General features: G+C 71.7%; 96 protein-coding genes, 2 pseudogenes and 1 riboswitch (1 of these 99 running past the window's edge). Of the genes and pseudogenes, 43 read left to right on the top strand and 55 right to left on the bottom strand.

The window, feature by feature from the left end; all coding sequences use genetic code 11:
* Positions 1-219: the final stretch of an MFS transporter gene (locus ACZ6B8_RS00490; protein ID WP_471605834.1), read on the top strand. Its footprint begins 996 nt before the window's first position; 219 of the gene's 1,215 nt are visible here — the last part of the coding sequence; its start codon lies beyond the left edge, outside the window; its stop codon occupies positions 217-219.
* A gap of 68 nt (positions 220-287) precedes the next feature.
* Here ACZ6B8_RS00490 and ACZ6B8_RS00485 read toward each other — a convergent pair whose 3' ends face one another.
* The 3 genes from ACZ6B8_RS00485 to ACZ6B8_RS00475 all read right to left on the bottom strand — a co-directional run bounded on the left by ACZ6B8_RS00485 (position 288) and on the right by ACZ6B8_RS00475 (position 4,597).
* Positions 288-2,048 (bottom strand): NAD+ synthase, encoded by a 1,761-nt coding sequence (locus ACZ6B8_RS00485; protein ID WP_471605833.1) that lies wholly within the window; start codon positions 2,046-2,048, stop codon positions 288-290.
* A 205-nt stretch (positions 2,049-2,253) separates the two neighbouring features.
* The gene (locus ACZ6B8_RS00480) at positions 2,254-3,936 is read right to left on the bottom strand and encodes a multicopper oxidase family protein (RefSeq protein ID WP_471606433.1); all 1,683 of its coding nucleotides are present in this window, start codon (positions 3,934-3,936) and stop codon (positions 2,254-2,256) included.
* A 154-nt stretch (positions 3,937-4,090) separates the two neighbouring features.
* A complete protein-coding gene (locus ACZ6B8_RS00475; RefSeq protein WP_471605832.1) occupies positions 4,091-4,597 on the bottom strand; it encodes a hypothetical protein in 507 nt (168 codons plus the stop codon).
* A 70-nt stretch (positions 4,598-4,667) separates the two neighbouring features.
* On the opposite strand from ACZ6B8_RS00475, the gene ACZ6B8_RS00470 reads away from it, so the two are divergent.
* The 4 genes from ACZ6B8_RS00470 (at position 4,668) to ACZ6B8_RS00455 (ending at position 8,871) form a co-directional block, all read left to right on the top strand.
* Entirely contained in the window at positions 4,668-6,143 is a 1,476-nt protein-coding gene (locus ACZ6B8_RS00470) for an APC family permease (RefSeq protein ID WP_471605831.1), read from the top strand.
* A 70-nt stretch (positions 6,144-6,213) separates the two neighbouring features.
* Positions 6,214-6,990, top strand: coding sequence for a DUF998 domain-containing protein (locus ACZ6B8_RS00465; RefSeq protein ID WP_471605830.1), 777 nt, complete (start codon positions 6,214-6,216; stop codon positions 6,988-6,990).
* Positions 6,987-7,844, top strand: coding sequence for an alpha/beta fold hydrolase (locus ACZ6B8_RS00460; RefSeq protein ID WP_471605829.1), 858 nt, complete (start codon positions 6,987-6,989; stop codon positions 7,842-7,844). The genes ACZ6B8_RS00465 and ACZ6B8_RS00460 overlap by 4 nt, the downstream gene beginning before the upstream one ends.
* A gap of 91 nt (positions 7,845-7,935) precedes the next feature.
* Positions 7,936-8,871 carry an alpha/beta hydrolase family protein gene (locus ACZ6B8_RS00455; protein ID WP_471605828.1) on the top strand — a complete coding sequence of 312 codons (936 nt, stop codon included), beginning with the start codon at positions 7,936-7,938 and terminating at the stop codon, positions 8,869-8,871.
* Positions 8,872-8,918: 47 nt separating this feature from the next.
* Here the strand turns inward: ACZ6B8_RS00455 and ACZ6B8_RS00450 are convergent, their stop codons facing one another.
* From ACZ6B8_RS00450 to ACZ6B8_RS00435, 4 genes are all read right to left on the bottom strand, one after another.
* Positions 8,919-9,971 (bottom strand): LacI family DNA-binding transcriptional regulator, encoded by a 1,053-nt coding sequence (locus ACZ6B8_RS00450; protein ID WP_471605827.1) that lies wholly within the window; start codon positions 9,969-9,971, stop codon positions 8,919-8,921.
* Between the two features lie 109 nt (positions 9,972-10,080).
* The gene (locus ACZ6B8_RS00445; RefSeq protein WP_471605826.1) at positions 10,081-11,733 is read right to left on the bottom strand and encodes an extracellular solute-binding protein; all 1,653 of its coding nucleotides are present in this window, start codon (positions 11,731-11,733) and stop codon (positions 10,081-10,083) included.
* 52 nt (positions 11,734-11,785) lie between these two features.
* Complete coding sequence (locus ACZ6B8_RS00440) at positions 11,786-12,649, bottom strand: carbohydrate ABC transporter permease (protein ID WP_471606432.1); 864 nt, start codon at positions 12,647-12,649, stop codon at positions 11,786-11,788.
* A gap of 29 nt (positions 12,650-12,678) precedes the next feature.
* On the bottom strand, positions 12,679-13,533 hold the full coding sequence (locus ACZ6B8_RS00435) for an ABC transporter permease (protein WP_471076450.1): 855 nt from the start codon (positions 13,531-13,533) through the stop codon (positions 12,679-12,681).
* Between the two features lie 371 nt (positions 13,534-13,904).
* Here ACZ6B8_RS00435 and ACZ6B8_RS00430 point away from each other — a divergent pair, with 371 nt between their 5' ends.
* Positions 13,905-14,879 (top strand): hydroxyacid dehydrogenase, encoded by a 975-nt coding sequence (locus tag ACZ6B8_RS00430; RefSeq protein WP_471076453.1) that lies wholly within the window; start codon positions 13,905-13,907, stop codon positions 14,877-14,879.
* Between the two features lie 296 nt (positions 14,880-15,175).
* On the opposite strand, the gene ACZ6B8_RS00425 is transcribed toward ACZ6B8_RS00430, so the two are convergent.
* Both ACZ6B8_RS00425 and ACZ6B8_RS00420 read right to left on the bottom strand, forming a co-directional pair.
* Positions 15,176-15,796, bottom strand: a complete 621-nt coding sequence (locus tag ACZ6B8_RS00425) for a DUF305 domain-containing protein (protein ID WP_471605825.1) — start codon at positions 15,794-15,796, stop codon at positions 15,176-15,178.
* Between the two features lie 84 nt (positions 15,797-15,880).
* Entirely contained in the window at positions 15,881-16,543 is a 663-nt protein-coding gene (locus tag ACZ6B8_RS00420) for a DUF3105 domain-containing protein (protein WP_471074971.1), read from the bottom strand.
* A gap of 488 nt (positions 16,544-17,031) precedes the next feature.
* On the opposite strand from ACZ6B8_RS00420, the gene ACZ6B8_RS00415 reads away from it, so the two are divergent.
* The 3 genes from ACZ6B8_RS00415 to ACZ6B8_RS00405 all read left to right on the top strand — a co-directional run bounded on the left by ACZ6B8_RS00415 (position 17,032) and on the right by ACZ6B8_RS00405 (position 19,706).
* Positions 17,032-18,393, top strand: a complete 1,362-nt coding sequence (locus ACZ6B8_RS00415; RefSeq protein WP_355817577.1) for a glutamine synthetase family protein — start codon at positions 17,032-17,034, stop codon at positions 18,391-18,393.
* A gap of 308 nt (positions 18,394-18,701) precedes the next feature.
* Positions 18,702-18,932 carry a hypothetical protein gene (locus ACZ6B8_RS00410; protein WP_471074974.1) on the top strand — a complete coding sequence of 77 codons (231 nt, stop codon included), beginning with the start codon at positions 18,702-18,704 and terminating at the stop codon, positions 18,930-18,932.
* Positions 18,933-18,944: 12 nt separating this feature from the next.
* Positions 18,945-19,706 (top strand): helix-turn-helix domain-containing protein, encoded by a 762-nt coding sequence (locus tag ACZ6B8_RS00405; protein ID WP_471605824.1) that lies wholly within the window; start codon positions 18,945-18,947, stop codon positions 19,704-19,706.
* A 61-nt stretch (positions 19,707-19,767) separates the two neighbouring features.
* On the opposite strand, the gene ACZ6B8_RS00400 is transcribed toward ACZ6B8_RS00405, so the two are convergent.
* Together ACZ6B8_RS00400 and ACZ6B8_RS00395 are read right to left on the bottom strand one after the other, a co-directional pair.
* Positions 19,768-20,202: a VOC family protein gene (locus ACZ6B8_RS00400; protein WP_471605823.1), complete on the bottom strand. Its 435-nt coding sequence runs from the start codon at positions 20,200-20,202 to the stop codon at positions 19,768-19,770.
* A 52-nt stretch (positions 20,203-20,254) separates the two neighbouring features.
* Complete coding sequence (locus ACZ6B8_RS00395) at positions 20,255-20,791, bottom strand: pyridoxamine 5'-phosphate oxidase family protein (RefSeq protein WP_471605822.1); 537 nt, start codon at positions 20,789-20,791, stop codon at positions 20,255-20,257.
* A 120-nt stretch (positions 20,792-20,911) separates the two neighbouring features.
* Here ACZ6B8_RS00395 and ACZ6B8_RS00390 point away from each other — a divergent pair, with 120 nt between their 5' ends.
* Positions 20,912-23,914, top strand: a complete 3,003-nt coding sequence (locus ACZ6B8_RS00390; RefSeq protein ID WP_471605821.1) for a bifunctional [glutamine synthetase] adenylyltransferase/[glutamine synthetase]-adenylyl-L-tyrosine phosphorylase — start codon at positions 20,912-20,914, stop codon at positions 23,912-23,914.
* A 259-nt stretch (positions 23,915-24,173) separates the two neighbouring features.
* Complete coding sequence (locus tag ACZ6B8_RS00385) at positions 24,174-25,376, top strand: eCIS core domain-containing protein (RefSeq protein ID WP_471605820.1); 1,203 nt, start codon at positions 24,174-24,176, stop codon at positions 25,374-25,376.
* Here ACZ6B8_RS00385 and ACZ6B8_RS00380 read toward each other — a convergent pair.
* The 3 genes from ACZ6B8_RS00380 to ACZ6B8_RS00370 form a co-directional block, all read right to left on the bottom strand.
* A complete protein-coding gene (locus ACZ6B8_RS00380; RefSeq protein WP_471074992.1) occupies positions 25,373-26,284 on the bottom strand; it encodes a phosphatase PAP2 family protein in 912 nt (303 codons plus the stop codon). The genes ACZ6B8_RS00385 and ACZ6B8_RS00380 overlap by 4 nt on opposite strands.
* A 106-nt stretch (positions 26,285-26,390) precedes the next feature.
* Positions 26,391-27,416, bottom strand: coding sequence for a LacI family DNA-binding transcriptional regulator (locus tag ACZ6B8_RS00375; protein WP_471074995.1), 1,026 nt, complete (start codon positions 27,414-27,416; stop codon positions 26,391-26,393).
* Between the two features lie 25 nt (positions 27,417-27,441).
* A complete protein-coding gene (locus ACZ6B8_RS00370; protein WP_471074998.1) occupies positions 27,442-29,082 on the bottom strand; it encodes a glycoside hydrolase family 13 protein in 1,641 nt (546 codons plus the stop codon).
* A gap of 355 nt (positions 29,083-29,437) precedes the next feature.
* On the opposite strand from ACZ6B8_RS00370, the gene ACZ6B8_RS00365 reads away from it, so the two are divergent.
* Complete coding sequence (locus ACZ6B8_RS00365; protein ID WP_471605819.1) at positions 29,438-31,078, top strand: SpoIIE family protein phosphatase; 1,641 nt, start codon at positions 29,438-29,440, stop codon at positions 31,076-31,078.
* On the opposite strand, the pseudogene ACZ6B8_RS00360 reads toward ACZ6B8_RS00365, so the two are convergent.
* The 7 genes and pseudogenes from ACZ6B8_RS00360 to ACZ6B8_RS00330 form a co-directional block, all read right to left on the bottom strand.
* Positions 31,075-31,318 (bottom strand): annotated as a pseudogene (locus ACZ6B8_RS00360) (GNAT family N-acetyltransferase); the annotation flags it as partial. The gene ACZ6B8_RS00365 and the pseudogene ACZ6B8_RS00360 sit on opposite strands and share 4 nt — an antisense overlap.
* Positions 31,319-31,339: 21 nt before the next feature.
* Positions 31,340-32,056, bottom strand: a complete 717-nt coding sequence (locus tag ACZ6B8_RS00355) for a TetR/AcrR family transcriptional regulator (RefSeq protein ID WP_471075004.1) — start codon at positions 32,054-32,056, stop codon at positions 31,340-31,342.
* 65 nt (positions 32,057-32,121) lie between these two features.
* Positions 32,122-33,192 (bottom strand): PDR/VanB family oxidoreductase, encoded by a 1,071-nt coding sequence (locus ACZ6B8_RS00350; protein WP_471605818.1) that lies wholly within the window; start codon positions 33,190-33,192, stop codon positions 32,122-32,124.
* A gap of 1 nt (position 33,193) precedes the next feature.
* A complete protein-coding gene (locus tag ACZ6B8_RS00345; protein WP_471075009.1) occupies positions 33,194-34,108 on the bottom strand; it encodes a metal-dependent hydrolase in 915 nt (304 codons plus the stop codon).
* Positions 34,109-34,182: 74 nt separating this feature from the next.
* A complete protein-coding gene (locus tag ACZ6B8_RS00340; protein WP_471605817.1) occupies positions 34,183-36,135 on the bottom strand; it encodes a hypothetical protein in 1,953 nt (650 codons plus the stop codon).
* Positions 36,136-36,203: 68 nt separating this feature from the next.
* On the bottom strand, positions 36,204-36,707 hold the full coding sequence (locus ACZ6B8_RS00335) for a tetratricopeptide repeat protein (RefSeq protein ID WP_471075015.1): 504 nt from the start codon (positions 36,705-36,707) through the stop codon (positions 36,204-36,206).
* Between the two features lie 130 nt (positions 36,708-36,837).
* Entirely contained in the window at positions 36,838-39,975 is a 3,138-nt protein-coding gene (locus ACZ6B8_RS00330) for an alpha-N-acetylglucosaminidase (RefSeq protein WP_471605816.1), read from the bottom strand.
* 141 nt (positions 39,976-40,116) lie between these two features.
* Between ACZ6B8_RS00330 and ACZ6B8_RS00325 the strand changes: the two genes are divergently transcribed.
* Entirely contained in the window at positions 40,117-40,497 is a 381-nt protein-coding gene (locus tag ACZ6B8_RS00325; protein ID WP_471075021.1) for a hypothetical protein, read from the top strand.
* 24 nt (positions 40,498-40,521) lie between these two features.
* On the opposite strand, the gene ACZ6B8_RS00320 is transcribed toward ACZ6B8_RS00325, so the two are convergent.
* From ACZ6B8_RS00320 to ACZ6B8_RS00310, 3 genes are read right to left on the bottom strand one after another with little or no spacing between them, the layout of a single operon-like run.
* Positions 40,522-41,913 carry a DUF1996 domain-containing protein gene (locus tag ACZ6B8_RS00320; protein ID WP_471605815.1) on the bottom strand — a complete coding sequence of 464 codons (1,392 nt, stop codon included), beginning with the start codon at positions 41,911-41,913 and terminating at the stop codon, positions 40,522-40,524.
* Positions 41,914-41,964: 51 nt separating this feature from the next.
* Positions 41,965-42,615 carry a LuxR C-terminal-related transcriptional regulator gene (locus ACZ6B8_RS00315; RefSeq protein ID WP_471075027.1) on the bottom strand — a complete coding sequence of 217 codons (651 nt, stop codon included), beginning with the start codon at positions 42,613-42,615 and terminating at the stop codon, positions 41,965-41,967.
* The gene (locus ACZ6B8_RS00310) at positions 42,600-43,871 is read right to left on the bottom strand and encodes a sensor histidine kinase (protein ID WP_471605814.1); all 1,272 of its coding nucleotides are present in this window, start codon (positions 43,869-43,871) and stop codon (positions 42,600-42,602) included. The genes ACZ6B8_RS00315 and ACZ6B8_RS00310 overlap by 16 nt, the downstream gene beginning before the upstream one ends.
* 256 nt (positions 43,872-44,127) lie before the next feature.
* On the opposite strand from ACZ6B8_RS00310, the gene ACZ6B8_RS00305 reads away from it, so the two are divergent.
* A complete protein-coding gene (locus tag ACZ6B8_RS00305) occupies positions 44,128-46,317 on the top strand; it encodes an MMPL family transporter (RefSeq protein WP_471605813.1) in 2,190 nt (729 codons plus the stop codon).
* Positions 46,318-46,385: 68 nt separating this feature from the next.
* Here ACZ6B8_RS00305 and ACZ6B8_RS00300 read toward each other — a convergent pair whose 3' ends face one another.
* The 5 genes from ACZ6B8_RS00300 to ACZ6B8_RS00280 form a co-directional block, all read right to left on the bottom strand.
* Positions 46,386-47,375, bottom strand: a complete 990-nt coding sequence (locus tag ACZ6B8_RS00300; protein ID WP_471605812.1) for an NAD-dependent epimerase/dehydratase family protein — start codon at positions 47,373-47,375, stop codon at positions 46,386-46,388.
* A gap of 82 nt (positions 47,376-47,457) precedes the next feature.
* Positions 47,458-48,036, bottom strand: a complete 579-nt coding sequence (locus ACZ6B8_RS00295; protein ID WP_471075039.1) for a winged helix-turn-helix domain-containing protein — start codon at positions 48,034-48,036, stop codon at positions 47,458-47,460.
* Between the two features lie 279 nt (positions 48,037-48,315).
* A complete protein-coding gene (glnII, locus tag ACZ6B8_RS00290; RefSeq protein WP_471075041.1) occupies positions 48,316-49,344 on the bottom strand; it encodes a glutamine synthetase in 1,029 nt (342 codons plus the stop codon).
* Between the two features lie 170 nt (positions 49,345-49,514).
* Complete coding sequence (locus ACZ6B8_RS00285; RefSeq protein WP_471605811.1) at positions 49,515-49,985, bottom strand: hypothetical protein; 471 nt, start codon at positions 49,983-49,985, stop codon at positions 49,515-49,517.
* A gap of 170 nt (positions 49,986-50,155) precedes the next feature.
* Entirely contained in the window at positions 50,156-50,524 is a 369-nt protein-coding gene (locus tag ACZ6B8_RS00280; RefSeq protein WP_471075047.1) for an arsenate reductase family protein, read from the bottom strand.
* Between the two features lie 168 nt (positions 50,525-50,692).
* Between ACZ6B8_RS00280 and ACZ6B8_RS00275 the strand changes: the two genes are divergently transcribed.
* Both ACZ6B8_RS00275 and ACZ6B8_RS00270 read left to right on the top strand, forming a co-directional pair.
* Positions 50,693-51,001 (top strand): hypothetical protein, encoded by a 309-nt coding sequence (locus ACZ6B8_RS00275; RefSeq protein ID WP_471605810.1) that lies wholly within the window; start codon positions 50,693-50,695, stop codon positions 50,999-51,001.
* Between the two features lie 121 nt (positions 51,002-51,122).
* Positions 51,123-52,127: an alpha/beta hydrolase family protein gene (locus tag ACZ6B8_RS00270; RefSeq protein WP_471605809.1), complete on the top strand. Its 1,005-nt coding sequence runs from the start codon at positions 51,123-51,125 to the stop codon at positions 52,125-52,127.
* Positions 52,128-52,201: 74 nt separating this feature from the next.
* On the opposite strand, the gene ACZ6B8_RS00265 is transcribed toward ACZ6B8_RS00270, so the two are convergent.
* Positions 52,202-53,359 (bottom strand): HAD family hydrolase, encoded by a 1,158-nt coding sequence (locus ACZ6B8_RS00265; protein ID WP_471075056.1) that lies wholly within the window; start codon positions 53,357-53,359, stop codon positions 52,202-52,204.
* A gap of 247 nt (positions 53,360-53,606) precedes the next feature.
* Between ACZ6B8_RS00265 and ACZ6B8_RS00260 the strand changes: the two genes are divergently transcribed.
* The 6 genes from ACZ6B8_RS00260 to ACZ6B8_RS00235 all read left to right on the top strand — a co-directional run bounded on the left by ACZ6B8_RS00260 (position 53,607) and on the right by ACZ6B8_RS00235 (position 59,121).
* A complete protein-coding gene (locus tag ACZ6B8_RS00260) occupies positions 53,607-54,476 on the top strand; it encodes an AraC family transcriptional regulator (RefSeq protein WP_471075059.1) in 870 nt (289 codons plus the stop codon).
* Positions 54,473-54,985: a VOC family protein gene (locus ACZ6B8_RS00255; protein ID WP_471605808.1), complete on the top strand. Its 513-nt coding sequence runs from the start codon at positions 54,473-54,475 to the stop codon at positions 54,983-54,985. The genes ACZ6B8_RS00260 and ACZ6B8_RS00255 overlap by 4 nt, the downstream gene beginning before the upstream one ends.
* Positions 54,986-54,993: 8 nt before the next feature.
* Positions 54,994-55,178, top strand: a riboswitch (cobalamin riboswitch).
* A 102-nt stretch (positions 55,179-55,280) separates the two neighbouring features.
* The gene (locus ACZ6B8_RS00250) at positions 55,281-56,297 is read left to right on the top strand and encodes an ABC transporter substrate-binding protein (protein WP_471075065.1); all 1,017 of its coding nucleotides are present in this window, start codon (positions 55,281-55,283) and stop codon (positions 56,295-56,297) included.
* A 71-nt stretch (positions 56,298-56,368) separates the two neighbouring features.
* Positions 56,369-57,409 (top strand): FecCD family ABC transporter permease, encoded by a 1,041-nt coding sequence (locus tag ACZ6B8_RS00245; protein WP_471076456.1) that lies wholly within the window; start codon positions 56,369-56,371, stop codon positions 57,407-57,409.
* Complete coding sequence (locus ACZ6B8_RS00240; protein ID WP_471075068.1) at positions 57,406-58,218, top strand: ABC transporter ATP-binding protein; 813 nt, start codon at positions 57,406-57,408, stop codon at positions 58,216-58,218. The genes ACZ6B8_RS00245 and ACZ6B8_RS00240 overlap by 4 nt, the downstream gene beginning before the upstream one ends.
* Before the next feature lie 111 nt (positions 58,219-58,329).
* Positions 58,330-59,121 carry a metallophosphoesterase gene (locus ACZ6B8_RS00235; RefSeq protein ID WP_471075071.1) on the top strand — a complete coding sequence of 264 codons (792 nt, stop codon included), beginning with the start codon at positions 58,330-58,332 and terminating at the stop codon, positions 59,119-59,121.
* Positions 59,122-59,145: 24 nt separating this feature from the next.
* On the opposite strand, the gene ACZ6B8_RS00230 is transcribed toward ACZ6B8_RS00235, so the two are convergent.
* The 3 genes from ACZ6B8_RS00230 to glnA all read right to left on the bottom strand — a co-directional run bounded on the left by ACZ6B8_RS00230 (position 59,146) and on the right by glnA (position 62,209).
* Positions 59,146-59,598 carry a hypothetical protein gene (locus ACZ6B8_RS00230; RefSeq protein ID WP_471075074.1) on the bottom strand — a complete coding sequence of 151 codons (453 nt, stop codon included), beginning with the start codon at positions 59,596-59,598 and terminating at the stop codon, positions 59,146-59,148.
* A gap of 172 nt (positions 59,599-59,770) precedes the next feature.
* The gene (locus ACZ6B8_RS00225) at positions 59,771-60,427 is read right to left on the bottom strand and encodes a YceI family protein (RefSeq protein ID WP_471075077.1); all 657 of its coding nucleotides are present in this window, start codon (positions 60,425-60,427) and stop codon (positions 59,771-59,773) included.
* 372 nt (positions 60,428-60,799) lie between these two features.
* On the bottom strand, positions 60,800-62,209 hold the full coding sequence (gene glnA, locus ACZ6B8_RS00220; protein ID WP_471076462.1) for a type I glutamate--ammonia ligase: 1,410 nt from the start codon (positions 62,207-62,209) through the stop codon (positions 60,800-60,802).
* 268 nt (positions 62,210-62,477) lie between these two features.
* Here glnA and ACZ6B8_RS00215 point away from each other — a divergent pair, with 268 nt between their 5' ends.
* The 6 genes from ACZ6B8_RS00215 (at position 62,478) to ACZ6B8_RS00190 (ending at position 69,614) form a co-directional block, all read left to right on the top strand.
* The gene (locus ACZ6B8_RS00215; RefSeq protein ID WP_471075134.1) at positions 62,478-62,945 is read left to right on the top strand and encodes an RDD family protein; all 468 of its coding nucleotides are present in this window, start codon (positions 62,478-62,480) and stop codon (positions 62,943-62,945) included.
* A gap of 580 nt (positions 62,946-63,525) precedes the next feature.
* Positions 63,526-64,683: a cytochrome P450 gene (locus tag ACZ6B8_RS00210; RefSeq protein ID WP_471075137.1), complete on the top strand. Its 1,158-nt coding sequence runs from the start codon at positions 63,526-63,528 to the stop codon at positions 64,681-64,683.
* 238 nt (positions 64,684-64,921) lie between these two features.
* A complete protein-coding gene (locus ACZ6B8_RS00205; RefSeq protein ID WP_471605807.1) occupies positions 64,922-66,217 on the top strand; it encodes an MFS transporter in 1,296 nt (431 codons plus the stop codon).
* Entirely contained in the window at positions 66,214-67,437 is a 1,224-nt protein-coding gene (locus ACZ6B8_RS00200; RefSeq protein WP_471605806.1) for an ATP-grasp domain-containing protein, read from the top strand. Before ACZ6B8_RS00205 ends, ACZ6B8_RS00200 begins: the two co-directional genes overlap by 4 nt.
* Positions 67,438-67,533: 96 nt before the next feature.
* Entirely contained in the window at positions 67,534-68,277 is a 744-nt protein-coding gene (locus tag ACZ6B8_RS00195; RefSeq protein WP_471075147.1) for a TauD/TfdA family dioxygenase, read from the top strand.
* Between the two features lie 32 nt (positions 68,278-68,309).
* A complete protein-coding gene (locus ACZ6B8_RS00190) occupies positions 68,310-69,614 on the top strand; it encodes an ATP-grasp domain-containing protein (RefSeq protein WP_471605805.1) in 1,305 nt (434 codons plus the stop codon).
* Between the two features lie 287 nt (positions 69,615-69,901).
* On the opposite strand, the gene ACZ6B8_RS00185 is transcribed toward ACZ6B8_RS00190, so the two are convergent.
* The 4 genes from ACZ6B8_RS00185 to lipB all read right to left on the bottom strand — a co-directional run bounded on the left by ACZ6B8_RS00185 (position 69,902) and on the right by lipB (position 73,215).
* Positions 69,902-70,609, bottom strand: a complete 708-nt coding sequence (locus tag ACZ6B8_RS00185; protein ID WP_471075153.1) for a DUF4191 domain-containing protein — start codon at positions 70,607-70,609, stop codon at positions 69,902-69,904.
* A gap of 30 nt (positions 70,610-70,639) precedes the next feature.
* On the bottom strand, positions 70,640-70,882 hold the full coding sequence (locus ACZ6B8_RS00180) for an SCO2195 family GlnR-regulated protein (protein ID WP_471075156.1): 243 nt from the start codon (positions 70,880-70,882) through the stop codon (positions 70,640-70,642).
* 407 nt (positions 70,883-71,289) lie between these two features.
* A complete protein-coding gene (locus ACZ6B8_RS00175) occupies positions 71,290-72,255 on the bottom strand; it encodes a lipoyl synthase (RefSeq protein ID WP_471075159.1) in 966 nt (321 codons plus the stop codon).
* A 129-nt stretch (positions 72,256-72,384) separates the two neighbouring features.
* A complete protein-coding gene (gene lipB, locus ACZ6B8_RS00170) occupies positions 72,385-73,215 on the bottom strand; it encodes a lipoyl(octanoyl) transferase LipB (protein WP_471075162.1) in 831 nt (276 codons plus the stop codon).
* Positions 73,216-73,432: 217 nt separating this feature from the next.
* On the opposite strand from lipB, the gene ACZ6B8_RS00165 reads away from it, so the two are divergent.
* Positions 73,433-74,878 carry a regulator gene (locus ACZ6B8_RS00165; protein ID WP_471605804.1) on the top strand — a complete coding sequence of 482 codons (1,446 nt, stop codon included), beginning with the start codon at positions 73,433-73,435 and terminating at the stop codon, positions 74,876-74,878.
* Between the two features lie 114 nt (positions 74,879-74,992).
* Here the strand turns inward: ACZ6B8_RS00165 and ACZ6B8_RS00160 are convergent, their stop codons facing one another.
* Together ACZ6B8_RS00160 and ACZ6B8_RS00155 are read right to left on the bottom strand one after the other, a co-directional pair.
* On the bottom strand, positions 74,993-76,360 hold the full coding sequence (locus ACZ6B8_RS00160) for an NAD(P)/FAD-dependent oxidoreductase (RefSeq protein WP_471605803.1): 1,368 nt from the start codon (positions 76,358-76,360) through the stop codon (positions 74,993-74,995).
* Between the two features lie 310 nt (positions 76,361-76,670).
* Positions 76,671-77,576 (bottom strand): TIGR01777 family oxidoreductase, encoded by a 906-nt coding sequence (locus tag ACZ6B8_RS00155; protein ID WP_471605802.1) that lies wholly within the window; start codon positions 77,574-77,576, stop codon positions 76,671-76,673.
* Between the two features lie 116 nt (positions 77,577-77,692).
* Here ACZ6B8_RS00155 and ACZ6B8_RS00150 point away from each other — a divergent pair, with 116 nt between their 5' ends.
* Positions 77,693-78,181 carry a GNAT family N-acetyltransferase gene (locus ACZ6B8_RS00150; protein WP_471075174.1) on the top strand — a complete coding sequence of 163 codons (489 nt, stop codon included), beginning with the start codon at positions 77,693-77,695 and terminating at the stop codon, positions 78,179-78,181.
* 171 nt (positions 78,182-78,352) lie between these two features.
* Complete coding sequence (locus ACZ6B8_RS00145; RefSeq protein WP_471075177.1) at positions 78,353-79,528, top strand: PP2C family protein-serine/threonine phosphatase; 1,176 nt, start codon at positions 78,353-78,355, stop codon at positions 79,526-79,528.
* Positions 79,529-79,798: 270 nt separating this feature from the next.
* Here ACZ6B8_RS00145 and ACZ6B8_RS00140 read toward each other — a convergent pair whose 3' ends face one another.
* On the bottom strand, positions 79,799-80,413 hold the full coding sequence (locus ACZ6B8_RS00140; protein ID WP_471075180.1) for a TetR/AcrR family transcriptional regulator: 615 nt from the start codon (positions 80,411-80,413) through the stop codon (positions 79,799-79,801).
* 128 nt (positions 80,414-80,541) lie between these two features.
* Here ACZ6B8_RS00140 and ACZ6B8_RS00135 point away from each other — a divergent pair, with 128 nt between their 5' ends.
* On the top strand, positions 80,542-81,381 hold the full coding sequence (locus tag ACZ6B8_RS00135) for an SDR family NAD(P)-dependent oxidoreductase (RefSeq protein ID WP_471605801.1): 840 nt from the start codon (positions 80,542-80,544) through the stop codon (positions 81,379-81,381).
* A 33-nt stretch (positions 81,382-81,414) separates the two neighbouring features.
* Here ACZ6B8_RS00135 and ACZ6B8_RS00130 read toward each other — a convergent pair whose 3' ends face one another.
* Entirely contained in the window at positions 81,415-81,936 is a 522-nt protein-coding gene (locus ACZ6B8_RS00130; protein ID WP_471076465.1) for a DUF4240 domain-containing protein, read from the bottom strand.
* 134 nt (positions 81,937-82,070) lie between these two features.
* Here ACZ6B8_RS00130 and ACZ6B8_RS00125 point away from each other — a divergent pair, with 134 nt between their 5' ends.
* Both ACZ6B8_RS00125 and ACZ6B8_RS00120 read left to right on the top strand, forming a co-directional pair.
* Positions 82,071-83,033 carry an SDR family oxidoreductase gene (locus tag ACZ6B8_RS00125; RefSeq protein ID WP_471075186.1) on the top strand — a complete coding sequence of 321 codons (963 nt, stop codon included), beginning with the start codon at positions 82,071-82,073 and terminating at the stop codon, positions 83,031-83,033.
* A gap of 35 nt (positions 83,034-83,068) precedes the next feature.
* Positions 83,069-84,052 (top strand): helix-turn-helix transcriptional regulator, encoded by a 984-nt coding sequence (locus ACZ6B8_RS00120; protein ID WP_471605800.1) that lies wholly within the window; start codon positions 83,069-83,071, stop codon positions 84,050-84,052.
* A gap of 64 nt (positions 84,053-84,116) precedes the next feature.
* On the opposite strand, the gene aceE is transcribed toward ACZ6B8_RS00120, so the two are convergent.
* From aceE to ACZ6B8_RS00090, 6 genes are all read right to left on the bottom strand, one after another.
* Positions 84,117-86,831 carry a pyruvate dehydrogenase (acetyl-transferring), homodimeric type gene (gene aceE / locus ACZ6B8_RS00115; protein WP_471605799.1) on the bottom strand — a complete coding sequence of 905 codons (2,715 nt, stop codon included), beginning with the start codon at positions 86,829-86,831 and terminating at the stop codon, positions 84,117-84,119.
* A 301-nt stretch (positions 86,832-87,132) separates the two neighbouring features.
* Positions 87,133-87,756: a GntR family transcriptional regulator gene (locus ACZ6B8_RS00110; RefSeq protein WP_471075195.1), complete on the bottom strand. Its 624-nt coding sequence runs from the start codon at positions 87,754-87,756 to the stop codon at positions 87,133-87,135.
* A gap of 144 nt (positions 87,757-87,900) precedes the next feature.
* Positions 87,901-89,688 (bottom strand): 2-oxoglutarate dehydrogenase, E2 component, dihydrolipoamide succinyltransferase, encoded by a 1,788-nt coding sequence (gene sucB, locus ACZ6B8_RS00105; RefSeq protein ID WP_471605798.1) that lies wholly within the window; start codon positions 89,686-89,688, stop codon positions 87,901-87,903.
* A gap of 60 nt (positions 89,689-89,748) precedes the next feature.
* The gene (lpdA, locus tag ACZ6B8_RS00100; RefSeq protein ID WP_471605797.1) at positions 89,749-91,137 is read right to left on the bottom strand and encodes a dihydrolipoyl dehydrogenase; all 1,389 of its coding nucleotides are present in this window, start codon (positions 91,135-91,137) and stop codon (positions 89,749-89,751) included.
* A gap of 305 nt (positions 91,138-91,442) precedes the next feature.
* A complete protein-coding gene (locus tag ACZ6B8_RS00095) occupies positions 91,443-92,990 on the bottom strand; it encodes a leucyl aminopeptidase (RefSeq protein ID WP_471075204.1) in 1,548 nt (515 codons plus the stop codon).
* A 146-nt stretch (positions 92,991-93,136) separates the two neighbouring features.
* Positions 93,137-93,919, bottom strand: coding sequence for an adenosylcobinamide-GDP ribazoletransferase (locus tag ACZ6B8_RS00090; RefSeq protein ID WP_471605796.1), 783 nt, complete (start codon positions 93,917-93,919; stop codon positions 93,137-93,139).
* A 67-nt stretch (positions 93,920-93,986) separates the two neighbouring features.
* On the opposite strand from ACZ6B8_RS00090, the pseudogene ACZ6B8_RS00085 reads away from it, so the two are divergent.
* Positions 93,987-94,730, top strand: a pseudogene (locus ACZ6B8_RS00085) (hypothetical protein); the annotation flags it as partial.
* Here the strand turns inward: ACZ6B8_RS00085 and ACZ6B8_RS00080 are convergent.
* From ACZ6B8_RS00080 to cobT, 3 genes are all read right to left on the bottom strand, one after another.
* Positions 94,691-95,452 (bottom strand): hypothetical protein, encoded by a 762-nt coding sequence (locus ACZ6B8_RS00080; protein WP_471605795.1) that lies wholly within the window; start codon positions 95,450-95,452, stop codon positions 94,691-94,693. The pseudogene ACZ6B8_RS00085 and the gene ACZ6B8_RS00080 overlap by 40 nt on opposite strands.
* Positions 95,449-97,215, bottom strand: coding sequence for a phosphatidylglycerol lysyltransferase domain-containing protein (locus ACZ6B8_RS00075; protein WP_471605794.1), 1,767 nt, complete (start codon positions 97,213-97,215; stop codon positions 95,449-95,451). The genes ACZ6B8_RS00080 and ACZ6B8_RS00075 overlap by 4 nt, the downstream gene beginning before the upstream one ends.
* Positions 97,216-97,303: 88 nt before the next feature.
* Positions 97,304-98,461: a nicotinate-nucleotide--dimethylbenzimidazole phosphoribosyltransferase gene (gene cobT, locus ACZ6B8_RS00070; protein WP_471605793.1), complete on the bottom strand. Its 1,158-nt coding sequence runs from the start codon at positions 98,459-98,461 to the stop codon at positions 97,304-97,306.
* 307 nt (positions 98,462-98,768) lie between these two features.
* On the opposite strand from cobT, the gene ACZ6B8_RS00065 reads away from it, so the two are divergent.
* A complete protein-coding gene (locus tag ACZ6B8_RS00065; RefSeq protein WP_471605792.1) occupies positions 98,769-99,857 on the top strand; it encodes a class I SAM-dependent methyltransferase in 1,089 nt (362 codons plus the stop codon).
* Positions 99,858-99,870: 13 nt separating this feature from the next.
* Here ACZ6B8_RS00065 and ACZ6B8_RS00060 read toward each other — a convergent pair whose 3' ends face one another.
* Positions 99,871-101,097 carry a bifunctional adenosylcobinamide kinase/adenosylcobinamide-phosphate guanylyltransferase gene (locus tag ACZ6B8_RS00060; RefSeq protein ID WP_471605791.1) on the bottom strand — a complete coding sequence of 409 codons (1,227 nt, stop codon included), beginning with the start codon at positions 101,095-101,097 and terminating at the stop codon, positions 99,871-99,873.
* Positions 101,098-101,198: 101 nt separating this feature from the next.
* On the opposite strand from ACZ6B8_RS00060, the gene ACZ6B8_RS00055 reads away from it, so the two are divergent.
* Entirely contained in the window at positions 101,199-101,435 is a 237-nt protein-coding gene (locus ACZ6B8_RS00055) for a hypothetical protein (protein ID WP_471075225.1), read from the top strand.
* Positions 101,436-101,621: 186 nt separating this feature from the next.
* On the opposite strand, the gene ACZ6B8_RS00050 is transcribed toward ACZ6B8_RS00055, so the two are convergent.
* The 3 genes from ACZ6B8_RS00050 to ACZ6B8_RS00040 form a co-directional block, all read right to left on the bottom strand.
* Positions 101,622-102,695, bottom strand: coding sequence for a S1C family serine protease (locus ACZ6B8_RS00050; protein WP_471075229.1), 1,074 nt, complete (start codon positions 102,693-102,695; stop codon positions 101,622-101,624).
* Between the two features lie 178 nt (positions 102,696-102,873).
* On the bottom strand, positions 102,874-103,581 hold the full coding sequence (locus tag ACZ6B8_RS00045) for a class I SAM-dependent methyltransferase (RefSeq protein ID WP_471076468.1): 708 nt from the start codon (positions 103,579-103,581) through the stop codon (positions 102,874-102,876).
* Between the two features lie 74 nt (positions 103,582-103,655).
* Positions 103,656-104,282 carry a DUF3043 domain-containing protein gene (locus ACZ6B8_RS00040; protein ID WP_471075233.1) on the bottom strand — a complete coding sequence of 209 codons (627 nt, stop codon included), beginning with the start codon at positions 104,280-104,282 and terminating at the stop codon, positions 103,656-103,658.
* Positions 104,283-104,573: 291 nt separating this feature from the next.
* Between ACZ6B8_RS00040 and ACZ6B8_RS00035 the strand changes: the two genes are divergently transcribed.
* From ACZ6B8_RS00035 to ACZ6B8_RS00015, 5 genes are all read left to right on the top strand, one after another.
* A complete protein-coding gene (locus ACZ6B8_RS00035) occupies positions 104,574-105,365 on the top strand; it encodes a PspA/IM30 family protein (protein WP_355813762.1) in 792 nt (263 codons plus the stop codon).
* A gap of 21 nt (positions 105,366-105,386) precedes the next feature.
* A complete protein-coding gene (pspAA, locus tag ACZ6B8_RS00030) occupies positions 105,387-105,665 on the top strand; it encodes a PspA-associated protein PspAA (protein ID WP_471605790.1) in 279 nt (92 codons plus the stop codon).
* A gap of 356 nt (positions 105,666-106,021) precedes the next feature.
* Positions 106,022-107,266, top strand: coding sequence for a sensor histidine kinase (locus ACZ6B8_RS00025; RefSeq protein WP_471605789.1), 1,245 nt, complete (start codon positions 106,022-106,024; stop codon positions 107,264-107,266).
* Positions 107,263-107,943: a response regulator gene (locus tag ACZ6B8_RS00020; RefSeq protein WP_471075242.1), complete on the top strand. Its 681-nt coding sequence runs from the start codon at positions 107,263-107,265 to the stop codon at positions 107,941-107,943. The genes ACZ6B8_RS00025 and ACZ6B8_RS00020 overlap by 4 nt, the downstream gene beginning before the upstream one ends.
* A 197-nt stretch (positions 107,944-108,140) precedes the next feature.
* Positions 108,141-111,281, top strand: a complete 3,141-nt coding sequence (locus tag ACZ6B8_RS00015) for an efflux RND transporter permease subunit (RefSeq protein ID WP_471605788.1) — start codon at positions 108,141-108,143, stop codon at positions 111,279-111,281.
* Between the two features lie 100 nt (positions 111,282-111,381).
* Here ACZ6B8_RS00015 and nadA read toward each other — a convergent pair whose 3' ends face one another.
* Positions 111,382-112,587, bottom strand: coding sequence for a quinolinate synthase NadA (gene nadA / locus ACZ6B8_RS00010; RefSeq protein ID WP_471605787.1), 1,206 nt, complete (start codon positions 112,585-112,587; stop codon positions 111,382-111,384).
* A gap of 291 nt (positions 112,588-112,878) precedes the next feature.
* Here nadA and ACZ6B8_RS00005 point away from each other — a divergent pair, with 291 nt between their 5' ends.
* Positions 112,879-113,235 (top strand): HesB/IscA family protein, encoded by a 357-nt coding sequence (locus ACZ6B8_RS00005; RefSeq protein WP_030933606.1) that lies wholly within the window; start codon positions 112,879-112,881, stop codon positions 113,233-113,235.
* The last annotated feature ends 146 nt before the right edge of the window (positions 113,236-113,381 follow it).

Below are 113,381 nucleotides of genomic sequence, written 5' to 3'. Positions count from 1 at the left end.
TTCAACCTCGCCAACGCCGGTGGCGCCTGGATCGGCGGCCTCGCCCTCGCGGCGGGCTTCGGCGTGACGTCGCCGGCGGTGACCGGCGCCCTCCTCGCGGTCCTCGGCCTCGCGGTGGCGGGCCTGGCGTACGCGGTGGACCTGCGGAGGGGGCCCGTGCCGGGTGCGGAGCGCGTGGTGGCCTCATCGTCGGAGCGGCGCCAGCCGGCCCACCACTGACATCGACGCCCCTACAGCCCCGTGCGGTGCGGGGCAAACGGGTGGGCGGCTCGGAAAGCCGCCCACCCTCAGCCGGAGGCGGACTCGCGCCAGCGGTTGGTGATCGGCAGACGGCGGTCCTTGCCGAAGCCCTTCGGGGAGATCTTCGTCCCCGGCGGGTACTGGCGCCGCTTGTACTCGGCCGTGTCCACCATCCGCAACGTCCTGGTGACGAGCTCCCGGTCGTGGCCCGCGGCCACGATCGCGTCGGCGCCCTGGTCGCGGTCGACGTAGAGCTCCAGGATCGCGTCCAGGACCGGGTAGTCGGGGAGCGAGTCCGTGTCGACCTGGTCGGGGCGGAGCTCGGCGCTCGGCGGCTTGCTGATGGAGTTCTCCGGGATCGGCGGCGTCTGCCCCCGCTCCTGGGCCGCGCGGTTGCGCCACTTCGCGAGCCGGAAGACCGCCGACTTGTAGACGTCCTTGATCGGGCCGTACGCGCCGACGGAGTCGCCGTACAGCGTCGAGTACCCCACCGCGAGCTCGGACTTGTTGCCCGGCGCGAGCACGATGTGCCCCTCCTGGTTGGAGAGCGCCATCAGCAGGGTGCCGCGCAGCCGCGACTGCAGGTTCTCCTCGGCGAGGCCGGTGAGTCCGAGCGAGCCCATGTACGCGTCGAACATCGGCGCGATCGGCACGGTGCGGAAGTTCAGGCCCGTGCGCCGGGCCAGCTCCTCCGCGTCGCTGATGGAGTGCTCGGAGGAGTAGCGGGACGGCATGGCGACGCCGTACACGTGCCGCGCGCCGAGCGCGTCGCACGCGATGGCGGCGGTGAGCGCCGAGTCGATGCCGCCGGACAGGCCGATCAGGACGCTGCTGAATCCGTTCTTCACGGCGTACGCGCGCAGCCCCACGACCAGCGCCGAGTACACCTCCTCCGCGTCGTCGAGCCGCTCGGCGTACCCGCCGGTGAGCTCCGCGCCGTACGCGGGCAGCGGCGCGTCGGACACGGTGACGTGCTCGATGCGCAGCCCGTCGTCGACGACCCCGGCGGGCGGCTCGGGCGCGGCGGCCGGCAGCTCCAGGTCGAGCACGACGCACCCCTCGGAGAACTGCGGGGCCCGCGCGACGACTTCGCCGTCCTTGTCGACGACGATCGAGTCGCCGTCGAAGACCAGCTCGTCCTGCCCGCCGGTCATCGCGAGGTACGCGGTGGTGCAGCCGGCCTCCTGGGCCCGCTTGCGGACGAGCTCGAGCCGCTGGTCGTCCTTGTTCTGCTCGTACGGCGAGGCGTTGATGGAGAGCAGCAGCCCCGCCCCGGCGCTGCGGGCCGCCGGGACCCGGCCGCCGTCCTGCCAGAGGTCCTCGCAGATGGCGAGCGCGACGTCCACGCCGTGCACCCGCAGTACCGGCAGCGTCTCGCCCGGCACGAAGTAGCGGAACTCGTCGAAGACGCCGTAGTTGGGGAGGTGGTGCTTGGAGTAGGTCAGGACGGCCTCGCCGCGGTGCAGGACGGCTCCCGCGTTGCGCGGGGCGCCGGCCGGCTGGCCGAACTTCGGTTTGGCCTCCTCGGTGCGGTCGAGGTAGCCGACGACGACCGGCACCTCCCCGAACCCCTCGTCCCGCAGCCGCCCGGCGAGCGCGCGCAGCGCCTGCCGCGAGGCGTGGACGAAGGACGAACGCAGGGCGAGGTCCTCGACGGGGTAGCCGGTCAGCGCCATCTCGGGGAACGCGACGAGATGCGCCCCCTGCTCGGCGGAGTGCCGGGTCCAGCGGACGATCGCCTCGGCGTTCCCGGTGAGATCGCCGACGGTCGAGTCGATCTGATTCAGAGCGAGGCGTAGTTGAGGCACGCGGCCAGTGTAATCGTCAGAGCGACACTATGCCTGACGGGACGGTGGCGGGGCGGCTGAACGGGGGCCTTGTGAGGTCCGGGGAGGGGGTGGGCCGCGCGAGGTCCGCCGCGGGGGTCCGGATGCCCGCGCCGGGGCTGTCCCGCCTGGCCGGCCGGTGCGGGGGCGCCACGCGCCGTGTGCCCCCGCACCGGCCGGCCGGGGGCTACCCGCGGTAGCCGAGCACCGTCATCATGCCTGCCTCCGCGTGGTAGACGTTGTGGCAGTGGATCATCCACTGGCCCGGATTGTCCGCGTCGAAGTCCACCGACAGGGTGCCGTTCGGCAGGATGATCGCGGTGTCCTTGCGGGGCCCGTCCGCCGCCCCGGCCAGAGCGAAGGTGTGGCCGTGCAGATGGACGGGGTGCCACATCGTCGTCGCGTTGGTGAAGGTGAGGCGGACCTGCTCGCCCGCGCGGACGGGGTGGCGCCGGTCGGGGGAGTAGGGCTTCCCGTCGAACGCCCAGTCGTACGCGGCCACGCCGCCCGTCAGCCGGAGCCTGATCGTGCGGTCGGGCCGGCGGGCGGGGAGGGCGACCGAGGCGTGCGCCCGGAGTTTGTCCGCCGTCAGGAGCCGGCCCCGCAGCTCGGCGGGGCGGGTCGACGCCGTGGGCGCGCGGCCGCCGCCCGTGCGCAGCACCGCGAGCGCCACCGCCTTCTTGCCCTCGGCCGACGCGATCAGTGGGAAGACGCCGTCCTCGGCGGTGACCAGGACGTCGTACCGCTCGCCCATGCCGAGCAGCAGCGCGTCCGTCGTCGCGTGCCGCACGGGGGAGCCGTCCGTGTGCGTCACCGTCATCTCGTGGCCGCCCAGCGCCACGCGGTAGGCCGTGTCGCCGCCGGCGTTGATGACGCGCAGCCGGATGCGGTCGCCGGGGCGGGCGCGGAACTGTGAAGGCGCCGTCGCCGTACGGCCGTTGATCAGGTGGTGCGGATGGGCGACGTCGCCCGCGTCACCGCCCAGCAGCTCGCTCCGGGCGCCCATCATCATCCGGGAGGGCCCGGCCGGCCCCGACGGACGGGACGGCGCGGGCGAACCGGGGGAGGGCGCGGTCCGCCGGGACATGTTCGACATGCCGTGGCCGCCGCCGTGGCCGCCGTGACCTCCCCCGTGCCCGCCGCCCATGTCATGGCCCGGCATGCCGCCGCTGAGCTCCGCGAGGACGCCGTCCGGGGTCGAACCGGCCACCCCGTCGACCCAGTCGTCCAGGACGACCACCCACTCCTTGTCGTACCGCAGCGGTTCCCTCGGGTCCTCGACGATCAACGGGGCGTACAGGCCGCGGTCCTGCTGGGTGCCGGAGTGCGGATGGAACCAGTACGTCCCCGGGTGCGGCACCGCGAAGCGGTAGGTGAAGTCCGCGCCGGGGGCGATGCTCTTCTGGGTGAGGCCGGGGACGCCGTCCATGTCGTTGCGCAGGGCGATGCCGTGCCAGTGCAGGGAGGTGGCCTGGGGGAGGTGGTTGGCGAGGGTGAGGGCGAGGGTGTCGCCCGCGGTGACACGGACCTCCCTGCCGGGGAGCCGGTCCCCGTACGCCCAGCTCCTGACCTCGGGGCCGCCCAGGTCGAGCCCCGTCTCCACGGCCGTCAGCCGCACCTCGTGGACCCGGCCGCCCCGGTCGCGCCTCTTCTCGGCCGCCGCGACCTCCGGGCCCGCGGGGTCCACATAGCCCTCGGGGCCGGGCGCGCCGCCCCGGCCGTGGTGCCCGCCGGAGCCGCCGGCCGGGCCGGAGTCGGAACAGGCCGTCAGGAGCCCGGCCCCGGCGGCGGCCGCCGCGGCGCCGAGCAGGGCGCGGCGTGCGGGGGTGTGCGGAGCGCGGGTGGCTTCTTCGCCGCGCGGAACTGGCATGAAGGGCGGAACTGGCATGGCTGGTGACACCTCGTCGTGGTGGTGCGTGCGGACGGACGCATCTGCTGCTCCCGGTGCACCGCTCGACGCCCGCGGGCTCCCGTCGGGACCCCACGAACTTCCGCGGGCAGCACGGAGCAGCCGGTGCGCGGGCCTAAATGCGCAGCACCGACAGGTGGGCGAGGAGTATGCGCGGCGGCGGGTCGGGCCGCAGGGCGTGCCGGATCCGCCGGGGCGCGGGCAACTGGGCGAACGTTCCACCCGGGCGCAACAGCCCGGCCCGTACGAGCAGGAGGAGCGTGAAGGCGCCGAGCACCGCCAGACACACGGACAGCGGATCCATGGTCATTCCGCCGTGCGGCGCGGGGTCGGACGCGGCCGTCACCGTGACCGGGCCGCCGCGCTCACCGAGGTCACTGAGGCCCTGACGGTCACCGAGGTGGACGCCGCCCGCGTCGTGCCCGGCGGCGGAGGCGACGTCGTGCGCGGCGGGTGCCGCACCCCCGTGCCGCCCCATCGGCATCGGCGAACCGGCCGCAGGGGGAGCACCCTCGTGACCGCCCGAGGGATGCCCCAGCGTATGCATCGTCACGATCCCGAAGAGCAGCGCGGCGAGCAGCAGCAACTGCCCGTACCCCGTGCGGCTCCGCGTCCTCGCCATGCGGCGAACCCTACCCCCAGTGGGTATCCGGCGACATGCGGGCCCCCGGCACTCCGACGATCATGAGCGCATGACGAGTCAGGACGAACCGGTGCGAATCCGTGAAGGGACCCTCCCGGAGCCGGACCCTGCCGTCCCGCGGCAGTTCATCTCCTGGCTGACGCTCGCCCTCATGACCACCGCCTCCGTGGCGAGCCTGCGCCCGTCGCCCTCGATGGCCATCTACGGCCTCGCGGCGGTCTTCCTCTACCTGCTGCCCGCCGTGGCCTTCCTGCTGCCCACCGCGCTCGTCGGCGCCGAACTCGCCTCCGGGTGGTCCGGCGGCATCTACCGCTGGGTGAGCGAGGCGCTGGGCAGGCCGCTCGGGTTCGTCGCCGTGTGGTGCCAGTTCGCCATGACCATCGCGTACTACCCGAGCCTGCTCGCCTACGTCGCCTCCACGTTCGCCTACGTCATCCATCCGGACCTCGCCGAGAACGGCCCCTACGTGGCGCTCGTCATCGTCGTCATCTACTGGACGGGCGTCTGGATCACCTGCCGCGGGACCAGAACCGTCGCCGGTCTCTCCTCCCTCGGTCTCGTCATCGGCACCCTCGTCCCCGGCGTCGTCCTCGTCGTCCTCGGGCTCCTCTTCCTGGGGCAGGGCAATCCGTCCGCGGCCCCCATGGACACCGGCCACTGGCTGCCCCCGTGGACCGGCCTCGCCAGCCTGGTCCTCATCGTCAACAACTTCCTCTCCTACGCGGGCATGGAGATGAACGGCGTCCATGTGTCGTCGCTGCGCCACCCGCGCTCCGAGTACCCGCGCTCGATCTTCCTCGCCACCGGCCTCGTCCTGCTGATCTTCATCCTTCCGGCCCTGGCCATCAGCTGGGTCATGCCGTCCGAGGAGCTCAGCCTCACCGCCGGCCTGATGCAGGCCTTCCAGGCCTTCTTCGACCACTTCCACGTCGGCTGGCTGACGAAGGTCGTCGGCGTCATGCTCGTGATGGCCGCGCTCGGCGGCATGCTGACCTGGCTCGCCGGGCCCGCCAAGGGGCTGGTGACGCTGGCGCGGCAGGAGGGCTATCTGCCGCCCGTCCTGCAGAAGTTCAACAAGGCGGGCGTCCCCCGGAACATCATGGTCGCGCAGGGTGTCGTGACGACCCTGATCGGCGTCCTCTACGCCTTCAGCTCCGACGTCTCCAGTGCCTACTGGATGTTCTCGGTCATCACCGTGCAGATCTACCTCATCGCGTACCTGCTGATGTTCGTGGCCGTCGTACGGCTGCGGAAGGAGCAGCCGGAGGTGCCGCGCGGCTTCGTGGTGCCCGCCGTGACCGCTGTCGCCGGCGTCGGCTTCGTCGCCTCGCTCATCGCGCTGGCCATCGGCTTCGTGCCGCCCGACCAGTTCGGCGAGGGGCCCCTGTGGCGCTACCTGCTGATCGTCGGCGGCGGCCTCCTCGCGCTCGGCGTCCTGGCCCCCGCGGCCTTCCTCACGTACCGGAAACCCAGCTGGATCCACCCCGAACATCGGTCGGCACATGCGCCTGAAAAGTATCTCTGACCCGTTCTCCGCCCCGGCCTCCCCGACGGCCTCCTCCCCGGTCTCCCCTTCGACGACGGCAGCCGCGCCCATGGCCCCACAGCAACCGTGGCGAGCGGGGCGGGGGCGAGGGCTGCCGCGCGGCCCGCGTCCCGCCCCGGCCCCCGCGCTCGTCCTCGCCGCCCTGCTCCTGGCCGGCGCCCTCGCCTACAGCACCTGGCTCACCGAGACGTTCCTGCCGACGGGGCTCTCGCCGCGCACCTCGTACGTCAGTGAACTCGCCGCAGCCGACCAGCCGTACGGGGCCTTCTACCGCGGCGCGGACCTCCTGGCGGGGCTCCTGGTCCTCGCGGCGGCGCTCGGCGCGCTGAAGTGGCTCCCGCGCGCGGGGCGGTGGTCCGCGGCGGGCTGGGCCGCCCTCGCGCTGTTCGGCGCCGCCACCGCGGCCGACTCGCGGCTGCCGCTGAGCTGTCCGCCGACCGCCGACGCCGGCTGCGTCGCGCGGGAGGGGGCGGGCGCCGTCCCGTGGACCCACTCCGCGCACGTGGTCAGCAGCGGCCTCGCGGTCACGGTGGCGCTGGCCGCCATGGTGCTGCTCACGGTGGCCGCGCGGCGGGGCGGGGGCACCTCGTCCGCGCGGTGCGCGCTGGCCCGTCTCGGCCCGGGTGTCGTCGTGCTCGAACTGGCCGCCACGTGCTGGACGCTGACGTCCGTCGCGGCGTTCGAGGCGGGGTGGGGGACCTGGGGGCTCGGGATCGGGCAGCGGCTCCAGGTGCTGTGCATCGCGGTGTGGCTGGTGGTCCTTGCGTGGTCGGTGCTGACGGCGGCCGTCGCGGAGGAGCCCTCTTCGGGAGCGCGGCGGGAGTGACCTTCGTACGCGTCGGGGGAGTGCCGCACCACGTGGAGGTGGTGGGGAGCGGGCCGGTGTGCGTGCTGAGCGTGGGGCTGGGGCTCGGCTGGTTCGACTGGGACCCGGTGGTCGAGCTGCTGGCCCCGCACCGGACGGTGGTCCGCTTCGACCGGCCGGGCCTGGGACTCAGCGGGCACGCGCGCGTGGCGCCCACGTTGCGGGGCGAGACGGAACGGATCCTGGCGGTCCTTGACGGGGTGCTCGACGGGGCCGGGCGCGGCGGGGAGCGGGCGACGGTGGTCGGGCACTCGCTCGCCGGGTTCCACGCGGAGGCGTTCGCGCGGTGGTACCCGGGGCGTACGGCGGGGCTGGTGCTGGTGGACTCCAGTGTGGCGCCCGGTGGGTCGCCGGGACGGCTGAGGAGACGCGTCTCGCGGATGCGTCTCCCGCGCGGGGTGCGGGTGGCGGGCACGCGCGCGTGCGGGACGTTTCTGGGGGCGGTGGGGGTGCCGCGTGCGGTGGGGCCCACCCTGCGCCGGCTGGCGGCGCCGACGCCGTGGGCGTGGCTGTACGGGAGCAGCCGGGTGTGGCGGGCGGCGCTCATGGAGTACATGACATACGGGGACGTGGCGCGGGAGCTCGCGGCGCTGCGGAAGAGGGCACCCTTGCCCGGCGGGGCACCGGTGACGGTGCTTGCCGCGGACGCGGACGCGGGGGGCCGGCGGGCGGAACGCTGGGTGGACCTCCAGAAGGGGCTGGCCCGGGACCTTGGGGGAAGGTTCCTGCTGGTGAGGCCTTCGGGGCACCTCGTGATGCGGGACCGTCCCGCGGACGTCGCGGCGGCGGTGCTCGGCGCGAGTGGTTCCCGCTGAGCGTTGCGTCGCGTCCGGAAGGCTCTGTTCCGGACGAGCGGGCTTCCGGATCGGCCGGACGAGGTCCGCCCAGAACCATGAGACTGAGCTCATGAGAAGCGGGAGAGCGCGGGACGTCACGTTCGCCAACGGGGCGATAGAGCTGGCCGGTTCACTGCGCGTGCCGGCCGAGGCCGAGCCGAGCGGTGGCGTGGTGCTGGTCGGCGGGTCCGGGCCGACCGACCGGGACAACGGCACGTACTTCCCGCCGATCCAGCGGCACCTCGTAGACGCCGGATTCGCCGTGCTCTCGTACGACAAACGGGGTGTCGGCCGGTCATCCGGTGACTGGCGCTCGGCGACCATCGACGATCTGGCGGCCGACGCGGGCGCCGCGCTGGACTTCCTCCGCGCGCGGCCCGAGGTCCGGCCCCGAGGTGCGGGGCTCTTCGGGCACAGCGAGGGCGGCTGGGTCGCTCTGCGTGCCTCTGCGGAGCGGGACGACTTGCCGTGGGTGGTCACCAACAGCTGCCCGGGTGTGAGCCCCGCCGAGCAGGAACGCCACGCCCTCGCCAACCACCTGAAAGGCCTGCACGGCGACGGGCACCCCGCGGTCCGCAGCACCCTGGCCCTGTACGACCAGCTGACGGAAGCAGGCCGACGCGACGCCGACTTCGCCACGGCGCAACGCCTCGTCGACGACGCGGGAGCGCCGCCCGGACTGGCCGCCTACTGGGGCGACGTGGACGCACGCCTGTGGTCCTTCCTGAAGCGGAAGCAGGACCACGACCCGGCCCCGGACCTGCTCCGGCTGCGCTGCCCGCAGCTGGCCCTGTTCGGTGGTGCGGATCCGATGGTCCCGGTCGCCGCCAGCGTCCGTGTCTTCGCCGAGGCCGCCTGCCACCCGGCCCGCCTTCACCGTGCCCCCCTGACCGTGGAGGTGCTCCCGGGCGGCGACCACCGTCTGCAGGCAGGGGACTCGGCCGCGCTCGTGCCCGGATACCTCGACAAGGTGAGCCGATGGCTCGCACACCACGCCCAGCCGTAGGCCCGGACCTGAGGACCAGGCCCGCGCGCCCCCCACGTCATGTCATGTCACGTCGCGGGCGCGGCCCTGCGTACGCTCTCCCTGATCACGATGTGCGTCCCCAGCACGTGGCGTTCCTGGCCCGTCCTCGTCGTGCCCGCCAGGGCGCGGCGTACCGCCGTGCGGCCCATCTCCTCGGCGGGGATGTGCACGGTCGTCAGACCGGGCGTGATGTCCGCCGCGACCGGGTCGTCGTTGTAGCCGACCACCGACATGTCCTCGGGGACCCGCATCCCGTACTCCCGCAGCGCGATGATCGCCGCCGCCGCGGCGCGGTCGTCGCCCGCGAAGACCGCCGTGAACCCCGGCTTCCCGTCCGCCGCGGCGAGGAGTTCCCGCATCGCCCGGTAGCCGTGGTTCTGACCGAAGCCGGTGCCGTGCAGGACCGCCTCGGACCGGGGCACCCCGTGGTCGTCCAGGGCCCTGAGGAAGCCGGCGAGACGGTCCTCGCCGGTCGTGTTGCCCGGCTCGTAGCCGAGCAGCGCGATCCTGCGGTGGCCCGCGCCCAGCAGATGGCTGGTGACGGCGTGGGCGCCCGCCTCGTTGTCGTACTCGACGACCAGCGCCGGCATGTCGGGCGTCGGCGCCGGGCGTCCGCAGAGCACGAGCCGGGAGCCCGCCGCGGCGAGCGCCTCCGCGTAACGGGCCATCCGCCGCCGGTACTCGTCGTCCTGGACGGCGCCGCCCACCAGCATCACGGCCTCCGCGGCCTGTTCCCGCATCATCTGCACCAGCGCGAGCTCCCGCGCCGGATCACTGCCCGTGGACGCGACCAGCGTGAGCCGGCCCCGCTGCGCGGCCTCCACCTCCACGCCCTGCGCGACCTGCGCGTAGAACGCCCCCACCACGTCGTACATGAGCACCGCGATCGTCTTGCGGCCCGCGCCCGCCAGCGCGCGCGCGTGCGCGTTGGCGACGTAGTCGAGATCCTTGACCGCGCGCAGCACCTTGGCGCGCGACGCCGTGGACGTCGGGTAGTTGCCCGCGAGGACCCGCGAGACGGTCGCTACCGAGACGCCCGCGCGTGCGGCCACCTCGCGGATGGTGACCCGCTCACCCACTGTGTCTCCCTGGCCTGAACACCGACCGGCGGCCAACCCGCCGGTCCCGGGGCGGAGTTGCCCTCACGGCAGCCCGCCCCGGACCATCATCGCGCGCCCGGCCCCCGGGTCAGTGCGCGGCCTCGTACTCCGCGAGGAACTCCTCCGCGGCCCGCTTGCCGCCCTGCGACCGCCACTTCGCGTAGACGCCGTCCCAGTCGGAGAGCTTCTTGCGGCCGGAGACGATCGCCGTCACGCCGTCCTCGATGACCTGCTGCATCGTGGCGCCCTGCCGGTTGTACGTCTCCGACATCAGGCCCCAGTGGTCGTCCGGCACGAGGAGCGGGACGACCTTCTTCTCCCACGCGTGCAGCCGCTTCGTGAGGTCGGGGAAGCCGGGGAAGTACAGCGGCTGCGGCGCGTCCATCAGATAGGGGAAGGGCAGATTGGTCTTGGAGTCGATCAGGCCGGCCGCGGTGGCGACCGGGTCGCCGTCCTTGTTGTACGTGAAGTGGGTGCCCTCGACGCCGTAGTGCATCAGCTCGTACTCCTTCGAACCGAAGGGAGAGGCGAGCCAGTTGAGCAACCGCAGCATCAGCTGGACGCGGTCCTTGGAGGCCTTCTTGATGACGGTGTAGCCGAAGCAGCCGCGGTTTTGCTGGTAGACCGGCGTGCTGCCGTCGACGGTGTACGGCTCGGCGACATCCAGGGTGAACTCGTCCTTGATGCCTTGGGCGTTGGAGATGACGGCGCCCCAGCCGTCGGTCATCGAGCGGACGGTGCCGTTGTAGAACTGGGTCTTGAGGTCGACCTGGGAGATGGAAGTCGCGTCGGGGTTGTACGAGCCGTCCTTGCGCAGCGCGGCCATGTACTCAAGGGCCGCCTTGAACGCATCGGTGCCGTACATGTCGGTGGCCTTGCCGTTCTTGATCTGCCACTGGTTCGGCGCGCCGTGCCACATCGCGTGGTAGAGGTAGCCGTAGAACCCGACGGTGGACGCGCCGAGCGCGGACTTCTTGCTCCGCGAGGCCTCCTTGGCCATCGTCCGGAAGTCGGGCGCGGACATGCCCGGCCGGTACCCGGCGTCGTCGAACGCCTCGCGGTTGACGAACATCGCGCCCTGCACCTTGGCGCGCTCGATCGGCAGCCCGTAGATGCGGCCGGCGATGCGGCCCATGCCCTCCCACGCGTACGTGGGGATGTTGGCAAGGTTGGGGTAGTCCTTCACCGCGTCGCCCGACAAGTGGTCGCTCAGGTCGGCGCACCGCGCCTTCACGAACTGCGACTCGCGCGGGAGGACGTACCCGCCGCCGAAGTTGATCATGTCGGGCAGGTCGTCGCCGGACATCAGCGTCGACATCTTCGCGCGGAAGTCCGCGTCCGGCACGACGGTGAACTCGACCTCGACGCCCAGGGCCTCGTTGACGGCCTGCCAGTACTTGTTGCGGCCGACCGGCTTCGGCGGGGTGCCGTAGGTGATGGTCATGACCCGGATCTTCTGCTTGCCGGTGCCCGGCTTCTCGGCCGACGACCGCACCAGCTTCTCCGGGTACTTCGTGTACCCGGGCTGCACGCCCTCGGTGGTCGGGGCGAGGTCGGGGGCGGGCCCCTCGGCCGGTACGTACGCCGGCCAGGGCGTCACCTTCTTGCCCGCGTTGGAGACGTTGCCGCCGCCGCTGGAGTCGGTGGAGCAGGCGGTCAGGACGGACGGGGCGGCGAGCGCGGCGCCGCCGACGGCTATGGAGCGGAGCAGCGTGCGCCGCGACATCGAGGAACCGGACACGTGAAGGAGCCCTTCTGGACGACGATTCGAGAGATCAGCTCTTGTTGCGGGATCAGCTCTTGATGGCGCCGGTGAGCACACCCTTGGTGAAGTACTTCTGCAGGAAGGGGTAGACGAGCAGGATCGGCACGGTCGCGATCACCAGGACGGCCATCTGCGTCGTCTGCGGGGCGGAGACCATGCCGGCCTCGCTCAGGCCGGTGTCGGCGATCTGGGAGCCGCCGATGACGTACGTGCGCAGGACCTGCGAGAGGGGCCAGTGGCCGGACTCCATGTAGATCGAGGCATGGAACCAGGCGTTCCAGTAGCTCACCGCGTAGAAGAGGGAGACCACGGCGAGCGCCGCCTTCGAGAGCGGCAGCACGACGCGCCACAGGATGACCCAGTCACCGGCGCCGTCGAGCCGCGCCGCCTCGTAGAGCTCCTCGGGTATCCCCTGGAAGAAGCCGCGCAGCACGATCAGGTTGAAGACGTTGATCAGCACCGGGGCTATCAGGGCCGCATAGGTGTCCATCATCCCCATGCCCTTGACCAGCAGGAACGCCGGGATCATGCCGGGCGGGAAGAGGAACGTGAAGAGGATGAGCAGCAGCACCGGCTTGCCGCCGAAGACGCCGGGGCGGGCCAGGGCGTACGCGAGGAAGGTGGTGCACGCCAGCGAGAAGAGGGTGCCCACGACGGTGAGCCCGACGCTGACGCCGAGCGCCTTGGTGACGATGCCGCCGTCGAGGATGGTGCGGTACGCGCGCAGGGTCGGATCGCCCGGCCACAGCACCCAGCCGCCGTTGTCCACGACCTCCCGGTTGGAGGCGAGCGACGTCGAGACGATGACGAGGAACGGGATCAGTACGAGCGCGAGGACGACCGTCACCGCGACCGCCTTGGCGGCCCGGGTGGCGAACCGCGGCTTCTCCATCCAGGCGGGCCTCAGGACCTGACCGGTACTCACTTGTAGACCCCCTGTTCGCCGAGCCGGTGGGCGATCCGGTTGGCGGTGAAGACGAGCGCCGCGCCGACGACGCCCTTGAACAGACCGGCGGCCGCCGCGTATCCGGTGTCGCCGCCGACGATGCCCTGCCAGAAGACGAAGGTGTCGAGGACCTCGCCGACCTCCGGGCCCACCGACTGCCGCTGGAGCAGCATCTGTTCGAAGCCGACGGAGAGGATGTCGCCGAGCCGCATGATCAGCAGCAGGATGATGATGGGCCGGATGCTGGGCAGCGTGACGTGCCAGAAGCGCCGCCAGGGCCCGGCCCCGTCGATGGCCGAGGCCTCGTAGAGCTGCTCGTCGACCTGCATGAGCGCGGCGAGGAAGATGATCGTCCCCCAGCCGGCGTCCTTCCAGATCACCTCGATGACGACGAGCGGCTTGTACGCGTCCGGATTGCCGATGAGGTCGACGGTGTGCAGCCCCGAGTCGCTCAGGAACGTGTTCAACAACCCTGTGTCACTCAGTACTTGCTGGAAGAGCGCGACCACGACGACCCACGACAGGAAGTGCGGCAGATAGATCACGGACTGCGTGAAGCGGCGCAGCAGGTCCGAGCTCAGGCTGTGCAGGAGCAGCGCGAGGGCGAGCGGCGCGGGGAAGAAGAACACCAGCTGGAGCACGGCGATGAGCAGGGTGTTCCAGGTGGCGTGCCAGAAGTCCGGGTCGCCGAACATCCGCGAGAAGTTCTCGGTGCCCACCCAGGGGCTGGCCCACAGGCCGTCGAAGGGGACGTACTCCTTGAACGCCACCGCGTTGGCGACGAAGGCGCCGTAGTGGAAGACCAGGAAGTACACGAGCCCCGGCACCATGAGCAGCACCAGGACACGGGTGCGCTGAAACCGTTTCCACAGCTCACCGCGCCCTGATTTCACCCCACTTGACCCGCTCTCGCGCCTGCCGGGCGGCTTCACCGCCTCGGTTTCCGCCCGTTCCTTCGTCACCGTCGGCACGGCAACCCCTCCGTCGTCGGAATAAGGTGCCCGGAATCTAAAGCGGTTACTGCCGCCGGTCAACCCCCCTTGCCTGCCCCTCTCTTGACCACGATCCCGGATTGGTCCTAGCCTCCAGGCGCTGGTTGGTAACCGGTTACTACGAGGGACGGTCACGCGTGGCAGATCAGGCAGAGCGGACGGATCGACGAGAACGCCCCGGCGGCGCCCCACCGACCGCGACCCTGGCCATGGGTGCGGCGGTGGCGGACCGCGTCTTCCCTCAGGACCTGCGCGAACGCCTCACGCGAGCAGTCGAGTTGACGCGACGGGCCCCCCTCTCGGGCTCGCTCACGACACCGGAAGCCCGAGCGGCCCTCGCCGAGACGGAGATCCTGCTCACGGGTTGGGAGTGCCCGCCCCTGACCTCGGAGGTCCTGGCCCACGCCCCCCGGCTGAGGGCCGTCGTCCACGCCGCGGGCTCGGTCAAGCCGATGGTGACGGACGCGGTCTGGGACCGCGGCATCGTCGTCTCCTCGGCGGCGGACGCCAACGCGGACCCGGTGGTGGCGTTCACGCTCGCGGCGATCACCTTTGCGGCGAAGGGCGCGCTGTCGACGGCGGCCGGCTACCGCGCGGGCTGGCCCCCGTTCACCGAACGCACCGGCGCCGACGCCCGCACGATCGGCGTCATCGGCGCCTCACGCATCGGCCGCAAGGTGATCGCGGCCCTGAAGACGTGGGACGCGAACATCCACATCCTGCTCACGGACCCCTACGTGAGCGAGGCGCAGGCAACGGCACTGGGCGTGGAACGGGTGGACCTCCCGGACTTGTGCCGCCGCAGCACGGTGGTCACCGTCCACGCACCCCAACTCCCCGAAACGGAGAACCTGCTGAGCGAGGAGATGCTCAAACTCATCCCGGACAACGGCACGGTGATCAACACCGCCCGGGGCACCCTCCTGGACACGGAGGCGCTGACGCGCGAGTGCGCGGACGGCCGCCTGGACGCCTTCCTGGACGTCACGCACCCCGAGCCCCTGCCCCCCGACCACCCCTTGCTCCACCTCCCCAACGTCCTGGTCACCCCGCACATCGCGGGCGCACAGGGCAGCGAGGTGCGAAGACTGGGCGAGTACGCGGTCGAGGAGGTCGAACGCTACGTATCCGGAGCGGGCCTGAGGGGCCGCCTGGAACGATCGGAACTCCACCGCCTGGCCTGAGAGTTCGCAAGAAGCCGGACCCCAGGCCCGCACCCGCCCACGCTCGGGAGGGGGCGTGGGGGTATGTGCGCACGGAGCACCGAGCCCGCAATAGCAACATTGTCCGCGAGGCAGCGCCGCAGGGATGGCGAGTACGCACATACCCCCACGGCCCCGCACCCCAAGACGAACCCGCGGCGCAGACGCCCAAGGTGAATCCAAGGCGCAGACCCCCAAGGCGCCCCGCCGGCACAACGCACCGCTCAAGCCCAGCGAACCGCCCCGACGCAGGGACACCGCTAAAGCCCAGCGCAGCGTCACCGCTTGGCGCCCCGCTCCTTCAGCATCGTCGTCATCAACGAGATCTCCGACTCCTGCGACTCCACCATCCCCCGCGCAAGCCGCCGCTCCGCCGACACCTCACACCGCTCCGCACACCCCTGAGCCATGTGCACCCCGCCCCGGTGGTGCCGGATCATCAGCTGCAGGTACAGGACCTCCGCCTTCGCGCCGCTCAGCTTCCCCAGCCGCTTGAGCTCCGCCCCCGTGGCCATCCCCGGCATCAACGCCCCGTCCTGCCCCGCCGGCATGTCCCCCATGCCCATCCACTCCATGGGCGCACCCTCGGAGACCTTCGGCAGCTGCCACAGGTCGAGCCAGCCGAGCAGCATCCCGCGCTGGTTGGCCTGCGTCTGAGCGATGTCGTACGCGAGCCGCCGCACCTCGACGTCGTCGGTGCGGTCCCGCACGATGTACGACATCTCCACGGCCTGCTGGTGGTGGATCGACATGTCCTGCGCGAACCCCGCGTCCGCGGACGAACGGGCGGGCGTGCCGCCCGAGTCGGAGTCGGTGGCGGCCACGGCCGCCGTGATGCCGCCCCCGGCGACGGCCGCCGCCGCGACGCAGCCGACGATCCAGTTGGTACGCCGTCTCACTTCTCGCCCCGCCTCACTTCGCTCCCGAGCCCGTAACGGCACCCGCACCCACACCCGTACAAGCGCCCACCCCCACGACGAACATCACTGAGCGAGCCCCTGGGTGCAGGCAGCCCCCGGCTCCGGAGTCTGCTTGCCCTGCACGTACGTGGAGAAGAACTCCTTGACCTTCGGGTCGTCCGCCCCGGTGACCGTGCGCTGGTGCGCCCACGCGCTCAGCATGACGGGATCCTTCTGGTCCGGGACGGGACTCATCAACGAGTAGGGCGTCGCCCGGACCTTCGCCTCGAGCTTCTTCAGGTCGGCGGGCGCGGCCTTGTCGTTGTAGGTGACCCACACCGCTCCGTGCTCCAGCGAGTGCACGGCGTTCATCTCCGGGATCGGCTTCTTGTAGACGTCGCCGTTGCAGTTCATCCACACCTGATTGTGGTCCCCGCCGACGGGCGGTGTCATGGGGTAGTTCACGGTCTTCGTCACGTGCGTACGACCGAGTTTGCCCCACACCTTCTCGCCGTCCGACGTGACCTTGTACTTCGGCCAGCCCTTCGCGTCGTCCTTCGCGCCCGAGTCGTCGTCGAGGGCGCGGGAGAAGAGGAAGAAGCCACCCACGCCGAGCGCCGCGACGACGACCGCGCTGACGGTGATCATCAGGGCCCGGCCCCGACGGTCGCGTGCGCGCTCGGCCCGGCGCATCTCCTCTATCCGGTCCTTGCGGGAGGCGTTGCTCGTGTTCTTGGCGGAACCCATGGTGTGTCCTTCTGCGACAGGGACGGACGGGACGACGGACGACGAACGGTGCGCTGATCGTAATGCGGGGGAGGGGCGGTGCCACAGGGCCTCCTCGGACTCGGTGACGGCGGGGTGGTGGCGGTGTATGCAGGGATGCGTCCGCCTTGTCCGGCGCCGACCGAAGGAAACTTGCTTGCGAATGCAAGCTGAAGGAGTGGCGTGTGCGGGCCGGAATCGGAAGGGTGGGCGGCCCGCTGTTACCGAGCGGCCGATCAGCAGGCACTATGGGCACAGGGAGACAAGAGAGCGGAAGCGGAGCGCGGACACAGAGCGGAAGCCGAGCGGTATGAGAGCGGGCGGGAGTCCGTGGCGCACGCGCCGCGGCACGAGCGCCGCGGCACGCGCCGCAACGTGCTCGAAACCGGGAAATGGGATGCTCGGGTGCCCGAGCGTTCCGGGACGCGGGTGAAGGTGGCCTGACCAGCAAGGATGGGTGGAATCGGAAGATGGACAAGCAGCAGGAATTCGTGCTCCGTACGCTGGAGGAGCGCGACATCCGGTTCGTACGCCTGTGGTTCACGGACGTCCTCGGCTTCCTGAAGTCGGTCGCCGTGGCCCCGGCCGAGCTGGAACAGGCCTTCGACGAGGGCATCGGCTTCGACGGTTCGGCGATCGAGGGCTTCGCCCGGGTGTACGAATCGGACATGATCGCCAAGCCGGACCCGTCGACGTTCCAGGTGCTGCCCTGGCGTGCGGAGGCCCCGGGCACGGCGCGGATGTTCTGCGACATCCTGATGCCGGACGGCTCCCCGTCCTTCGCGGACCCGCGCTACGTCCTCAAGCGCGCCCTGGCCAAGACCTCCGACCTGGGCTTCACCTTCTACACCCACCCCGAGATCGAGTTCTTCCTCCTGAAGGACAAGCCGCTGGACGGCTCGCGGCCCACCCCCGCCGACAACTCCGGCTACTTCGACCACACCCCGCAGAACGTGGGCATGGACTTCCGCCGCCAGGCCATCACGATGCTCGAATCGATGGGCATCTCGGTGGAGTTCAGCCACCACGAGGGCGCGCCCGGCCAGCAGGAGATCGACCTCCGCTACGCGGACGCGCTGTCCACGGCGGACAACATCATGACGTTCCGCCTGGTCATGAAGCAGGTCGCGCTCGAACAGGGCGTGCAGGCCACCTTCATGCCGAAGCCGTTCTCCGAGCACCCGGGCTCGGGCATGCACACGCACCTCTCCCTCTTCGAGGGCGACCGCAACGCGTTCTACGAGTCGGGCGCCGAGTACCAGCTCTCCAAGGTCGGCCGCTCCTTCATCGCGGGCCTGCTCCGGCACGCCGCGGAGATCTCGGCGGTCACCAACCAGTGGGTGAACTCCTACAAGCGCATCTGGGGCGGCTCCGAGCGCACGGCGGGCGCGGGCGGCGAGGCCCCCTCGTACATCTGCTGGGGCCACAACAACCGCTCCGCGCTGATCCGCGTCCCGATGTACAAGCCGGGCAAGACGGGCTCGGCCCGCGTCGAGGTCCGCTCCATCGACTCCGGCGCCAACCCCTACCTCACCTACGCGGTCCTGCTCGCCGCCGGCCTCAAGGGCATCGAGGAGGGCTACGAGCTCCCGCCGGGCGCGGACGACGACGTATGGGCCCTGCGCGACGCGGAACGCCGCGCCCTCGGCATCGAGCCGCTCCCGCAGAACCTGGGCGAGGCGATCGCCCTGATGGAGAAGTCGGAACTGGTCGCGGAGACGCTGGGCGAGCACGTGTACGACTTCTTCTTGCGCAACAAGAAACAGGAGTGGGAGGAGTACCGCTCCGAGGTCACGGCCTTCGAGCTGCGGAAGAACCTGCCGGTGCTGTAGGCGCTTTACGTGCTGTAGGCGCTGTACGCGCACGAGGGAAGGGGCCGCCCACCGGCGGCCCCTTCCCTCGTGCCAGGGGTAGGTGCATCAACTCTCCTCGCCGGGTCGAACACGCGTGCTGGCGCAGGGGCTTCGCGCAGGTGAGGCCGTGCGGGCGAGCGACTCCGAAAGCCGCCGCGTCCCGTCGGAGTCGCGGGAGTGGGGCGGGGATGCATCAATCCCGGCAGCCGCCCCGGATCCAGTGCCACCATCGTCCCAACCGGGGCGTGGTGACGCCCAGTTGGCCCAACAGGATCCCGAGGTGCTCCATGCGCACACACCGCCCTCCGACCCGTTCCGCGGACGCCCGCCCGCACACTCACCGGACCGTCGTCGTCATCGTCGTCCTGGTTCTGGGCGTCGCGCTCACCCTCGTCGGCCTGCCCGTGGTCGTGGTGGCCGAGGTCCTGACCACCTGCGGACTGATCGGCGCCCGGCTGGCGCGAGATGCCTCCGCCGAGCCCGCGTCCGCGTCCGCGCCCGCCCCCGAAGGGCTGTGACCGAGGACCGCCATGGCACGGCAGGAACAGCCGATCTCCACCGCCAACCCCCGCCTCGAGGACCTCGCGGAGTGGCTGCGGGGGCGGCGGCGGGCGGCGGGGCTGACCCATCGGGAGATGGCGGAGAAGTCCGGGCACGCCTTCTCCGCGACCACCTTCTCCCGCGCCACGAGCGGGGACCGGATACCCCGGCTGCCGGTGGTCGAGGCGTACGCCCGGGCCTGCGACGCCCCGGCCGGCCAGGCCCGGCGGCTGTGGCGCGCCGCCCGCTACGCCGAGCACCGGCGCAGGAATCCAGGGGCGCGCGAGCCCAAGCCGGACCGCGTGTACGACCGCGACCAGCTCGTCGAAGCGCTGCGGCAGCTCTACTACAAGGCGGGCGCGATGTCCGCCGACGAGATGGAGCGCCGGGCCGGCGGTCACGGGGAGCTGCCGCACAGCACGGTGCTGCGGATGCTGGCGGGCAGGACCGTGTTCGATCTCGCCCAGTTCCTGGCCTTCCTGCGGGTGTGCGACGTGACGGACGGCGTCGAGTGGGAGCGCTGGCGGAGCGCCTGGGTCCGCGTGCGGCGCCATGAGGCGGTGGAACGCATGGCCGAGCGCCTGAACCGCAGACACGAGGCGTCGGCGCGCAGCCGCAGAGACGCCCGGGACAGGAACGACTCCCCGCCCGGGACCACGACCGCACCCGCGCGGCCCCCCGGCGCGGACGCTCGCTCGCTGCCCTACCCCTCGGTGGCCCTCGCGATGCCGCGCGACCGGCGCCGGGGGTGAGGGGCGGGGGAGACCGGGGAGCGGGGCGGGCGCCCCACGGCCTGCCCCGGGCGGCCGCGCCTCACGGCTTCGCCACGATCGCCTCCCGCAGCGGCGTCCCCGCCCGCACCCGGTACTCCTGGATGGACCAGCCGTTGCCGTCCGGGTCCGTGAAGTACATGAACGTGCCGCCGTCCTGCGGGCCCAGGGCGACCGGTTCCGTGACGTCCAGGCCGCGGGCGACCAGTTCGGCGTACGCCGCCTGGGCGTCGGGCACGCACAGTTGCAGGCCCTGGTAGGAGCCGGGGTCCGGGCGCGGGCCGCGTACCGTCTCCCAGATCGTGTCGCCCAGGGCGATCGAGCAGCCCGAACCCGGCGGGGTCAGCTGGACGATGCGCATGCCCTCCAGGACCTCCGTGTCGACGTCCACGTGGAAGCCCACCTTGTCGCGGTAGAACTCCATCGACCGGTCGATGTCGGCGACCGGCAGGGGGATCACTTCGAGTGTGTATTCCATGGGGCGCAGTACAGCAGGGGCGCGGGCCCCTGTCAGCGCTCCTCGCGGGGTGTCACGCGGAACCTCCGGCCGGCCCGCCGTCGAACCGCCACCGCGTCTGGCTGAACGGCTCGCCCTTGCCGAAACCGAACACCGTGCGCGGTGCCACCGCGAAGACGTGGGCGTAGCCGCCGCCGTGGTGGAAGCCGCCGTCCCGTACCTCGTAGTGCCAGAAGCTGCCGTACTTCTCCTCCCAGGCCGCCGCCACGCCCCGCAGCGCGGCCTCGTCGGTGACCCGCACCGCCGTGCCCTCGACGACCAGGTCGAAGCCCTTGTCCCAGAGGTTGACGCCCGTGGTGAGGACGGTCTCCGGGTTGACGGCCAGATTGCGGGCCTTGCGCTCCTCGGGGCCCGTCGCGAAGTGCAGGGCGCCGTTCTCCCACACCGCGGGCAGCGGTGTGACGTGGGGGCGCCCGTCGGGCCGTACCGTCGAGATCCAGAACAGCTCGGCGGCTTCGAGCCGGGCGAGGGCCGCCGGCCACGGCGTCGCTTCCGCTCCCGCGCTGCTGTACCTGTCGTCCAGTTCCGTACGGGGCTCTTCGCTCGGCATGATCCGTCCCTTCCGACGCTTCTTCGGATACTCCTGCCCCAAGACGGACTCCGCACGTGCGCCGAGTTCATCGGTCAGGCCGTAGGCTCGGGCCGAGGAGTGATCGAACGGAGGATCGGCATGACAGTGCCGCAAGGACGACGGAGCAGCACGTTCACCCGGCTGCTGCGGCACGGCTTCACCGACCCGTCCGCCGCGGAGCGGTTCCTCGACGACCCCGCGCTCAGCACCGTACGCGACGACCCGCTGCTCCTGGACGCCCTCGGCGCCACCGCCGACCCCGACCTGGCGCTGCTCGGCCTGGTCCGCCTCGTGGAGGGGCAGGAGGACGACCTCAGCCGGCGGGAGCTGCTCGACACCCTCGTCACCGCCAAGCCGCTGCGCGACCGCCTCCTCGGCGTGCTCGGCGCGTCCGAGGCGCTCGCCGACCACCTGGCCAGGCACCCCCGCGACTGGCGGGCCCTCGTCACCTACGAGTCGGCCGATCTGCACCCCGGCGTGGCCGAGTTCGAGCGGGGCCTGTCCGACGCCACCGACCCCGCCTCGCTGCGCGTCGCCTACCGCCGCTGCCTGCTCTCCATCGCCGCGCGCGACGTGTGCGGCACCACGGACGTCGCCGAGGCCGCCGCCGAGCTCGCCGACCTCGCGACGGCGACGCTGCGGGCGGCGCTCGCCATGGCCCGCGCGGACGCCCCCGACGACGCCGCGCAGTGCCGGCTCGCCGTCATCGCGATGGGCAAGTGCGGCGGCCACGAGCTCAACTACGTCTCCGACGTCGACGTCATCTTCGTCGCCGAGGCCGCCGACGGCACCGACGCCACCGACGAGGACAAGGCGCTGCGCGCCGCCACCCGGCTCGCCTCGCACATGATGCGGATCTGCTCGGAGACGAACATCGAGGGCACCATCTGGCCCGTCGACGCCAACCTCCGCCCCGAGGGCAGGAACGGCCCGCTGGTGCGCACCCTCTCCAGCCACCTCGCGTACTACCAGCGCTGGGCCAAGACCTGGGAGTTCCAGGCGCTGCTCAAGGCCCGCCCGGTCGCCGGCGACCTCGCGCTCGGCGAGGAGTACGTCGCCACGCTCGCCCCGCTCGTCTGGCACGCCGCCGAGCGCGAGAACTTCGTGCCCGACGTGCAGAAGATGCGCCGCAGGGTGGTCGAGAACATCCCGGCGGGCGAGGTCGACCGGGAGCTGAAGCTCGGGCCGGGCGGGCTGCGGGACGTCGAATTCGCCGTGCAGATGCTCCAGTTGGTGCACGGGCGCAGCGACCCCTCGATCCGCAGCGGATCGACGCTGGTGGCGCTGCACGCGCTCGGCACGGGCGGCTACGTGGGGCGCGTGGACGCCGCCCAGCTCGACGACGCGTACCGCTTCCTGCGCTCCCTCGAACACCGTATCCAGCTCTACAAGTTGCGCCGCACCCACCTCGTGCCGGAGGGCGACGCGGACCTGCGGCGCATCGGCCGCTCCCTGGGGATGCGCACCGAGCCGATCACCGAGCTCGGCCGGGCCTGGAGGCGGCACACCTCCGTGGTGCGCCGCCTGCACGAGAAGCTCTTCTACCGGCCGCTGCTCGACGCCGTCGCCCAACTCGCCCCGGGAGAGGCACGGTTGAGCACGGAGGCCGCCCGCGAGCGGCTCGTCGCGCTCGGCTACGCCGACCCCAGCGCGGCGCTGCGCCACCTGGAGGCGCTCGCCTCCGGCGTCTCCCGCAAGGCGGCCATCCAGCGCACCCTGCTGCCGGTGCTGCTCGGCTGGTTCGCGGACTCCGCCGACCCCGACGCCGGCCTCCTCGGCTTCCGCAAGGTCTCCGACGCGCTGGGCAAGACCCCCTGGTACCTGCGGCTGCTGCGCGACGAGGGCGCCGCCGCCGAGAACCTCGCCCGCGTCCTGTCCGCCGGACGCCTCGCCCCCGACCTGCTGCTGCGCGCCCCCGAGGCGGTCGCCCTGCTCGGCGACGCCCGCGGCCTCGAACCCCGCGGCCGCGCGGCCCTGGACCAGGAGGTCCTGGCCGCGGTGCGCCGCGCGGACGGCGCCGAGCACGCCGTGACGGCGGCGCGCGGCGTGCGCCGCCGCGAGCTGTTCCGCACCACCGCGGGCGACATCATCGGCTCGTACGGCACCGAGGAGAGCCCCGCCGAGGCCGACCCCGGCACGCTCGTCGACCGGGTGGGCGACGCGGTGACGAACCTGACGGCCGCGACCCTCGCCGGCACCCTGCGCGCGGTCGTCCGCGAGGGCTGGGGCGACACACTGCCCACCCGGTTCGCGGTCATCGGCATGGGCCGCTTCGGCGGCCACGAGCTGAGCTACGGCTCGGACGCGGACGTGCTGTTCGTGCACGAGCCGCGCGAGGGCGCCGACGAGCAGGAGGCGGCGAAGGCGGCGGCCAAGGTGGTCTCCGAGATGCGCCGGCTGCTTCAGATTCCCTCCGCCGACCCGCCGTTGCTCATCGACGCGGATCTGCGCCCGGAGGGCAGGAGCGGCCCGCTGGTGCGCACCCTGGGCAGTTACGCGGCGTACTACCGCCGCTGGTCCCTCGTCTGGGAGTCGCAGGCGCTGCTGCGGGCCGAACCGGTCGCGGGCGACGAGGAACTGGGCCGCGCGTTCATCGACCTCGTCGACCCTCTGCGCTACCCGGCGGAGGGCCTCGGCGAGGACGCGGTCCGGGAGATCCGCCGCCTCAAGGCGCGCATGGAGGCGGAGCGGATGCCGCGCGGCGCGGACCCGACGCTGCACGCCAAGCTGGGCCGCGGCGGCCTCTCGGACGTCGAATGGACCGTTCAGCTGCTGCAGTTGCAGCACGGCTGGGCGGAGCCCGGACTGCGCACCACCCGCACCCGCGAGGCGCTGGCGGCGGCCCGCGCGGCGGAGCTGATCCCGACGGAGGACGCCGCGATCCTCGACGAGGCGTGGGTCCTCGCCACGCGCGTGCGCAACGCGGTGATGCTGGTGCGCGGCCGCGCGGGCGACACGTTCCCCTCCGACGGCCGTGAACTCGCCGCCGTCGGGCGGTACTTGGGGTACGACGCGGGCCACGTCGGCGACATGCTGGACGACTACCGGCGGATCACGCGGCGGGCGCGCGCGGTGGTGGAGGAGCGGTTCTACGGGGCGTAGGGCCTCGACGGTTCTACGGGGTTGGGGCGCCCCGGGCCGGATGGTTCTGCCGGGCGTAGGGGCCCCGTGCCGATGAGCTCTGCGGGGCGTAAGGCGCCGTGCGGTGGGGCCGGACGCCGCTTTCGTCCCGCGCAGCCTCCGCCGCGCCCCGCCACCCCTCCTGCCCCATCGGGCACCGAACCCTGCCCTCGCGCACCTGGCCTTCCACCCGCCCCGTCACGTATCCAGGAAGAGTTCGACTCGTCTGCCTGGAGGCCACATGCGTGCCCGCGAAACCGCCCGACCCGTCGACGGGGAGCGGATCGACCGCGCACCGGCCCGGTCCGCCGCCGCACCGTCGGCCGCGGCGGGCATGTCGGCGCGGGAGGTGCTCGCCCTGCAGCGCACGGCGGGGAACGCCGCCGTCACCGAGGCCGTCCAGCGGGCCGCGGTCCAGCGGTCCGCCGTCCACGACGTGCTGCGCGCCGGCGGGCGCCCGCTCGACCCCTCGACCCGCACCGACATGGAGGCCCGGCTCGGCGCGGACTTCTCCGACGTCCGCATCCACGACGACAGCGCGGCGAAGGACTCCGCCGCCGAGGTGGGCGCCCGCGCCTACACCTCCGGCAGCCACGTCGTCATCGGCGACGGCGGCGCGGACCGGCACACGCTCGCCCACGAACTGACCCACGTCATCCAGCAGCGCCAGGGCCCCGTCGCCGGCACCGACCACGGCGACGGTCTCAAGGTGTCGGACCCCTCCGACCGCTTCGAGCGCGAGGCCGAGGCGAACGCCCACCGCGTCCTGTCGGGACCGGCGCCCGCGGCCCACGACCACGCCGCCCACGACCACGCGGCGCACGACCACGGCGCCCCCGTGCAGCGGGTGGCCGACACCCAGGCGGCGCCCCGCGTCGGCTGGAACCAGCTCCTGGACATCATCGTCGGCCAGGACCGGACGCTCGCCGGGTTCCAGTTCGGGCCCGAGTGCCGCAACAACGGCGGCAACAACCTCATCTCCCGGCCCGTGACGGTGACCGTGCGCGACGGCGACCGTACGGTGCAACTCGCCGTTCACCTCAACGTGATGCTCACCAGCGGCGGCGAGGTCAGGGACCGCAGGACGGGCGACTCCTCGGCGACGATCAAGGGCTCGCTCTTCCACCTGACCGCACGCCCCGTGGCCGGCCAGAACCTGATCCACCAGGCGGGCGCCTCCGCCCTCACCGCGGCCGAGTCCATCCACGTCGGCCGCAACAACGCCGGCGGCTGGAACAACCGCCCCGAGAACACCCAGCAGCTCGCCCGCGCGGTCGACGTCTCACCGGAGGCGCTGCTCGGCGCCCTGGACGGCAGGTACCCGCTGAGCGACGTGGCGGGCCTGATCGAGCGCTTCAAGAAGGACGTCGGCCGCGCGGTCCTGCACGGCCTGGCCCCCGAGGTCGTCCACGTGAACTGGGACGGCGACGAGTCGTTCGCCTAGCGCCGCTCGGCGGGCTCGCGCGGGGGCGTCCCGCTCCCGGTCTCCCCCTCGGCCGCCGCCCCCCGTACCGCCACCTCGCGCGCCAGCGCGTACGGCAGGGCGCCGTACCAGAGGCGGGCCACCAGGAAGCCGAAGGCCAGGCAGATCATGCCGCCGACCGCGTCCAGCCAGAAGTGGTTGGCGGTCGCCACGATCACGACCAGCGTCGCCGTGGGGTAGAGCAGGCCGAGGACCCGCACCCACGGCACCGACGCCAGGGCGAAGATCGTCAGGCCGCACCACAGGGACCAGCCGATGTGCATCGAGGGCATCGCCGCGTACTGGTTCGACATGTTCTTCAGGTCGCCGGAGGCCATCGAGCCCCACGTGTGGTGGACCACCACCGTGTCGATGAAGTCGGAGCCGTTCATCAGGCGCGGCGGCGCCAGCGGATACAGGTAGTAGCCGACCAGGGCCACCGCCGTCGTGGCGAAGAGGACCAGGCGGGCGGCCGCGTACCGCCCCGGGTGACTGCGGAAGAGCCACACCAGGACACCGAGGGTCACCACGAAGTGCAGCGTCGCGTAGTAGTAGTTCATGCCGACGATGAGCCATGTCACCGAGTCCACGGCGTGGTTGACGCTCTTCTCGACCGCTATGCCCAGATCCTGCTCGACCCGCCAGATCCAGTCCGCGTTGCGCAGCGCCTGCGACTTCTGTTCCGGCACGGCGTTGCGGATCAGTGAGTACGTCCAGTAACTCACCGCGATCAGGAGGATCTCGAACCACAGGCGGGGGCGGCGGGGGGTGCGCAGACCACGGAGACGACGTGCGAGGCCCCGCCCGTCGCGGCTGTCCCGCTCGGCCGCGCTGGGTGATGCAGCGGGCCGCTGCCGGCCCTCCAGTGTCGTCACGGTCGTCTCACCCATAGGGACAGAGTCTGCCAGATCCACACCCTTCGACCGATCATCCCCCGGTCGGGTTCGGCCCGCATTCCCTACGCCGATGGGAGGAGGTCACGATCCGGGTGTGCCCCTAGGGGCGCCCGGGACCCGAGGCCGTCGAACCGCGGACCACCAGCTCCGGCATGAAGACGAATTCGCCGGGCGGGGCGGGGGTGCCGCCGAGCTCTTCGAGGAGGGTGCGGACCGCGGCCTGGCCCATCGCGGGGACCGGCTTGCGCACCGTGGTCAGCGGCGGGTCGGTGAAGGCGATCAGCGGGGAGTCGTCGAACCCGACCACGGAGACGTCGTCCGGCACCTCCAGACCGCGCTGTCGCGCCGCCCGGATCGCGCCGAGGGCCATCATGTCGCTGGCGCACACGACGGCCGTGCAGCCGCCCTCCAGGAGCGCCTCGGCCGCCGCCTGGCCCCCCTCCAGCGTGTACAGAGAGTGCTGGACCAGCTGCGTCTCGATGTCGGCGGGGGAGAGGCCCACCAGCTCCCGCATCGCCCGGACGAAGCCCTCGATCTTCCGCTGTACGGGCACGAACCGCAGCGGGCCGACGGCGAGCCCGATGCGGGTATGACCCAGCGAGACGAGGTGGGTCACCGCGAGGCGCGTCGCCGCCCGGTCGTCGGGGGAGATGGCCGGCGCCCGCACCGCCGGCGAGAAGCCGTCCACCAGGACGAAGGGCACGTCCTGGGCGCGCAGCCGCTCGTAGCGCCCCATGTCCGCGGTGGTGTCCGCGTGCAGGCCGGAGACGAAGATGATCCCGGCGACGCCACGGTCCACCAGCATCTCGGTGAGCTCGTCCTCGGTGGAGCCGCCCGGGGTCTGGGTGGCGAGCACCGGCGTGTACCCCTGCCGGGTCAGGGCCTGTCCGATCACCTGCGCGAGCGCCGGGAAGATCGGGTTCTCCAGCTCCGGCGTGATCAGTCCGACCAGGCCCGCGCTGCGCTGCCGCAGCCGCACCGGCCGTTCGTAGCCGAGGACGTCGAGGGCGGCGAGGACGGACTGGCGGGTGCCCGCGGCGACGCCCGGCTTGCCGTTGAGCACGCGGCTTACTGTCGCTTCGCTGACCCCCGCCTGGGCTGCGATGTCGGCTAGCCGTGCGGTCACAGGATTGGACTGTACCGGTCGTATCTCAGGCTGCCCACCAGACCGTTGAATCCGCCGGGAGCACGGTCGATCCCGCGCCCGGCTCGGTCCGCGCGCTCGCGAGCAGCGGCGTGCCGGGGGTGGGCAACGCCAGTGGCGCCGCCGTGAGGTTGACCGTGCAGACGAACGCGCCGCCCGGCGCGGTGCGGCGGAAGGCGAGCACGCCTTCGGGCGACGGCAGCCACGTGATGTCGCGGCCCGCGCCGAGCGCCGGGTGGGCGCGGCGCACGGCGAGCGCCCGCCGGTAGAACTCAAGGGTGGAGGCGGGGTCGCCGGTCTGCGCCGCCACCGACAGGTGCTCCCAGGAGTCCGGCTGCGGCAGCCAGCTCGGACCGCCCGGCACCGGCCCGAAACCGAAGGGCCGGCTCCGCCCCGACCAGGGCATCGGCACCCGGCAGCCGTCCCGCGTGCCGTCCTGCCCGGTGCTGCGGAAGAACGCCGGGTCCTGGCGCACCTCGTCCGGCAGCTCCGTGACCTCGGGCAGGCCGAGCTCCTCGCCCTGGTAGAGGTAGGCCGAGCCGGGCAGCGCCAGCATCAGCAGGGTGGCCGCCCGCGCCCGGCGCAGGCCGCGGGCCGCGTCGCCGTCGGCCAGCCGCGTGCGGTGGCGTACGACGTCGTGGTTGGAGAGCACCCAGGTGGCGGGCGCGTCCACGGCGTTCATCGCGGTCAGCGAGCGGTCGATGACGGCGCGCAGCGCGGCGGCGTCCCAGCCGGTCGTCAGGTACGCGAAGTTGAAGGCCTGGTGCAGCTCGTCGGGGCGCAGATAGCGGGCGCTGCGCTCGACCGTCGGGGTCCACGCCTCGGCGACGGCGATGCGCTCGCCTCCGTACTCCTCCAGGACCTGCCGCCAGTCGCGGTAGATGGCGTGCACGCCGTCCTGGTCGAAGTACGGCACGGCCTGCTTGCCGAGCAGCCTGACCTGTTCGGCGTGGCCGATGTCGGGCAGCCCGGACGCCTTGACCAGGCCGTGGGCGACGTCGATGCGGAAGCCGTCCACGCCGAGGTCGAGCCAGAACCGCAGGACGGAGCGGAACTCCGCGTGGACGGCCGGGTGGTCCCAGTTGAAGTCGGGCTGCTCGGGCGCGAAGAGGTGCAGGTACCACGCGCCGTCGGGCACCCGGCTCCAGGCGGGGCCGCCGAACACCGACTCCCAGTCGTTGGGCGGGAGTTCGCCCGCCGCGCCCTTGCCGGGCCGGAAGTGGAAGCGGTCCCGCGCCGGCGATCCCGGGCCCTCGCGCAGTGCCCGCCGGAACCACTCGTGCCGGTCGGAGCAGTGGTTGGGCACGATGTCGAAGATGACGCGCAGGCCGAGGGCGTGGGCCTCGCGGATGAGCGTGTCGGCGTCGGAGAGGGTGCCGAACATCGGGTCGACGGCGCGGTAGTCCGCCACGTCGTACCCCGCGTCGGCCTGCGGCGAGGCGTAGAAGGGGGAGAGCCAGACGGCGTCGACGCCGAGGTCGCGCAGGTGCGTCAGGCGGGCCGTGATGCCGGGCAGGTCGCCCATGCCGTCGCCGTCGCCGTCGGCGAAACTGCGCGGATAGACCTGGTAGATGACCGCGTCGCGCCACCACCGGCGGGCGGACGCGGAGTCGCCGGCGGCGGGCGCGGCGGTGACGTTCTGGGTCATGGGGCCCCTCGGAGGTGCGGACGTCGCGTGCGGGCGGGCCGGTGGCGGGCCGGACACTTTGGTGAACGCCGTGCGGAACGCGAAGGTCACGAGGGCGCCCGCCCCACCGGCGGGCGGCGTCCCCGCGTCCCGCGACGGCGGGTCCGGACATGAGCCCCGGAGCGTGCCGCGCACACCCCGTCGCCGGACGGGCGAAGATCTTATCGTCAAGTCCACGCCCGTCGTACGGAGTTCCGGGATCTTCACCGGTCCCGGTCGGAGCGGCGCCGTCACCTCCCGGAGCGCCCGAAGGGACGCTAATTTAAGGAGGCAGGCCCGAGGGAGGTCTGCCCCATCAGCCCCAAAGGGGCCCCGCGTGAGCGTCAACGGCAAGGCAGGCACCACGATTCTGGTGGTAGACGACGTCGCCGCCAGCCGATACGCACTGGGCGCAGTCCTGCGCAGGGACGGCCACCGGGTGGTCCTCGCCGCCAGCGCGGGCGAGGCCCTCGTCGAGCTCGACGCGCGCCGCCGCGCCGGGCGCCTCCCCGACGTGGCGCTGGTCGACGTCGGCCTGCCCGACATGAGCGGCTTCGACCTGTGCCGCAGGCTGAAGGAGTCGCCGCCCTTCGCGGCCCTGCCCGTCGTGCACTTCTCCGCCGCCCGCACCGCCCCCGCCGACCGGTGCCGCGGCCTCGACGCGGGCGGTGAGGCCTATCTGACGGTGCCCGCCGAGCCGGAGGAGATCCAGGCCGTGGTGCGTGCCGCGGCCCGCGGGGCCCGCCACCGCTGCGACGCCGAGGCGCAGGCCGGCCATCTGACCCGGCTCGCCGAGACGATCCTCGCCGTCCAGTCGGCCCGCTGCCCGCGCGAACTCGCCGAGGCGGCCGCGACCGGCGCCGCCCGGCTCACCCACGGCCCCGCCGCCGCGTTCATCGTCGGCGACGACGGCGAACTCCACCGGGGCCTGTCCCGGCGCAGGGCCGCCGCGTCGCTGCCGGGCGACGGCGCGCACGCCACCGTCGCCCGGCTGATCCAGCGCGGTCTGACGGGCCACGTCGGGGTGCGCGACACCGTCGTGCCCGCAGCCGTGTGGCCGCCCGGCTTCTTCCACGCCGAACCGTCCGGCGGCAGCGGGCTCCCCGACGGCGCCCGGCTCGCCCTGGCCCGCTCCCGCGAGGGCTGCGCACCGGTGTGCCTCGCCACCCCCGCGTACGCCCGGGGGCTGCTCCCCGACACCGGCCGCCTGGTGGGACGGCTCGCGCACGCCACCGCGGTCGCCGCCGAGCGACTCCTCATGTACGAGATGGAGCGCCACATCGCGCTGACCCTGCAACGCAGCTTCCTGCCCGCGCACGTACCGCAGACCCCCGGCACCGAAGTCGTCGTCCGCTACGAACCCGCCTCCCGCGACACGGAGATCGGCGGCGACTTCTACGCCTCGCTCGGCACCCCCCAGGGTCTCCTCGCCGGCATCGGCGACGTCGTGGGCCACTCCCTGGAGGCCGCCACGGTCATGGTGGAGATCCGGCACGCGCTGCGCGCCTACTGCGTCGAGGACACCGACCCCGCGGCGCTCGCCCGCCGCCTCGACCGGATGCTGCAGCGCTACCACCCGGAGGTGACGGCCACCCTCTGCCTCGCCCTCGTCGACCCGGCGACCGGCCGCACCCGCGTCGCCAACGCCGGGCACATCCCGCCCCTCGTCGTCCACGACGACGGCACGGCCGGCTACCTCGGCGCGAAGGGCCCGCTGCTCGGTCTCGGCCTGGACAGACCGCCGCCGACCGAGACCGTGCTGCGCCCCACCGACCGGTTCCTCATGGTCACCGACGGGCTCATCGAGACCCGCGGCACCGACCTCGCCGTCTCCATGGAACACCTGCGCACCGTCGCGGCGGACGCGCCGCCCGGCGTCACGGCCCTGTGCGACACCCTGCTCGCCTGCCTGGGCCACGACCGCGAGGACGACATCGCGCTGCTCGCCCTGCGGGTGTGCCCGGACGAAAGCCCCTAGCGCAGCGGCTTCTCCAGCAGCAGCACGCCGTACGACGTGCCGTCCGCGGCGGCCTTGTCGGCCAGTTCCCCGACGACCGTGTAACCGGCCGCCTCGTAGTACGCGCGCAGCCGCGGGTTGGCCGCCACACAGTCCAGCCGGGCCACCGCGCGCCCCGCCCCCGCGGGGGGCGCCGCGGCGCGTCATCAGCGGGTGCACGTACCCGGCCACCGGCGGCTGCGCACCCCACGCCTGCTCGTCGGACGGGCAGGTGCGCGGTGGTCACGGGGCGAGTGCCACCAGCCGTTCGATCAGTTCGGCGAACGGGCCGTCCGGGGGCTCCGCGGCGAGGATCGTGCGCAGCAGCCCCGCCATCTCCGGGTCGTACGCCGCGCTCACCGCGGTCAGCGCCGCGAAGTCGTGCACCAGCTGCAACTCCAGCTCCGCGCGCGGGATGCGCCGCCCGTCCAGCCAGATCAGCGCCGTCGACTCGGCCAGCGAGATCCACGACCGCACGACCAGTTCGAGCCGGGCGGGCGGGTCGGTGACGCCCAGGTGCGCGAGGATCTGGTCGTACGCCGCCTGGCGCACCGAGTCGATCAGCGCGTTCGTCGTCGAGACGGCCTCCTGCGCGCAGGCGCCGCCCGCCGAGACCGCGGGGCCGCCCCGCATCAGCGCCGAGAACCCGGGCCCGTGCTCGTCGACGAAGGCGAGGAAGCGCCCCATCACCCGCAGCAGCCGCGCCCCGAGCGGACCCTCGTGCGGCTCCGCGAACCGGCCCGCCAGATCCTCCGCCGCCCGGCGCAGCGCCGCCTCGTACAGGCTGAGTTTGCCGGGGAAGTAGTGGTAGACCAGCGGGCGCGAGATGCCCGCGGCCGCTGCTATCTCGTCGATGGAGACGTCGTCGGGGGAGCGGTGGCTGAACAGTTCGAGCGCGACCCCGATCAACTGCTCCCGCCGCTCCTCGACACCCATCCTGCGGCGCACCCCGGTTGTCATACGAACACCTTACCGAGCGGAACCGGCCCGGCTGGGGGCCGGTGCGCACGCCCCGGCCGCTCGTCTCACATGTCGAGCACGAGCCGCTCGCCGCGCGCCCGCGAGACGCAGATGAGCATGAAGTCGGCCCGCTCGCCGTCGGTGAGCAGTTCGTCGCGGTGGTCGATCTCGCCCTCCACGACGCGCTGTTGGCACGTGCCGCAGAAGCCCTGCTCGCAGCTGTACGCGGTGTCGGGCAGCGCGGCGCGCACCGCGGCGAGCACCGTGGTGTCCGCGGCGACCGCCACGGTGCGCCCGCTGCGCCGCAGTTCGACCTCGAAGGCGGTGTTGCCCTCGGCGTCGGCGCGCGGCGAGAACCGCTCCAGGTGCAGCGAGCACCCCTCGGGCAGCGCGGCGTCGACGGCGTCCAGCAGGGGCTCGGGGCCGCACACGTGGACGGCCGCGCCGCGTGGGGCCCCGGCGAGGAAGGCGGCCACGTCCGGCAGCCCGTCCTCGTCCTCGGCGACGACGGTGACCCGCCCGCGCCCGGCGCCGCCGAGCTTCTCCACCTCTTCGAGGAACGGCATCGAACCGCGTGAGCGGCCCCCGTACAGCAGCCGCCACTCGGCCCCGGCCGCCTCCACGGCGCGCAGCATCGGCAGGACCGGGGTGATCCCGATGCCGCCTGCCACGAAGACGTACGACGCCGCGTCGGCGAGCGGGAAGTGGTTGCGCGGCCCGCGCACCTCGACCTCGACGCCCTCGCGCAGCCGTTCGTGCACCTCCAGCGAACCGCCCCGGCCGCCCTGCCCGGCGGCGATCAGCCGGGTCGCCACGGTGTACGAGGAGGAGTCCTCGGGGTCGCCGCAGAGCGAGTACTGCCGCACGAGCCCCGAGGGCAGCACCAGGTCGAGATGGGCGCCCGGCTCCCAGGGCGGCAACCGGTCGCCCTCCAGGCGCAGTTGGACGACACCCTCGGCGATCTGCTCATGCCGGGCGACGGTCAGCCGCAGCGCCCGGGAGCGCGGCCTGCCGGACACGGGCTCCGCCAGGGCGGGCAGCGGCCAGAGCGGGGAGGCCCCGATGCGGCGGCGCAGGGCGCGCCGGGTGAGCAGGGCGGCGCCGGTGGCGAGGGCGAGGGTGCGGATGCGGGGCATGTCAGAGCGCCCCCTTCTCGGCGGCGGCCGCGGCGACGGCGGCGGGCGAGGAGGCGAGATAGGCGACGGCCTGCGCCGTGCTGCCCTCCCGCGAGGGGTGGTAATCGCGGCTGAGATAGCGCGGGATGGAGCGGATCATCGCCCCGGTGGTGGGCAGCGTCCCCGCCTTGGTGCTCCGGTGGAAGTCCTTGAAGGTTGCCCTGCCGTCGGTCAGCGTCGGGTCGTTCGCCATGAAGAACCGCGCCCCGCGCTGCCAGAGGAAGACCAGCGCGCCGAATGCGGTCGCCCAGGTCCTGGCCCGGCGCCGGTAACCGCCGTCGACGTGCATGAACAGCTCGAAGGCGACGGAGCGGTGCTCGACCTCCTCCGCGCCGTGCCAGCGCAGCAGGTCCAGCATCGTCGGGTCGGCGCCCCTGCGGTCCAGCTCCTCGGCGTTGAGCACCCAGTCGCCGAGGAAGGCGGTGTAGTGCTCGATGGCAGCGATGATCGCCACGCGCTCCATCAGCCACCACTTCTGGGCCTTGCCGGGCGGCAGCGTCCGGTCGCCGAGCAGCTTCTCGAAGAGCCAGTCGACCTGCGCGGTGTACGGGGTGGGGTCGAGCCCCTGCTCCTTGAGGTGCGGCAGGACCTCGTCGTGGGCCTGCGAGTGCATGGCCTCCTGGCCGATGAACCCGATGACGTCCTCGCGCAGCCGCTCGTCACGGATGAGCGGCAGCACCTGCTTGTAGACGTGTACGAACCAGCGCTCACCCGCGGGCAGCAGCAGATGCAGCACGTTGATCATGTGCGTGGTGAACGGGTCGTTCGGCAGCCAGTGGAGCGGGGTGTTCTCCCAGGAGAAGGAGACGTTGCGTGCCTTGAGCGGTATGTGCTCGGACGCGACGGGCTCGGGCACCCGGCTCTGCGTATTAGACATGGCGTCAATGTACTGAGCGGTAGTTCCGCGGTACAGGGGTAGACGCCGGCAAGTTCGCGGGCCTGCCGCGACACCTACCGCAGCGTCTGCACCTTCTTGCCGTTCGCGAGCTCCCCGCTGAGCCGCGCCTTCGCGGTCCGCCGCGTCGGGGCGGCCAGGGTGTTCCCGGCCGAGCGGGTGCCGCCGGACGCCGTGATGGAGGTGACGTCCTTGCTGCCCGCGCCGAGCAGGTACCAGCTGCCCGCCCGCGACTTCCACAGCACGCCCGCGAGCACGTGCGGGTCGCGGCCGCCGCACGCCGGGGAGTCCTCGGCCTTGGCGGCGACGGCGCCCACCGGCCTGTCGGCCGTCTGGAACTGGGCGAGGGTCCGGGTGCCCTCGCCCAGCCAGGTGTCGGCGCGGGTGCAGACCCAGTCGGCGACGCCGTTGCCCTCGGGCAGCGCCTGACGCGCGTACGTCCAGGAGTTCACGGTCCGCACGCCGTGCGAGCGCACCGACGCCAGCGAGCAGGCCGACTTCGACCATTCGGCGGGCGTGGCCTCGCGCGGTGCCTCGGGGCGGCCCGCGGTCAGATGGGCGGGGACGAGCTCGCCGAGGTCGGTGGAGAGCCGGGCGGCGCCGGAGTGGTCGCGCAGTCGCAGCGCGTTCCACGACGCGCACCGTCCGTCCTGCATCGGCCCGGCGAACGGGTCGGTGACGCCGTCCGCGGAGCGGTGCAGCGGGACCGCGGCCGCGGCGGGCTTCAACAGGTCCTGCAGCGCGGCGGACTCGATCCACGGCGCGGTCAGATAGCGGATGTTGCCGTCGGCGCGGTCGACGACGACGGCGCCGGCCTCGGCGCCGTTCGCCCCGTCCACCCGGGCGAAGTCGAGGGCGGCGCCGCTCGTGCCCTCCCGCGGCTCGGCGTACCGCACGACGCGCAGGCCGTCGTAGAGCAGCACCACGCGGGCGGAGTCGATGTCGCCGGCGTAGAGCAGCCGCGCCGGCCCGGGCGGCGCCCCCGCCGGGGTGCCCGGTGTCGCCGAGACCTGCACGGACTCGCCGGGCCGCGCCCACACGGCGAGGGCGCGGCGCAGCAGTTCCCGGTCGCCGACGAGGTTGCCGCGCGCGGGCCACACGGAGAAGTCGGTGCGCGAGGAACGTTTCCACGCCCCCGCGGTGGCCACGCTCAGCTTCCCCGGATCGAGCGCGGCCTGCGCCGCGGGGTTCTTCGCGTACGGGGGAGCGGCGGCGCCGTCCGGCCCCCAGCCGTCGCCGGGCAGCCCCAGCAGCGCCCCGCAGACCAGCGCGGCGGCGGCCGCGACCCCGGCGGCCTTCATGTGCTGCCTGCGCCGCATCAGGTCGGTCGGCCTGGCCTGCAGGGAGCAGGGGTCGAACTCGGGGGAGGCGAGGAGAGCGTGGCGGTCCCCGCCCGTATCGCCTCCGTCGTCCTCGTCGATCTCGTCGGCCTCGTCCAGCGCGTCCTCGGGGTCGTCGCAGCCGGCGGCGGAGAGCACCGCGCACACCGCGTCCTCGTCGAGCCCTTCGAGGCCGCGCAGCGCGTAGGCGGCGCGGGCTTCGCAGGAGAGCCGGGAGAGCGCCTGGTCCAGGGCGAGTTCGTCGGAGCCGCCCGAGCGCGGGAAGAGCCGGAGGCCGCGCACCTGCGGCAGCAGCGGAGGCAGTTGGGCCCGCTTCGGCCAAGCGGTCCAGCGCAGCGGGACCCCGGCCTCCAGGGCGCCGCGGATCACCTGCAGGCGTACGTAGGTGTAGGCGGGGTCGCCGTGCGGTCCGGGGCCGCGCTGCGCCGGGACGAGCGCCGGGTCACCCGTCTTGCGGCTGCGCGGCAGGGCGCGCTGGACCACGGCGTGGGCGGTCAGGACCCGTCGGTTGCGGCCGAGGTGCGACGGCAGCACGAGATAGGCGAGCCGGACGAGCCGCGGGTAGTGCTCGACGAGGACGGCCTCCGCCTGCTCCACGTCGACGACGGGGGCGGGGCCGCCGGCCCCGGGGGACTTCGAGGACTTCGGGGACTTCGCGGGTGACTGCACATTCGACGACACGTTCAGCAAAACGAGCGAATCGTCGGATGGTCACCTCGTGCCGGCGTGTCCGCCGCTCAGGCCGGGGTGTCCGCCACGAGCAGGCGGGCGTAGTTGGCCATCGACCGCTGGTAGCGCGGCAGGTGGGGCGCGAGGGCGCCGAGCACCAGGGAGAGCCCTTCCCGCTCCCGCCCGAGGTCCGCGAGACACAGCGCCAGGCAGGCGCGCACGGCGTCGTCCAACTCGTCCGGCGGTCCTTCCAGTTCGGGCGTGAGCAGGGCGGCGCCCTCCTCGGCCCGGCCGGTGTTCCGCAGCGAGCTGGCCAGTTGGACGAGGGTCCGCCGCCTGCGGTATCCCTGGAGCCCGCGCTCCAGGGCCTCCTGGTAGAGGGGCACGGCGCGGTCGGAGCGGCCGGTGGAGTCGAAGGCGCAGGCGCGCTCGAAGGGGGCGACCGGGTCTCCCTCGGGCAGCTCCGCGGCAAGGCCGTCGATCAGCGCGCGGAACGCGCCGGCGTCTTCCTCGCCGTAGGCGTCCAGCGTGTCCCAGGCCGCCGCGAGCCGCTTCTCCCAGTCGTCATTCATGCCGTCACCCTGGCACCCCCCGTCTCGCGCGTCACCCGCTTTTTCGGCGCACGTCGGGGGCCGCGTGTCCGGCGAGGGCCGGGGGTGGAGGGGAACCCGCGGTTCCGGCCCACCCCCGCACGCCCGGGAGCTACGCCACGTCCCACCGGCTGAACTCCACCGTCCCGCGGCCCCCGTCACCCCCGTTCGTCGCGCTCATGAAGAGACCGACGTCCTGCGCCGCCACCGCCCCGGCCACCGGCACCGACGCGACCGTCCGCCACGTCTGCCCGTCGTCCGTGGAGCACGCCCCGGTGAAGGAGCCGCCCTCGCGCGAAAGCCGCAGCAGCACCGGCGCCTTGATCCCGGTGAGCCGCTGGTACGTGTCCAGGGTGCCGTCGCCGTTCGTGTCGTACGACAGCACCACCCCGTTGGCCGGCGTCACCGCGAGGTCCACCAGCCCGCGGGAGCCCGGCGTGCCCAGCGCCGCGCGGCTGATGATGCCCGCCCGCGCCCACGGACCCGTCACGGCCTGGGCGTCCACCCGCACCGTCACCGAGACGCCGTCCCGCAGCGCGCCCTCCCGGTACAGCGTCCCGAACTCCGTCGTCCCCTTCCACAGGTCCGCCCCGCCACCGTTGATCGCGTACCGCCCGTCCAGCTCCCCGAAGACCGCGGAGTTGTTGCCGTACTTCTTCCAGCCGCCGCTCACCGGGCCCGCCTCGAAGAGGGTCCCGTCGTGCACGGTTCGCACCCGCGGCTCCCCGGCGGGGCCGTACGTGACGGCGATCTCGTACGGCAGGGGCCGCAGCGGCCCCTCCAGCGGGGTCCCGGGTGTCGTGGCCCGCCACGCGACCTCGCCCGTCCCCGCGGGCGCCACCCTCGGCAGCGAGACGGGGCCGGTCGGCTCCGCGTCGAGGCCGGTCAACGCGAAGTCGACCCGGCCGGTGGCGCGCAGCCCGTTGACGTTGCGGAAGACGGCCTCCAGCCGGGCGGTGCCGCCCGGCGGGATGGTGGACGGCTCCGCGGTGACCGTCAGGTTCCCCTGATAGGGCGCGCGGGCCAGGACGTCCCGTACGCGTGCCGCCGTCCGGTGCGCCGAGCCGACCGGGCGCAGCGGATAGTCCTTGCGCTCCCGCGTCCACGGCTCCTCGAACGCGAACCAGTCGACGGCCTTCGGCGCCCGCCCCGCGGCCAGCGCGTCGGACAGCTCGTCGAGCCACTTCTGCCAGCGGGGCACGTAGAAGTCGCCCATCACGCCGTGCCATTCGCGGTTGGCGTAGTCGTGCAGCTTCCCGGCGTCGGACGTGGCGCGGTCGCCCCAGACGGTGATGAGCACCTTGGCGGTCCGCTCGAACTCGGCGCTCTCCGCGCCGCTCGTCCCCATCCGCCGGGCGGCCTCGACGTACGGCCCGAGCAGGAACGCCGGGTCGGTGCCCGTCACGTCGTCCGCGAGCCGCATCAGGCGCAGCCACAGCTTCGCCAGCGTGTCGAAGGCCGCCCGGTCCTTGCGCGCGTACGCCGTCCGCAGCTGCGGCAGGAGCTGCCGGCTGCGGTGGGCGAGGGCCTGCCGGGCGACGTCCACCAGGTCGTAGCGGTAGGCGGCGCTGCCCCGCAGCTTGCCCGCCACCCCGAGCAGCCCGGCGAGCGCGGCGTCGAAGCGGGCCGGGTCGTAGGTCAGGGCGCGCGGCGCGTACTCGGAGGCGCGCGCGGCCGCGAGGTCGGGCCGGGCGGCGAAGAGCGAGTCGTGCGGGTCGCTGCGCTCGACCGCGGTGTGCTGGTAGGCGGTGTCGTTCAGCGCCCGCCAGGCGGCCCGCGCGCCGCGGTCCCGGCTGCCGTAGCGGAAGTCGGCGTACGAGGAGAACCACTCCGCCCGGTCCACCGGGCCCTTCGTCCAGGCCAGTTCCGAGAAGAGCTCGAAGGCGGCGGGGTCCCGGTCGGTGGCCTCCGGCAGGAAGGCCGTGCCGGTCAGCGCGCTGCCCGCCTTGTCGCGCCAGGCGAAGAACTTCTCGTTCCAGATGTGGGTGCGCGCCCCGATGGTGGTGCGCCCGCCGAAGTTGGGGATGGTCCCGAACGCGTACGGGGTGCCGCCCCAGTCCTTCTCCCGGTCCGTGACGCTCGCGAACCGGTCCGAGACGCCGTCGACGATCAGCATCCGCTCGCGGTCGACGGCGTCGAGCAGCGCGGGAAGCGGGTTGGCCTCCCAGCCGAGAATCACCCAGGTGGCTCCGGGATGTGCCTTCTGCAGGGCGGCCTCCACGCCCCGCGCGGCGTCCGGCACCGGCACGTCGCCGGCCGTTCCGCCCTCGTGCAGCAGGTCCATCTTGAAGTGGGCGGCGGCCCCGAAGAGGTCCTTCTGGTGCCGGTAGAAGGAGGCGGCGACCTCCGCGAAGGCCGTGGTGCGCGGGTCGAGCCAGTCCGGCCGGGGGAACCCGTGCCAGACGCCCTGCGGCACCACCTTCGCGTCGCCGCCGTTGCGCTCGACGAACCCGTCGGGCACGCTCCCGTAGTAGCCGGGGAAGACCGGGGCGATGCCGAGCTCGCGCAGCCTGCGCACGATCCGCTGCCCCAACTCCACGCGCTCGGCGAGGAGTTCGTGGGAGAGCGGGCCGCCGTAGTCGGAGAGGTTCTGCAGCAGCCACCAGGGCTGGTGCGAGGGGGCGGGCAGCCAGGAGCGGGCCTCCGCGTCGGAGTAGCCGAACTCCCGCAGCACCCGGTGGTACACGGCCTCCGCGCCCGCGATCACCATGACCTCGTTGCAGCCGTGCACCGCGAGCACGTCGATCATCCGCTCCCAGTAGGCCCAGTCGGCGTACGGCGCGGTGTACCCGTCGTTGGTGTCGTTCAGCGCGAACCGGTGCCGGAGCGAGGTGCTCCGCTCCAGCGGCCCGGACGGCGCGGGCAGCCGGTCCGGCAGGTTCAACTGGCTGCCGTTCCAGGCGATGTGGGTCCCGCACACGTATTTGAGGTACCAGTGGACGCCGGTGAGCAGGACGGCGGGTGTCGTACCGGACACCTGGATCCGTCCGGTCGTGCCGGTGACGCGGAAGCGGTCTTCGGAGCCCCGTGCGGGGACGAGTCTGAGCCGGATCTGCTCCGCGTGATGCGGCAGGAGTCTGTTGAGCGCCGAGCGCGCGGAATCCGTATCGAAGGCGGGGCCCCTGGCGGGCTCCGCGGCAGCGGTGGGGCCGTCGGCGGCCTGGGCCGGCAGCGCGGCCCCGCCGACGGCGGCGCCGAGGGTGAGGGCGCCGGCGGTGCCGAGCACGGAACGTCGGGACAGTTCGGACATGTGTACCCCCTGAGGTGAAGGCTGCGGCGCACGGTATCCGTGCGACCCCCCGTGCTCAACGGATGTGAGGGAGATGGCGTGTTCGAGTCGCAGCGGGAGGCTGGTGTGGCGATGAGGGCAGCACGGAGCGTGCTTGCGGGCATGGCGGTGGGAGGACTTCTGCTGGTGACGGGGTGCGGCTCGGGGGGTGACGGCGCACCGGACACGGCGAGCGGCAGCCTGGAGCAGCTGGCGGCCCGGGCACACTGCAGGGCCGACATCCAGACGGACGCGGCCGAACTGCGCCAGGCCACCTGTGAGAACGGTGCCCGGCGCTACGTGCTCGTAACCTTTACAAACAGCCGTGGCCAGGCCGAATGGCTCGACGAGGCGAACGACTACGGGGGTACGTACCTCGTCGGCGGCCGCTGGGTGGCGGTCGGCGGGGCCGCCGACATCGCGGCGCTGCGCGGCCGGCTGGGCGGGACCGTGGTGGACGCCGCGGGGAGGCACGGCGGCCACCACGGTCACCGCATGGGATGAACGGGCGCAGGGCCAGGTGCCGCGTCAGGTGCAGCGCTGTCCGGAGTTCACGCACTTCGCGACCCGCCGCATCAGGCGCTCGTCGAAGACGTTGATGAAGTCGCCGTGGTCGGTGACGGGCTTGTGCAGCTGCTCGGGGAAGGAGTCGACGGCGAAGCCGGGGCCCGGCGGCACGTCGTACACGATGCGCTGCACGAGCTGGGGGATGGCGCGGAAGCCGCGCGGGCAGGCGCCGGAGCGCGGATCGGCGAAGGCGACGTGCGTACGGTGGTTGGCGCTGTCGATGTTCCGGCCGTCCCAGCAGCTCTGGAAGCGGAACGTCCGCACGACCTTGCTGCCCTCGGGGCAGATCGGGTACTTGTCCTTCAGCTGCCGGTTCTCGAACCCCGTGCAGCTCCACGACGCGTTGGCGTTGGCGTCGCCGTTGGTGAAGGCCTTGGCGTCGCCGGTGATGATGCGCAGGAAGCGCGGCATCGCGGTGACCTTGCCGACCGGGTTGCCGGCGAACTTCAGGGTGACCGAGGCCGGTGTCCGGATCTCGCCGACGTTCTGGTCCCTGCCGCCGCCGTCGGCCTGGGCGTCGCTCTCGTCCTTGCCGTTCTGAAGTCGCAGCACGGGCCAGTAGTACGTCGACTTGTCGCCTTGATTGCGGCAGGTGGTCCGGCCCTCGGCGAGGTCGTCGTCGCCGGAGAAGGCGTCCGTCGCCTGGTTGCCCACGTAGTCGTGCATGTGGTGGGCGCCGTTGCTCACGCCCGGTGCCACGATGACGTTGTCCGGGTTGAACTTGCCGTTCTCGTTGCGCCCGCAGTCGGTGGTGAAGGTGCCGCGCGAGGCGCCCCGGCCCTCACGGGGGCGGGTGACGTTGGGCCGGACGGACTTGATGTCGACGAAGTCACCGGCCTCGGGACCGTTGCCGTTCCGGCCCTGGTCCGGCCCCTGATCCTGCCCTTGTTCCTGGCCGGGCTGCTGGTCGTCGGCGCGCAGGGTGCACGGCGCCATGCTGTCGATGGTCTCGGGCCGCTCCCCGGACCGCTCCAGGGTGTCGCCGATCCGGCCGATGGTCCCCCGCCGCTGCTCCTCCAGCGGGGGCAGGACGGATTCCTTGTCCCGGACCCGGCCGAACCGGGTGTAGGCCCGGGTGATCTGGGTGTCCAGCTCGGCGAGCCCGCGGTCCACCTCTGCGCGTGCCGCTTCCGGCACCTCGGGCAGCTGGTTGCCGACGTCCGGGCAGCTGATGGTGGAGACCTGCTGCGCGGCGCTCCGTGGCGGCGGCCGGTCCGAGCCCTCCTCGGCGTTCGCGTAGACGTTCACGGCGACGAGACCGCCGCCGCCCAGCAGCATCGCCGCGGATGCGGCGACCGTCCGCCGCGCCAGTTTCGATCGTTTGCGTGAGGTGCGTCGTGGAGTGCGTCCCATGGGGCTACATACGCGTCAGTGGCCCGGCGCGTTCAGTGATCCCCCTGAGGTTCAGCGGCCCTGGTCCAGATAGGCGAGGACCGCGAGCACGCGCCGGTTGTCGTCGTCGGAGACCGCGAGGTCCAGCTTGCCGAAGATGTTGGACGTGTGCTTGGCGATGGCCCGCTCGGTGACGACCAGCTGCGCCGCGATGGCCGCGTTCGACCGGCCCTGCGCCATGAGTTCGAGCACCTCGCGCTCGCGCGGCGTGAGCGCGCCGAGCGGCTGCTCCGCGGAGTGCCGGGAGAGGAGCTGCTGGATCACTTGCGGGTCCATCGCGGTGCCGCCGGCCGCGACCCGCCGTACCGCGTCGATGAACTGCGCCGCGTCGAAGACCCGGTCCTTGAGCAGATAGCCGACGCCGCCGTTGCCGTCGGCCAGCAACTCCCGCGCGTACAACTGCTCCACGTGCTGGGAGAGGACCAGGACCGGCAGCCCGGGGCGGGCCCGGCGGGCGGCGAGCGCGCACTGCAGGCCCTCGTCCGTGTGGGACGGCGGAAGCCGGACGTCGACGACGGCGACGTCCGGCTGCAACTCCTGTAGAGCCTTGGTCAGTTCGGGCCCGCTCTCCACGGCCGCCAGGATCTCGAAGTCGAACGCCTCCAGCATCCGCACCAGGCCGTCGCGCAGCAGGAAGAGGTCTTCGGCTAGGACAACTCGCAAGGGATCTCCATGGTCACCATGGTCGGACCGCCCGCGGGGCTGCTGACGGCCAGTACGCCGTCGAATGTACCGAGTCGGCGTTCGACCCCGCTCAGCCCGGACCCCGCCCCGATGGCCGCACCGCCCTTGCCGTTGTCGGTGACCGCGATGCGCAGCATGCCGTCCGCGTGGTGCACGTCCACCCAGACGCGGTCGGCGCCCGCGTGCTTGATGGCGTTGGTCAGGGTCTCGCTGACGGCGAAGTACGCCGCCGACTCGACCGGCGCCGCCGCGCGCCGCGGCAGCTCCACGTCGACCTCCGTGGCGATCGGCAGCCGCAGCGCGAGGGCCTTCACCGCGTCGCCGAGGCCCCGTTCGGCGAGGACCGGCGGATGGATGCCGCGGACCAGGTCGCGCAGCTCGGTCAGCGCCTCCCCGGAGTTCTGCCGGGCCTGCGCGAGCAGCTCCTTGGCCTTGGCCGGGTCCGCGTCGACCAGCGCCTCGATGGTGCCGAGGTCCATGCCCATGGCGACCAGGCGGGCCTGCGCGCCGTCGTGCAGATCGCGCTCGATGCGGCGCAGCTCGGCCGCGGAGTTGTCCACGGCGTCGTGCCGGGTCTCGGTCAACCGGTCGACGCGCAGCGCCAGTTCGCGCTCCCGCATGCTCGTGGTGGGCGCGAGGAACGTACGGGCGAGCAGGAAGTGGCCGCGGATGAGGGCGGGGTTGACGAAGACGCCGAGCACCAGCAGGGCGGTGCCGAGCGCGGCGGCCTGGTTGGCCGTGGACTGCGAGGTGACGTGGATGAACCCGTACCACTCGCCGCCGCCCGCCCGGTAGATCGGCTCCCAGACGCCGGCGGCGAGCACCACCCCGTACACCCAGTAGGCGAGCAGCACGGGGGCGAAGACCGCGGTGACGAACCCGCCGGTCATGTCGGCGAACAGCCACTGCAGATCCCGCCAGGTCGCCGGGTCCTTGAGCAGCAGCGAGCAGCGCTCCACCTGTCCCGTGACGCCCGAGCGCAGGTCGGCGGGGAACGGCCGGTAGGGGACCGGGACCACCACGTCCGCCCACCGCCCCGCCTGGTCGCGCCGCAGGGTCGCCCAGTGCCGGACCGCCGTCAGGACGACCGGGGTGGTGAGGACACCGACCCCGAGCAGGATGAAGGCGATCGACAGCACGGACAGCACGAAGAGGGTGATCGAGCCCGCGAGCGAGGCGACGGACAGATACAGCCCCCGTGCCCCCGCGACCACAGCGTTCCGCAGTCTGGTCATGACCTTGCGCCCCTCTCGGTGTGTCCTGCGTCCCCCGCCCGCTCCCGGCGACCGGTACGCCGCCATTCTCACCGGTCACGAGGGTGCCGAGCACTGGGTTCCGCACCCGGCCGCGGGTGTACCTGACGACACCCCCGCACCTCGCCCTGGGCCTCGCCGGAAGGGGGCCTCGGCGGCTGGGGCGGGCGGCCCGCGATTCCTAGCGTGGGACACGTCTTATCCGACGCATACGCAGACTCGATGGGGGCGGATCGCCATGAGGCGGAACCTCGCGGCACGACTCGGTGTGTGGAGCGCACACCACCGGAAGGCGGCCGTTCTCGGCTGGCTGGTCTTCGTGGTCCTCGCCACGGTCATCGGCGGGGGCTCCGGCATGGTCACGGCATCCGACGACGAGATGGGGGTCGGCGACTCGGCGCGGGCCACCAAGATCCTCGAGGACGCCGGCATCGACGAGCCGGCCGGTGAACTCGTCATGGTCACCGCGCGCACCGCCGACGGCTGGCGGGACGCGGCGGCCGACCTGTCCACGGCGCTGGACGCGACCGGTGACGTACGCGGCCTCAAGGCGCCGCTGCCCTCGAAGGACGGCAAGGACGCGCTGCTGCGTTTCCAGATCAAGGGCGAGTCCGAGGACGCCGCCGACCGGATCCAGCCGGTTTTGGACGCGGTGGCCAAGGCGGCCGACGACGGGGCCGGACACGGCGTCGCCGTCCACCAGTTCGGCGACGCGAGCTCCGCGAAGCAGCTGTCCGACCTGCTCGCCGACGACTTCAAGACGGCCGAGTTCACCGCCGTGCCGCTGGCACTCGGCATCCTCCTGGTCATCTTCGGTGCCGTGGTCGCCGCACTGCTCCCGGTGGGCCTCGCCCTCACCGCGTGCGTGGCCGCCTTCGGGCTGCTCTCGCTGGCCAGCCATCAGCTGCACCTCTTCGAGACCACGTACTCCGTGATGTTCCTGATGGGCCTCGCGGTCGGCGTCGACTACTGCCTGTTCTACCTGCGCCGTGAGCGGGACGAGCGGGCCGCGGGCCGGGACGCCGAGACGGCCCTGCGGATCGCCGCGGCCACCAGCGGACGCGCCGTCCTGGTCTCCGGCCTCACGGTGATGGTCGCGATGGCCGGCATGTTCCTGTCCGGGCTGCTCCTCTTCAAGGGCTTCGCCGTCGCCACGATCCTGGTGGTGTGCGTGGCGATGCTCGGCTCCGTCACGGTCCTGCCGGCGCTCCTCGCCTGGCTCGGTGACCGGATCGAGGCCGGCCGCATCCCCTTCCTCGGCCGCCGCGCCAAGAAGCGCGCCCACGCCGGCGGCGGCGTCGCCGGCACCGTCCTCAGGCCGGTCCTGGCCCGCCCGAAGTTCTTCGCCGTCGGCGCCGCGGTGCTGTTGCTCGCCCTCGCCGCCCCCGCGCTCGGCATGAAGACCGAACAGCTGGGCCTGGAGAAGCAGTTCGGCTCCGACGCGCCGCTCTCCGTCTCGTACCGGAAGATCACCGACAAGTTCCCCGGCGGTCCCGCCCCGGCCCGGGTGGTCGTGAAGGCCGACGACATCGGCGCACCGCCCGTGCGGTCCGCCCTCGACACGCTCACCCGGAAGGCGGGCGACGGCGCCGAACTCACCGTCCACAAGGCGGCGGGCGTCGCCGAGATCGCCGTACCGCTGCCGGGCGACGGCACCGACGCCGAGGCCAAGAAGGCCCTGCACACCCTGCGGGACGACACGGTGCCCGCGGCCTTCGACGGGGTGGACGCCGAGGCGTACGTGGGCGGTGACCTGGCCTCGTCGGAGGACTTCAGCGACCAGCTCGGCCGCGGCATCGGGCCGGTCCTCGCCTTCATCACCGCGGTGACCTTCCTCCTGATGCTCCTCAGCTTCCGCTCGGTGGTGATCGCGGTGACGTCGATCGCGCTGAACCTGCTGTCGGTGGGCGCCGCCTACGGCGTCATGACCGCCGTCTTCCAGCACGGCTGGGGCGCGGAGCTCATCGGCTCGGAGAAGGTCGGCGCGATCGAGAACTGGATGCCGCTCTTCGTCCTCGTCGTCCTCTTCGGACTCTCCATGGACTACCACGTGTTCGTGGTCTCCCGGATCCGCGAGTTCCGCGACCGGGGCCTGGACAACCGCTCGGCGATCCGTGAGGGCATCACGCGCACGGCGGGCGCGATCACCGGCGCGGCCGTGATCATGGTGGCGGTCTTCGCGGTCTTCGGCACGCTGTCCATGCAGGACATGCAGCAGATGGGCGTGGGCCTGGGCGTGGCGGTCCTCCTGGACGCGACGGTGGTCCGGATGATCCTGCTGCCGTCCCTGATGACGCTCCTGGGGGAGCGCAACTGGCACACGCCGCGGTTCCTGCGGTGGCTCCCGCAGCTCTCCCACGACGAGGAGGCGCCCGCCGGCCGGCGTCCGGCCGGCCGTCCCAACCCGCCGGTGCCGAGCGCCCGTTGACCAGCCCCCGTTGACGAGTCCCACGCCGCGGCCCCGGTGCGGAACACCCGCACCGGGGCCACGCGGCGTCACAGCCCGAGCGCCCGCGCCTCCTTCTCGGGGGCGAGCCCGACCACCGGCCGGTCCGGCCGCCGCGGCGGTGTCCCGCCGATGGAGCGCAGCCACTCCCAGGTGTCGCGCACCGTCTCGGCGACCGGCCGGGAAGCGAGGCCGGCGGCGGCCGCCTTCGCCGCGGACGTCCGGTGCATCGTGTCGTGCATCTCGCCCGGCGCCAGCCACACCGGCAGCTCCATCCACTGCTCGATGCCCGCGTCGAGCACCACCCGCGGGTCGGTCCAGCGCAGCGACAGGTCAGGGCCGCCCGCGACCTCGGCGCACGCGTCGAGCAGCTCGCCCATCGTGCACCGCCCCATCGGACCGACCAGGTTGTACGGCCCGTGCAGTCCCCCGGCGGCCGCGTCGAGGATCCACTCGGCGAGGTCCCGCACGTCGACGTACTGGATGTCGAGGTCCCGCGGCCCGGGGGCGAGCACGGGGCCGCCGCGCGCGACCCGGCCCAGCCACCACGGCAGCCGCCCGATGTTCTCGTACGGGCCGAGGATCAGCCCGGCCCGCGCGAGCACCGTCCGCCCGGTGCCGAACGCGGCGAGCGCGGCCAGCTCGCCGCCCCGCTTGTCCCGCGCGTACTCCGTCGCCTCCGCGTCCGGGTCGCCGTCCACCACCGGATACGTCTCGTCGGACCCGGCGGCGCCCGGGTAGCGGTAGACGGAGGCGCTGGAGACATAGACGTACCGCCCGGCGCGGTCCGCGAGCAGCCGGGCGGCGTCCCGCACCACCCGGGGCGCCGCCGACCAGGTGTCGACCACCGCGTCCCACGCGCCGTCGGCGAGCGCCGCGAGGCCGTCCTCGGTGGTGCGGTCCCCGTGCACGGCCGTGGCCCCCTCGGGAGCCGGGTGGTGGCCGCGGTGGAAGACGGTCACCTCCCAGCCCCGGGCGAGGGCCGCCTCGGTGACCGCACGTCCCACGAACTCGGTTCCGCCCAGCATCAGAAGTCTCATGCGGGCGACTCTGCCCGCACGGGCCGCGCCGGGGAAGCAGGTTCTGCTGCCGGCAGAGCAAGGAACCGGGAGACTCCGCAGGTCAGCGCGGGACGGCCGGCGTGTACTTGTAGCCGACCCGGCGCACCGTCTGGATGGTCCTGCGGTGCTCCGCGCCGAGCTTGCGCCGCAGCCGCGCCACGTGCACGTCGACGGTCCGGCCGTCGCCCACGTGCCCGTACCCCCACACCGTGGTCACCAACTGGTCGCGGGTGTGCACCCGGTGGGGGTGCGCGACGAGGTGGGCGAGCAGCTCGAACTCCAGGTACGTGAGGTCGAGGAGGCGCCCGTCGACCTCGGCGGCGCGCTGTACGGCGTCGATCCTGATGGGGCCCGCGGCGGGGGCGGGCCGCACCTCGGGCGGGGCGGGGTCGGCGGTGACCGGTTCCTGGCCCGCGGGGACGAGGACGAGGTAGCCGACCATCGGCGGCTGGCCGGGCAGGGTGGGCAGGGTGTGCTGCGGGGCGGGCAGCCAGGTGGCGCCCGGCGGCAGGAAGTCGGGGATCCGTGCCACCTCGTCGGGTGCGACGGCCCGCAGCCGGCCGCGGGCGGTGTGGCCGGGCGCGGTGAGGGTCGCGGTGGCGGGCGTGGCGGGAGCGGTGAAGGAACGGGAGTTCGCCATGGTGGGGTCAGCTCTTTCGCGCGAAGAAGGAGTCGTCGAGAACGAGACGTACGTCGTGCGCGTCAGGCGAAGGCCGGGTGAACGGCTTTAGAGGGCCCGCGCGTTCATCGCGCGGCAACACACCCGGTCGAAGTCGTGGTGCTGCCGGGAGGGCCAGAAAGGCTCGAGGTCATGACGACCTGTCGAGGTGTTCTGGTGGCTGCCCATGGCTCCATTGAATCAGATGAGAACGGGGTCGCCCACCGTAACCGGTGGACGACCCTTGGGTGACGGGTGGGATCAGACCTGTCCGGCCTTCTCCAGGGCGGTGCAGCAGGTGTCGACGAGCAGCCGCGTCACCACGTACGGGTCGACGTTCGCGTTCGGGCGGCGGTCCTCGATGTAGCCCTTCTGCTCCACCTCGACCTGCCACGGGATGCGCACCGAGGCGCCGCGGTCGGAGACGCCGTACTTGTACTCGTCCCAAGGGGCGGTCTCGTGCAGGCCGGTGAGACGGTCGTCGATGCCCGCGCCGTAGTTCTTCACGTGGTCCAGCGGCTTCGAGCCCTCGCCGAGCGCCTCGCAGGCGGTGATGATCGGGGCGTAGCCCTCGCGCATCGCCCTGGTGGAGAAGTTGGTGTGCGCGCCCGCGCCGTTCCAGTCGCCCTTGACCGGCTTGGGGTCGAGGGTCGCGGAGACCTTGAAGTCCTCGGCGGTGCGGTAGAGCAGCCAGCGGGCGATCCACAGCTGGTCGGAGACCTCGAGCGGGGCCAGCGGGCCGACCTGGAACTCCCACTGGCCGGGCATGACCTCGGCGTTGATGCCGGAGATGCCGAGACCGGCCGTCAGGCAGTTCTCCAGGTGCGCCTCGACGACGTCACGGCCGAAGATCTCGTCCGAGCCGACGCCGCAGTAGTAGCCGCCCTGCGCGGCGGGGAAGCCGCCGACCGGGAAGCCGAGCGGACGGTCGCCCTCGAAGAAGGTGTACTCCTGCTCGATGCCGAAGATCGGCTCCTGGGCGGCGAACCGGCCCGCGACCTCGGCCAGTTCGGCGCGGGTGTTGGACTCGTGCGGGGTCATGTCCGTGTTGAGGACCTCGCACAGGACGAGGATGTCGTCGCCGCCGCGGATCGGGTCCGGGCAGGTGAAGACCGGCTTGAGGACGCGGTCCGAGGCGTGACCCGTGGCCTGGTTCGTGCTGGAGCCGTCGAAGCCCCAGAGCGGCAGCTCTGCGCCCTTCGCGTCGTCCGCGAGGATCTTCGTCTTCGAACGGAGCTTCGCGGTCGGGGCGGTGCCGTCGATCCAGATGTACTCAGCCTTGAAGGTCACGGGGCCTCATCCTTAAACGTTCGGTACGGCGCAGAACGTGCGGGTGCTGCGGTGCCGTGGTGATGGCCGGAAGCCTGGCAACCGGCGATTTCCCGACCGTTGCTCTTGTGTGAACCCCGTGTTACCTGAGGCGGCTGTGGCCGACGTCACCGTGCGTCCGCCGCAAGTCGTCACTTGATGACGGCGTTGGCGGCCGCGATGGCGAGCCCGATCGCCGCGTCGGCGGCGCCGATCAGGACGGCCGAGCGGCGCCGGTAGCCGACCCGCAGCGCGGCGAAGGTGCCCCAGCCGAGGAGCAGCCCGGCGTTGAGGAGCAGCCCGGTGTACGTGACCGGGGGCTCGGGCCAGCCGAAGGCGCCGGCGAGCACCAGCAGCAGCACGGTGGGCCAGCTGGCGACGATCACCGGCCACTCGTCGGCGAGCGCCCGCACCAGCTGGCGCCAGCGGTGGATGCCCGAGCCCGGCCGGTGCGTGGACATGTGGTGCGCGTAGCCGTGCGCGAGGGCGGCCGTGCCCGCGGTGACGCTGACCCAGGCCGCGTCGTAGTAGGGCGTGTAGCGCGTGCCCTCCGCCTGCAGCGCCGCGAGCAGCGCGCTCGCGAGGACCGTTCCGTATACGCCCCCGAACATCCAGCTCCGCACGGCGCGCTCCTTTCCGTGTGCCGGATCGGTGTCCGGTCGGCGGTCTTGGAGCACCCACGCTAGGCAGGCGTATGTAACGGTTTGCCGGAGTTCATCCATCAATGGGCGGTCATCTGCGGGCGCGGCACGGTGCGGCGCGAGGCCGTGCGGTGCGAGGCGGCCCGCGCGGCTCAGCGGGAGAGCGCGTCCCGTACGGCCTCCTCCGTGCGGCCCACCACCGCCGTGCCGTCGTCCGCCGTGATGATCGGGCGCTGGATCAGCTTCGGGTGGCCGGCGAGCGCCGTGATCCAGCGGTCGCGGGCCGAGGCGTCCCGGGGCCAGGCCGCGCGGTCCGCGAGGCCCAGGTCCTTCGCGGCCGGTTCCTGGGTCCTGGTGATGTCCCAGGGTTCGAGGCCGAGCCGGCCGAGCACGTCGCGGATCTCGTCCTCGGTCGGCACGTCGTCGAGATAGCGGCGCACGGTGTAGTCGGCGCCCTCCGCGTCGAGCAGGGTGAGGGCGCTGCGGCACTTCGAGCAGGCGGGGTTGATCCAGATCTCCATGCCCACACGCTACCTGGCGAACCACCCGCTCCAGAGGTCTCGGCAGCCCTCTGTTCGAATACCTCAAAGCCCTTCTGGCCAGCGGCGATTGTCAGTGGCGGGGAGTAGAATCACAGTAGTGTTCGAGGGCGCCCGACGGGGGGTCCTGACCGCGACAGGAGGATGCCCGTGCCCGCTGCCGCACTCACATCGAAGCGTGTGTCCAAGGCCGCACCACAACCCGTCCTGATCGACCTGCCGTACGCACCACGCGAGAAGAAGGCGCTGCCCGCAGGGCGACCGCGGGAGTGGTACGTCAACCACAACCGCCGCCTCAAGGCGATGCGCCTGGCCATCGCCCTGCTCGACTCCGGCGTCCATCAGCCGGACCAGGCGAAGAACGGCACGATCCGGTGGATGGCCGAGGAGGTCGGGATCCATCCGCCGTCCGACATCACCTGCCACATGGTGCGGGCGCTGATGCGGTACAGCCGTTGAGCGCCCGTTGACCGAGTGACGGGGTGGGCAAGTGCGGGGCCCGGGGCGGGAGTTGACCGCCGCGGGCCCCGTTTCGGCGTGGGCCTGTGCGTTCAACCGTGCGATGGGACATGCTGAGCCCATGACCCAGCCGGACCCCGTCGGCGAACTGCCGCTCCTGACGACCGCCGAACTCCCGGACGGCACCCGCCTGCCGGTGCGCGGCTTGCGCGCGCCCGCACCGGACCGCTTCCTTCCGTCCGGCTCGGGCCCGGCGCCGGGGCCGCCGCCGGCGCCCGTGGTGCTCATCCTGCCCGCGATGGGCACGCCCGCCCGCCACTACCGCCGTTTCGCCCGGCAGTTGCACGACGAGGGTCTCACCGTGCTCACCGTCGACCTGCGCGGCCAGGGCGAGGCCGCCCCGGACCCCGCGGGCCCGAGGCCGCTCGACCACGGCTACCGCGCGATCGTCGAGGAGGACCTCCCCGCGGTCGTCGCGGCGGTCCGGAGCGAGCTCGGCCCCGAACCGCCCCTGCACCTGCTCGGCCACAGCCTCGGCGGCCAACTCGCCCTGATCCACGCGGCGTTGGCCCGCCCCGCCGGAAGACCGGCCGGTGCCGGCGGCGGCAGCGGAGTCGGCGGTAGCGGCGTGGATGGAGTGGCGATCGTCGCCACCGGCTCCGTCTGGTACCGCGCCTTCGGCCCGCTGCGCGCCCCCGCCCTCTACCTCTTCCACCTCCTGGTCACCGCCACGGCGACCGCGCTCGGCCGCTGGCCCGGCGCCCGGATCGGCTTCGGCGGCGACCAGCCCAAGGGCGTCATGCGCGACTGGGCACGGCAGGTGCGGACCGGCCGCTACGGCGCCAAGGGCTCCGCGCTCGACTACGAAACCGCCCTCCGCGGCCTGGAGCTCCCCGTCCTCGCGATCTCCGTCGACCAGGACACGTACGCCCCCGAGTCCGCCCTGGACCACCTCCTGGCCAAGGTCCCGCGGGCCCGCCTCACCCGCCGCCACTACACGTCGCAGGAGGCGGGCCGGAAGCTCGACCACTTCGCCTGGACCCGGGCGGGCGGCGCCCTCGCCAAGCGGGTGGCGGCGTGGACGGCGGAGGAGGAGACGGCGGGGCGGGTCGTGCCGGGCCGCTGACCCGCTCGCCGCCCCCTCCGTCACGGTCGGGCCGTGCCCCCGGACGTCACGGCCGGGCCACGCGCTCCCGGGCGTCAGCCGATCTGGTCCGGGGTGACCGTAAGCCACCGCTTGTCGGCGGTCACCTTCTGGCCCAGCTTCCGCTGCCGGTCGGCGTTCTTCTTCTTCATCCCGTCCAGCTGCTTCATGTAGGCGTCCTTGCGGTTGACCCACACGCGTACACCGCCGTGCTCCACATCGGCCGAGTGGAACAGCATCGGGCCGTCGCTGGAGGGCGTGTCACCCGCGGCGAGGATCGGCTTCTTCCACTCGTCGATGTACGTGTTGATCGCCGCGGGCTTGCCCTCGTACCAGGTCAGCGGCGCCCACAGGTTGGGCGTGAGCTCGCGCTTCGCCAGCTTCTCGCGGTCCTTCTCGCCGAAGCGGCCCTCGGCGATCTCCTTGCGGGAGCTGGTCACCGCACCGGTCCTGCGGTCCTTGAGCTGCAGGGCCACCCCGATGACGTTCTGCGGCTTCACGCCGTAGCCGTACTTCGGGTCCGCGAGGACCATGCGCACCAGGTCCTCGCTGGCCGCGCTGACCACGTACACCTCGACGCCGTGCGCGCGCAGCGTCTTGTAGAGCTGCTGCATGCCGCGCGAGAACTCCGGCGGCTTCACCTCGGTCTTCGTGACCTTCCCGGCCTCGAAGTACTCGGCGGGGATCGGCTTCTTGTACGCGAGGAGTTCGTCGACGTACCCCTTGAGCTCCTTCAGCGTGAAGCCGGAGAAGATCTGCGCGGCCCACGGGTAGCAGACCTGGTCGTCCACCTCGCACAGCCGGTTGTAGTAGCTGTAGAGGCTCTCCTTGTGACCGGCCGTGTCCTTGAAGGGGATGACCTTCAGGGACGGGTCCATGGTCTTGCGGGTCAGCACGCCCTTCATCTCCAGGAAGGGCAGCAGCGCCTCTTCGAGGTCGTTGCGGTACGTGGTGTTGTCCGCGTCGAAGACCGCGTACGCGCCCTTGTGGTCGTTCTCGGCGATGACCTCGCCCAGGCGCTTCGCCACGGGCTTCGGCCAGTGCGACAGCTCGCGGGCGGTGGCCGCCGAGGTGTCGGCGGCGCTCGCCTCGTCCGTCGGCCACAGGGCGCTGCCCGCGAGGACGGCGGCGGCCAGCGCGCCGATGGTGCCGATGAGGGCCGGCTTGCTCTTCGCCCGTACTGCCCGTGCGGCCTTCGCCGTCCGTACTGCCATGTCTCTACGTCCCTGCCGTTCCCTGAGAGCGGTGCGCGGCCCCGTCCGGAGCGGCGCGCAATGCTATGGGGCGCCACGCGTATTTCCCATGATCGAAGTCACCGTGTCCGGGCGGCATGCGGGAGATGAACGGGGGTAGGCACGAAGGATGCCGGAGCCGGGGCGGCGGCCGGAGCGAGGGACGGGCGCCGCGACCTTCCGGCGCCCGCGGCGCCCCCTACCGGCGTCCGCCGCGCATACTGAAACCATGGGCACCCGCGAGTTCGTCCGGGCCGCGCCGCGGCTCGACGGCATGGTCGTCTCGGCGGTCGGCTACCGCACCGCCGGGCAGCGCCCCGCCCTGCACCGCGGACTCCCGTCGCCCTACCTGACGGTGATCTTCTCCCTCGACGGCCCCATCGCCACCGGCGAATCCCCGGACCGGGCCACCGGCCCGGCGGCGGCGCGCACCGACATCGTGGTGGGCGGCCTGCACCAGAGCCCCGCCTACGTCGTCCAGCCCGAGCACGAGGCCGGCATCCAGCTCGCCGTGCACCCCCTCGCGGCCCGCGCGCTGCTCGGCGCGCCCGCCGCCGAGCTGGCCGGACAGCTCGTCGTCGCCGGCACCGACGTGTTCGGCGCCCGCGCGGGCGAGGTCCGCGAGCGGCTCTGCGAGCTGGACCGCTGGGCGGACCGCTTCGATCTCCTCTCCGGCTATCTGCGGCGCCTCGCGTCCACCGACCGCGCCACGGGATCCGTACGGCCCGAGGTGGCCGCGGCATGGGCGTGGCTGGCCCGGCACCGCGGCGCGGGTACGCTCGGCGGCCTCTCCCGGCACGTCGCGCTCAGCGAGCGCCGGCTGACCGCGCTGTTCCGCGCCGAGACCGGACTGAGCCCCAAGCAGGCCGCCCGCCTGATGCGCTTCCAGCACGCCAAGGCCGCCGTGACCAGGGCCGTCGCGGCGGGCGACCGGCCCGACCTCGCCCGGGTCGCGGCCGACACCGGCTATTACGACCACTCCCACCTGGTCCGTGACTTCCGGCAGTACACAGGGGCCAGCCCCACCCGCTGGCTGGCCGAAGAGTGCCGGAATATCCAAGCCGGGGCACACGGCGGAGGCGAAGAATCGAAGCCATGAACACCACACCGAAGACCCAGACGGAACAGCGATTCGACACCCCTGACACCCCTGACACCCCTGACACCACTGACACCCCTGACACCCGCGTGACCCCCGCACCCGCCATCTGGCCGGGCGTGCAGGCCGCGGACGCCCTCGCCCTGATCGACTTCCTCGTCGGCACCGTCGGCTTCCTGCGCACGGCCGTCTACGAGGACGAGGGCCGCGTCGCCCACGCCCAGCTCGACTGGCCCGAGGGCGGCGGCATCATGCTCGGCTCGTACGACCCGGAGTCCTCGGCCACCTGCGGAAAGCCGGGCGCCGCGGGCGCCTACATCGTCACCGCCGAGGTGGACGAGCTGTACCGGCGCCTCACCGCGGCGGGCGTGGAGATCACCAGCGAGATCGAGGACAAGCCCTACAGCAGCCGCGAGTTCGGCATCGCCGATCCGGAGGGCAACCGCTGGTCCTTCGGCACCTACCCCGGCGAGCCGCGGCCCGCGCCGACGGCCCGCCCGAGCGCGTGACGGGTGCGTGATAACTTGCGCAAGCCAGTCAAACCCACACCTGGGCCAGGGAATCCGGTGCGAATCCGGAACTGACGCGCAGCGGTGAGGGGGACGGGCGGGGCCACGGCCACTGGGCGTCTCAGGACGCCCGGGAAGGCGCCCCGCCCGGTCGATCCCGAGTCCGAAGACCTGCTGGCACCTCCGTCCGCGCACCGGGCGGCGGAGGTCGTGACGCAGGCCAGGCTCCGCGTATGAGCCGCGAGACCCGAAGGATCACGTGTCCTCGACAGCCCGTATATCCACGCCAGTCCGCATGTCCGCCCTCCTCTGCGCCTGCCTGCTCGCGCTCACCGCGTGCGGCGGCGGCTCGGCGGGCAAGCCGGCGGGCAAGGGCGCCGACGGCTATCCGGTCACGGTCACCTCCTGCGGCAAGAAGGCCGAGGTCACGGCGGCGCCGCGGCGGGCCGTCTCCCTCGACCAGGGCTCCACGGAGATCCTGCTCTCGCTCGGCCTCGCCGACCGGATGGCAGGCACCGGCACCTGGACCGACCCGGTCCTGAAGAACCTGGCGAAGGACGAGGCGAAGGTCGATCGGCTCGCCGACCGCTACCCCTCGCTGGAGAAGGTCCTCGACAAGGAGCCGGACTTCGTCAGCGCCTCCTTCCTCTACACCGTCGGCAAGGGCGGGGTCGCCGACCGCTCGAAGTTCACCGAGCTCGGCGTCCCCGTCTACGTCTCGCCCAGCGACTGCGCGGGCAAGGACAACGACGGCGCCGGCGACGGCAAGCGCGTGCAGACCCTCACCATGGACACGGTCTACGGCGAGGTGCGCGACCTCGCGAAGGTCTTCCACGTCGAGCGGCGCGGCGAGAAACTGATCGCCGACCTGAAGCGCCGCGTCACGAAGGCGACGAAGAACATCCGGGCGTCCGCGTCCGACACCCGCCTCATGTACTGGTTCGCCAACTCCGACGCCCCGTACCTGGCGGGCTGCTGCGGCGCCCCCGGCATCATCACCCGCGAACTCGGCGCGAAGAACGTCTTCGACGACACGCACGACGAGTGGCCGCAGATCAACTGGGAGACGGTCGCCGACCGCGACCCCGACGTCCTCGTCCTCGGCGACCTCACACGCAAGTCGCAGTCCGCGGAGAGCGCCGCGGCGAAGATCAGGTTCCTGGAGACCAACCCGGCGACGAAGAACCTCACCGCGGTGAAGAAGAAGCGGTACGTCCTGCTCAGCGGCCAGGCGATGAACCCCACGATCCGTACGGTCGACGGCATCGAACAAGTGGCGGCGGGGCTGCGGAAGTTCGGGCTCGCCAAGTGACGGAGAGCGGGACGGCGCCGGAAGCGGGTACGGGTACAGGTGTAGGTACGGGTACGGATCCGGGAGCCGTCCTGGACGACCCTTCCGGCGCCGCCCCCGGCCGCGTGCGCCTGGGGCTGCTCTGGGCGGCCGGCGTCGCCGCGCTGGTCCTCTCCGTATCCGTGGCCGTCACCATCGGCCCGGCCGACATCTCCGTGCCCGACGTGTGGTCGACCGTCGGCGCCCACCTCGGTCTCGGCGACACCCCGCTCACCCCGATCAGGGACGGCATCGTCTGGAACCTGCGGATGCCCCGCACCCTGCTCGCCGCGGTCTGCGGCGCGGGCCTCGCGGTCTGCGGAGCCGTCATGCAGTCCCTGCTCCGCAATCCGCTCGCCGACCCCTTCGTCCTCGGGGTCTCCTCCGGGGCGTCCACGGGAGCGGTCGCGGTCGTCGTCCTCGGCGTCGGCGGGGGAGCGGTGTCGGTCTCGGCGGGCGCCTTCGTGGGCGCGCTCTGCTCGTTCGCGCTGGTGCTGCTCCTGAGCCACACCCTGGGCGACACCACGGACCGGGTCGTCCTCTCCGGCGTCGCCGCGATGCAGCTCTTCTCCGCGCTGACCTCGTTCGTGATCCTCACCGCGGGCGACGCCGAGACCACGCGGGGCGTGCTGTTCTGGCTCCTCGGCTCGCTCAGCGGCATCGGCTGGACCGACGTGTGGCTGTGCGCCGCGGTGCTCGCGGTGACGCTGCTGGTCTGCCTCGCGCACGCCCGGACGCTCGACGCGTTCGCCTTCGGGCAGGAGGCGGCGGCGACGCTGGGCGTCCGGGTGGCCCGCACCCGGATCATCCTGCTCTGCACGACGGCACTGCTGACGGCGGCCCTGGTCAGCTCGGCGGGGGCCATCGGCTTCGTCGGCCTGGTCCTGCCGCACGCGGCCCGCGCCTTCGTCGGCTCCGGGCACGCCCGGCTGCTCCCGGTCACCGCGCTGGCCGGCGCGGTCTTCCTGGTCTGGGTGGACACGCTGGCCCGCACGGCCCTGGACCCGCAGGAGGTCCCGGTCGGCGTGGTGACGTCACTCATCGGCGTACCGGCGTTCGTGGCGGTGCTGTACCGGACGCGGAGGGTGTCGTGACGTACGACGTGGCGCGCACGGAAACGGCGGGCCTGCACACGGGGGTCCGCGCCGACCGCGTCAGCAGGGAGGCGGGCGGCCGCCTGGTGGTCGACGGCGTCAGCCTCGCCCCGCCCGACGGCGCCACCGTGGGGCTCCTCGGCCCCAACGGATCCGGCAAGTCCACGCTCCTGCGTATCCTCGCGGGCGTCCTCGCCCCGGCCTCCGGGGTGGTGACCCTGGACGGCCGCACCCTGGCCGACACGGGCCGCCGCGCGGTGGCGCGCCGGATCGCCGTGGTCGAGCAACACGCCACCACCCAGGTCGAGTTGACCGTACGGGACGTCGTACGCCTGGGCCGTATCCCGCACCGCCGCGCGTGGTCGGCGCCGACGCCCCACGACGAGCGAGCGGTGCGCGAGGCGCTGGCGCGCACGGGCCTCACCGAGCGCGCCGCGCAGGCCTGGCACACCCTGTCCGGCGGCGAGCGCCAACGCGTCCAGCTGGCCCGCGCGCTCGCCCAGGAGCCCCGCGAACTCCTCCTCGACGAGCCCACCAACCACCTCGACATCCAGCACCAGTTGGACCTGCTGTCCCTGGTCGCCGAGCTCCCGGTCACCAGCGTGATCGCGCTGCACGACCTCAACCTGGCGGCGATGTTCTGCGACCACCTGCTGATCCTGAAGGACGGCACCGCGTACGCGGCGGGCACCCCGGCCGAGGTGATCACCGAGAAACTGATCGCCGAGGTGTACGGGGTGCGGGCGGTGGTGAGCCAGGAGGGGGACGCGGAGGCGGGCCGCCCGTCGGTGCGGTTCCTGCGGGGCTGAGCGGCTGCGCGAAGTGGAGGTCCTGCGGGGCTGAGCGGCTGCGCGAAGTGCAGGCCAGAGGCGTGCGGTTGGCCCTCCCCTCCGCCCCTGCCCGCCCCCTAGGTTCAGGGCATGCCGACAGTGATAGCCCACCTGAGCGACACCCACCTCGACACCGGGGCCGCCGACGCCGGCCGCAGCGTCGCCCGCACCCGCGCCGTCATGGACTACCTGAACGACCTCCCGTACGACCTGGACGCGGTGATCGTCACCGGCGACATCGCCGACCACGCCACCCCGTCCGAGTACGAGGCGGCCCGCAAGCTTTTGACGTCCCGTCACCCCCTGCTGACCTGCCCCGGAAATCACGACGAACGCCCCGCCTACCGCGAGCACTTGCTGGGCGAACCCGGTGGCGCGAGCGGGCACACGAGGCCGATCAACAACTCCCACACCACGGACCGCTTCGTCCTGGCCCTGTGCGACACGTCCGTCCCCGGCGAGGACCACGGCAGACTGGAGGACGAGACCCTGACCTGGCTGTCGGACCTCCTCGCCGACACCCCGCCCACGCGCCCGGTCCTGGTCGCCTTCCACCACCCGCCGGTCCCGCTGCACACGCCGTACGTGGACGGCATCCGCCAGTTCGGCGAGGACCGCCTGGCCGACCTGACGTCACGCCACCCGAACGTCACGGCGTTCCTGGCGGGCCACGCGCACACGCCGGCGGCGACGACGTTCGCGGGCCGCCCGCTCCTCGTGGCCCCCGGAGTGGTCTCCACGCTCCGCCTCCCGTGGGAGCACCGGACAGACCCGTCGCACCACGTGCACCGCGACCTGCCGCCGTCGGTGGCGTTCCACGTCCTGGACGAGGAGGGCCGCCTGACGACGCACTTCCGTCCGGTCCCGCTCACGGGCCCCTGAACCGGCCCTTGAGCCGGGCCCCGGTCACCGGAACTCGGCGACCCAGGGGTCGGCGTCGGAGCCCGGCGGGGTGAGGTCCATCTCCCCGCCGGCGTCGTCGTAGGCGCCGGTTCCCCCGGTGACGACTCCGGTGACCACGGGTTGCCTCGCATCGGGCCCGTCCGTGACCGACCGGGAGGCCTGAAAGGCGATCTTCCCTTTCCCGGAGATCTCGATGATCCCGGAGCAGTACGCGGTGAGTGCCCGCCCCCCGACGAGCCCCTTGACGCACGACTCGTAGGCGCCGCCCACCGTCGCTCCGGAACGGTCCCGCACGATGAAGCGGTTGGCTAGTTGCCCGTCATGCGCGCCGAAGGACTCACCGGAGGACTCAGAGGAGGCGGTGGAGGCCCGTTCCTGCGTCAGGAAGAGCGTAGGAATCGACTCCTCCGGGCCGCCGGAGGGCCCCATGGTCACGTAACCGCACGTGGCGGCCACCAGAGCGAGTCCTCCGGCTGCCGCCGATACGCGAACCACAGCGCCTCCAGGAAAGCCAGGGAATGCGGGGAATCCGGGGAATCCGGAGGAGTCAAATTACCAACAGCCGCATGCGCCACCGTAATAACGACAATAGGCAAAAGGTCCGAACAGCCGCTGTACCACTGCCCCGCTATACGGCCGTGGCTCGAATGGCGGAAATGTCGAACTGCAGTCGCACCTTCTCACTCACCATCGTGCCGCCCGCGGCGAGCCGCTGGTTGTAGACGAGACCCCAGTCGGTGCGGTCGATGGTGGTGGTCCCGTCGAAGCCGACCCGCTCGAAGCCGAAGGGGTCCACCACCGAGCCCAGATAGTCGAGTTGCAGCTCGACGGGCCGGGTGACGTCACGAATCGTCAGATCCCCCGCCATGCGGAAGGTCTCCCCACCGTCGTGCACGGTGGCGGTGGAGCGGAAGACCATCTCGGGATACCGGCGCGCGTCGAAGAAGTCGGTGCCGATGAGATGGGCGTCGCGCTGCTCCACGCCGGTGTCGACGCTGGCGATACGGATGGTGAGCTCGGCCCGCGAACGCGAGGGCTGCGCACCGTCGAAGTACAGGGCACTGTCGTAATCGGCGAACGCGCCCCGCACGGTGGTGACCATGGCATGCCGCACGGAGAACCCGATCCGGCTGTGCGGCCGGTCGATGGTCCACTGCCCCTCCAGCGAGCGGAGGGCGGGGTCGAGAGCGGCGTCGCCCCCCGCGGCCTGCGGATCGAGCGTGCCGAGCCCACCGCCCGGCGCCCGCTCGGTGGTGCCGGTCTGGCGACGGCTGAAGATGCCCATGAGGCCGTACCTTCCTTCGGAAGCGATCACTCCGTGCTATCACGGGGGGAGCCGAGGCCACCCAGCAAGATGGGCACCCTCGTCCGGCTTCCATGCGGCCGACGGCAAAGATGCACAGGATCGACATGATGTGAATGCACGAGGCGACGGCCGGGCGTCACGGGGCGTGACGTAGTGCTTGCCCCGGGACGGTGCCCACCATGACCGTCGCCGAAGGCGGGGGCCATGTCATGGCGCGTGGGAGGGGGCCGCGACATGACGCAAGTGAGGCCGCCACCCCGAGGGGAGTGGCGACCTCACTGTTGCTGACGCTACGTCAGAGAACCGGTCGGGCAGCGCGCTCGTTGAACCCCGCTCGCCCGGACCCGATCTTTAGATGTCGAAGTAAAGCTCGAACTCGTGCGGGTGCGGCCGCAGCTGGATCGGGGCGATCTCGTTCGTGCGCTTGTAGTCGATCCACGTCTCGATCAGGTCGGACGTGAAGACACCGCCCGCCTGCAGGTACTCGTTGTCCGCCTCGAGGGCGTCGAGGACCGCGGGGAGGGAGGTCGGGACCTGGGCGACGCCCGCGTGCTCCTCGGGGGCGAGCTCGTAGAGGTCCTTGTCGATCGGCTCCGGCGGCTCGATCTTGTTCTTGACGCCGTCCAGGCCGGCCATGAGGAGCGCCGAGAACGCCAGGTACGGGTTCGAGGACGGGTCCGGCGCGCGGAACTCCACACGCTTGGCCTTCGGGTTCGAGCCCGTGATCGGGATACGCATCGCCGCCGAGCGGTTGCGCTGCGAGTAGACCATGTTGACCGGCGCCTCGAAGCCCGGGACCAGGCGGTGGTACGAGTTCACCGTCGGGTTCGTGAAGGCGAGCAGCGACGGCGCGTGCTTGAGGATGCCGCCGATGTAGTAGCGGGCGGTGTCCGAGAGGCCCGCGTAGCCCTGCTCGTCGTAGAAGAGCGGGTTGCCGCCCGACCACAGCGACTGGTGGACGTGCATGCCCGAGCCGTTGTCGCCGAAGATCGGCTTCGGCATGAAGGTCGCGGTCTTCTCGTTGCGCCAGGCGACGTTCTTCACGATGTACTTGAAGAGCATCAGGTCGTCGGCCGCGGCGAGCAGCGTGTTGAACTTGTAGTTGATCTCCGCCTGGCCGGCCGTGCCGACCTCGTGGTGCTGGCGTTCGACCTGGAGGCCGTTCTTGTCCAGCTCCAGGGAGATCTCCGCGCGGAGGTCGGCGAAGTGGTCGACCGGCGGGGCGGGGAAGTAACCGCCCTTGTAGCGGACCTTGTAGCCGCGGTTGTTCTCGACCGCACCGGTGTTCCAGGCGCCGGCCTCGGAGTCGATGTGGTAGAAGCTCTCGTTCGCCGACGTCTGGAAGCGGACGTTGTCGAAGACGTAGAACTCCGCCTCCGGGCCGAAGTAGGCCGTGTCGGCGATGCCGGTGGAGGCCAGGTACGCCTCCGCCTTCTTCGCCACGTTCCGCGGGTCACGGCTGTACTGCTCGCCCGTGATCGGGTCGTGGATGAAGAAGTTGATGTTGACGGTCTTGTCGCGGCGGAAGGGGTCCACGCGCGCCGTCGACAGGTCGGCGCGCAGCGCCATGTCCGACTCGTGGATGGCCTGGAAGCCACGGATCGACGATCCGTCGAAGGCCAGCTCCTCGTCCGGGTCGAACGCCGCCGCCGGGATCGTGAAGTGCTGCATGACACCGGGCAGGTCGCAGAATCGGACGTCGACGAACTTGACGTCCTCGTCCGCGAGGAACTTCTTCGCGTCGTCGGCGTTCTGGAACAACATCCAACTCCTCCTACTCCCGCCCGGGGCGGGACGGGGTTGCAGCTCGTGGTGCGGCCGGTGCGGTGGCACACGCTGGGACCCGACCATAGGGACGGTCGATTTCTCAAGCATGACCCATTTGTTTCGCCGAAGTTAACCGGCCCGGGTGTGCGGTGCCCCGTTTCCGCCGTTCGACACCTCGTCAGGAGAAGTCCGGCCCGGCGGTGGAAGCGGCCCGGCCACCCCGCCCGTCCCCGTACGAAATGGGGCGCAGTACCTTTGACGGGTGGACAAGAGGCAAGCAATCGGATCGTGGCTGTCCGGCCCGCGCGCGGCCGCGGAGGACGCCGGTGTCGACTTCGGGTACCGGGGCCAACAGCTCGGGCTCCCGGAGGAGGGGCCGGGCGCGATCGCCCGGCCGGGCCGCCGCATCGGCGCCCTCGCCGTCGACTGGGGCCTGTGCATGGTGATCGCATACGGCCTGTTCGCCCGCGGTGACCAGCAGGCCATGGGCAACTGGGCCCTCGGGATCTTCTTCGTCGTGAGCCTGCTGACCGTCGGCACGGTCGGGGCCACCCCGGGCAAGGCCCTCTTCCGGCTGCGCGTCATCGCGGAGGGCGGCGGCCGCCTCGCCCCCGGCTGGGTCCTGGTCCGCAGCGTGCTGCTCTGCCTCGTCATCCCCGCCCTGATCTGGGACCGCGACGGCCGCGGCCTCCACGACCGCCTCTCCCGCGCCGTGCAGATCCGGATCTAGGCGCACCGCACCGCGACCGCGATACGACCATGAGGGCCCGGAACCGATCGGTTCCGGGCCCTCATGGTCGTGCGTCCTCCTAGGAGCGCAGCTGATACAGGCCCGATGCTGAGCTTGGCCTGAAGCGGCACTCGCTCGTAGCTCAGCGGCGGAACGGTAGACAGCGACCGCACGGTTCACCGATGCGGCGACCACGCCGAACCGATGGCCGACTTCGGGAATGCGATCCCACGACGCAGCACGGACGGCAGCGCATCGGTTGCTGATCTGCGCCTCCGTCGACCCCTTCCACCGCTGCGACACCTAACCTGCGGATCAGTAGGAGAACAGGGCATTACAAGCCACTTCGCCGACCTCAACGATGTCAGTTCAACATTTAAAGACATGAGCGAGTCGTGCCATGAGTTTTCAAAACAGGTTGGCGAGTCCATGTATTCACGTGATCGAGATCACATGCAACTTCCTCTTTTCAAATCGGTGTGCATGGCATACGTTTTTGTATAAGCCGACCGCCAATTAGGTCACCTCAATCAAGTCGCGTGGATGTTTAGAGTAGCTAAAAGTTCAGATGGAGCGACCAATGGCAATCGCTATCCAATATGACCCTCTGAGCCCTCAGGTGCTGGCTAACCCTTATCCGCTCTATGCGCAACTACGCGAGAAGCAACCCATCTTCTGGCATGAGAAGATGCAGTCATGGGTTGTGACTCGCTATCACGACTGTCGCGAAGTCTTAAGGAATAATGAGCTATACGCTCGTGATCGTCGCCGGGTCGGCCAAACGGTTCCAGAATTCCAACAAAGCGTTCAAACGCTTGATCCGCCGACCCAGAAGCCTCTTCGAGGCCTGTTCGTAAACACCCTGCGCAACCAAGATACCGAGGCGATCGGGCAACGGGCCCGCCAACACGTCACCCGCATACTTGAACGCGAGCAGGGGAAGGCGAGATTTGACTGGATGCGTGAAGTGGCCGCGCCGGTCTCGCTCCGCATAACTGCCGACCTCATGGGGGTCGAAGAGCCGGAGTTAGCCCCCTATGTAGGGGTGTCAGAAGCTTTGGCGCACCGTATGGACGCTGGGCTGGATGCCTCCGTCATCACTCCGGGCGACGCAGCACGAAAAAAATTCAACGCTCTGGTTGACTCCTGGTTCGACACTCAGGACTATCCCGGGGCGCTGCGAAAAATTCGGGATGAGGCTGATCGTGCCAAAGTTCCCGAACACTATGTACGAAACACCACTGCGGTTACTTTCAATGCCAGTTTCGGCACACTTTATGCCACCGCCGGAAACGTTGCGGTGACCCTGCTCCAACACCCTGAGGTGCTCGGCGAATTTCAGGACGACAGTCTTGTTGCTCCCGGTGTGCACGAGCTCATTCGGTTCGACGGTCCTGCCCAGGGGACCAGCCGGTTTGCGATGAGACAAACAATTATTCAAGGTCAGGTGATCGAAGCCGGCCAGACTGTTCTCACGCTCACAGCGGCCGCCAACCGGGATCCTGAGCAGTTTGAAAACCCCGAAGCAATCGTTTTGGACCGTAGGCCCAACCAACACCTGGGCTTCGGGTGGGGGCCCCACGCCTGTCTCGGTCAGCTCTTCGGGGAAATCGCTGTCGGAGCCTTGGTCAGAGGACTTCGAGACGTTCCTCGCCCGCTTCGCCTTGCGGGGGAACCAATCCGTCGCCGGACGGCGACCGTGCGCAGTCTTTCTTACCTTCCGGTCACTTTCGAATAAGTCGAACCCTGAGCACCGTTCGACGGACAGGCCGGACTGATTCTCACGGAGTGAGGACGCTTCCTTCCAGGTTACGCTCCGTGTGCTCATGCAGTGGAGAACAGATTGGAGGGGCAATATGAGCTACGACCACTGAAGTATCACTGGCGCAAACAGAGCACCTTCCTTTTTGATCGTCATTACTACTAGGGAGCCCTAATGAGCTACGACCACTGATCGACATTTTGTGCTGGGCCCCTTGGAGCAAGGGGCCCAGCACCGCGAAAAGACAGAAGGGCTTACATCCGAAGTGCCAGAATCTGCTGCTCTGAAGCCACAAATAAAACTGAGGAAAAATAAACCGTACTTCTCCTTTGCTGTGGCGCGGACGCTGTCCACAGTCGGTGACGGGTTCGGCCCTATCGCGATCTCCTTCGGGGTACTGGGGGCCGCGGGCGGAACACCCAAAATTCTTTCACTGGTCCTCTTCTGTCAGATCGTTCCGGCCGTCATGATGATCGTCTTCGGCGGCGTAATAGGTGACCGTTTTTCGGCGCGCATCGTGCTGTCCGGGGCCAGAATCGGGTCCGCAGTTGGTTACGCTGCCTTGGCGCTTCTGCTTATCGGCTCTCTGCGATCGCCCTGGTTGATGTGTGCGGCAGCGGGAATTACAGGTCTATCGCAGGCACTGTTCCTACCGGCCTCGCAGAAGGCCGTTACGGCGTTGGTGGAACCGGATCAGCTCCAGCAAGCCAACGGAAGCCTTCGGTTGTGGGCAAACATCGGCCGTATCGTTGGTATGTCACTTGGGGGAATAGTTGTTCATGCTGTAGGAGCGCCTACGGCACTGGGAATTAACGCAGCTACGTTCCTGGTCGAAGCCGCGATGCTTGCAGGAGCGTTTCCGGCTGGGACCCATACGCGCGCTCGGGGAAGTATCGTCGGCGACCTGAGGCGAGGATGGAAAGAGTTTTCGTCTCGCCAGTGGCTCTGGTCCGTGGTGCTTCAGTACACGGTAGTGGTGGCTTCCTCCAATGCTCTTACCGGCGTATTGGGTCCCATGTCTGCTGGCTACCTCGGAGGCGCCGCAGCATGGGGGTTCGCCACCGCGGCTCAGGCCATCGGCCGAGTGGCCGGCGCCTGGACCACCTTGCGTCTTCGGCCGACCCGCCCCATTTTCGTCGCGGTCCTGGCCACTTTCCCCACAGCTGCCCCCATGTTCATACTCGCGTTTCACGGAGATCTGATTCTTCTGATACTGGTCTTCTTTGTTGCTGGAGTCTGCTCCGACATCTACAACGTTCTGTGGGGAACAACCATCCAGCGAGAAGTGCCCCAGAACTCCCTGGCCATGGTTAATTCGTACGACATGCTCGGGTCAATCGCGATGGCCCCACTGGGACTTCTCGTCGCCGGCCCGGCCGCGGATACATGGGGCACGAGGCCGGCGCTTCTCACCTGCGCTCTGCTGGTCACCGCAGCTACTGCCATCACTCTGAGTGTTCCTGGTGTACGTAATCTCAAGGCTCAGGCAACTCTGGAAGGTAAATCGTGAAGGTACTCGCTTTCGGCATGCACCCCGGGTTTGCAGAATTTTTCGAGAGGAACCCCGAGTTCGAACTCTACGTACTCGACGAGCCGGACGTGTATGCGAATAGGCAAGAAGTTTTCGACAGTTTTCCCATACGTGAAATAAGGCTCGCCGAATACCAGCAGTCGAACGGTTTCCTGCCCGTGATTGAGCAGTGGCACAAGGAGGTCGGGTTCCACGCCATCATCGCTTGTTGGGAGTATGCCGTCCGGCCGGCTGGTGAGGCAGCCGACCGTTTGGGTCTGAGGTCTGCCGGACTCAAGGCGATCGAGGCTTGCACGGACAAACTTCTTCTGAGGCGCCGAGCAGCAGAGGCTGGCATTCTCCAGCCCCGCTACGCCTCGGCTGCGGCTGAATCAGATCTGCATGATTTCTACCGCGGCCGACCTGTCATCGTGAAGCCGACCAACCGGCGGGCCTCCGTTGGAGTGGTCCGCGCAGATTCGCCGGATGAATTCCGTGAGGCATGGGCCACTTCAGTGCAGGCGGATGAGTCGAGTGGCGTCGCATCCCGCCCCCTCAGGTGGCCCCATCTTGTCGAGGAATACGTGGAGGGAGTCCTGGTTTCGGTTGAGACCCTCTTCGTAGACGGCCACCCGGTGTTCGACAATGTTACGAAGTGTGACACTCCCGCAGGTAGTCGCCGATTTCCGATCACCACGATTACCGTTCCGGCGCCGCTGTCGGATGAGGAGTATTCTCTGGCGATTCGTGCTTCGCATGACCTGGTTGCTGCGCTGGAGGCTCAAGATGGGATGTTCCATTCTGAATGGAAGATCAACAAGGACGGTGCCTTCCTGATCGAATCTGCCTGCAGGGCACCTGGTATATGGATTCCAGAGCTGGTCTCCGAGACGTACGGATTCGACTTGTACGGCGCCTTTGTCCGGGTGCACCTCGGGCTTTCCCCGGGCGTATTGGAAAGCCCGCAGCTGGTGGGCGCTGTCCACTATTTGAACCGACCTTCTGGAAAGGTGGTAAGCGTCTCGGGTGTCGACTCCTTGAGTACACATCCTGGCGTCTTCATGTACAGGATAAAAGAAACCGTGGGTAGTCAGATTACAGCTCCGGCCGATTCGACCAAGCGTGGCGGATACTTCGGTGTACGAGCCGCGAGCCATTTCGACCTGCAGCGACTCATATCGGAGATCGACGAATCTCTGACCATCGTCGTCGAACAGTGAACGCCATGAGGGACGCGTGGACCACGGTGGACCGACAAAGGCCGGGATAGTTCTGCGGACAACTTCCGCCGCGTCAAGTTAAGGAGTCACCGGGAAATGCCGAAGTCGCCGGACAGTGTCCTCTCAGCAGTTGACGCAAATGGGGATACTGTTGCCAGTAGCTCTCTGTCAGTGACATGCCGAAAAATGTTGGACCTCAACGGGTACGTGTTGTTAACGAATCTGTCGCCCAGCTTCAACCATGTGGGATTTCTTACCGGATTCGGTCATTTCATGCCCGCAGCGAACGGTACCCTGGTCGGCGATATCGCTCCGGAACCGAACATGGACGATGTTTATTACGGGGGGAACCGTAGTGCGTTGGTTCCGCACACTGAAGGCTACGAGTTTTCGGGACTACCACCCCGTTACATGGCCCTCTGGTGTGTCAGGCCGGCGGCTGAAAACGGTGAGACCACTCTCTTCGACGGACGTCAGCTTTTGGAGCATCTCAAGGAGGAGGAGCTGCACCATCTGACATCACGGGAGTACGAATGGTGTTCGGGTGAGGGGCTGAGGCGAGAGGGCATAAGCTACCGCGCGAAACATGCGATATTGGAGCAGGGGGATGGCGTGGAGATACTGCGTTTCTCCGCAAATAATATCGCGGTACCCGAGGATGACGGCATCACGCGCGAATTTCTCGGTAGGGGAGAAAAACTCTTCGAGGACCATCATGTCAAGATTCAGTACTGCCGACATGATCTGTTGCTCTGGGACAACTGGCGCATGTTGCACTCGCGCAACGAATTTCGCGACAGTCGCCGGCACCTAAAGCGGGTTCAGATTGCTCAAGGTTGATCAGGAAGAGTGACCCGCCTCAGGTATTTTGTATGCAAGTCACTGCTTCCATTGATTTTTCGGCGAAGGAGGGTGAGGTCTTGCAGGCGAGCGAGGGCAGTTCTCGAAGGCTTCTGATCGTGGACGTGGAAGGCCCAGATGTCGATGCGTTGCTATCACTTTGCGACGAGCGGAGCATTGCTGTCTATTTCGCTACTTCGCGCGAAGTTGCAGATGTGCTTGACCGGACAACTCATGTATGTGTCCGTGACGGTGTTCAGGTCGACTATTCTCTCCCTGGGGAAGCGGTCTCCAAGATCGTATCCTTCGGTCAAAGTGCCGGCGTGGAAGGCGTGTTGACCGTTAACGAGTTCCTCACCCCTGTTGCTGCTCAGGTATGCCATCAACTTCGCCTCCCAGGAAATGATCCTCTATTGGCGGGAGCGGCCAGAAACAAGATCGAGATGTGGGATCGGTTCGGCTCCGCAGGCATGGCCCGACCGAAAACATGGATCGTAGAGAACGAAGACGATGTCCGTGGACTGATGTCGTCTGCAGGCCTTGAATGTCCTGTGGTGGTCAAACCGTGCGAGAATGCCGGGTCTACAGGCGTCTCGATCGCCTTCAATCGGCAAGAGATACTTGACTGCTTCAAACGGGCCAGGAAACTCAACGAATCTGGACCCTATAGTGACTGGTTGGACAGCAGGGTCCTGGTCCAGGAGTATCTGGCCGGGCCCGAATACAGTGTGGAGTCCGTTACGCGGGATGGGCATACTGCGCACGTCTGTGTAACTGAGAAGGTGACGACGGGCAATGAGTTCCGTGTGGACCTTGGTCTGGGCGTGCCGGCTTCTCTGGATGACACGACACGTGAGTCCATTCAGGACCAGGCCACCAAAGCTATTTCGGCGGTTGGGATCAGAAATGGAGTTTCTCATACTGAGGTCAAGGTGAGCCCGTCCGGCGACTGCACGGTCGTAGAGGTGGCTGCCCGGATAGCCGGTGGCCGAATTGCATGGCTGGTCAGGAATGCGCTGGGCGTAGATCTTTGGCAAGCGTGCATAGACGTCGCCATGGGTGACCCCGTGAAGGTGGAAGTAACTTCTCTCGGCTATTCTGCGGCTCGCTTCATTGTCTCCGACAGCCCCGGAAGAATCGTGAAGTTGACGAATGTCCCGGAAGTCGGCGGAAGCGTGTCCGAAGTGCAGATACGCCGAGGCCCTGGGCAGGATATAGCGGTTGACGGAAGCAGCAACGGCAGGATCGGTCACTTTATTGTGAACGGAAGTGACCGGGATCAGGTAACTCGAGAAGCCGATTTGCTGCTTTCTCGGATTCTCGTGGACGTGGCATAGGCGCAGCTCCTGGGCAGGCTGTGCCAAAACGTTCACTGGACGACGGCGGTGTGCGTCAGAGTCGTGGGAGCGGGGCATGGGAGCCCTGGCGGACGCCGCTGGGAGCGTGCCGGTTGAGGTGTGCCCTCACCGCACCAAGTCCTGACGCGTTCACTCACTCCGCGCCCGTCGCGCCGCCTGTCGGTGCCGCAGGCACAAGGCAGGGACAAAAGGGAATTGAACGAGGAGGGCCCGGAACCGATCGGTTCCGGGCCCCCACTCGTCGTATGTCCTCGACGGAGAAGCGGTTACTTCCCCTTCGGGCCGCCGCGAGGCATCCGCATGCCCTTCGGCATCGGACCCTTTGGCAACGGCATGTTCGACATGAGGTCCCCCATCGCGCGCAGCCGGTCGTTGGTCGCCGTGACCTGCGGGCCGGTGAGGACGCGGGGGAGCTTCAGGAGCGTCGTGCGCAGCTTCTTCAGCGAGACCGTGTCGGCCGTGGTGCCGACGATGACGTCGTGCACCGGGACGTCCGCCACGATGCGCGCCATCTTCCGCTTCTCGGCGGCCAGCAGGCCCTTCACGCGGTTCGGGTTGCCCTCGGCGACCAGGACGATGCCCGGCTTGCCGACGGTGCGGTGCACCACGTCCTGGCTGCGGTTCATCGCGACCGCGGGGGTCGTCGTCCAGCCGCGGCCGATCTTGTCGAGCACCGCGGCCGCCGCGCCGGGCTGGCCCTCCATCTGCCCGAAGGCGGCACGCTCGGCCCTGCGTCCGAAGACGATCGCCATCGCGAGGAAGGCGAGCAGGAAGCCGAGAATGCCCAGGTAGACCGGGTGGCCGATCAAGAAGCCGATCGCGAGGAAGACACCGAAGGTGACAATTCCCACCGCCGCGATGATCAGGCCGATCTTGGAGTCGGCCCGCCGGGTCATCTTGTAGGTCAGAGCGATCTGCTTGAGTCGCCCTGGCTCCGCGGCCGCATCCGCCGCGGTGGATTCCTTCCTCGCCATGGTGCGAAGTCTACGTGCCCCCGGGGCCGGCTACGACGTGCGGGTCGCCGTCACGGACTCCTCGAGCACGCGCAGCGCCTCGACCCTGTCCTTGGCGCGGCGGCGGTCCTCCAGGACGGAGGTCCAGGCGTTGCGCCGGGCGGTGCGCTGGCCGCCGCTCAGCAGCAGCGACTCGACGACGCGCAGGGCGTCGGCGACGGACGGGATGGCGGTGGCGCGGACGGGGGCGGCGGTGGTGCGAACCTGCGTGGCGCGAACGGGCGCGGCCTGCATGATGGGGCCCTCCTGGAGAGCGGCTCGGGTGGGGGAGCGGCTGGGGGTAAGGCTGTACGTGCGGTGAGGCGGTGGTGCCGGGGTCTTCGTGCGGTGAGGCGCTGGTGCCGGCGCCGCGCGATGAGGCGCTGGCCCCAGGGATGACCCTGGGGTCTACGTGCGGTAGTACCAGGGTCACTGACTGGTGTTACCAGCGCGTGACCGGGCGGTCAAACGCCGATGAAACCCTGACGCGGGGCCCCAAAACACTGACGCGGCCCATACACCCCCGTCACCTGCGGGATCGTACGGACCGCGTCGTTGCGGCTTGTACCAGTCGGTAGTCGCTTGTGCGCCGATTCACACAGCGGGCGCGGGCGCCACGCGGGGCGGGGCCGCCGCGGCGCGCGCCGCGGCATGTGCCCGCGTCACACCGCCTGCGACGCCACGTACTCCCCGCGCTTCTCGATCGCCATCTGGTAGAGGCGGCCCGCGCGGTACGAGGAGCGGACCAGCGGGCCCGACATGACGCCCGAGAAGCCGATCTGCTCGGCCTCCTCCTTCAGCTCCACGAACTCGGCCGGCTTCACCCAGCGCTCGACGGGGTGGTGGCGCGGCGTGGGCCGCAGGTACTGGGTGATCGTGACGAGCTCGGTGCCCGCCTCGTGCAGCTGGCGCAGCGCCTCACTGACCTCTTCGCGGGTCTCGCCCATGCCGAGGATCAGGTTGGACTTGGTGACCAGGCCCGCCTCGCGGGCCTTCGTGATGACCTCGAGGGAGCGCTCGTAGCGGAAGCCGGGACGGATGCGCTTGAAGATGCGCGGGACCGTCTCGACGTTGTGCCCGAGGACCTCGGGGCGGGACGAGAAGACCTCGGCCAGCTGGTCGGGGTCGGCGTTGAAGTCCGGGATGAGCAGCTCGACCTTGGTGTAGCCCTCGGCGCGCTCCGCCGTCATGGCGTGGATCTGGCGCACGGTCTCCGCGTACAGCCAGGCGCCGCCGTCCTCCAGGTCGTCGCGGGCGACGCCGGTGATCGTGGCGTAGTTCAGGTCCATCGTGACGACGGACTCGCCGACGCGGCGGGGCTCGTCGCGGTCGAGGGCCTGCGGCTTGCCGGTGTCGATCTGGCAGAAGTCACAGCGCCGCGTGCACTGGTCGCCGCCGATGAGGAACGTGGCCTCGCGGTCTTCCCAGCACTCGTAGATGTTCGGACAGCCCGCCTCCTGGCAGACCGTGTGCAGACCCTCGCTCTTCACGAGTTTCTGCAGGGCGTTGTACTCGGGGCCCATCTTCGCCCGGGTCTTGATCCACTCGGGCTTGCGCTCGATGGGGGTCTGGGCGTTCCGGACCTCCAGGCGCAGCATCTTGCGTCCGTCGGGTGCGACTGCGGACACATCGGCTCCCTGTTAGCTGGCGTAACTTCGATTCTGCGGCGCACACCAGGGTACGCCCGTGATGTCGTCGGTCTTACTTCCGGCCAACCTCTGGCCAACGGGGTGCATTCCCCGGACCGGGGGTCGTTCTCAAGCGGAGGCCGGCTCCGTGGTCCGCTCCCCGCCCGCCGCGGGCTTCTCCACGAGGCGCGGCTTGAGCTCCGCGTTCTCCAGGATCTCGCGCAGCTGCCGCTCGGCGACGGGCAGCACGTCGGCGATGGTGATCTCCCGGCCCAGTTCGTACGAGAGGGACGTCACGCCCGCGTCCCGGATGCCGCACGGGATGATCCGGTCGAACCAGGTGTTGTCCGGGTTCACGTTCAGCGCGAAGCCGTGCATCGTCACGCCCTTGGCGACCCGGATGCCGATCGCGGCGATCTTGCGGTCCTCGCGGCGCTGGCCCGCGTTGGACGGCGCGTACTCCGGGCCGTTGAAGCGGGCGTCGAACTCGTCGTCCCGCAGGCGCGGGTCGAAGTCCAGGGAGAGCCCGCCGAGCGCCGGCCGCTGCTCCACCGGGTCGCCGAGCACCCAGACGCCGCTGCGGCCCTCGACGCGGGTGGTCTCCAGACCGAACTCCGCGCACGTTCGGATAAGTGCCTCTTCCAGGCGGCGCACATGTGCTACGACGTCCACCGGGCGGGGCAGCTTCTGGATGGGATAGCCCACCAGCTGGCCGGGGCCGTGCCAGGTGATCTTGCCGCCGCGGTCCACGTCCACCACGGGGGTGCCGTCCAGCGGGCGCTCGCTGTCCTCGGTGCGGCGGCCCGCCGTATAGACCGGCGGGTGCTCCAGGAGTAGGCAGGTGTCCGGCACCTCGTCCGCGAAGCGGGCGGCGTGCACACGGCGCTGCTCGTCCCACGCCTCCTGGTACTCCACGGAGTCCGGGCCGAAGCCCAGCCGGACGAACCGAAACTCACTCACGGCAGGTGCCTCCCTGAACGTTCACCGTGCACATATCGCGCCCCAGCCACTGTACGGGCCCCACTCGACGACAACCTCGGCCCGGGTTCCTCGCACGATCGGATGAATGCCGGATGAAGATGCATTCAGCGGCTGTGATGGCCGTTACATTCGCGCCGTTCACGAGGCCATAAGGGCTGCTCACAGCAGGTCCGGAAGGCAGGAGACCGCACAGCCGATGACGGAACGACCCCCGCAGCGCACCCCGAACCGCCAGCTAGCCGCGCTCATCTCGGAAGCCGGATTCTCCAACGCGGGCCTGGCCCGCCGCGTCGATCAACTGGGCCTCGAGCACGGCCTCGACCTGCGTTACGACAAGACATCCGTGACCCGGTGGCTGCGCGGTCAACAGCCCAGAGGCACCACACCAGCGCTGATCGCCGAGGTCTTCACCAGACGGCTCGGGCGGCGCCTGTCCGCCCAGGACCTCGGCCTCGACGCCTGCGCCCCGGTCTACGCGGGGCTGGAGTTCGCGGCCACCCCGGAAGAGGCCGTCGACATCGTCGGCGGGCTGTGGCGCAAGGACTCCGGGAGCCACGCCGAGCTGCGGAAGATCGCCTTCACCCCGGCCGGGCTCGTGGTGCCCAGCCGGGACTGGCTGATCGGCCGCGCCGACGAACGCGTGGGCCGCGGCGAGACCGACCCGGCCCACGCCCGGGTACCCGCCCAGGGCCGCCCCGCGGTGCCCCGGCAGCGACAGGGCCCCGACCGCGGCCCCGGCCAGCGGGTCAGCAACGGCGACATCGCGGCGCTGCGCTCCGTGGGCGAGCTGTTCCGCACCCTCGACCACGCGTACGGCGGCGGGCACGCGCGCCAGGCGCTGGTCCGCTATCTGGAGCACGAGGCCGAGCCGATGCTGCGCGGTGTCTACGGCGAGCAGGCGGGCCGGCGGCTCTTCGCAGCCGCCGCCGACCTCACCCGGCTCGCCGGCTGGACCTCGTACGACATCGCGGCGCACGGCCTCGCCCAGCGGTACTACGTCCAGGCGCTGCGCCTCGCGCAGGCCGCCGGGGACCGGGCCTACGGCTCGTACATCCTGGTCACCATGAGCCGCCAGGCCGTCTATCTCGGGCACGGGCGCGAGGCGGTACAGCTCGCGCGGGTGGCCCAGCAGGGCGTCGGCTCCGCGGCGCCGCACGTCGTGCAGGCCCTGCTGTACGCGGCGGAGGCGCGCGGGCACGGGGTGCTCGGCGAGGTGCGGGCCTGCACGGCCGCCCTGGCCCGGGCCGAGCGGTCGCTGGAGGCGGCGCGGCCGGGCGACGAGGCGCCGCACTGGGCGCGGTTCTTCGACGAGGCGCAGCTGGCGGACGAGTTCGGGCACAGCTACCGCGATCTCCAGCAGTACCGCGCCGCGGCCCAGTACGCCGAACGCTCCCTGCAACTGCGCGCCCCCGCGTTCGCGCGCTCGCGGCTCTTCTGCCGGGTGGTCCTCGCCACCGCGCGGCTCGGCCTCGGCGAGCTGGAGCACGCCTGCCAGCTGGGCGCGGAGGCCGCGCAGGCGGCGGGGGAGATGCGCTCGGCGCGGGCCCACGAGTACGTGCGCGACTTCGAGCGGCGCCTGGAGCCCTACCGGGACGCGGCGCCGGTGCGCGGCTACCACGACCGGCTCGCGGCGCTCGGCTGAGGCGGCCCGGCGGCTGAGGCGGCCCGGCGGGCCGGAGCCACCGGCCCGCCGGTCACCGGGGCCCGGCCCGCGTGCGAAGGGCCGGGCGGGTCACCGGAGTTGTCCTCGCAGGGGTCAGGCCGCCGTCGGCAGCGCCTCCTGGGCGTACGAGGGGGTGATGCCGAGGTCCGTGAGGCAGGCGTGGGCCGCCCGCCGCCCCGAGTGCAGGGCGCCCTGAACGGTGCTGGTGTCCCGGTGGTCGCCGCATACGTAGAGCCCGGCGAGCAGCCGCACCGGGCGGCGCGCGTCGTGCGGGGGCGGCATCGCGGGCACGGCCTCCCGGGTGTGGTGGACGGCCAGCAGCTCCCAGCGGTGCGTCGGGGTGCCGTACAGCGCGGCGAGGTGGGCGCGGACGGCGCCCTCCTCCGGTGGCGGGCCGAGCACCGTCGAGGAGATCAGGACGCGGTCGGCGGGCGCCCGGGACGGGTCGACCTGGCTGATCACCGCGGTGTGCGCGACCGGACCCGCGCGGTCGGCGTCCAGGAGCAGCGCGGGCCCGTCCAGCGGCGCCTCGGGCGCGGTGTGGTGCACCACCGTCAGCTCGTGGAAGGGCGGCACCCGCAGGCCGGGGAGCAGTTCGGCGGCGGCGCGGGCGTCGGTGGCCAGCAGCACGGCCCGGCACCGGAACTCCCCGTGCCCGGCGGTCCGTACGGAGCTGGTGGAGACCGAGGTGACGCGCACGCCGGTGCGGACGGTGCCCGGCGGCAGGGCGGCGGCGAGCAGGTCGGGCAGGACGTCGGCGCCGCCCTCGGGGACGCAGAGGCGGCCGCGCGCGAAGGAGTGCAGGGCGAGGTCCGCGCACCGGCTGGAGGTGGTCAGGCCGGGATCGCAGAGCAGCGCGGAGAGCAGGGGGCGCAGAAAGCCGTCGATGGTGCGGGAGGGCAGTCCGCGGGCGGTGAGGGCGTCCCCGGCCGGGAGTTCGGGCCGGGACAGCAGGCGTTCGACGGGGGTCGCGGCGAGGCGGGCCAGAGCGGCGGCGAGCCGTGCCTGATCGAGGGCGCCACCGAGCGGCCCGGGCCGGCCCGCCGTTCCGGCTGCGCTCCTCGCGGGCGTCAGGGCGGCCCGCGCGGGCCCGAGAGGGGCGCTCGCGAGGGCGCGCGCCGCGGTGAGTGCGCCCTTCGCGCTCCGTCCCGGCTGGGGCTCGGCGGCGCGGTGGTGGCGGCCGTCGCTGTGGACCAGGAGGCCGGGGGCGAAGGGGCGCAGCACGAGGGAGTCGAGTCCCGGGGTGCGGCGCAGATCGGGATACGAGGTGGTCAGGAGCTGCCCGATCCGGTCGAGCCGGAATCCGTCGACCTTCTCGGTCGACATCCGGCCGCCGACGTGAGGGGCGGCCTCCAGGACCACGGTCGTGACACCGGCACTGGTCAGCCGATGCGCTGCCGAGAGCCCCGCGGCCCCGGCTCCCACGATGACGACATCCGCATGGTGCGCAGGCTCTGGCACGTGCCCCTCCCGAGGTCGCGCGGCTTGTGGGGGGCTCATGCCCCCGACAGGGCTCTGGAATACCCGAGTTCGGCACGAGGGTAGGAGCGGTTCCGGTCCGGGGCAGTCGCGCATGCACCGGGCACGGGCGCACGCGGGTCGCACGGGGAGAAGCCACCGGAACGCGGGAGGCCGCTTCGTGGCGGGGGCGTACGCCGGGCCGCGCCCGCCAACCCCTACGGGCACGACGAGCCCGACGCCACGCCGTCCTGCCCCGCGCCGCGCCGCTCCGTCCCGCAGGCACCCGGCCGCCGTGCCGCCGGACCTCAGCTCACCTCAGCGCAGCCCGGATCGCCTCGTCGATGCCGGGGAAGGTGAAGGTGAAGCCGGACTCCAGGAGGCGGGCCGGCAGGACGCGCTGGCTGCCCAGGACGTCGCCCGCCATCTCGCCGAGCACCAGACGCAGCGCGGGCGCGGGGGCCGGGAAGAGCGTGGGGCGGCGCAGCACGCGCCCCATCGCGGCCGTCACCTCGCGGTTGGTGAGCGGGTCGGGGGCCGTGAGGTTGACCGGGCCGGACAGCGTCTCCGTGTCGATGAGGTGCCGCATCGCCGCCACCTCGTCGTACAGCGAGATCCAGCTCCAGAACTGCCGGCCGTTGCCGAGACGGCCGCCGAGCCCCGCCTTGAAGAGCGGGAAGAGGCGCCCCCAGGCGCCGCCCTCGCGGCCGATCACCAGGCCGTTGCGGGCCAGCACGGTACGGATGCCCGCGTCCCGCGCGGGCGCGGTCGCCTCCTCCCACTCCACGCACAGCGACGGCAGGAAACCCCGGCCCGCGGGGGCGCTCTCGTCCACGGCGCGCGTCCCGGTGTCCCCGTAGTAGCCGATGGCGCTGGAGTTCACGAAGACCCGCGGCGGTTCGTCGAGGGAGGTCATCGCCGAGACGAGCGCCCGTGTGCCGAGGACCCGGCTGTCCCGCAGTTCCCGCTTGTACGCGTCCGTCCAGCGGTGGTCGCCGATGCCCGCGCCCGCGAGGTTCACGACCGCCGTGCAGCCGGTGAGCCCGGCCGTGTCGACGTACCCCTTCCGGGGGTCCCAGCGCACCTCGCCGGCCCCGCGGGGCGCCCTGCGCACCAGGCGCACCACCTCGTGCCCGTCGGCGGCCAGGGAGCGCGTGAGCGCCGTACCGATGAGCCCGGAGGAGCCGGCCACGGCGACGCGTGCCTGTGTGGTTTCCATGAGGTCATCCTGCCCCGTGCGCCCCGGAAGGTGCCCGCGCCGCAGCGTGGGCCGGTCGCGGTTTCGACGCCGCGCAGCGGGGCCGTCCGGTGCCCCGGCCGCCGTACAGTGGCGCCATGTCGGACATGCACATACGTACCGCCAGGCCCGAGGACGACGACGAGCTCGCCCGCCTCGACCGCGCCACCTGGTCCACGCTGCACGCGGTCCAGCCGCGCCCCGAGCCGCCCTACGAGCCCTTCTTCGACGACCGCTTCGGGCCCCACGACCACCTGGTCGCCGTCCTCGACGGGCGGATCGTCGGCTACGTGAAGCTCGGCTTCCCCACCCCGCTGCTGGTCAACGCGCACGTACGGCAGATCCAGGGCTTCGTCGTCGCCGAGGAGGTGCGCGGCCGGGGCATCGGCCGGACACTGATCCGGGCGGCCATGGACGAGGCGCGCCGGCAGGGCGCGGTGCGCATAACTTTGCGCGTCCTCGGGCACAACACGCCGGCGCGGAAGTTGTACGAGGCCGAGGGGTTCGTCATCGAGGGGGTGCTGCCCGGCGAGTTCCTGCTCGACGGTGTGTACGTGGACGACGTCCTGATGGGCCGCCTCCTGTGAGCGCGTAGCCCGTCGCCCCACCTTTCCTGCCGTCCTCCCTCCCTTTCCCGCCTTCCTGCCTCCTGCCTTCCTGCCTTCAACGACTTTCACGGGCGCGGCGCCTTCCGGCGTCCCGCACCCGACGGACCGGCCCGGGGTGCGGGGTCGCCGAGCGCGTAGGAGCGTGAAGAGATGATCAGGGCTGCGGCCAGACGGCGCGACGCGGACCAGCGTGACTGGCTGCTGCGTGGGACGCCACCTCCGCGCTGGGTGCGCTGGCCTCCGCCGTTGCTGCTCGTCGTGATCTTCCTGGTCCAGCTGGTCACCCCGAAGACGGTCGACCTCAGCTTCCTGGTCGCCGCCGTGCCGCCGCTGGCCGCGCTCTCCTACGGGCCCGGCGCGACCGCCGTGCTCGGCGGCGCGGTGGTCGGGCTGCTGTCCCTGCCGGACCTCGGCCTCGGCAGGCCGGGCAACAGCGACGAGCTGACGATCACCTTCATCGCCTTGCTCAGCGTGGTCTTCGCGTGGGTGCGCAGCCGCCGCGAGGCGCAGCTCGTGACGGTCCGCACCGTCGCCGAGGCGGCCCAGTTCGCGGTGCTGCCCCCGCTCCAGGAGCAGGTGGGTCGGGTGCGGTGCGCGGGCCTGTACGAGGCGGCGCAGCACGAGTCGCTGGTGGGCGGCGACTTCTTCGACGTACGGCGGGGGCCGGGCGGCGTCCGCGCCCTGGTCGGCGACGTCCAGGGGCACGGGCTCGCGGCGGTCGGCACGGTCGCCGCGCTGCTCGGGGCGTTCCGGGAGGCGGTCCTCGACAAGGCGGACCTGGTGGGGGTCGCCGCCCAGCTGGACCGCAGGCTCGTGGTGGACTCGGCCGGGCAGGAGCATGCGGAGCTGTTCGCGACGGCGGTGCTCCTGGAGTTCCCGGACGACGCCTCCGTCGTCCGCGTGGTCTCCTGCGGTCACCCGCCGCCACTGGTGCTGCGCGGCTCACAGGTCAGCGAACTGGACGTCGAGGCGGGCGCGCCGCTCGGCCTGGGCATCGCGGGGGTGGCCCCGCCGGAGGAGCTGACGGTTCCGCTGCTCGCCGGCGACCTGCTGCTCGGCCTGACGGACGGGGTGAGCGAGGCGCGGGACGCGACCGGCGTCTTCTACCCCTTGATCGACCGCCTCAGCGGCTTCCTCAAGACGGACCCGGCCCTCCTGGACGACCCGGGAGGCCTGGCGGAACACCTGTGGAAGGACGTGGTGGCCTACGCGGGCCGGGTACGGGACGACGTGACGGTGATGGTCTTCGCACCGGGACCGTGCGGGGGGAGCACCACGGAGGCGGGGCGAGGGCTGCCGGATGGGCCGGGGGGCCGGGTGGCCTGAGGGGGGCCGGACGCCGTCCGAGGAAGCCAGGACCGGCGAGTTCGCCGGGGACCGCGCCGCGCCCCGGCCCCCGGCGCACCGGGCGACACCTCAGCTTCTGCCACACCAGGGCCTCGCCCCGGCCCCCGGCGCACCGGGCGACGCCTCAGCTCCTGCCACACCAGGGCCTCGCCCCGGCTCCCGGCGCACCCGCGGCGCGCCCCGGCCCTCGATGGCGCCCGCCTCCCGTGGCCCGCCCCGGGACGACCGGCACCCGGCCCCCGGTCCGCTCTAGGTCAGCAGAGCCATGCCGCCCGTGAGTTCCCGCAGGCACCGGGTCGCGAGGTCCGCCGGGGAGTCCGGGCCCCGTACGTCGGCGTCCGACTCCGCCCATGCCTCCAGGGCCAGCCGGATCGCGTCCGTCGCCGCGGCGGCCGCCAGGCGCACCGGCAGCGCACCCGCGTCCGCGCCCGCGAGCTCCGCGACGACCGGGCGGAGCTTCTCCTCCGACTCCTGGTTCACGCGGTACCAGACCGCCCGTAGCGCCGGGTCGTCCGCGGCCGCGCGGAGCAGCCCGCGGGTCTGCCGCAGCCCCGCCGCGGCGGCCTCGTCCGGCGCGGCCAGCACCCGCGCCACCGCGTTCCGCAGCGCCCCCGCCGGATCCGCGCCCGGCTCGCTCGCGGCGAGCAGCGCCCGCCACCGGTCACCGCCGACGGCGAGCAGCGGGCCCACCGCGTCCTGCTTGCCGCGGAAGTACCGGTAGAAGGTGCGCAGCGCGACCCCGGCCCGGTCCGCGATGGCCTCGGCCGTGGTGCCGTCCGTCCCGTGCGCCGTGAAGAGCTCGGCCGCAGCCTGCGCGATCTCCAGTTGGGTGGCCTGTCTGCGGCGCTCCGTGAGGGTGCTCATCCTGTGCAGTGTAGGCCCAGTGCGCCAGCCAGGCACGAAAGGACAACCTGGCACAACGTGCCACCCAGGCGTACCGTGTAACGCGACAGCACACGCCGTACCGCCGCGAGAGAGCCGGAGAACACCCCATGTCGGAGAGCACCCCCATGCCGGAGAACAGCACGCAGAGCCCCGCACCCGCCCTCACCCGCTACGCAGGCCGCCGCGCCCTCGTCACCGGTGGCGGCTCCGGCATCGGCCAGGCCACCGTCCTGCGCCTGCTCGCCGAGGGCGGCCACGTCGTCGCCGCCGACGTCAGCGAGGACGGCCTCGCCGACACCCTCGCCGAGGCGGGCCCCGCCGCGGACCGCCTCACCACCCTCGTCGTGGACATCGCCGACGAGGCCTCCGTCCGCGCGGGCGTCGCCGCCGCCACCGCCGCGCTCGGCGGCCTCGACGTCCTGGTCAACGCCGCCGGCATCCTGCGCTCCTCGCACACCCACGAGACCACCCTGAAAGCCTTCAACCAGGTCGTCGCCGTCAACCTCACCGGCACCTTCCTGATGATCCGCGAGGCCGTCCCGGCGCTCCTCCAGGGCAACGGCCCCGCCGTGGTCAACTTCAGCTCCACGTCCGCTGCGTTCGCCCACCCGTACATGGCCGCCTACGCGGCGAGCAAGGGCGGCATCCAGTCCATGACGCACGCCCTCGCCGCCGAGTACGCGAAGCAGGGCATCCGTTTCACCGCCGTGCAGCCCGGTTCCATCTCCTCCGGCATGACCGACGGCTCCGGTGCCAGCCGGCGGAGCGTCGGCCCCGGCCTGCCCGCGGACGCCGACATGAGCCTCTTCGTGAAGCTCGCCCCCGCGCTCGGCCAGGGCTTCGCGGGTCCCGAGACCGTCGCGTCCGTCGTCGCGATGCTCGCCTCGGACGACGGACGCTTCATCACCGGCACGGAGATACGCGTCGACGGCGGCACCCACTTCTGAGCCGGAGGACGGCTCCGGTGGGCCGGCGCCGGGTCAGTCCGCCATGAAGCGCTCCCACAGCTTCGGATAGCTCCGCGCCAGCACCGCCTCGTCCTCGAGGTCGAGCGGCGTGCCCTCCGGCTCCGCCGGGGCCGCCGGGATGCCGAGGTCCGGCGCGACGTCGCCGGTGAGCTGCTCGTACGCCTCGTCCGCGGCGTAGCCGAGCTCCTCGCCGTCGCCGTCCAGCTCCTCGTCGAAGTCGTCCAGGAGGTCGGCGAGCGCGTCCGGATCGTGCACCGCGCCCTCGAAGACCTCCCGGCCCTGCCCGATCAGCCAGCACCGGAAGTAGTCGAAGGCGTCGTCGCTCGCGCCGCCGAGCAGCACCCAGGCCGCCCCCCACAGATCCCAGCGGTAGGCGCGGTTGTAGCGCGCCTCGAAGTGACGGGCGAAGTCGAGGACGGAGTCGGGGTCCGACTGCAGCAGTCTCTCGACGAGCAGCTCGGCGTGGTCCTCGGGGTCGCCGCCGGCGGCCTCGCGGGTGCTGTCCACGATCTCCCAGAACTCCGTCTCGTCCATCACGCGTCCAGCATCGGTCCTGGAGAGTGGGGGCGCACGCGGAGTACGCCGGAATGCGGCTGTCTCGTTATCCGCGCACATGCCCGTGGAAAAACCGACAGGAGATGTCGGCTTTTGGTGGAAGCGTCAAGAACATGGAAGCCAAGAGCCCGAACACGGACGCCGACAGCCTGCACACGGAACAGCCCCTGACCGGAAAGACCGCCCTCGTCGCGGGCGCCACGCGCGGCGCGGGCCGCGCCATGGCCGTGGAGCTCGGCCGCGCCGGCGCCACCGTGTACGTGACGGGCCGCACCACCCGCGCGCACGTCAGCGAGACCGGCCGCAGCACCGAGACCATCGAGGAGACCGCCGAACTGGTCGACGCCGCGGGCGGCCGGGGCGTCGCCGTCCCCACCGACCACCTGGAACCCCGCCAGGTCGAGGCCCTCGTGGAACGGATCGACCGCGAGCGGGGCCGCCTGGACATCCTCGTCAACGACATCTGGGGCGGCGACCTGCACGTCGAGTGGGACAAGAAGATGTGGGAGCACGACCTCGACAAGGGGCTGCGCATCCTGCGCCTCGGCATCGAGACCCACATCGTCACCAGCCGGTACGCGCTGCCGCTGCTCATCAGGAACCCCGGCGGCCTGGTCGTCGAGGTCACCGACGGGACGGCTACGTACAACGGCCCCACCTACCGCAAGCCCTTCTACTACGACCTCGCCAAGGCGGCCCCGCTGCGCATGGCGCGCGGCCTCGCCGAGGAGCTCGCGGAGTACGGCTGCACGGCGCTCTGTCTGACCCCCGGCTGGCTGCGCTCCGAGGCGATGCTCGACACCTACTTCAAGGTGACCGAGGAGAACTGGCGCGCGGGCTGCGCGCAGAACCCGCACTTCGCGATCTCCGAGACGCCGGCGTTCGTGGGCCGGGCGCTGGTCGCGCTCGCCGCCGACCCCGGCGTGGCCCGGCACAACGGCGCCTCGCTCTCCAGCGGCGGACTGGCGAAGGAGTACGGCTTCACCGACGTCGACGGCTCCGCGCCGGACGCCTGGCGCTATCTCACCGAGGTCGACCAGGAGAGCCCGACCGCCGACGTCACGGGCTACCGGTAGGGCGGACCCGGGCCGCCGGAGAGCATCATGGGCCCATGCGCGCTGCCCGCCTCATCAAGATGGTGCTCCTGCTCCAGGCCCGGCCGTCGATGACCGCCGCCGAGCTCGCCGCCGAACTGGAGGTCTCCGAGCGGACCATCACCCGGGACGCGCAGGCCCTCTCGGAGGCCGGCGTCCCGGTCTACGCGGACCGGGGGCGGGCCGGCGGCTACCGGCTCGTCGGCGGGTACCGCACGCGGCTGACCGGACTCGGGCGCAGCGAGGCCGAGGCGCTGTTCCTCTCCGGGGTGCCGGGCGCGCTGCGCGAGATGGGCCTTCAGGACGCGGCGTCCGCGGCACGCCTGAAGGTGTCGGCGGCGCTGATGCCCTCCCTGCGCGACGCCTCGCAGAACGCGTCGCAGCGGTTCCACCTGGACGCGCCGGGGTGGTTCAAGGACATCCCCGCGCCGGAGCTGCTGCCCCCGCTGGCCGACGCCGTCTGGGACGACCGGCGCGTCACCGCCCGCTACCGGCGCGAGAACGCCGAGGTGGAGCGGGAGTTGGAGCCGTACGGGCTCGTGCTCAAGGCCGGGGTCTGGTACCTGTGCGCGCGGGTGCCCGAGGCGTCGGACGCGTTCGGCGGGTACCGGGTGTACCGCGTCGACCGCTTCACCGCTGTCGAGGCCGACGGGGAACGCTTCGTACGCGACGAGGAGTTCGACCTGCCGGGCTTCTGGGACGAGCGGGCCGAGCAGTTCGCCCGCGCGATCCTGCGGGCCGAGGTGGTGGTGCGCCTCTCCGAGGCGGGCGTCCGCCACCTCCCGTACGCGGTCGACGCCGTCTCCGTACGGGAGTCCCTGGAGGCGGCAGGCCCCCCGGACGACCAGGGCCGCGTCACGCTGACGCTCCCGGTGGAGAACGAAACGGTGGCCTACACCCAGCTCATGGCGCTCGGCCCGGAGGCGGAGGTGCTGGCCCCGCCGTCCCTGCGAGCACGCTTCACGGAGGCGTCCAGGCGGATGGCCGCTCGCTACCGGTGACGGGAACGGGCCCCCGTCCACTCCCGACGAGGGAGTGGACGGGGGCCCGCATCAGGCCGAAGGGCTAGAGCCCATACTTGGCGCGCGCTTCCTTCACCGCGGAAGCGGGAACCTCACTGCGGCGGGCGAGCTGCGCCAGCGAGGCGACGACGATCGACTCCGCGTCGATGCCGAAGTGGCGCCGCGCCGCGTCCCGCGTGTCGGAGAGGCCGAAGCCGTCCGCGCCGAGCGAGGAGTAGTCCTGCTCGACCCACTGCGCGATCTGGTCGGGGACCTGCCGCATGTAGTCGGAGACGGCGAGCACGGGACCCTGCGCACCCTCAAGTGCCTGGCGCACGTAGGGAATCCGCTCCTCGCCGCGCAGGAGGGCCTCGTCGGCCTCCAGGGCGTCACGGCGCAGCTCGGTCCAGGACGTCGCGGACCACACGTCGGCGGCCACGCCCCACTCCTCGGCGAGCATCTTCTGGGCCGCGAGGGTCCAGTGGATGGCCGTACCCGAACCGATCAGCTGGATGCGCGAGGCGTTGGCGGCCGGGGAAAGACCCGCCGACTCCGCCGTGTTGAAGCGGTACAGGCCCTTGACGATGCCCTCGTCGACACCCGCGGGCTTCGCGGGCTGCGGCATCGGCTCGTTGTAGACGGTGAGGTAGTAGAAGACGTTCTGGTCCTCACCCGGGGCGGCCTCGCCGTACATGCGGCGCAGACCGTCCTTGACGATCGCGGCGATCTCGTAGGCGAACGCCGGGTCGTAGGAGAGCGCGGCCGGGTTGGTCGCGGCGATCACCGGCGAGTGGCCGTCCGCGTGCTGCAGACCCTCACCCGTCAGCGTCGTGCGGCCCGCCGTGGCCCCGACCAGGAAGCCGCGGCCGAGCTGGTCGCCGAGCTGCCACATCTGGTCGGCGGTGCGCTGCCAGCCGAACATCGAGTAGAAGATGTAGAAGGGGATCATCGCTTCGCCGTGCGTCGCGTACGACGTGGACGCGGCGATGAAGTCCGCCATGGAACCGGCCTCGGTGATCCCCTCGTTGAGGATCTGGCCGTCCTTGGCCTCCTTGTAGTACATCAGCTGGTCGCGGTCGACCGGCTCGTACGTCTGGCCCTTGGGCGAGTAGATGCCGAGCGAGGGGAAGAGCGACTCCATGCCGAAGGTGCGCGCCTCGTCGGGGACGATCGGCACCCAGCGCTTGCCGGTCTGCTTGTCCCGTACGAGATCCTTGACCAGGCGGACGAACGCCATGGTCGTCGCCACCGACTGCGAGCCGGAGCCCTTGTCGAAGGAGGCGAAGGTCTTGTCCGCGGCGGCGGGCAGCGGCGCGAGCGGCTGCGTGCGGCGGGCCGGGGCCGGACCGCCGAGGGCCGCGCGGCGCTCCTGGAGGTAGCGGACCTCGGGGGAGTCGGCGCCGGGGTGGCCGTAGGGCACCTGGCCGTCGACGAAGTCGCTGTCCGGGATGGGCAGTTCGAGGAGGTCGCGCATGTCCTTGAACTCGTCCACCGTGAGCTTCTTCATCTGGTGGTTGGCGTTCTTGGACTCGAAGCCCTTGCCGAGGGTGAAGCCCTTGACCGTCTGCGCGAGGATCACGGTCGGCGCGCCCGTGTGGGTCAGCGCCGCACGGTAGGCCGCGTAGACCTTGCGGGCCTCGTGGCCGCCGCGCGAGAGGTGGAAACACTCGCTGATCTTGTCGTCACTGAGCAGCTTGCCCAGCTCGACGAGGGCGGGCTCGGCGCCGAAGAAGTGCTCGCGGATGTAGGCGGCGTCCCGCGTCGCGTACGTCTGGAACTGCGCGTCCGGCACCTCGCGCAGGCGGCGGACCAGGGCGCCGGTGGTGTCGAGCTGGAACAGCTCGTCCCAGGCGTTGCCCCACAGGACCTTGATGACGTTCCAGCCGGCGCCGCGGAACTGCGCCTCCAGCTCCTGGACCACGCGGAAGTTGGCGCGGACCGGGCCGTCGAGGCGCTGCAGGTTGCAGTTGATGACGTACGTGAGGTTGTCGAGACCCTCACGCGCGGCCAGTGCGAGGGCCGCCGTCGACTCGGGCTCGTCCATCTCGCCGTCACCGAGGAACGCCCACACGTGCGAGGCGGAGACGTCCTTGATGCCGCGGTTGGTGAGGTACCGGTTGAAGCGGGCCTGGTAGATGGCGGAGAGCGGGCCCAGACCCATGGAGACGGTCGGGAACTCCCACAGCCAGGGCAGGCGGCGCGGGTGCGGGTACGAGGGGAGGCCGTTGCCGCCGGCCTCCTGGCGGAAGTTGTCGAGCTGCGCCTCGTTCAGGCGGCCGTCGAGGAAGGCGCGGGCGTAGATGCCGGGGGAGGCGTGGCCCTGGATGTAGAGCTGGTCACCGGAGCCGGGAGCCTCCTGGGACTCCTTGCCCTTGAAGAAGTGGTTGAAGCCGGTCTCGTACAGCCAGGCCGCGGACGCGAAGGTCGCTATGTGGCCGCCGACGCCGTGCTTGGAACCGCGGGTGACCATCGCGGCCGCGTTCCAGCGGTTCCACGCGGTGATCTTCCGCTCCAGCTCCTCATCGCCGCCGATCTCGCCGACGGACGGCTCGGCGGAGGTGGGGATGGTGTTGACGTAGTCGGTCTCGAGGAGCTTGGGCAGCGCCAGGCCCGCGCCCTCGGCGCGCTCCAGCGTGCGGCGCATCAGGTACGCGGCACGGTGCGGCCCGGCCGCCTCGGTGACGGCGTCCAGGGAGGCCTGCCATTCGGCGGTCTCCTCGGGGTCGCGGTCCGGGAGCTGGTCGAGCTCGCTCGGCTGGATTGCGGAGGGGTCGGTCATTGCGCCGCCTTCCTGAGTCGGAGGGGGTCCCCTGTTCGGTAAGGGGTGGGGGTGCCCGGTGTCTTTGGCAGGACAGGGCGTGAAGCTCTGGTGTGAGCCCGTCGGAGACTGTAACTCCGTGATCGATGATCGATCAAAGGGTTGAAGGCAGAAACTCCTCCAGATCGAGAAAGTAGGCATCCGGTGCCATTAATGCGGGCACGCGGTGCCTTTGATTTGAAGGGTTACCGCAGGTGGGAGCACGTATGAGCGGGTCGCCCACGGATGAGCGCCGGCCCCCGCGCAGGGCTCTCGCGGCAGGTCAGGGGCGCGGCGCGCAGCCCAGCACGTGCGCCTTGACCAGCTCGGCGATGGCGGGATCGCGGCGCCGGAACGCGGAGACCAGGGCCTCGTGCTCCTCCGCGTACGACTGCTGGACCGTGCCGAGCCAGCGGATGGACAGCGCCGTGAAGACCTCGATGCCGAGCCCCTCCCAGGTGTGCAGGAGGACGGAGTTGTCCGCGGCCCGCACCAGTTCGCGGTGGAAGGCGACGGTGTGCCGCACCTGGGCGGTGCCGTCGGCGGCCCGGTCCGCCTCGTAGAGCGCCGCGACGTGCGGGTCCAGGGCCGTGCAGTCCTCGGCAAGACGCTCCGCCGCCAGCTCGGCGGCGATGGCCTCCAGGCCGGCCCGCACGGGGTAGCTCTCCTCCAGGTCGGCGGCGGAGAGATTGCGAACGCGTACGCCCTTGTTGGGCGCCGACTCGATCAGCCGCAGCGTCTCCAGCTCGCGCAGCGCCTCCCGCACGGGAGTCTGCGAGACCTCCAGCTCGACGGCGATCCGGCGCTCCACGATCCGCTCGCCCGGCTTCCAGCGCCCGCTGACGATCCCCTCCACGATGTGCTCGCGGATCTGTTCGCGCAGCGAGTGAACGACGGGCGCGGTCATGTGGGCTCCTCAGGCAGGGGCAGGCAGGCGCCCCAGGGCGTGGTGACCCCTAGACAATACGGCGATGCCCCCGCCCGGATAACTCCGGACGGGGGCGTACGCGCTGATGAGACGAGTCTTACAGCCGCCCGGGGGCGGCCGTGACTACAGGCCGAGCTCGACCTCGAACTCGCCGGCCTCCAGGATCGCCTTGACCGCGGTCAGGTAACGGGCGGCGTCCGCGCCGTCCACCAGACGGTGGTCGTAGGAGAGCGACAGGTACGTCATGTCACGGACGGCGATGGTCTCGCCGAGGTCCGGGTGGTTGATGACGACCGGACGCTTCACCGTGGCACCGATGCCGAGGATCGCGGCCTGGTTCGGCGGCACGATGACCGTGTCGAACAGGGCGCCGCGCGAACCGGTGTTGGAGATCGTGAAGGTGGCGCCGGACATGTCGTCCGGGGTGAGGCCACCGCCACGGGCCTTGCCGGCCAGCTCGGCGGTCTTCTTGGAGATGCCGGCGATGTTCAGGTCGCCCGCGCCCTTGATGACCGGCGTCATCAGACCCTTCTCGGCGTCCACGGCGATGCCGATGTTCTCCGAGTCGAAGTACGTGATGGTGCCTTCGTCGTCGTTGATCCGGGCGTTGACGACCGGGTGGGCCTTCAGCGCCTGGGCGGCGGCCTTGACGAAGAACGGCATCGGCGAGAGCTTGACGCCCTCGCGGGCCGCGAAGGAGTCCTTCGCCTTGGCGCGCAGCTTCATCAGCTTGGTGATGTCGACCTCGACGACCGAGGTCAGCTGGGCCTGCGAGTGCAGGGCCTTCATCATGTTGTCGCCGATGACCTTGCGCATGCGGGTCATCTTGACGGTCTGACCACGGAGCGGAGAGGCCTCCAGGGCCGGAGCCTTCGAGGCGGCAGGGGCGGCGGCCGGGGCCGGCGCCGACTTCTTGGCCTCGGCGGCCGCGATGACGTCCTGCTTGCGGATGCGGCCGCCGACGCCGGTGCCCTTGACCTCGGAGAGGTTCACGCCGTTCTCGGACGCGAGCTTACGGACCAGCGGGGTCACGTAGGCGCCGTCGTCGGCCGGGGTGGACTGGGCGGGGGCGGCGGGCGCGGCCGGAGCCGGCTGGGCCGGAGCCGGGGCCGCGGCGGCGGGCTGCGCCGGGCCGGCCGGGGCCTGGGCCGGGGCGGCGGGCTGCGCGGGAGCCGGGGCGGCCTCCTGCTTCGGGGCCTCCTGCTTGGGGGCCTCCTGCTTCGGCGCCTCCTGCTTGGGGGCCTCGGGCTGCGCGGGGGCGGCCGGGGCCTCCTCCTTGGCCGGGGCCGGGGCGGCACCGGGCGCACCGATGACGGCGAGCTTGGCGCCGACCTCGGCGGTCTCGTCCTCACCGACGACGATCTCGAGCAGCACGCCCGCGACCGGCGAGGGGATCTCGGTGTCGACCTTGTCCGTCGAGACCTCCAGGAGGGGCTCGTCGGCCGCGACCTCCTCGCCGACCTCCTTCAGCCAGCGGGTGACGGTGCCCTCGGTGACGGACTCGCCGAGCGCGGGCAGGGTGACCTCGGTGCCCTCGGCGGAACCGCCGGACTGCGCCGGGGCGGCGGGCGCCTCGGCCTGGGCGGGGGCCTCCTGTTGCGGGGCCTCCTCCTGCGCGGGGGCGGCCGGGGCCTCCTCCTGCGCCGGGGCGGCCGAGCCGCCCGCGTCGCCGGAGCCGTCGTCGATGACGGCGAGCTCGGCGCCGACCTCGACCGTCTCGTCCTCGGCGACCTTGATGGAGGCCAGGATGCCGGCGGCGGGGGAGGGGATCTCGGTGTCGACCTTGTCGGTCGACACCTCGAGCAGCGGCTCGTCGGCCTCGACGCGCTCGCCCTCGGCCTTCAGCCAACGGGTGACAGTGCCCTCGGTGACGCTCTCGCCGAGCGCCGGAAGGGATACGGAAACCGCCATGGTTTCGGTTGCTCCTTACGAAATTGCGGAAGTCTGGTCGTCGCGCCCGATGACTGAAGGTCAGTCGTGGGAGTGCAGCGGCTTGCCCGCCAGGGCGAGGTGGGCCTCGCCGAGCGCCTCGTTCTGCGTCGGGTGGGCGTGGATGAGCTGGGCGACCTCGGCCGGCAGCGCCTCCCAGTTGTAGATCAGCTGGGCCTCGCCGACCTGCTCGCCCATGCGGTCGCCCACCATGTGGACGCCCACCACGGCACCGTCCTTGACCTGGACGAGCTTGATCTCGCCCGCGGTCTTGAGGATCTTGCTCTTGCCGTTGCCCGCGAGGTTGTACTTGAGGGCGACGACCTTGTCCGCGCCGTAGATCTCCTTGGCCTTGGCCTCGGTGATGCCCACGGAGGCGACCTCGGGGTGGCAGTACGTCACCCGGGGCACGCCGTCGTAGTCGACCGGCACCGGCTTGAGACCGGCCAGGCGCTCCGCCACCAGCATGCCCTCGGCGAAGCCGACGTGCGCGAGCTGGAGGGTCGGCACCAGGTCGCCCACGGCCGAGACGGTCGGGACGTTGGTCTGCATGTACTCGTCGACGAGGACGTAACCGCGGTCCATCGCGATGCCCTGCTCCTCGTACCCGAGGCCCTGCGAGACCGGGCCGCGGCCGATGGCGACCAGGAGGACCTCGGCCTCGAAGGTCTTGCCGTCGGCGAGGGTCACGCGGACGCCGTCCTGCGTGTACTCGGCCTTCTCGAAGAACGTGCCGAGGTTGAACTTGATGCCGCGCTTGCGGAACGCGCGCTCAAGAAGCTTGGAGCTGTTCTCGTCCTCGACCGGGACGAGGTGCTTGAGGCCCTCGATGACGGTGACGTCGGCGCCGAAGGACTTCCACGCGGAGGCGAACTCGACGCCGATGACGCCGCCGCCCAGGATGATCGCGGACTTCGGCACGCGGTCCAGGGTCAGGCCGTGGTCCGAGGAGATGATGCGGTTGCCGTCGATCTCCAGGCCCGGCAGCGACTTCGGCACGGAGCCGGTCGCCAGGAGGACGTGGCGGCCCTGGACGCGCTGACCGCCCACGTCCACGGAGGTCGGCGAGGAGAGCTTGCCCTCACCCTCGATGTACGTCACCTTGCGGGAGGCCACGAGACCCTGCAGGCCCTTGTAGAGGCCCGAGATCACGTCGTCCTTGTACTTGTGGACGGCCGCCATGTCGATGCCCTCGAAGGTGGCCTTCACGCCGAACTGGTCGGCCTCACGCGCCTGGTCGGCGATCTCGCCGGCGTGCAGCAGCGCCTTCGTGGGGATGCAGCCGTTGTGCAGGCAGGTGCCGCCGAGCTTGTTCTTCTCGATCAGTGCGACGTCCAGGCCCAGCTGCGCTCCGCGCAGCGCCGCGGCGTAACCGCCGCTGCCGCCGCCGAGGATCACTAGGTCGAAAACAGTGCTGGCGTCGTTCGCCACGTCACGTCCTCCATGCATGTGCGCCGTACGCCGGACCCCTGTTCTCGGGGGACGACCGGTCGGTCGGCTGGTATTCGGCCGCTCTTTTTTCGGCCCTGTGGTGGGGGCCCTGTCCTGCCGAGAACCCATCTTCGCACTTGTCGGCGGGAGACGGGACGCCGGGCCGGGCTGTGGGACGTCCGATCCACCGTCCCGACGGGTTTGGGCCCCGTACGAACGTACGGATTTCGTCGAGGGCGAAATCGGGCGGGGCCCCGGACGCGCGCAGCGTCCGCGGCCCCGCCCGACGGGCTCGGATCGGCTGATCAGCCCAGATCGCCCGCGGCGGTGTGCTCGGCGAGCCGCACCAGGGTGCGGACCGCGGTACCGGTGCCGCCCTTGGGGATGTAGCCGTAGGGGGCGCCCTCGTGGAAGGCCGGGCCCGCGATGTCCAGGTGGGCCCAGGTGATGCCCTCGCCCACGAACTCCTTCAGGAACAGACCGGCCACCAGGCCGCCGCCCATGCGCTCGCCCATGTTGGCGATGTCGGCGGTGGGGGAGTCCATGCCCTTGCGCAGGTCGGCCGGGAGCGGCATCGGCCAGGACGGCTCGCCGACCTCCTCGGCGATCTCGTGGACGGAGGTGCGGAAGGCCTCGTCGTTGGACATGATGCCGAAGGTGCGGCTGCCGAGGGCCATCATCATGGCGCCGGTCAGCGTCGCCACGTCGACGATCGCGTCGGGGGTCTCCTCGGAGGCCTTGGCGATGGCGTCGGCCAGGACCAGGCGGCCCTCGGCGTCGGTGTTCAGGACCTCGACGGTCTTGCCGCTGTACATCCGCAGGACGTCGCCGGGGCGGGTCGCGGAGCCGGACGGCATGTTCTCGGCGAGCGCCAGCCAGCCGGTGACGTTCACCTCCAGGCCCAGACGGGCGGCGGCCACGACGGCGGCGAAGACGGCGGCGGCGCCGGCCATGTCGCACTTCATGGTCTCGTTGTGACCGGCGGGCTTCAGCGAGATGCCGCCCGAGTCGTAGGTGATGCCCTTGCCGACGAAGGCGAGGTGCTTCTTCGCCTTGGAGCTCGTGTACGAGAGCTTCACCAGGCGCGGCGGGGCGTCCGAGCCGGCGCCGACGCCGAGGATGCCGCCGTAGCCGCCCTTGGTGAGCGCCTTCTCGTCGAGGACCTGCACCTTGATGCCGTGCTCCTTGGCCGCGGCCTGGGCGACGGCGGCGAAGGCCTCGGGGCTGAGGTCGTTCGGCGGGGTGTTGACCAGGTCGCGGGCGCGGTTGAGCTCCTCGGCGACGGCGGTGGCGCGCTCGACGGCGGCCTTGTACGCCTTGTCGCGGGGCTTGCCGCCGAGCAGGGCGACCTCGGCGAGCGGCGCCTTGGCCTCCTTGCCGTTCTTCTTCGCGGACTTGGCGTCGCCCTGGTCCTTGTAGGCGTCGAAGGAGTACGCGCCGAGCAGCGCGCCCTCGGCGATGGCGCCCAGGTCCTCGGCGTCCTCGACGGGCAGGGCGAACGCGGCCTTCTTGGAGCCGGTGAGGGCGCGCGCGGCGGCACCCGCGGCGCGGCGCAGCGCGTCGGTGCCGTACGTCTCGTCCTTCTCCGGGACCCCGCCGAGACCGATCGCGACGACCACCGGCGCCTTGAAGCCGGACGGTGCGGGAAGCTTCGTCACCTCACCCTCGCCGCCCGAGGCGCCGAGGGTCTCCAGGACGGACGCGAGCTTGCCGTCGTACGCCTTGTCCACGGCCTCGGCGCCGGGGGCGACGACCAGGCCTCCCTTGGATCCAGCGCCCTTCGCGACACCGACGACGATCGCGTCGGCACGCAGGCCGGTCGCGGCGGCGGTGCTGAGAGTCAGAGCAGTCACGGTGGTGAGGTCCTCTTTCAGTGAGTTTCGGCGGGCTGTCGGGGTGGTGAGCCCGTCGCGAGCCTACGCCCGTGAGCGCTGCGGTGCGCCTCACTGTGTGTGTCGGGCGCGGTGACGGCCGTGCCGGGCCCGCGCGGAGCCGGCGGTCAGCCGAGCGCGAGCACCACGAGCGCGGTGGTCGCCGCCGTCTCCGCGAGCCCGCCGAAGACGTCTCCGGTGACCCCGCCGAACCGTCGTACGCAGTGCCGAAGCAGCAACTCCGCGGCGCCCAGGGCGAGGACGACGGAGGCCGCGGACCGCACGGCGTCGTCCGCGCCGAGCGGCGCGCCCGCGGCGGCCGCGGCGATCACCACGGCCGCGGCGACGGCGAGCGCGTGGCCGCGCGGGACGACCCCGGCGACGGCGGCGCCGAGCCCCTCGGGGCGGGCCGGGGGCACGCCGTCGCGGGCGGCCAGCGTGAGGGCGAGGCGCGCGGCGGTCGCCGAGACGACGGCGGCGAGCGCGCCGCGCGCCCACGAGGCCTCGTACAGCTGGAAGAACACGGCGACCTGCGCGAGCAGGACGAAGAGCAGCGTGATGACGCCGAAGGGGCCGATGTCGGACTGCTTCATGATGCGCAGCGCGTCCTCGGCGGGCTTGGCGCTGCCCAGGCCGTCGGCGGTGTCGGCGAGGCCGTCCAGGTGCAGGCCCCGGGTGAGGGCGGCGGGCGCGGCGGCGGTCGCGACGGCGGCGAGCAGCGGGCCCGCGCCGAGCAGCGTCAGGGCGCCGCCCGCGGCCGCCGCGCACAGGCCGGTCACCAGGCCGGCGAGGGGGGCGCAGCGCATGCCGCCGCGCGCGGCCTCGCGGTCCCAGCGGGTGACCCGGACGGGGAGCGCGGTGAGGGTGCCGAAGGCGAAACGTATGCCGTCGGCGGGGGAGGTTCTGGACACCGCGGAAGGCTACCCCGGGGGAACCTCCCGCTCTGCGGATCACTCTTCGCGGACGGAGGATGGGCGCATGGACGACTGGTGGTACCGGAACATCGTCGAGCCGGGGAAGCTGCCGCTGCTGCTCGCGCTGCTCTCCTTCGTCGGGTCGTTCCTGGTCACCCGGACCATCACCCGGCTGATCCGGGCGGGCCGCGGGCCGTTCCGCAACATCAGCACCGGTGATGTGCACATCCACCACGTCGTGCCGGGGATCTTCCTGATGCTGGTCGGCGGGTTCTGGGCGGTGGCCGCCGGGCGGCACGGGGTGGGGCCGCTGTACGCCGCGGTCATCTTCGGGGTCGGCGCGGGCCTGGTGCTCGACGAGTTCGCGCTGATCCTCCACCTCGACGACGTCTACTGGAGCGAGCAGGGCCGCAAGAGTGTGGAGGTCGTGATGCTCACGGCCGCCCTGGTGATGCTGATCCTCACCGGTTTCACCCCGCTCGGCGTCGACGACCTGACGCCCGGCGAGCGGCAGAACCGCGCGGCGGTCGCGCTGAACATCGGCGTCAACTGCGGGTTCGCGCTGATCGCGCTGGTCAAGGGGAAGCTGCGCACCGCCCTGATCGGCACGGTGGTGCCGTTCGTCGCGCTGGTCGGCGCGATCCGGCTGGCCCGGCCCGGCTCGGCGTGGGCCCGGCGGTTCTACCGCAGGCGGCCCCGGGCCCGCGCGCGGGCGGGGCTGCGGGCCTTCCGGCACGACCGGCGCTGGTCGGGACCGCGCCGCAGGATTCAGGACTGGATCGGCGGCTTCGTGCCGGATCCGCGGCCGGGACCGGGGCGTTCCGGGCCGCCGGGGCCCGACCCCTCCGACCCGTCGGAGCCGGGGTCCGAGCGGGTGCCGCCGCGCCGCTGACGCACCGCGGTGACCACGCACACCGCGAGCGCGACGAGGATGGCCGCCAGATGCTCCTTGCCCGCGAGGTTGTTCTTGACGATCACCTCGACGACCATCAGGGCGCTCACCAGGGCGGCGGTGACGTACGCCCGGTGCAGCCAGCACACGTAGACGGCGAGGCCCACCACCGCGGCCGACGGTCCGGTGTCGACGACCTGCGCGTCGGAGGCGGGCAGGCCGAGCGGGTGGCCGGGGCCAAGGGCGATGCCCACGCGCGCGTAGAGGGTGCCGGCGAGCGTGGCCGCGTACGCCACGAGGAGCGTGCGCCACCGGCCCAGGCAGATCTCCGCGATGCCGAAGACCAGCAGGATCTGCGCGAGCGCGCCCCACACCGGCAGGTCGAGGGCGGGCACGAAGAGGGAGAGGGGGGTGCGCAGCAGGGCGAGCCAGAGGGGGGCCTCGGCGCGCACGCAGCCGGTGTTCTGGACGAACTGATAGCCCCAGGGCTGGTTCTGCACGTACTGGCAGAGCGCGGTGAGACAGACCGCGGCCAGCGTCATGGGGACGGCCCGCCATCGTCGGGCGACGAGCGCCCCGCGCACGGTGGAGAAGAGTGACCCCCACTCGGCGCGGGCGTAGCGGGCCGGCGGTCTCATCGTCTCGACTCCAGGTGTTTGCGGTGCAGCCACTTCGGCAGACCCGGCGCTTCGAGGAAGCCCTCCGCGCGGGCGGACGCGATGCCGATGCGCGGCAGATCGCCGCTCTTTTCGAAGAGGAGGAAGCGGGGCTCCCAGATGGGCCGGTACTTGGCGTTGGCCCGGTAGAGGGACTCGATCTGCCACCACCGCGAGAAGAAGCTGAGCAGCGACCGCCACAGGCGCAGGACCGGGCCCGCGCCGAGCCGTGAGCCACGCTCGAAGACCGACCTGAACATCGCGAAGTTGAGTGAGACCTGCGTGATCCCGATCTCGGGTGCGCGCTGCAGGAGTTCGATGACCATGAACTCCATCAGGCCGTTCTCGGAGTCGCGGTCACGCCGCATCAGGTCGAGGGAGAGCCCCCGTGGCCCCCACGGCACGAAGGAGAGCACGGCCCGCAACCGCCCGTCCCCGTCGGTGCATTCGAGCATCACGCACCGCCCGTCGCCCGGGTCGCCGAGCCGGCCGAGCGCCATGGAGAAGCCGCGTTCGGTGGCCCCGTCGCGCCAGTCGTCGGCGCGCTCCAGGAGGGTCGCCATCTCGTCGGCGGGGATGTCCTCGTGGCGGCGGATGCGGACGGTGTAGCCGGCCCGCTTCACGCGGTTGTACGCCTGCCGGACGGTGCGCATGGCCCGCCCCTCCAGGGTGAACTCGCCGATCTCCACGATGGCCTCGTCGCCCAGCTCCAGCGCGTCCAGGCCGTGCCGGGCGTAGACCGTCCCCGCCTCCTCGCTCGCGCCCATCACGGCCGGGATCCAGCCGTGCTCGCGGGCCTCGGCCAGCCAGGGCTCGATCGCGCCGGGCCAGGCCTCCGGGTCGCCGATGGGGTCGCCGGAGGCCAGCGAGACGCCGCCGACGACGCGGTAGGCCACGGCGGCCTTGCCGGTCGGCGACCACACGACGCTCTTCTCGCGGCGCAGCGAGAAGTAGCCGAGCGAGTCGCGGTCGCCGTGCCGGTCGAGCAGCGCGCGCAGCCGCTCCTCGTCCCCCTCGGTGAGCGGGTCGACGACGCGGCGGGAGCGGAAGGCGGCGTACAGGACCGCGCAGAGCAGCAGCGCGCTCAGGATGTTGATGGCGACGTTGACCCAGCCGGGCGTGGTGATGCCCTCGAAGCGCTTGTCGTCGGCGGCCAGCGAGACCAGGCGCATGGTGCCGTAGCGCCAGCGGTCCAGGAAGGTCGAGCGGTAGTCGTCGTGGGCGCGGTTGGTGACGGTGACGAGCAGCGCGGCGATCAGCGAGGTCACCAGGAGACCGCCGGCCGCGACGGCCGACGCCAGCTTCGGGTTGGAGCGGTCGCCCTTGGCGTAGAACTCGCGGCGCCCGACGACCAGCGCCGCGACGAACGCGGCGGTCAGCACGAGGGAGATCCAGTTCTGCGCGTACCGGCGGACCTCGGGGAAGACCATCGCGAAGGCGAAGAGCAGCAGGAAGAGGCCGCCGAGCACGGTGTTGAGGATCCACGCGGCGCGCTTGCGGCGCCGCATGGTGATCGCCAGGAAGAGCGTGAAGGCCCCCGAGGCGAAGCCTGCCGTCAGCAGGTACGGGGTGAAGTAGTCCTCCGTGTTGTGCTGGCGCAGGTCCTGTCCGAGCGAGACCCACACCGCGCTCAGGAAGTTGATGAACGTGACGGCCCGCAGATACCAGACCGCGAACCCCGCGGCGCGGCGTTGTAGGACGGTCGGTTTCTTCTGTCGCGCGGCGACGACCTGCTCATCTCCCATGAAAAGGGATCATATGGGCACGAGGGGTACAACCCCCGGTGCGGGGCCCTGTTGATGAGGCGTCAGTCGGGGCCGCGGCGCAGGGTGTCTACTCGGTAGACGGTACCGAAGATTCCGGTACGGCGGATTCCGTCGCCGTGGGGGCCGTCTCTGCGGGCTCCGTCTCCGGCGTCTTCGCGGGCTCCGTCTCCGGTGCCGCGGGATCCCGCTCCGGCAGCTCCGCCCAGAGCGCGGCGGCGGCCCGTACCAGCGGCAGCGCCAGCAGCCCGCCCGCCCCCTCGCCGACCTTCACGCCGTGCGCGAGCAGCGGGTCGAGCGCCATCCGGTCCAGGGCCTTGGCCTGCGCGGGCTCCCCGCTGTCGTGGCCGGCCAGCCACCAGTCCGGCGCGCGGAACGCCACCCGCTGGGCCACCAGCGCGGCCGCCGACGCCACCACGCCGTCCAGGATCACCGGCGTGCGCCGCACCGCGCACTGCAGCAGGAAGCCCGTCATCGCGGCCAGATCGGCGCCGCCCACCGCCGCGAGGAGCTCCAGCTGGTCGCCGAGGACCGGCCGGGCCCGCCGCAGCGCGTCCCGTACCGCCGCGCACTTGCGCATCCACGCCAGGTCGTCGACGGGCTCGCCGCCCCGCCCGGTCACCACGGACGCGTCGGTCCCGCACAACGCGGCGACCAGCGTCGCGGCGGCCGTCGTGCCGCCCACGCTGACATCGCCGAGCACGACCACGTCGGTGCCCGAGTCGGCCTCCTCGTCGGCGACCGCCATGCCCGCGCGCAGCGCCTGCTCGGCCTCCTCGGCCGTCAGCGCGTCCTCGATGTCGATGCGTCCCGAGCCGCGCCGCACCCGGTGCCCCGCCACCTCGGCGGGCAGATCGGCCGGGTCGCAGTCGAGGGCCATGTCGACGACCCGCACGGGCACGTCGAGGCGGCGCGCGAGGACGGCCACGGGGCTCTCGCCGGCCAGTACGGCCCGTACGAGATCCGCGGCGCCGCCCGCGGGACGCGCCGAGACGCCCTGCGCGGCGATGCCGTGATCACCCGCGAAGAGCACCACGCGCGGCCGCTCGACCGGCCGCACCGGCACCGAGGACTGGGCCGCCGAGAGCCACTCGCCGAGTTCGTCGAGGCGGCCGAGGGCGCCGGGCGGCAGGGTCTGCCGCGCCCTGCGTTCCTCGGCGTCGCGGCGCACCCCGCCGTCGGGCCGCTCGATCAGGTCGGTGAAGTCGTCGAGATTCAGCGAGCTCATTCGCCGAACAGTACCGGGAGCGGCGGCGGCATCGCTCGAACGGTCCTGCGGGCGCACCGACCCGCACCTGACGGCCGGTCAGGCCGCCGCGTCCGCCGGTCGCGTCGCGTGAGGAATCGCGTGCATGGCGTGACGCCCGACGCGGGAATGATCCTTTACGTTCCCGTTTGTGTCGGCTTGTCATATCACGTGAGGCATCGGCGGGAACCACGGATTCTGTCCCCCTGCCCTCCGTCCTCCTGCGCCCCGTCCCAGTCCCGCCCGGACCCTGTCTCCGTCCCACTCCTCCGACCCCGGGAGTACGCCCATGACCACGGATGCCGCCCAGCAGGTCGCCGCCCGGCGTCCCGCCTACCTCGCCGAACTCGCCCGGGGCACCGAGCGGTTCCACGAACCCCGCCGCACCGACTGCCCCTGGTGCGGCTCCGAACGGCTGCGGGTGCGGCTGCGCACCACCGACCTGGTGCAGCACAAGCCCGGCAGCTTCACGCTGGACCGGTGCGGCGACTGCGCCCACTGCTTCCAGAACCCCCGGCTGACCCCCGAGGGCCTGGACTTCTACCGCAGGGACTTCCGCGACGGGCCCGGCGGCCGCGAGCCGGTGAAGCCGTTCGGCGCCGGCGCCGCCGCGAAACGGCGCCTGGCCGCCGTCCGGGCGCTCGCCGCCCTCGACGAGCCCGAGAGCTGGCTGGACGTCGACACCGGCGCCGCGCACTTCCCGGCCCTGGCCAGGCGGGTCCTGCCGTACACCTCCTTCGACGGCACCGACCGCGGCACCGGCCTCGAACGCGGCGTGCGGCGCGGCCGCATCGAGGAGGGTCACCGCGGCTCCCTGCCCGGGCTCGCCGGGCGGCTCGCGGGCCGCTACGACGCGCTGAGCATGTTCCACACCCTGCAACGCAGCCCTGATCCGCGCGCGGAGCTCGGCGCCGCGCGGACCGTGCTGCGCCCCGGCGGACACCTGCTCATCGAGGCCCCCGACCCCGAGTGCCGCGCCGCCCGGCTGCTCGGCAAGTGGTGGGCGTCCTACCGCCAGCCGCGCACGCTGCACCTCGTGCCGCTCGCCAACCTCCGCCAGGAGCTGACCACGCTGGGCTTCACGGTCGTATCCGTCGAGCGCCGCACCGCGCACGCCCCCGTCGACCTCGGCGCGGCGGTGGCGCTCTTCCTCAACGGCCGCATGCCGGCGGCCGACGTGCCCTGGCGCGCCGGACCCGCGACCCCGCTCCAGCTCAAGCTGCGCCGCGCCGCGCGGTGGGCGTCGCTGCCCCCGGTGCTGCTCGCCCGCGCACTGGACGTCGTCCTCGCGCCGCTGCTCACCCGCGCCGGCTTCAGCAACACCTACCGGGTCATCGCCCGCCGCGGCCCCGACCCGACGGGCCCGGCCGCCCCGTGAGCGCGGCCGGACGTCAGCCGCGCAGGGTGAGGGCCTGGCCCGCCACGACGAGCAGGACGTGTTCGCACTCGTTCGCGAACGCGGTGTTCAGGCGGCCCAGTTCGTCGCGGTAGCGGCGGCCGGAGGCGGTCGCGGGGACGATGCCGGAGCCGACCTCGTTGGAGACGGCGACGACGGTGCGCCGGGTCGTACGGACCGCCTCCGCGAGCCCGGCGACCCGCTCCCGCAGCGCGCGCTCCCCGCCGCCCGCCCACTCCGCGTCGTCCCACGCACCCACCTCGTCCATGACGTGGGTCAGCCACAGCGACAGGCAGTCGATGAGCAGCGGCGGCCCGTCGTCGCCGAGCAGCGGCACCAGGTCGCAGCTCTCGGCGGTCCGCCAGGAGCCGGGGCGCCGCTCGCGGTGCACGCTCACCCGCCGCGCCCACTCCGTGTCGCCGCTCCTGGTCCCGCCGGTGGCCACGTACAGCACCTCGGGGAAGGCCTCCAGGCGCCGCTCGGCCTCCACCGACTTGCCCGAGCGCGCGCCGCCGAGGACGAGGGTGCGGCGCGGCACGTCGGGGACGTCCTCGTAGGCGCCGACCACGAGCGTCGACCCGTCCGGCACGGCCCGCGCCCCGGCGGCCGCGAGGCGGCGCGTCAGCTCACCGCCGGGCGGCGCCTCGTGGCCGATGTGCACCGCGATCACGTCGGTGGTCGGCCCGACGGCCCCCGCCGCGCGGAGCCGGGCGAGCCCGTCGGGACGCCCGACGACGTCCGCGACGACCATCTCGTACGGGCGGTCCCTGCCGTTGCCCGGCGCGGCGCCGTTCCCCTCGCCGAGTCCGGCGGGCGCGCCGCCCGGCGGCAGGTACAGCAGCCGCTCCCCGTCGGGCCCGGTCACCTCGTACCCGGAGCCGGGCGCGTCCAGCGCCACCGCGCGCACCCGGTGCCCGGTGAGCAGCGCGAGCTCGCGTCCGTCGGCGACCCGGCCGGGCTGCGGCAGCCCCGCGGGCACCTCGACGGCGGGCCCGTCGTGCGGATGCGAGAGCAGCACCTGCCGCACTCCGCCGAGCGAGTGCCCGGCGCGGGCGGCCGCGAAGGCGGCGCCGGGGGTCAGGTCGAGGAGCAGGACGCCGTCCACGAGGAGCGCGGTGGCGGCGCGCGCCGCATCGCCCAGCGCGGTCGCGCAGACCGCGCAGGGACAGTCGGGGAGGGGCAGACCGCCGGGGGCGCCGGTGCCGAGCAGAGTCAGTTCCACACGAAGATCCTCCCGCGTCGGGTCGGACGCCGCGCGCCCGGCTAGGCTTCAAGCGGATCGGGGCGGTGGTGACACCGCCACAGGACCCTCGGGAGGCTGACATGGCGGCATGGACGTGGCGGTTCGAGAAGGCGGACGGGACGGAGGTCCAGCCCGCGGTGCAGCCCGAGGAGTTCACCACCCAGGGCGACGCGGAGTCCTGGGTCGGTGAGTACTGGAAGGAGCTGTCCGAGGGCGGCGCCGACCAGGTGAGCCTCTTCGAGGACACCACCAAGATCTACGGTCCGATGAGCCTGCACGCGGACGAGGCCCAGGACACGGAGGACGCCTCCGCGTGAGGTGAGCGGCGACGTCCCGCGGCACACGCCGTACGCGCGACGGGAGGCGGTGGCCGGACGCGGCCACCGCCTCCGGTACGTCCACGCAGCTTCCGGTACGCACACGCAGCTTCCGGTACGTCCACGCAGCTTCCGGTACGCCCGCGCAGCCTCCCGCACTCCCGTACGTGAGCGCCGCCGCGGTCCTCACATCTCGCCGAGGGTCACGTCCGCCTTCTTGTCGGCCCCGTCCCGTACGTACGTGACCTGCGTCTTCTGGCCGGGCTCGGCGGCCGCCAGTGCCTCCGAGAGCGAGTTGATCGTGGTGATCCCGCTGCCGCCGAGCCGGGTGATGATGTCGCCGGGCCGCAGCCCAGCCCCGGCCGCCGCGCCGCCCTGCCGGGCCTCGACCACGGCCACGCCCGCGGGCCGGTAGTCGTCGTCCAAAACGGTGCGGCCGGTGATGCCGAGCGCGGCCCGGCCCGAGTCGGTGACCCTGCCGTCCTTGATGATCTGGTCGGCGACGGTCTTCACCATCGACGACGGGATCGCGAAGCCGATGCCGGGCGCGGCGCTGTCCCCCATCTGCGGATCGCTCGCGGCGAGGGTGGGGATGCCGATGACCTTCCCGTCCAGGTCGACCAGGGCGCCGCCGCTGTTGCCCGGGTTGATCGCGGCCGACGTCTGCACCATGTTGGCGATGGTGGCCCCGGTGCCGCCGCCGGTACGGCCCTCGCTGACGGTGCGTCCGGTGGCCGAGACGATGCCCTGGGTGACGCTGGAGGACAGGCCGAGCGGGGAGCCCATGGCCAGCACGATCTGGCCGACCTCGGCCTTGGTGGAGTCGCCGAACTCCGCCGCCTTCAGGCCGTCCGGCACGTCGTCCAGCTTGATGACCGCGAGGTCCTGCTCGGGATAGCTCGCCACCAGGTCGGCGGTCAGCGCCTGCTCGCCGGTGGCGGTGGTGACCTTGAACCGCTTCTCCTTGCCCACGACATGGGCGTTGGTGACGATGTGCCCCTTGCCGTCGTAGACGACCCCGGAGCCCAGGCTGTCGCCGGCGTCGACCTGGACGACCGACGGCAGCACGTCCTTGATCACCCGCTGGTAGTCGTCCTGCAGGTCACCGGCGGCGGCCGGCGCCGCCCGGGTGGTCGACCGGCCCGAGTCGCCGGACCCGGAGGAGGAGCACCCGCCGACGAGCGCGGCGGCGGCGACGGCGGCGAGGGAGGCGGCGAGCGGCGCGGAGACGGCACGGGAACGGGTACGCGAGGCAGTCATGCGCCGAGTGTGCTTTTCGTCCGTTCCCGGCGCCTGTGCTGCGGGGTAAACGGGTGGGTGCCCGCGCCAGCCCCGAACCTCGCACGGATCCGTCGGCTCGGACCCCGCACGGTCCGTCGGCCCGAAACCAACCCGCCCCCCGCACGGACCCCTCAGTCCGGAGCCCCGCGGGGACCCGTCAGTCCCGCACCCCGCACAGGTGCAGCAGCGCGGCGACCCGCCGGTACGGGTCCGTGCGGCCCGCCCGCTCCTCGGCGGCGAGCAGCGCCTCCAGCTCCCACTCGGGCGGCAGCGCCGCGCCGTCCGGGACGGTGTCCGTGAAGACCCGCACGCCGTACCAGGCCTGGAGCGGCGCCGCGAGCCCCGCCAGGGAGGAGGTCAGCGCGTCGAGCCGGTCCGCGCGGGCGTCGATGCCGAGCCGGTTGCGGTACGTGACGGAGTCGAAGGCGGCGAGCGCCCCCGCCCAGTCGCCCGCGAGACCGGGCCGCATGGCCAGCGCCTCCGCGTTGCGCACGAGCAGCGACAGGAGTCCGCCGGGCGCCAGCATCCGGGCGAGCCCGGCGAGGAGCGCGTCGGGGTCCTCGACGTACATCAGGACGCCGTGGCAGAGCACCACGTCGAAGCTGCCGGGCAGGAAGTGGACCCCGGTCTGGTGCCCGTCGCCCTCGACGATGCGCACCCGCCCCTGGATGCCCTCGGGCTCCGCCGCGAGCGAGGTGCGCGCGGCGGCGATCATGGCGGGGTCCTGCTCGACGCCGGTCACCTTGTGGCCGGCCCGGGCGAGCCGCAGGGCCTGCGTGCCCTGGCCCATGCCGACGTCGAGTATCCGCAGCCGCTGCCCCACGGGGAAGCGGGCGACTATCTGCTCGTCGAGCTGGCGGGCCACCAGCTCCTGGCGCACGGCGTTGCGCAGGCCGCCCAGCTTCTCCAGCCAGGCCCCGGCCCCGCCGGTGAATCCGCTCAGGGCCGCTCTCCGCGCTTGACCTGCGGCTTGGGCAGCCGCAGCCGACGCATCTGGAGCGTGCGCATCAGGGCGTAGAAGACGGCGCCCTTGCGGTTGTCGTCCGGGAAGCGCTCGGCGAGCCGCTTCTTCAGCCGGAAGGCGGTGACGACCGAGTCGAGGATGATCAGGACGATCACGAAGAGCCAGAGCAGCAGCGCGATGTTCTGCAGCTGCGGCACCCGGACGATGCTCAGCACCAGGATGATCACCGCGAGCGGCAGGAAGTACTCGGCGATGCAGAAGCGCGAGTCCACGAAGTCGCGCGCGAACTTGCGCACGGGACCCTTGTCACGGGCGGGCAGGAACCGCTCGTCACCGCTGGCCATCGCCTCGCGCTGCTTCGCCATCTGGGTCCGGCGCTCGTCGCGCTGGCGCTTGGCGGCCTCCTTGCGCGTCGTCGGCGTGTTCGTCACGCTGCGGCGCTGGGACTGTGCCATGGCGCGCTTGGGGGTGGGGCGGCCCTTCGGGGCCTGCGGGTCACGGGGCTGCTTGGAGTCGGTCACCGGCGCCTGCGCGGCCGGGGCCTTCTCTTCCTTGGATCGGCTACGGAACACAAAATCCAAGGGTACGGGGTGCGGACGCATGGCCGTCCGCCGGGCGGGGAACGATCCGGCAACGCCGGGCGTCTTGATTTATGTCCCTAAGGGGCCGTAGCGGGCGGAATGCGGCGGGCCGGGACCGGCCGCCCGGGACGCCTCGGGGCTGCTTCACGGGGGAGCACCTACTCCTTACGCCGGAGCGGCGCGGGACGCAGTCGTCCTTGGGGATGAGCGCATCCGCCCGCGAACAGTGCGGTAATGGATGCAGGGCCCGTACTGTGGGTTCTGAGCAGTACCTGGAGCTGGAAGTCCGTCAGAAGGGGGCGCGCGAAGCCCATGAGCGGTGTCATGAAGCGTATGGGGATGATCTTCCGCGCGAAGGCGAACAAGGCCCTTGACCGGGCCGAGGACCCGCGCGAAACCCTCGATTACTCGTACCAGAAGCAGCTGGAGCTGCTGCAGAAGGTGCGCCGTGGCGTCGCCGACGTGGCGACCTCCCGCAAGCGCCTGGAACTGCAGCTGACCCAGCTCCAGAAGCAGTCCTCGACCCTGGAGGACCAGGGCCGCAAGGCGCTCGCCCTCGGCCGCGAGGACCTGGCCCGCGAGGCCCTGTCCCGCCGTGCCGCGCTCCAGCAGCAGGTGACGGACCTGGAGACGCAGCACCAGACCCTCCAGGGCGAGGAGGAGAAGCTCACCCTGGCGGCCCAGCGGCTCCAGGCCAAGGTCGACGCCTTCCGTACGAAGAAGGAGACCATCAAGGCCACCTACACCGCCGCCCAGGCCCAGACCCGCATCGGCGAGGCCTTCTCCGGCATCTCCGAGGAGATGGGCGACGTCGGCATGGCGATCCAGCGCGCCGAGGACAAGACCGCGCAGCTCCAGGCGCGGGCCGGCGCGATCGACGAACTGCTCGCCTCCGGTGCCCTCGACGACTCCTCCGGGCTCGCCAAGGACGACATCCAGACCGAGCTCGACCGGCTCTCCGGTGGTACTGATGTAGAGCTGGAACTGCAGCGCATGAAGGCGGAGCTCGCCGGAGGCCCCAGCAGCCAGCAGGCGATCGAGGGCGGCCAGGGCCGTCCCCAGTCGCAGCAGCCGCAGGACACCCCGCGCTTCGACAAGCAGTAGCTCACGTCCGAGGAGGGCGACATGATCGTACGGATCATGGGGGAGGGGCAGGTGAAGCTGGCCGACAGCCACTTCGCCGAACTGAACAAGCTGGACGACGAGCTGCTCGCGGAGATGGAGCGGGGCGACGAGCCCGCCTTCCGCCGCACGCTCCACGCCCTCCTGGACAAGGTCCGGGAGCTCGGCTCCCCCCTCCCCGACGACGCCCTGGAACCCTCGGAACTGATCCTCCCGTCCCCCGAGGCGACCCTGGACCAGGTCAGAGAAATGCTGAGCGACGACGGCTTGATCCCCGGCTGACCGAGCCCCCGCAAAGGGCTGCGGTAAACGTCGCGAGCAACCACGATCGACCCGCAGCAAACCGCCGACCGAAGCCCCGCCAAAGGGGCGCGGGGAACGGCGCGAGCAACCACAAGCGACCCGCAGTGAATCGCTGACCGAGCGCCCCCGACAAGGGGCGCGGGGAACTGCGCAAACACCCCCACCACCCGCGCCAAAGCCTCAACAACCGCCCACCCCTTCAGGGGCGCGGGGAACGGCGCGAGCAACCCCAAGCGCGCCCGCAGGGACAAACCCCCCACGCCCCGGAGGGGTACCCGCCCAGCAGAACCCCCGTATCGTCCCAGGCCCGCGCCAACCCCCCGTACCGTTGAGCAGTGACCACACTCGTGCGAGGCCGCGGCTGGGCCAGAACGCATCCGCTCGCGGTCGACGCCGCACTCGCCACCGCCGTCCTCGTCTGCATGGTCGTCGGCTCCTTCGCGGAGCCCTACGGCGAGCACGGCCCCACCTGGGGCACCCGCACCCCCGACGCCCCGAGCCTGCTCCTGATGGCGCTCGGCGCGCTCGCCCTGGTCTTCCGCCGCCGCGCCCCGTGGTCCGTCCTCGCGGCGACCTGCGCCGCCTCCCTCGTCGAGCTGCTGACCGGCCAGCCCCGCGCGCCCGTCGTGATGTGCGCCGTCATCGCGCTGTTCACCGTCGCCGCCCGCACCGACCGCTCCACGACCTGGCGGATCGGCCTGGTCACGATGACCGGGCTCACCGGCGTCGCGATGCTCTCCGGCCCGCTGCCCTGGTACGCGCAGGAGAACCTCGGCATCTTCGCCTGGACCGGCATGGCCGCCGCCGCGGGGGACGCCGTGCGCAGCCGCCGCGCCTTCGTGGACGCCATACGGGAGCGCGCCGAGCGGGCCGAGCGCACCCGGGAGGAAGAGGCCCGGCGCCGCGTCGCCGAGGAACGGCTGCGGATCGCCCGCGACCTGCACGACGTGGTCGCCCACCACATCGCCCTGGTCAACGTGCAGGCCGGCGTCGCCGCCCACGTCATGGACCGGCGGCCCGACCAGGCCAAGGAGGCCCTCGCGCACGTACGCGACGCCAGCCGCTCCGCGCTCAACGAACTGCGCGCCACCGTCGGCCTGTTGCGGCAGAGCGGCGACCCCGAGGCGCCCACCGAACCGGCCCCCGGCCTGCACCGCCTCGACGAGCTCGTCGAGACGTTCCGCAACGCCGGCCTGCCCGTGGAGGTGGCCCTCGGCCAGGTCGGCCTCGACCTGGCCGCGGCCGTCGACCTCGCCGCGTTCCGGATCATCCAGGAGGCGCTGACCAATGTGCAGCGGCACGCGGGGCAGGACGCCAAGGCCGAGGTGAGCGTCGTCCGCGTCGGCCCGAACGTGGAGGTCACCGTCATAGACGACGGCCCCGGGGCCGAAAGGGGCGAGGGGGAGGCCGGTGACGAGGAGGCCGGTGACGGGGAGTCCGGCGGCGGCCACGGCCTCATCGGCATGCGCGAGCGCGCCACGGCCCTCGGCGGCAGCTGCACGGCGGGGCCCCGCTACGGCGGCGGCTTCCGCGTCCATGCGATCCTGCCCGTCACCACGGCAAAGGGAGGGACCGCGTGACGATCCGCGTACTGCTCGCCGACGATCAGGCCTTGCTGCGCAGCGCGTTCAGGGTGCTCGTCGACTCCGAGTCCGACATGGAGGTGGTCGGCGAGGCGTCCGACGGGGCGGAGGCGGTCGCGCTCGCCGCGTCGGAACGGGCGGACGTGGTCCTCATGGATATCCGGATGCCCGGCACCGACGGCCTCGCCGCCACCCGCCTGATCAGCGCCGACCCCGCGCTGGCCCATGTACGGGTGGTCATGCTGACGACGTTCGAGGTCGACGAGTACGTGGTGCAGTCGCTGCGCGCGGGCGCCTCCGGGTTCCTCGGCAAGGGCGCGGAGCCCGACGAGCTGCTCGGCGCCATCCGGATCGCCGCGGCCGGCGAGGCGCTGCTCTCGCCGGTGGCCACCAAGGGCCTGATCGCCAAGTTCCTCGCTCAGGGCGACGGACTGGACGGCGACGCGCCGGCGCGCGGCGAGCGCCTCGACGCGCTCACCGGCCGCGAACGCGAGGTCCTCGTCCAGGTCGCGGGCGGCCACTCCAACGACGAGATCGCCGAGCGCCTCGAAGTCAGCCCGCTCACCGTGAAGACCCATGTGAACCGCGCGATGGCGAAGCTCGGCGCCCGCGACCGGGCCCAACTCGTCGTCATCGCGTACGAATCGGGCCTGGTACGTCCACGGGTGGAGTGACGCGGGAGGCGGTGTACTGCGCCCGCAGTACGCGCCCCGCGAGAAATGGTCCTGCGAGCGAGGTGCCGGGGCCCGGCCATGGCTGAGGGTGTGAGGGACGTACGAAGCTTGCCGCAGGCACCCATTCTCCGGGTCCCCCTCTGCGGCCTGCCCGGCTTCGTGCGTTCCCCCCGCGCACGCCACAGAGAGAGACCTCCATGTCCTGGCTGTCCAGGTTCAGCCTTGCCCAACGGGCGCTCGTCGGGCTGATGTCGGTCATCGCGATCGTCTTCGGCGCCATCGCGATACCGCAGCTCAAGCAGCAGCTGCTGCCCTCCATCGAACTGCCCATGGTGTCCGTCCTCGCGCCCTACCAGGGTGCGTCCCCCGACGTCGTCGAGAAGCAGGTCGTCGAACCGCTCGAGAACACCATCGACGCCGTCGACGGCATCACCGGCATCACCGCCACGGCGAGCGAGGGCAACGCCGTCATCATGGCCCGCTTCGACTACGGCAGCGGTTCCAAGCAGCTCGTCGCCGACGTCCAGCAGGCCGTGAACCGCGCCCGCGCCGAACTCCCCGACGACGTCGACCCGCAGGTCGTCGCCGGCTCCACCGACGACATCCCGACCGTCGTCCTGTCCGCCACCTCCGGCGAGGACCAGCAGGCCCTCGCCGACCGCCTCGACCGCACCGTCGTACCGGCCCTGAAGGACATCGACGGCGTCTCCCAGGTCACCGTGGACGGCGTGCGCGACCTCCAGGTCGACGTCACCCCCGACGACCGGAAGCTGGCCAAGGCCGGTCTGACCCCGGCCGCGCTCGGCAAGGCGCTCCAGGCGGGCGGCGCCACGCTCCCCGCGGGCTCCTTCGACGAGGCGGGCAAGAACCGGACCGTGCAGGTCGGCGGCGGCTTCACCGCGCTGAAGCAGATCGAGGAGCTGCGGGTCGCGCCCGAGGCGGCGCCGGGCGAGCGGGCGGGCAAGCCCGTACGCCTCGGCGACGTCGCCACCGTCGCGCAGAAGCCGGCCACCGCCACGTCCCTCACCCGCACCAACGGCGAGCCCAGCCTCGCCGTCGCGATCACCATGGACCAGGACGGCAGCGCCGTCGCCATCTCCGACGCGGTCAAGGACAAGCTCCCCGGGCTGCGAGAGGACCTCGGCCCCGGATCCGAGCTGACGGTCGCGAGCGACCAGGGCCCGGCCGTCGCCGAGTCCATCGAGGGCCTCACCACCGAGGGCGCCCTCGGCCTGGTCTTCGCCGTCGTGATCATCCTGGTCTTCCTGGCGTCGATCCGCTCGACGCTGGTCACCGCGGTCTCCATCCCGCTCTCGGTCGTGCTCGCCCTGATCGTCCTGTGGACCCGCGACCTCTCGCTCAACATGCTCACGCTCGGCGCGCTGACCATCGCGATCGGCCGCGTCGTCGACGACTCGATCGTGGTCCTGGAGAACATCAAGCGCCACCTCGGCTACGGCGAGGAGCGCGAGCGGGCCATCCTCACGGCGGTCCGCGAGGTCGCCGGCGCCGTCACCTCGTCGACGCTGACGACCGTGGCGGTCTTCCTGCCGATCGGCCTGGTCGGCGGCATGGTCGGCGAGCTCTTCGGCTCGTTCTCGCTGACCGTCACGGCGGCGCTCCTCGCCTCACTGCTGGTCTCGCTGACGGTCGTGCCGGTCCTGTCGTACTGGTTCCTGCGCGCCCCCAAGGCGATCCAGGGCGTCGACCCGGAGGAGGCCCGCCGCAAGGCCGAGGAGAAGGAGAGCCGCAGCAGGCTCCAGCGGATGTACGTCCCCGTCCTGCGCTTCGCCACCCGCCGCCGCCTCACCAGCCTCGGCATCGCGGTCGTGATCCTGGTCGGCACCTTCGCCATGGCGCCGATGCTGAAGACCAACTTCTTCGACCAGGGCGAGCAGGAAGTGCTCACCATCAAGCAGGAGTTGAAGCCCGGCACCAGCCTGGCGGCGTCGGACGCCTCGGCGAAGAAGATCGAGAAGATGCTCTCCGGCATCGACGAGATCAAGGACTACCAGGTCACGGTCGGCTCGTCCGGTTTCCTGGCCGCCTTCGGCGGCGGCACGGACACCAACCAGGCCTCGTACACGCTCACCCTCAAGGACAAGTCCTCGTACGACCGGACGCAAGACCGGGTCGAGGAGGGGCTCCGCAAGCTCTCCGGGATCGGGCAGACCACGGTCTCCGCCGGTGACGGTTTCGGCAACCAGGACCTCAGCGTCGTGGTGAAGGCCGGCGACGGCGACGTGCTGCGCAAGGCCTCCGACCAGGTGCGCGACGCCGTCGCGAAGCTCGACGACGTCACCGACGTGCAGAGCGACCTGTCGCAGAGCGTCCCGCGGATCTCGGTCCGGGCCAACGCCAAGGCCGCCGCGGCCGGTTTCGACGACACCACCCTCGGCCAGGCCGTCGGGCAGGCGGTGCGCGGCACCACCAGCGGCAAGGCGACGCTCGACGACACCGAGCGCGATGTCGTCATCAAGTCGGCGAAGCCCGCGACGACCCTCGCCGAGCTGCGCGAGCTGCCGCTCCGGCCGGGGGTGCGGCTCGGCGACATCGCCGACGTCGAGCTGGTGGACGGCCCGGTCTCCATGACCCGGATCGACGGCGCCCGTGCCGCGACGATCACCGCGAGGCCGACCGGTGAGAACACCGGCGCGGTCAGCGCCGACCTCACCAAGAGGCTCGACGCGCTGAAGCTGCCCGACGGCGCCACGGCGTCGATCGGCGGCGTCTCGCAGGACCAGGACGAGGCGTTCGGATCCCTCGGCCTCGCGATGCTGGCGGCGATCGCCATCGTCTTCATGCTCCTGGTCGCGACCTTCCGCTCCCTGGTGCAGCCGCTGATCCTGCTCGTCTCCATCCCGTTCGCGGCGACGGGCGCGATCGGCCTGCTGCTCGCCACCGGCACCCCGATGGGCGTCCCGGCGATGATCGGCATGCTGATGCTCATCGGCATCGTGGTCACCAACGCGATCGTGCTGATCGACCTGATCAACCAGTACCGCGCCCAGGGGTACGGCACGGTCGAGGCGGTCGTCGAGGGCGGCCGGCACCGGCTGCGCCCGATCCTCATGACCGCCCTGGCGACGATCTTCGCCCTGCTCCCGATGGCCCTGGGCGTCACGGGCGAGGGCGGCTTCATCGCCCAGCCGCTCGCGGTGGTGGTGATCGGCGGTCTGATCACCTCGACGCTGCTGACCCTCCTGCTGGTCCCGACGCTGTACGCGATGGTGGAGCTCCGCAAGGAGCGCCGGCGCGCCAAGCGCGAGGCCAGGCGGGCGAAGAAGGCGGGGGTCCCGCCACAGGGCGCCGCGTCCGAGGAGCCGGCCCAGGTCTGACCCGGGGCGAGCATCCGGGGCGCGTATCCCGGGGCGCGTATCCGAGACGCAGTAAGGGGCGTCCGCCATGGCGGACGCCCCTTACGCATGCGGGGGAGGGCTACGGCAGCGCCAGCATCCGCTCCAGCGCCAGCTTGGCGAACTGCTCGGTCTCCCGGTCGACCTCGATCCGGTTGACGAGGTTGCCCTCGGCCAGCGACTCCAGGGTCCAGACCAGGTGCGGCAGGTCGATCCGGTTCATGGTCGAGCAGAAGCAGACCGTCTTGTCGAGGAAGACGACCTCCTTGTCCTCGGCGGCGAAACGATTCGCCAGGCGGCGGACCAGGTTCAGCTCGGTGCCGATGGCCCACTTGGAGCCGGCCGGTGCCGCCTCCAGGGTCTTGATGATGTGCTCGGTCGAGCCCACGTGGTCGGCCGCCGCGACGACCTCGTGCTTGCACTCGGGGTGCACCAGGACGTTGACGCCGGGGATCCGGGCGCGCACGTCCGCCACGGACTCCAGCGAGAAGCGGCCGTGCACCGAGCAGTGCCCGCGCCACAGGATCATCTTCGCGTCGCGCAGCTGCTCGATGCTCAGGCCGCCGTTCGGCTTGTGCGGGTTGTAGACCACGCAGTCGTCGAGCGACATCCCCATGTCACGCACCGCGGTGTTGCGGCCGAGGTGCTGGTCGGGCAGGAAGAGCACCTTCTCGCCCTGGTCGAAGGCCCACTCCAGGGCGCGCTTCGCGTTCGACGACGTACAGATCGTGCCGCCGTGCTTGCCGGTGAAGGCCTTGATGTCGGCGGAGGAGTTCATGTACGAGACGGGGACGACCTGCTCGGCTATGCCGGCCTCGGTCAGCGCGTCCCAGCACTCGGCGACCTGCTCGGCGGTGGCCATGTCGGCCATCGAGCAGCCGGCGGCCAGGTCGGGCAGCACGACCTTCTGGTCGTCCGTCGTCAGGATGTCCGCGGACTCGGCCATGAAGTGCACACCACAGAAGACGATGTACTCGGCGTCCGGCCGGGCCGCAGCGTCGCGCGCCAGCTTGAAGGAGTCGCCGGTCACGTCGGCGAACTGGATGACCTCGTCGCGCTGGTAGTGGTGGCCGAGCACGAAGACCTTGTCGCCGAGCTTCTCCTTGGCGGCGCGGGCCCGCTCCACCAGGTCCGGGTCGGAGGGGGACGGCAGGTCGCCGGGGCACTCCACGCCGCGCTCGCTCCGCGGGTCGGCTTCGCGGCCGAGCAGCAGCAGGGCGAGGGGGGTGGGCTGTACATCGAGGGTCACGCGGTCCACGGGGGACTGGGCGGTGGTCACGACACGCACCCTTTCTCATCTGTGTATGCGCGGCGAAGCCGCTCCGGTGGAGCCTCGGGGGCGTGCACCGGGGATCCTTTTCGTCGATTTGACGTTATCTATCATAACCGCTTCACGTCAGTTTGACGATGGCCATAGTGTCGATGTGACGCATTCGCCGTCCGGCGGCCCGCTGTCCCGCCCGCCGCCATGTGCGAGCATGAAGGGGCAAGGACGAAGCACTCGGCCCGGAATGAATCCGCGGCCCCGCCGGTTGCAACCGTCGGCAAGCAGTCTCCGTACAACCCGGGAGAGAAGCAGATGTCCGTATCGGACGAGACCACCACCGTGAGCGACGGCATCCTCCTGTCGGACGCCGCCGCGGCCAAGGTGAAGGGCCTCCTTGAGCAGGAGGGCCGGGACGACCTGGCGCTGCGCGTGGCCGTGCAGCCCGGTGGCTGCTCGGGCCTGCGCTACCAGCTGTTCTTCGACGAGCGCTCGCTCGACGGCGACGTCGTCAAGGACTTCGACGGCGTGAAGGTCGTCACCGACCGGATGAGCGCTCCCTACCTGGGCGGCGCCTCCATCGACTTCGTGGACACCATCGAGAAGCAGGGCTTCACGATCGACAACCCCAACGCCACCGGCTCCTGCGCCTGCGGCGACTCCTTCAGCTGAGCCTCGGCCCGACGGCACAGCAGACGTACGAAGGCGGCGGCCCCCCCGAAACGTCCAGGGGGACGCCACCCTCTTCCGTCCCCGCGCGGGGCAGACGGACCAACAGCCACGCTCGCGCGCTGCTTTTTTCGGCCCATGTTGCCCCT

This window comes from Streptomyces sp. NPDC041122 (genome assembly GCF_055592445.1).
The sequence above is the reverse complement of the archived record's forward strand: the minus strand, read 5'-3'. Positions and strand labels throughout refer to the sequence as shown.

Excerpts from the sequence above, each read along its gene's own strand:
- ACZ6B8_RS00480 (WP_471606433.1), bottom strand. The coding sequence starts at position 3,936 with ATGCCAGTTCCGCGCGGCGAAGAAGCCACCCGCGCTCCGCACACCCCC.
- ACZ6B8_RS00475 (WP_471605832.1), bottom strand. The coding sequence starts at position 4,597 with ATGGCGAGGACGCGGAGCCGCACGGGGTACGGGCAGTTGCTGCTGCTC.
- ACZ6B8_RS00470 (WP_471605831.1), top strand. The coding sequence starts at position 4,668 with ATGACGAGTCAGGACGAACCGGTGCGAATCCGTGAAGGGACCCTCCCG.
- ACZ6B8_RS00465 (WP_471605830.1), top strand. The coding sequence starts at position 6,214 with ATGGCCCCACAGCAACCGTGGCGAGCGGGGCGGGGGCGAGGGCTGCCG.
- ACZ6B8_RS00455 (WP_471605828.1), top strand. The coding sequence starts at position 7,936 with ATGAGAAGCGGGAGAGCGCGGGACGTCACGTTCGCCAACGGGGCGATA.
- ACZ6B8_RS00440 (WP_471606432.1), bottom strand. The coding sequence starts at position 12,649 with ATGGAGAAGCCGCGGTTCGCCACCCGGGCCGCCAAGGCGGTCGCGGTG.
- ACZ6B8_RS00435 (WP_471076450.1), bottom strand. The coding sequence starts at position 13,533 with ATGGTGCCGGGGCTCGTGTACTTCCTGGTCTTCCACTACGGCGCCTTC.
- ACZ6B8_RS00430 (WP_471076453.1), top strand. The coding sequence starts at position 13,905 with ATGGGTGCGGCGGTGGCGGACCGCGTCTTCCCTCAGGACCTGCGCGAA.
- ACZ6B8_RS00420 (WP_471074971.1), bottom strand. The coding sequence starts at position 16,543 with ATGGGTTCCGCCAAGAACACGAGCAACGCCTCCCGCAAGGACCGGATA.
- ACZ6B8_RS00415 (WP_355817577.1), top strand. The coding sequence starts at position 17,032 with ATGGACAAGCAGCAGGAATTCGTGCTCCGTACGCTGGAGGAGCGCGAC.
- ACZ6B8_RS00410 (WP_471074974.1), top strand. The coding sequence starts at position 18,702 with ATGCGCACACACCGCCCTCCGACCCGTTCCGCGGACGCCCGCCCGCAC.
- ACZ6B8_RS00405 (WP_471605824.1), top strand. The coding sequence starts at position 18,945 with ATGGCACGGCAGGAACAGCCGATCTCCACCGCCAACCCCCGCCTCGAG.
- ACZ6B8_RS00400 (WP_471605823.1), bottom strand. The coding sequence starts at position 20,202 with ATGGAATACACACTCGAAGTGATCCCCCTGCCGGTCGCCGACATCGAC.
- ACZ6B8_RS00395 (WP_471605822.1), bottom strand. The coding sequence starts at position 20,791 with ATGCCGAGCGAAGAGCCCCGTACGGAACTGGACGACAGGTACAGCAGC.
- ACZ6B8_RS00390 (WP_471605821.1), top strand. The coding sequence starts at position 20,912 with ATGACAGTGCCGCAAGGACGACGGAGCAGCACGTTCACCCGGCTGCTG.
- ACZ6B8_RS00385 (WP_471605820.1), top strand. The coding sequence starts at position 24,174 with ATGCGTGCCCGCGAAACCGCCCGACCCGTCGACGGGGAGCGGATCGAC.
- ACZ6B8_RS00380 (WP_471074992.1), bottom strand. The coding sequence starts at position 26,284 with ATGGGTGAGACGACCGTGACGACACTGGAGGGCCGGCAGCGGCCCGCT.
- ACZ6B8_RS00370 (WP_471074998.1), bottom strand. The coding sequence starts at position 29,082 with ATGACCCAGAACGTCACCGCCGCGCCCGCCGCCGGCGACTCCGCGTCC.
- ACZ6B8_RS00355 (WP_471075004.1), bottom strand. The coding sequence starts at position 32,056 with ATGACAACCGGGGTGCGCCGCAGGATGGGTGTCGAGGAGCGGCGGGAG.
- ACZ6B8_RS00350 (WP_471605818.1), bottom strand. The coding sequence starts at position 33,192 with ATGCCCCGCATCCGCACCCTCGCCCTCGCCACCGGCGCCGCCCTGCTC.
- ACZ6B8_RS00345 (WP_471075009.1), bottom strand. The coding sequence starts at position 34,108 with ATGTCTAATACGCAGAGCCGGGTGCCCGAGCCCGTCGCGTCCGAGCAC.
- ACZ6B8_RS00335 (WP_471075015.1), bottom strand. The coding sequence starts at position 36,707 with ATGAATGACGACTGGGAGAAGCGGCTCGCGGCGGCCTGGGACACGCTG.
- ACZ6B8_RS00330 (WP_471605816.1), bottom strand. The coding sequence starts at position 39,975 with ATGTCCGAACTGTCCCGACGTTCCGTGCTCGGCACCGCCGGCGCCCTC.
- ACZ6B8_RS00325 (WP_471075021.1), top strand. The coding sequence starts at position 40,117 with ATGGCGGTGGGAGGACTTCTGCTGGTGACGGGGTGCGGCTCGGGGGGT.
- ACZ6B8_RS00320 (WP_471605815.1), bottom strand. The coding sequence starts at position 41,913 with ATGGGACGCACTCCACGACGCACCTCACGCAAACGATCGAAACTGGCG.
- ACZ6B8_RS00310 (WP_471605814.1), bottom strand. The coding sequence starts at position 43,871 with ATGACCAGACTGCGGAACGCTGTGGTCGCGGGGGCACGGGGGCTGTAT.
- ACZ6B8_RS00305 (WP_471605813.1), top strand. The coding sequence starts at position 44,128 with ATGAGGCGGAACCTCGCGGCACGACTCGGTGTGTGGAGCGCACACCAC.
- ACZ6B8_RS00300 (WP_471605812.1), bottom strand. The coding sequence starts at position 47,375 with ATGAGACTTCTGATGCTGGGCGGAACCGAGTTCGTGGGACGTGCGGTC.
- ACZ6B8_RS00295 (WP_471075039.1), bottom strand. The coding sequence starts at position 48,036 with ATGGCGAACTCCCGTTCCTTCACCGCTCCCGCCACGCCCGCCACCGCG.
- ACZ6B8_RS00280 (WP_471075047.1), bottom strand. The coding sequence starts at position 50,524 with ATGGAGATCTGGATCAACCCCGCCTGCTCGAAGTGCCGCAGCGCCCTC.
- ACZ6B8_RS00270 (WP_471605809.1), top strand. The coding sequence starts at position 51,123 with ATGACCCAGCCGGACCCCGTCGGCGAACTGCCGCTCCTGACGACCGCC.
- ACZ6B8_RS00265 (WP_471075056.1), bottom strand. The coding sequence starts at position 53,359 with ATGGCAGTACGGACGGCGAAGGCCGCACGGGCAGTACGGGCGAAGAGC.
- ACZ6B8_RS00260 (WP_471075059.1), top strand. The coding sequence starts at position 53,607 with ATGGGCACCCGCGAGTTCGTCCGGGCCGCGCCGCGGCTCGACGGCATG.
- ACZ6B8_RS00255 (WP_471605808.1), top strand. The coding sequence starts at position 54,473 with ATGAACACCACACCGAAGACCCAGACGGAACAGCGATTCGACACCCCT.
- ACZ6B8_RS00250 (WP_471075065.1), top strand. The coding sequence starts at position 55,281 with ATGTCCGCCCTCCTCTGCGCCTGCCTGCTCGCGCTCACCGCGTGCGGC.
- ACZ6B8_RS00235 (WP_471075071.1), top strand. The coding sequence starts at position 58,330 with ATGCCGACAGTGATAGCCCACCTGAGCGACACCCACCTCGACACCGGG.
- ACZ6B8_RS00225 (WP_471075077.1), bottom strand. The coding sequence starts at position 60,427 with ATGGGCATCTTCAGCCGTCGCCAGACCGGCACCACCGAGCGGGCGCCG.
- ACZ6B8_RS00210 (WP_471075137.1), top strand. The coding sequence starts at position 63,526 with ATGGCAATCGCTATCCAATATGACCCTCTGAGCCCTCAGGTGCTGGCT.
- ACZ6B8_RS00195 (WP_471075147.1), top strand. The coding sequence starts at position 67,534 with ATGCCGAAGTCGCCGGACAGTGTCCTCTCAGCAGTTGACGCAAATGGG.
- ACZ6B8_RS00190 (WP_471605805.1), top strand. The coding sequence starts at position 68,310 with ATGCAAGTCACTGCTTCCATTGATTTTTCGGCGAAGGAGGGTGAGGTC.
- ACZ6B8_RS00185 (WP_471075153.1), bottom strand. The coding sequence starts at position 70,609 with ATGGCGAGGAAGGAATCCACCGCGGCGGATGCGGCCGCGGAGCCAGGG.
- ACZ6B8_RS00180 (WP_471075156.1), bottom strand. The coding sequence starts at position 70,882 with ATGCAGGCCGCGCCCGTTCGCGCCACGCAGGTTCGCACCACCGCCGCC.
- ACZ6B8_RS00165 (WP_471605804.1), top strand. The coding sequence starts at position 73,433 with ATGACGGAACGACCCCCGCAGCGCACCCCGAACCGCCAGCTAGCCGCG.
- ACZ6B8_RS00155 (WP_471605802.1), bottom strand. The coding sequence starts at position 77,576 with ATGGAAACCACACAGGCACGCGTCGCCGTGGCCGGCTCCTCCGGGCTC.
- ACZ6B8_RS00150 (WP_471075174.1), top strand. The coding sequence starts at position 77,693 with ATGTCGGACATGCACATACGTACCGCCAGGCCCGAGGACGACGACGAG.
- ACZ6B8_RS00145 (WP_471075177.1), top strand. The coding sequence starts at position 78,353 with ATGATCAGGGCTGCGGCCAGACGGCGCGACGCGGACCAGCGTGACTGG.
- ACZ6B8_RS00140 (WP_471075180.1), bottom strand. The coding sequence starts at position 80,413 with ATGAGCACCCTCACGGAGCGCCGCAGACAGGCCACCCAACTGGAGATC.
- ACZ6B8_RS00135 (WP_471605801.1), top strand. The coding sequence starts at position 80,542 with ATGTCGGAGAGCACCCCCATGCCGGAGAACAGCACGCAGAGCCCCGCA.
- ACZ6B8_RS00130 (WP_471076465.1), bottom strand. The coding sequence starts at position 81,936 with ATGGACGAGACGGAGTTCTGGGAGATCGTGGACAGCACCCGCGAGGCC.
- ACZ6B8_RS00125 (WP_471075186.1), top strand. The coding sequence starts at position 82,071 with ATGGAAGCCAAGAGCCCGAACACGGACGCCGACAGCCTGCACACGGAA.
- ACZ6B8_RS00120 (WP_471605800.1), top strand. The coding sequence starts at position 83,069 with ATGCGCGCTGCCCGCCTCATCAAGATGGTGCTCCTGCTCCAGGCCCGG.
- aceE (WP_471605799.1), bottom strand. The coding sequence starts at position 86,831 with ATGACCGACCCCTCCGCAATCCAGCCGAGCGAGCTCGACCAGCTCCCG.
- ACZ6B8_RS00110 (WP_471075195.1), bottom strand. The coding sequence starts at position 87,756 with ATGACCGCGCCCGTCGTTCACTCGCTGCGCGAACAGATCCGCGAGCAC.
- sucB (WP_471605798.1), bottom strand. The coding sequence starts at position 89,688 with ATGGCGGTTTCCGTATCCCTTCCGGCGCTCGGCGAGAGCGTCACCGAG.
- ACZ6B8_RS00080 (WP_471605795.1), bottom strand. The coding sequence starts at position 95,452 with ATGAGACCGCCGGCCCGCTACGCCCGCGCCGAGTGGGGGTCACTCTTC.
- ACZ6B8_RS00075 (WP_471605794.1), bottom strand. The coding sequence starts at position 97,215 with ATGGGAGATGAGCAGGTCGTCGCCGCGCGACAGAAGAAACCGACCGTC.
- cobT (WP_471605793.1), bottom strand. The coding sequence starts at position 98,461 with ATGAGCTCGCTGAATCTCGACGACTTCACCGACCTGATCGAGCGGCCC.
- ACZ6B8_RS00065 (WP_471605792.1), top strand. The coding sequence starts at position 98,769 with ATGACCACGGATGCCGCCCAGCAGGTCGCCGCCCGGCGTCCCGCCTAC.
- ACZ6B8_RS00055 (WP_471075225.1), top strand. The coding sequence starts at position 101,199 with ATGGCGGCATGGACGTGGCGGTTCGAGAAGGCGGACGGGACGGAGGTC.
- ACZ6B8_RS00050 (WP_471075229.1), bottom strand. The coding sequence starts at position 102,695 with ATGACTGCCTCGCGTACCCGTTCCCGTGCCGTCTCCGCGCCGCTCGCC.
- ACZ6B8_RS00040 (WP_471075233.1), bottom strand. The coding sequence starts at position 104,282 with ATGCGTCCGCACCCCGTACCCTTGGATTTTGTGTTCCGTAGCCGATCC.
- ACZ6B8_RS00035 (WP_355813762.1), top strand. The coding sequence starts at position 104,574 with ATGAGCGGTGTCATGAAGCGTATGGGGATGATCTTCCGCGCGAAGGCG.
- pspAA (WP_471605790.1), top strand. The coding sequence starts at position 105,387 with ATGATCGTACGGATCATGGGGGAGGGGCAGGTGAAGCTGGCCGACAGC.
- ACZ6B8_RS00015 (WP_471605788.1), top strand. The coding sequence starts at position 108,141 with ATGTCCTGGCTGTCCAGGTTCAGCCTTGCCCAACGGGCGCTCGTCGGG.
- ACZ6B8_RS00005 (WP_030933606.1), top strand. The coding sequence starts at position 112,879 with ATGTCCGTATCGGACGAGACCACCACCGTGAGCGACGGCATCCTCCTG.